Origin of the sequence: Micromonospora sp. NPDC049107 (assembly GCF_040648595.1) — a bacterium.
GTDB lineage: Bacteria > Actinomycetota > Actinomycetes > Mycobacteriales > Micromonosporaceae > Micromonospora.
The window spans coordinates 1-115,343 of record NZ_JBEZEC010000010.1; the positions used below are offsets into that span (position 1 = coordinate 1).

Below are 115,343 nucleotides of genomic sequence, written 5' to 3' on the forward strand. Positions count from 1 at the left end.
CTATGGTGGGATCTACCTCTCGCGCACCGGGCGTGGCCCGGGCGGGGGGGGGGGGGGCGGGGGGGGCTGGTCCAGCCCACGCGGCCACTGCTGCCGATGTCACGAGACCTCGTCAGGCGGTCGTCCGGGCCGCCTCCAGAATGACCCTGGTGACCTGGTCCGGGTGCGAGATCAGGCCCAGGTGACCGGCGTCGATCCGGGTGATGTCGGCCCCCGCCCGCTTCATCATCTCCTCCTGGCGGGCCGGCGGAATGACCAGGTCCTCGGTGCCGACCACCGCCCACGCGGGGATCGTCTTCCACGCCGGCTCCGTGGCCGGCTCGCCCAGCGCGTTGGTGGCCAGGGCGGTCTGGGTCACGGCGAGCACCTCCGCCTGCCGCCGGGGCAGACCGTTGGCGAAGCCGGGGATGAACACCTTCGGCAGGACGTACGCGTCGGCCGCGCCCTCCGGGGCACCGGGGAACGGCACGAGCCGGAAGACGCTCGTGGGGTCGGTCAGGGCCGGCTCGAGGATCGAGCCGGAGCCCGCGGTGAGCTCCTCCACGGTCTCCCCCTTGTCCGGCGCGAAGGCGTCCACGAACACGAGCGCCTTGACGTTCTTGTTGCCGGTGGCGGCGTCGCTGATCACGAAGCCACCGTACGAGTGGCCGGCGAGCACGATGGGACCTTCGATGGTGGACAGGAAGTCCTTCAGGTAGCCGCTGTCGATCGACGGCCCTCGGCCGGGTTGCGGCGCGACCTGGACGTCGAAACCGCGCGCCTGGAGTCTGCGGATCTCCCCATTCCAGCTTGAGCCGTCGGCCCAGGCGCCGTGCACGAGGACGATCGTCGGTCTGCTGCGGTGCCCCTCGTCGGGGGTTGGTCGCACACCGCCGTCCGCGAACACGCTTGGGGTGCTTGAGCCGAGCACCGTCACCAGAGTTGCGGCGGCGAGCGCTGCGGCGATCACCTTCGGCCGACGTAGCGAGATTCTGAGCATGTCTGTTCCCCCTCGTTGGTCAGTGGATGCCGAACGCGGGCAGATGCGGGTGGCCGCCAACGCTGCCCGGTCGGAGCCGCGACCGGTCGGGTCCACCGCCGAGCGGTGCGTCGACCGGTGACGGGCCGGCCTCCGACGCCTCGGTGACTGCACGATCGCCCGACTTCACGGTACTCACAATGAGTCGGAATAATGGACGAAACAGGAGAAGTGCTCAGATTTGCTATCTTCCGAGGAAACCCGCCAAACGGGTTGCTTCCCCAGTCGCCGCGTGTGCTCGGAGCCGACCGCCCCCACCGGCCCGGCGCCGGGAAACGCCCTCCACGGAGGTGCGAGACGTCCCTTAGGTTTCGGCAATGCAGATCATCGAAGGGGCGGGCCGGTGGACCACACCCGGCGGAGCCGTCAACGACTGGATCGAACACCTGAGGGTTCCGGACCTGTCGGTGGGAACGTACTGCATCCCGGCGGGAGGTCTCGACGATCAGAGCCCGCACACCGAGGATGAGATCTACGTGGTCACCGCCGGCCGGGCCCGGATCGTGACCCCGGACGGCACGGCCGAGGTGGCCCCAGGTTCGGTGATCTTCGTGCCGGCCGGCGAGGAGCACCATTTCGACGAGGTGACCGAGGACCTGACGCTGCTGGTGGTGTTCGGTCCGGCGTACGGCTCGCGCGCTCCAGATCGGCGAGCCGACCAGTTCGGCCGGGGTACGGCAGCAGAGCCGCACCCCGGCAGGAACGTCGATCGCGACTGACATCACGACCACCGGCGTCGAACGCCCCCGCGCACCTGCGGGGGCGTCAGCTCAGCAGCCGAGCCGCTTGGTCGACAGGGCGATGTCGTCGATCCAGAGGTCGAACTCACCCGGCGTCGTGCCGCCCTGGTAGAGCTGCCAGCCGATCTTCACCGTGTCGACGCTCGGCAGGACGAAGGGAACGTCATTACCGCCGTGGTCGTTCGTGGAGGCGGTCAGCTCCGGGTTCGCCACGCCGTCGATCCACACGGCGACGCTGTTGTCCGCCCCGTCGATCTTCCACTCGAAACACTGCCAGGTGTCCTCGACGACCGGGGCGGACTCCCGCCAGTTGGTCCAGTCGCCGGTGGGACCGCCGTCGGCCCCGATGCCCCAGAACGTGCCGGGCACGGTGGGGGCGTACTGGCCACCGATCGGACGCACGACCTCCGCGCTACCGCTACCGGTCGCCTCGACCAGCGTGAAGTGCGCCCAGTCCGGGGCGGTGGGGAAGGCGTCGACGCGCAGGCGCATCCGGCCGTAGAAGCGGTTGCCCGGCGCGGCGAAGTCGTCGACGCGCAGGAAGGCACGTCCGTTGTCGACCGTGTGGACGTGCAGCACCTGGTTGCCCCGGCGAGCACGTTCGACGGTGAGCGTGCCGTGGCGGGTGTCGACGCCCCAGTTCACCGTGCTGGCCCCGCCGGCGGGCAGTCGCTCGAAGTCCTCACAGAAGAGCAGGCCACGGGGGCACGAGGGCCGGGACGCGCCCGACGCCCCGGCCGGAGCGCTGCCGACCGTGGTGCCGAGGATCAGGGCGGCGCTGAACACCGCGAGAAGTCTGCGCATGGTCGTTCTCCCTATCGACGAGGTGCGGTACGCGAGGACGGTTACTTCGGTCGCGTACCGGTCCGACCACGACGGCGCCCGGGCCCGGAGCGGGTGGCTCCGGGCCCGGTCAGCGTCCCGACGCGGAGGGACCGGTACGCGTCGTCGCGCGTCAACTGGTGCAGGAGAGACCGCTCGGTGCGGTAGTACTGCTGCCGTTGACCAGGAAACCGAAGGTGGTCGAGGCGTTCGCGCCGAGAGACCCGTTGTAGTCGGCGTTACGGACGCTGACCGTTCCGCTGGTGCCGGTGTTGATGCCATTCCAGACATTGGCGATGCTCTGCCCGCTGGCCAGCGTCAGCCGTACGGTCCAGCCGCTGAGGGTGGCGGAGCCGTTGTTGGCCACCGTGACCTCGCCCTGGTAGCCACCGTTCCAGCTGTTGACCATCCGGTACGTCGCGCTACAGGCACCCGGCGGCGGCGTGGTCGGCGGAGGAGTGGTCGGCGGAGGAGTGGTCGGCGGAGGGGTCGTCGGCGGAGGAGTGGTCGGCGGAGGGGTCGTCGGCGGAGGGGTCGTCGGCGGCGTTCCCGGCACGGTGGTGGAGGCGGCGTTGAGCGCGTTGAGGACGGCGGTGTACGCCGCCTTCGGGTTGCTGTTGCGGTCGAAGAGCAGCGGGTTCTCGCTGCCGCGCCACGAGTCGCTGTCCCGAATGCCCCACGTCGTGATGCCAACGCAGCGGGGGACGTTCATGCAGGCCTGGGTGAGGCCCTGGTACTGGCTGGTCGAGGCGTTGGTGACGTCGGCCTCGGTCAACGCCACGTCGACCCCGAGGGCGGCGAAGCTGGACAGGGTCTGCTGGAAGTTGCCGGGCAGCGAACTGCCGCCGGTGAAGTGGGTCTGCAGGCCCACGCAGTCGACCGGCACGCCCCGGGACTTGAAGTCCCTGATCATGTTGTAGACGCCCTGCGTCTTGGCGTACGTCCAGTTCTCGATGTTGTAGTCGTTGTAGCACAGCTTCACGCTCGGGTCGGCGGCGCGCGCGGTCCGGAACGCGACCTCGATCCAGTCGTTGCCGGTGGACTGCAGGTTCGACGACCGCCGACTGCCGTTCTCGGCGAAGGCCTCGTTAACCACGTCCCAGTACGCGAACTTGCCCTTGTAGTGGGCCATGACCCCGTTGATGTGGCTGATCATCGCGTTCCGCAGGGCGGTGCCGCTCAGGCTCCCCCAGAACCTCGGCTGCTGGGCGTGCCACGCCAGGGTGTGACCACGGAACCGCATGCCGCGCTGGGTGGCCCAGTTGTAGATCGCGTCACCGCGATCAAAGTTGAACTGGCCGGGGTTGGGCTCGGTCGCGTCGGGCTTCATCTCGTTGACGGCCGTCATCATGTCGAACTCACGGCTCGCGATGGTCAGGAAGCCCGAGTCGTTGAGGCGGTCCGCCCCCATGGCGGCGCCGAAGTACCGGCCGCTGCGCTCGGCGGCGGCCTTCAGGGTGGTCCCGGGCGATCCGGGGAGGTCGGCGCGGGCGAAGGTCGCCACGGCCATCGAGGACACGGTGATCGCCAGGGCGCAGGCCCCACCCAGGAGCAGCCTGGCGGCCCCCCTGGTTCGGCGCTTCGGTCGAGCGGGTACGTCGTTCATCTGTGCACTTCTCCTCGGTGTTTCGTCTGGTCCGTTGCCGACTCGAGGCACGGAACCGAGGAGCACCGCACGGCCGACGACCGGAGCACCGCGCTCGCCACTGGACCAGCACGCCGCAGGTGACGCCGAGCCGGCGTCAACCCCGCCGCGCCCGAAATCGGTGGCCACCGCCGGCTGCCCGGCCCGCCCGGTGGATGGCGAACACTCCGCGCCGCACGCCCCTGCGGAGTAACACTGCCCTGCCGCGATGCTATATCGAATCAGCTCGATCTGGACAGCCGGCGACCGAGAACGGTGGCGCGCACGGCGGAGGACCAGCCGGTTTGGCATCGACTTAGATCGATGTAGTGTGGAAACGCTCCCACACCACCACCACCCACCTGATCGAGGAGCCGAACATGCAGCGACGGCGACAACGTCCGGCCACCATGCTGGCCGGCCTGCTCATCCTGACCCTGTCCGTGCTTCTGTCACCACCCGCGTCGGTGGCCAGCACCGCGGCGACCGGCACATCCCACGCCCGCGCGACGCCACTCACCGAGCTGACCGTGGTGTCCGAGCGGGTGGCGTTCGGACTGCAGCGCCCGATCGCGATCACCGGCCTGCCGGACGGTCGAATGTTGATCGCGGAGAAGAACGGCACCGTCCGCGCGTACCACCCCGCCACCGGCCTGGCGGCCGATCCGGTGCTCGACCTGACCGCCCGGATCGACACGTCCGACAACGAGCGCGGCCTTCTCGGCATCACGCCCGCACCGAACTTCGCGCGCACCGGGATCCTCTACGTGGCCTACACGAGCCTGCCGGCCGGAGCGCTGACCCTGGCGCGGGTGCCGCTCGGCGCTCCCGACCGGCTACAGGTGCTGCTCACCCAGGAGCACGCCGAGTTCGGCAACCACAACGGCGGACAGGTGGCCTTCGGCCGCGACGGCTACCTCTACTGGTCCACCGGCGACGGCGGAAACGCGAACGACCCGTTCAAGAGCGGCCAGAACCTCGGCACCCTGCTCGGCAAGATCGTACGGATCGACGTCAACCGCAGCTGCGGGGGCAAGCCCTACTGCGTACCCCTGGACAACCCCTTCGTCCGCACGGCGGGCGCGCGGCCGGAGATCTGGGTCTACGGGCTGCGCAACCCGTGGAAGTTCTCCATCGACCCGGTCGACAACTCGCTCTGGATCGGCGACGTCGGCCAGGGCCTGATCGAGGAGATCAACCACATCCGCCCGTCGCAGCGTGGCGCGAACCTCGGCTGGTCCTGCAAGGAGGGCACGCCGGTCTTCGACCAGACGCAGTGCCGGCCGGGCGTACGGCTCACCGACCCGGTCGCCGAGTACGAGCACTACCTGACGGACAACTGCTCCATCATCGGCGGCCTGGTGTACCGGGGGTCCGTCACCCCGGAGGCGCGGGGGACCTACATCGCGAGCGACTACTGCTCGACCCGCGCGTTCGCCGTGCGTCCCACGTCCACGGGTGGCTACGAGTCCGCCGAGATCGGCACCTTCCCCACCCAGCCGACGGCGTTCGGCGCCGACGTGAACGGCGAGCTGTACGTGCTCAGCGACCTCCCGGGCTGGCTGAGCAAGGTCCGGTTCGAGCGGGTCCAGCCCACCCCGACCGCCGGGGTGGCCAACCGCTGAGCCTCGGCGGAAACCGGCACCGGTGACACCGCGGTGGACTGCCACGCACCCGTGGCGGTCCACCGCGGCACGGGGCCAACCACGTCGTCGGTCCTGGTTGGCCGCCGCCGGCTCACGGGCCGGGGAGGACGACGCGTACCTGGCCGGGGAGCTGATCCGGCGCGTAGTTGCCGTAGGTCTCGGCCACACGCCTCGACAGGAACGCCTGCCGGGCCGCCAGCCGCTCCGGGACGCTACCCAACCACAGACCCGCACGCGCCACCGTTTCCCGGCGGGCCGGGCCGACGGTCGTTCCCGACCAGTGGTACGTCATCGCCAGCAGCGGCCGAACGAGCGCGACCCGGCAGGCCCACGATGTCATCCAGTTCACCGACCACATCGCCCGGAGGCGGTCACCCAACGCGAATATAGTCCACACTCTGGGCGACGGCTATGGTTGGGGCATGCACGACAGACGCGGCCCCCGGCGCGTCGGCGAGCGGACGCCGCAGCCGACATTGCTGCTGCTCGCCGTGCTCCTGCTGGTGCTCTCGGCCACCCGCTCGATCGGGTTGTGCATCGTGTTCCGTTCCGCACGGCGGGCGACCCCCGGTTGCGTGCCCGCCTGGTCAGCGGATCGCGCTCCCCCGCGCCACGCGCTGCACCTCGCCTGATCCACCCGCCCCGGCTCGCGCCGACCCATGGTGTGTCCAGTTCGCCGCCATGACCGGCCGTGCCACCACCACGCCCACCGCACTTCGCCCGGCCACGCTCGCCGGCCTGCGCGTCGCCGAGCCGCTACGCGGATGCGCCGCCCTGCCCGCTGGAGTCCCCATGATTGTCGAACTGACCCCGCTGCCCGGTATCGGGGTACGCCGCATGTTCACCACCGCTGACGGTCGTCGAGTGGGCGTGGTCACGCACCACCCGGGCGGGCGACGAGATCTCGTCTACGAGTCCCCCGACGACCCCGACGCCACCTGCTCGCTCACCCTGACGCGCTCCGAGGCCGTGACGCTTGCCGGACTTCTGGGCATCCTCGACATCGTCACCGTGACGGAGCCATCTCCCGCGTGACGGCCGGTGTGGCTGCCGTACCGCTGCGGCACGGCAGCCACACCGCCGGTCAGCCGTTCTGCTTCGCCTGGCAGGACACGCAGAACTGCGCATGCGGAAGGATTTCGAGCCGCTCGGCCGGGATGTTCTGGCGGCACTTCGCGCAGGTCCCGTAGGTGCCGGCGCTGATGCGGCTCAGCGCACCGGTGATCTGCTCGATGTTGCGCCGGGTGGCCACCAGCAGCGCGGCCCGGTTGTGGGCCTCGCTCGGGTCGCCGGTGTCCGCGTTGAGCTCGGTCAGTTCCCGCAGCCGAGCCGTCTGCGTGGCGAAGTCTTCCGCCAGCGAGGCTCGCAGATCAGCCAGCCAACGCTGGTCGACAGCTCGTTGATCGACGCTCATGGTCCTACCTCTGCTTCCGAAGGGTAAAAAGAAAAGGGCCGAAGCTGGATAGCTTCGCCCTGGCGGTCGTTCCGAGATGCAACGGTTCCGCTGGGGGCCCTCGGCCGGTTCGCGCCGGGCTCGTCAACCACGAGATGGGCGCGATGCGCGGCACGCGGACAACCGGTACCCGCATATCGACCGTCCGGCACGCCGCCATCGCCACATGGGCAGCCCCGACCGCCGCCACGCCGGTGACGGCAGGAGAGCGGAACGTAACCGAGGACATGTCTCCACCATAGGCGGCGACCACGGCGATGCCAACGCCGGAGGAACGGCCGGCCTCACGCGCGGTGTGGGTGACGGGTCACTCCTCCGGCGCGATCAGCCGGTCGTCCGTGACGTCCCGGACGATTATCGCCTCCACCGGGCACGAGTTGGCGGCGTCGAGGACGACCTCGGCCGGGGAGACAACGCCGGCCAACGGCGCGGACACACCGTCGACCAGGCGAAAATGCTCGGGCGCGGTGCCGGCGCAGATGCTCGTGCCGATGCAACGAGCCGGGTCCACCCCGACCCGCCAGGCGGTGCTCACCACGCCACCGGCATGCTGAGCAGGCCCCGTACCAACATGCCGCGCTTCCACTTCAGCTCGGCCTCCGGTACGGCGAGCCGCAGGCCGGGCAGACGGGTGACGAAGGTGCTGACGGCTACCTGCAACTCCATGCGGGCCAACTGCGCGCCGACGCAGTGGTGTACGCCGTGCCCGAAGCCCAGGTGCGGTTTCTGCTCGCGATCGAAGTCCAGCCGGTCCGGGTCGGCGAAGACCGTGCCGTCCCGATTCGCCGACGACAGTGAGCCGAGAACCGGTTCACCGGCCCGGACCAGCACCCCGCCGACCTCGACGTCCTCCTTGGCGTACCGGGCGAAGGAGGAACCGACGCCGAGCGGCACGTACCGCAGAAGTTCCTCGACCGCGGCCGGCACCAGCGACGGATCGGACCGCAGCCGCGCGAGCTGGTCCGGATTGTGCAGCAGGACGTAGACGAAGTTGGGGATCTGGGTCACCGTCGTCTCGTGACCAGCGGCGAGGAGCCCCGCGGCCAGCTCCACCAGTTCGGTCTCGCTGAGCCGATCCTGGTTCTCGTCGCGGGCCCGCACCAGCGCGCCGAGCAGGTCGTCGATCCCCGGGTCGCGGCGACGCTCGGCGACCAGGCCACCGATGTAGCCCCAGAGATTGTTCAGGTACTCCTGGATCGTCTCCAGCGGCAGTGAGGTGGTCGAGACGATCGCCTCGGACCAGACGTGGAAACGGTCGCGGTCGGCGTACGGGACGCCGAGCAGCTCACAGATCACCTGGATCGGCAGTGGCGTGGCGACGTGCTCCACCAGGTCGGCCGGGGGACCGAGCCGGAGCATGTCGTCGACCAGCGTGTCGGCGATCTCCTGGGTGCGAGGTCGCAGCGCCTCCACTCGACGTGCCGTGAACGCCTTGGCCACCAGCCGGCGCAGCCGGGTGTGATCGGGCGGATCCATGGTCAGCATGCCGCTGTACTGCTGGCGCGGGGTGAGCCGGGGCTCGTCACGGTCGACGGCTGGCGCGCGGCCGAACCGCACGTCACCGAGGACCGTACGGACGTCCTCGTACCGGGTGGCGAGCCACGCCTCCTCCCCGTAGGGGAGCTGCACCCGGGTCATCGGCTCGTGCTCGCGCAGCTCGCCGTAGGTCGGATCGACGACGAGGCGGTCGGGCACACTGAACGGGTACGACCGCACGGGCGGAACGGTTCGGCTCTCGGTGCTCTGCGCGCTCTCGGTCATCCGGCTTCCCTTCGTCGAGACGGCGTGATCCGCAGGCCGGCGCCACCTTCACAGCGGCTTCAGATCGCCTACGCCCAGGGCGTGGATCAGCACACCCCTACGCATCGTGACGTTTCAATGTCGGATCGTAGCGAGGGACGTCGATGATCGCCATGGAGACCGATCCGCGCCCCGTACGGGACAGCCGTGCTCCCAGCGGATCGCTCGCGGCAGGATTGAGCTTCTCGCACGGACTGCGGACCGTAGCGGCGACCGGCGCGTGGTTCAGTGACCTCGGTCCTGGCCGAGGAAGCACGACAGCAGTTGCCGGAACTCGCGCGGGTGTTCGACCGCCGGCACGTGCCCGCATCGACCGAACACGTGCAGACGCACGTCGGCCAGGTGTTCGAGCAGGGGTCGGGTGGCTGCCTCGATCGGGGTGACACGGTCCTGGGCGCCGTGCACGAGCAGCACGGGCGCGTGGATCGCTGCCAGCCGCTGCGCGGTGAGGGTGAGGTCGTCGACCCATCGTGCCCTCGGTGCGGGGAACAACGACGCGTACGCGGACGCCCCATCCCGCATCGCCGCCGCACGGGCCTCAACGGCCGCGTCGGTGACGAGAGCCTGGTCGAGGAGGAGGCGGCTCAGCATGTCCCGCGCCCCGAGCGGGCCGGCGGGGGCGGCCCAGACCGCGTCGAGATCGGCGGACAGCGGCGCCCCCGGAGCGCCCATCGTGGAGACCGCCACGACACGGGTCACCCGCTCAGGGCGGGCCGCCGCCAGTGCCAGCGCCACGGCGCCGCCCATGGAGTGACCCACCACGGCGTAGGACTCGATACCGAGAGCATCCATCAGGCCCGCCGCCTGCTCCGTCCACAGCCGGAGTCCGCTCGGGGAGCCGGCCGGCACGGGCGTACGGCCGAACCCCGCCTGGTCAGGAGCCACCACGTGCCAGGACGTGCCCAGCGCCTGCGCCGTCGATGCCCAGGCGCCGGACCCGGTCGTGCCGGGTCCGGAGCCGTGCAGCATCAACACCGCGGGCCCGGCGCCGCTCTCCAGAACGTGGACGGGTGAACCGTCGACCGCGACGGTCCGAAGTGCTGTCACCGGGGCAGGCCGGGCGTGCTCACGCCGAGGCGGAGCTGACGGACTTCGAGAAGACCTCCATCATCGCCCTGCCGAACTGCGGCATGTCGGGCCATCCCCGGCAGGAGACGAGGTTGCCGTCCACGACGTCGGGTGCGTCGATGACCGTCGCGCCCGCATTCTCCATGTCCCCCGTGATGGGCGGGAAGCACGCCGTCTTCCGACCCTTCAGGAGCCCGTACACCGCTGGCACCTGCGCGCCGTGGCACACCAGAGCGATGGGGAGGTTGCGCGCGAAGAAGTGCTCGGTGATGCGCCTGACGTCGGCGTCCACCCGGATCCACTCGGGGGCACGTCCGCCGGGGATGATGAGGGCGTCGTAGCGCTCGACGTCGACCTCGGCCCAGGGCACGTCGACCGGCAGCTTGCGCCCGTTCTTCTCCACGTAGGCGTCGGAGTTGGGGTCGAACTCGTGGATGACCAACTGCACGTCACGCAGCGTCCGTGACGAGACGTCGACGTCCCAGCCGCCCTCCTGCACGCGGTAGTAGGGATACATGGTGTCGAGTTCCTCGGCGGCGTCGCCGGTCAGGAGCAGCGCTCTGGGCACCTGCTTCTCCTCGCGTCTGGTGGCGGGTGGTGGAGATCCAATCCGATCCGATCCGGTGGCGATAGCATTCCTCGACCCAGCCCACCCGTCAAGCCTCTACCGCCATCGATTCCGCGTCTGTGACCTCGTCGAACAATCGCCGGAACCGGTCGCCGGAGCGCAGGATGTGCCGACGCATCGCGTAGGCGGCGGCGTCGGGGTCACGCGCGGCGATCGCGGCCACCACGTCCTCGTGCTCGGCCATGGCCAGGTGGGTGACCTGGGCGTCGTGGTGCAGCCGGAAGAGGTGCACGTGGCTGTGCAGGCGGGCGAGCGCCTCCCGGATCACCTGGTTCTCCGCGCTGCGGGCGACCAGGTCGTGAAACGCGGCGTCGCGGAGCCCGAAGGCGCCGTACGCCGCGGGCCCCTTGCCCCCCTCCAGCTCGGCCATCTCCTCCAGCATCCGTCGCAGGCCGGTCACCTGTTCCACCGAGGCGCGTTCGGCGGACCGGCGCGCCGCCGCGGGCTCGAGCAGCAGGCGGACCTCGAGCATGTCCTCGAATCGGTGGCGGGTGATCTGGGGAGGGATGCGGTAGCCGGCGTGGGGCACCCGCACGACCAGCCCCTCGGCCTCCATGCGGTTCAGGGCGTCCCGGATCGGCGTCTGGGAGACTCCCAGCTCTCGCGCCAGGACGTCGATCGTGACGCGGGAGCCGGGCTCGATCCGTAGCGACATCAGCTGCCCGAGCAGCGTGTCGTACACCTCGTCGGCGAGCCGGCCGCCCGATCTTCCCACCGACATTCCTCCCGTCACGGCCTTGCGGCCCCGCGCGATCATCGCTCCGTCGTCCATCGTGACGTGAGGTCCCTTCTTGCGCCGTTGCGGCCTGTTGACATCAGTCACAGCGCTGCGGCATGCTGACGCCCCCACCAGATCGTATAGGAAAAGTGGCGGATGATCTTCATTCTCTACCTCGCGGCGCAGTCCTGACGCCGGCCCTCACGACGGCCCGGCGCCACGCCCAGAAAACCCAGCAACCGCTCGGCGAAGCACATAGCGAGGCCTAGAAGTCCCCATCCAGAAAGCAGGCATAACATGCGCGCTCAGAAGCGAATAGGACGAATGCCCGTTCCCGGTCGCAAGGCACGGCTGGCGACGGCGGCCATGCTGCTGGTGGCCACGACCCTGGCGGCGTGCGGCGGCGACAAGGACGACGACGCGAAGGCGAGCGCCCCCAAGGCGCCGGCGGCCGTCCCGGAGCTCAGCAAGGACCCGCTGACCCTCAGCTTCATCTGGTTCGACTGGCCGCCCGCCCAAGCGCTGGAAGCCTTCGCCAACGCGGAGTACAAGAAAGAGCGGCCGAACGCGACCATCAAGGTCAACACTGTGCCGAACGCGAACTGGCACGACGCGATGTTCACCCAGTTCGCCGCGCGCAAGACCGACTTCGACATCGCGATCCTGGACTCGCAGCACATCGGCGAGGCCGTGACGAACGGCAACATCCTCGACCTCACGGACTTCGTCAAGAACAACATCGAGGTGCAGGCCTACGACCCGTACCTCCTGGCGGCCTACGGTCAGTTCCCCCAGGCGGAGACCGGCAAACGCGACGAGAACGCCAGCCTGTACGGGCTGCCGCTGCTCGGCGACACCTGGACGATGATCTACCGCAAGGACCTGATCGGCGACAAGCCGCCGCAGACCTGGGACGAGATGATCTCGGTCGCCGGGAAGTGCCAGGCGGAGCACCCCGGCGTGAGCGGACTGGCCTTCCACCAGGCCAACGGATCCGACGCCGCGGCCGTCACCTACAACACCGTGAACGGCGTCTACGGCGGCAACCTCTGGGACCCGAAGGCACGCAAGATCCAGGGCGTCCTCAACGACGCGGCCGGCCAGGAGGCGATGGACGTCCTGGTCAACAAGATGAAGCCGCTGACCGCCAAGGGCTCCGGCAACTGGTTCATCGACGAGACGAACGCGGCCGTCGCCCAGGGCAAGGCGTGCATCGCGTTCAACTGGATCGCGGCGAGCGGCGGCCTGCTCGACCCGAAGCAGTCGACGCTCGGCACCACGCGCGAGCAGATCCTCGACAAGTTGGGCTTCGCCACCCTGCCGACCCAGAAGACCAACCTCGTCCCGCTCGGCGGCATGGGCATGCACATCTCGGCCTACTCCGGCGCGGCGAACCAGGCGGAAGCCCTGAACTTCATGAAGTGGTTCGAGCGGGCTGACGTCCAGAAGAAGTGGGCCGCCGCCGGTGGCGTGCCATCACGTACCGACGCGATCCAGTCACCCGAGTTCCTCAACGCCGGGCCGTTCAACAAGGTGTACGCCGACTCGGTCCCGCGCATGCGGGACATGTGGAACGTGCCCGAGTACGCGCGCCTCGTCGACATCGAGAACACCAACGTGAACGCGGCCCTCAACGGCGCGAAGAGCCCGAAGGACGCGCTCGACGACATCGCCAAGGAGCAGCAGAGCGTGCTCGACTCGAGCAACCGCAAGGGCGGCGGCGGGCTGTGAGCGACGCCCCTCTGACGACCGAACACCCCGGGCAGGTGGCGTCCGCGACGCCACCTGCGCCGGGTCGGTCCCGCCGGTTGAGCGACCGTGGGCTCGCCGTGGCCTTCATCTCCCCCTCGCTCCTGCTGTTGCTCGCCATGTCGGTCTTCCCGTTGCTGTGGTCGTTGTACCTGTCCTTCACCGACTACTCGGCCACGCGCGGGGGTCCCGCCGAGTTCGTCGGTTTCGGGAACTACACCGCCATCCTGACGTCGGCCCAGGTCCACACGAGGGCCCTGACGACTCTGGTCTATGTGATCGGCGCGGTCTCCCTGCAGACCGTGCTCGGGTTCGGCATCGCCTACCTGATCTCCCGGCGCACGCGCGGGCGCGGAGCGCTGACCACCCTGTTCCTGGTCCCGATGATGCTGTCGCCGGTCGTGGTCGGGTTGTTCTGGCGCTTCATGCTCGACGCGCAGTTCGGCGTGGTCAACAGCATGCTCGGCTCGGTCGGCCTCGGGCAGGTGGAGTGGCTCACCCGGCAGCGGACGGCGCTGATCTCGCTGATCGTGGTCGACACCTGGCAGTGGACGCCGTTCATCATGCTCATCGCGCTCGCGGGCCTCAGCGCGGTGCCCAAGTACCTCTACGAGGCCGCCTCGATCGACCGCGCGTCCGAGTGGTTCAAGTTCCGCACCATCACCCTGCCGCTGGTGTGGCCGCTGTTGCTCATCGCCGTGATGTTCCGGGCCATCGAGGCGTTCCGGCTGTTCGACCTCGTCTACATCCTCACCAACGGAGGCCCGGGGGTCTCCACCGAGACGTTGTCGTTCCACATCTACAAGGTCGCGTTCCTGGGCTTCAACACCGGAACCGCGTCAGCGTACGGAATCCTCATGGTCCTCGTCGTCATCGTCCTCACGCAGCTCTACCTGCGTTATCTGAACAAGCTCAAGGAGGACTGATGGCCGTCTCCGTCGACGAGGCCGTGTCCACCGGTCCGGCCGGGGACCACACACCTCCCGTGCGCCGCCCCGGCGGCCGGGGCCGCTCCGCGGTGGAGGTCGTGCTGCTGACCGTGCTGGCCGCCGTGATGCTCTTTCCGGTGCTGTGGATGATCGAGACGTCGATCAAGGAGAACCGGGACGTCTACGCCATCCCGGCCAAGTTCTTCGACTTCGCCGTCACGTTGCAGCACTACAAGGACGTGTTCGTCGCCCAGGGCGACGGCCGTACGCCCGTGTCCGTCAGCTTCCTCAACTCCTTCTTGGTCGCCGGCGCCTCCACGGTGCTGGCCACCGTGCTGGGAGTCCCGGCGGCCTGGGCCTACTCACGATTCGCCGTGAAGGCCAAGAAGGACCAACTGTTCTTCATCCTGTCCACCCGCTTCATGCCGCCCGTGGTGGTGGTGATCCCGATCTTCCTCATGTACCGCCAGGTCGGACTCATCGACAACAAGATCGGCCTGATCCTCATCTACGCCGCGTTCAACGTGCCGTTCACGATCTGGATGATGAAGGGGTTCGTCGACGAGGTGCCCGCGGAGTACGAGGACGCCGCCATGCTCGACGGCTACACCCGGCTACAGGCGTTCTGGCGATACACACTTCCCCAGCTCTTACCCGGCATCGCCGCGACGGCGGTCTTCGCGCTCATCTTCTCGTGGAACGAGTTCGTGTTCGCCATCTTCCTCACGTCCAGCGACAGCGTCCGGACGGCCCCACCCGCCATCGCCGGCCTGATCGGCGGCACCACCACCGACTGGGGTCTCGTGGCAGCCGCCTCCGTGGTGTTCGCCCTACCGGTGCTCATCTTCGCCTACCTGGTGCGCAGGCACCTCATCGCCGGTGTGACGCTCGGGGCGGTGCGACGCTGATGGCGGGTATCGAGGTAACCGCGCTGCACAAGCGCTACCCGGACGGCACGGTCGCGGTCGAACAGGTGGACCTGTCCATCGGCCACGGCGAGCTGTTCGTGATGCTCGGCCCGTCGGGCTGCGGCAAGACGACCACGCTGCGGGCCATCGCCGGCCTGGAGAGGCAGACGTCCGGCGACATCCGCATCGGTGACACGCTGGTCAATGATCTGCCGCCCGCCGAGCGCGACATCGCCATGGTGTTCCAGTTCTACGCCCTCTACCCGCATCTGCGAACCCGCGACAACCTGGCGTTCCCCCTGCGGGCCGAGGGACTGCCCAAGCAGGAGGTGCACGCGCGGGTCGAGGAGGCCGCCCGGCTGATGCGGCTCGGTGCCCTTCTGGACCGGCGACCGCGCCAACTGTCCGGCGGGGAGCAGCAGCGCGTCGCGCTCGCGCGCGCCCTGGTGCGACGACCGCGCGCGTTCCTCATGGACGAACCTCTCACCAATCTGGACGCCGAGTTGAGGGCGGACATGCGCACGGAGATCAAGCACCTGCAGGGGGAGCTGGGGGCGACGATGGTCTACGTCACCCACGACCAGGTCGAGGCGATGTCGCTCGGTCACCGGATCGCCATCCTCAACAAGGGCCGCGTGGAGCAGATCGGCACGCCGCTGGAGGTCTACGACCGCCCGGCGAGTCTCTTCTGCGCCGCGTTCATCGGCTCCCCGCCGATGAACCTGGTCGACGTGGAGGTGGTCGACGGCATGCTGCACAGTCAGGGCGGACTGGTCCTCACACCACCGTCAGGCCTGCCGCGCGATCGTCGCCTGGTGGCCGGCGTCCGGCCGGAGGCGCTGGAAGTCACCGCGCCAGGGACGGAAGGCACGATCCCGGCCCGAGTGGTCTCGGCGGAGTGGTTGGGCGACGAAATCATCTACGTGGTCGACCACGGCGGCGAGCGCGACGTACGGGTTCGGATGCCACCGACCATTCGTTTCGCCCCCGACGCGAAGGTCGGGCTGCGGCACACCGGCGGAACCCCGGCGGTCTACGACGTGCGCACGGAAGAGCTGGTGGCCTGATGGGAACCGTGGCAGCGCACGGGCTGCGCAAGTCCTTCGGCAAGGTCCAGGCCCTGGACGGGGTGACGCTCGACGTGCCGGACGGCTCGTTCTTCGTCGTGCTCGGGCCCTCCGGGGCGGGTAAGACGACGACCCTGCGGGCGATCGCCGGCCTGGAGAAGCTCGACGCGGGTTCGGTGCACCTGGACGGGAGAGACGCGACCGCTGACGCGCCGGCCGAGCGGGACCTGGCCATGGTCTTCCAGAACTACGCCCTCTACCCGCGACACACGGCGTACGAGAACATCGCCTCACCGCTGCGGGCACGCCGCCGTTCGGCGAGCGAGATCGCGGCCGCCGTCGAGCAGATGTCGAAGCTGCTGCACATCGAACGTCTGCTGAAGCGTCGTCCCGCCCAGTTGTCCGGCGGTGAGATGCAGCGGGTCGCGCTGGCTCGGGCGCTGGTCCGCAGCCCCCGGGCTTTCCTCATGGACGAGCCGCTGACGAACCTCGACCTCAAGCTCCGCGTCGAGATGCGCACCGAGCTCACCCGTATCCACCGGAGCCTCGGCGCGACCTTCGTCTACGTGACCAACGACCAGGTCGAGGCCCTGTCCATGGCCGATGCGGTCGCGGTCCTCAAGGAGGGGAAGGTGCAGCAGGTCGGGACACCGACCGAGGTGTACGAGCGTCCCGCCAACCAGTGGGTGGCGGGGTTCGTCGGGAGCCCGCCGATCAGCCTGCTCGCCTGCCGCGCCGAGGGGGATCGTCTGGTCGGTGCGGACGGCTGGACGTTGCCTCGGCCCCACTGGACCACTGCCGAGGAAGGTCGTGCGCTGCTGCTGGGCGTACGCGCGGAGGACCTGTCCGTCGAGCAGCGCGGGGACGCGTCGTTGTCGGGAGAGCTCTACGGGCTCGAGCCGCTCGGCGACCGCACGGTGGTCGACGTCCGGGTGGGAACCGAGATCCTCAAGGTCAAGGCACGACCCACCATCACCGGTACGCCGGGCGAACGGCTGTCGGTCACGGTCGACCTGGACCGTGCGCACCTGTTCGACGCGGACACCGGGCTGTCGCTGTCCGAGGCGGGGCGGTAACCGCGCCGGACAGACCGAGACACCTCCGCCCCCGCCCCGACGAGGGCGGGTGACCCGTCCGTCCACCCGCACGGCGCGATCGCTGGGGCACTCCGCACAGCACCACGAAGATCACAGGAGGCGACGCAATGAGTGACCCGATGACCGTCCTGGCCCCCGAGCACCGGCGGCTCCGCATCGGCGACGCCTGGCGCGACGCCACGAACGGGGCCACCTTCGCCGTCGAGGACCCGGCCACCGGCACGACCATCGCCGAGGTGGCGGACGCCGACGTCGTCGACGGGCTCGCCGCCCTGGAGGCGGCGAGCACGGCGATGCCGGGGTGGGCGGCGACCCCACCACGGAAACGGTCGGAGTTGTTGACCGCGACGTACCGGGCACTGGTCGAGCGGTCCGAGGAGGTCGCCCGGCTGATCACGCTCGAGATGGGCAAGCCACTCGCCGAGGCTCGGGCGGAGGTGTCCTACGGCGCGGAGTTCTTCCGGTGGTTCGCCGAGGAGGCGGTCCGCGTCGAGGGTCGCTACAGCGCCGCCCCCGCCGGCGGATACCGCATCCTCACCGTGCCGAAGCCGGTCGGACCGTGTGTCTTCGTGACGCCCTGGAACTTCCCGTTGGCCATGGGCGCCCGCAAGATCGCTCCTGCGCTGGCCGCCGGCTGTACGACGATCACCAAGCCCGCGGGCCAGACGCCGCTCACCATGCTGTTCCTGGCCCGCCTCATGGAAGAGGTGGGCGTACCGCCGGGCGTCGTCAACGTGGTGACCACCAAGCGTTCCGGCGCGGTGGTCTCGGCGCTGCTGGCCGACAACCGGACCCGCAAGCTGTCGTTCACCGGGTCGACCGAGGTCGGACGCGTGCTGCTCCGGCAGGCTGCGGACAACGTGCTGCGTACCTCGATGGAACTTGGCGGCAACGCGGCCCTGATCGTGTGTGCGGACGCCGACCTGGACGTCGCCGTCGACGGCGCCATGGTGGCCAAGATGCGCAACATCGGGGAGTCCTGCATCGCGGCCAACCGGATCTACGTCGAGGAGCCGGTGCGCGAGGAGTTCACGGCGCGCTTCGTCGAGCGGATGGGCGCGCTGTCGGTGGGTCATGGTCTGGACGACGGCGTGGACGTCGGGGCGTTGATCGACGAGGCCTCGGTCACCGCGATCGACGAGCTCGTCGGCGACGCGGTGGATCGGGGCGCCCGGGTGCTGGTGGGCGGCAAGCGTCCGGATGGGCCGGGCCACTTCTACCCGCCCACCGTGGTCGTCGACGTGCCCGACGACGCGCGGATGCTGCAGGCGGAGATCTTCGGTCCGGTTGCGCCGATCATCTCGTTCACGTCCGACGACGAGGTGCTGGCGAAGGCCAACGACACCGAGCACGGCCTGGTCGGGTACGTCTTCACCCGTGACCTGCGGCGGGCGCTGAGGTTCACCGAGGGGCTGGAGACGGGGATGGTCGGCATCAACCGTGGTCTGATCTCGGACCCGTCAGCTCCGTTCGGGGGCGTGAAGCAGTCCGGCATCGGCAAGGAGGGGTCGCACGAGGGCATCCTCGAGTACCTCGACCTCACCTACGCGGCGATCGACCTGCCGTGACCGGCCCGCCGCCCCGAGCTTGCGCCCGCACATCGCCGCCGACGTTCCGAAAGAGGCACCGACATGCTTGAGACCGTCCGCGGACCGCGCCAGCTCATCGTGGGCGAAGGGGTCGCGCAGAACATCCCCCGGGTGGTGGCCGAGAGTGGATCGCGGGTCCTCGTGGTGACCGACCAGGTTCTCCTGGGCCAACCGGGCGTCGCCGAGATCGTGGCCGCCGTGCGGGAGCGGGTCGACGTCGTCGAGGTGTTCTCGGACGCGACGTCGGACGTGCCACTCTCCGACGTCGCCGTGGCCGTCGCGGTCGCCAACGAGATGGAGGCCGACGTGATCCTCGCCATCGGGGGTGGCACGGTGATCGACCTCGCCAAGATCGTCGGCGTCATCCGACGCCACGGGGGGACGCCGCGCGACTTCTACGGCGAGTCGAGGGTGCCGGGGCCGACCCTCCCCCTCGTCGCGGTCCCGACCACGTCCGGGACCGGTTCCGAACTCACCCCCGTCTCGGTGTTGACCGACCCGGACCGCGAGCTGAAGGTGGGGGTCTCCAGCGTCCACATCGTGCCCGACTTCGCCATCGTGGACCCCGAACTCACCTATTCCTGCCCGGCGACCGTCACCGCCCACTCCGGCATCGACGCGTTCTGCCACGCCGTGGAGAGCTACACCGCGCGACCCCGTGCCCACGGACCACGCGACCCGGTGGAGCAGGTGTTCCTCGGCCGTAACCCGATCACCGACCACTACGCGCTCCTGGCCGCGGAGCGGATCGCCCGGAGCCTGCGTCGTGCGGTCCGCAACGGCGGCGACCGGGACGCGCGCGCGGACATGTCGTACGGGTCGATGCTCGCCGGGCTCGCCTTCTCCCACGCGGGCAACGCGGCCCCGCACGCCCTCCAGTACCCCATCGGCGCGGCCACGCACACCCCGCACGGCCTGGGCGTCGGACTGCTCCTGCCGTACGCGTTGGACGCGGCCCGGGATGCCATCGAAGACCGGTTGGCGATCCTCGCCGGGGTGTGCGGGCTGGACGTGGCCGACGCCTCCGATGCCGAGGCCGCGGACGCGTTCCTCACCTGGCTCGACGGTCTCCTCGCCGACATCGGCATCCCCCGCACCCTGGCGGACATCGGCGTGGCCCGCGCCGACCTGCCACGTTTCGCGGAGATGGCCACCGGCGTCACCCGCCTCATCCAGAACCACCCGGGCCCGACCGACACCGCCAGCCTGACCGCGATCCTCGAAGCGGCCTGGACCGGGGACCGGACCCGACACGTCCTGACTCCGAGCGGAGATGGTGCCGGCAACGGGTAGCCCGACGACGCTCGCCGCCGGCTTCCGCGCGTCGAGGACGATGGCCGGTGCGACCACTACCATGCGAGCGTGGCTCACGTTGCCCAGCCTCGCAGGCCGTACCCGCTGCTCGTCGCCGTGGCGATCGTGGTGGCGCTCGGCGCGGCCACGGCCTGGGCGGTCGGCGACACGCTGGGGCTGAGCCACTCCCCCGCCGCCGTGCCGGGCGAGGAGGCGGTCGCGGCGCCGGCGCGGACGCCCGCGCCGGTCCCGCCGTTGACGTCCCTCGTCGTACCCGACAATCCCCGGCTCACCAAGGCCGCGACCGCCGTCGCCGACGCGGTCGTCTTCCGCGGCCGGCCCCGGCCGGTGCTCGCCCCGGCCGGGTCCGCGACCACCGCGCCGGGCACCGGTACGGCGGGCGGCGGGCCCCCCGACCTGTCCGCGGTACGCACGCTGCGGGCGGGCGTGCTGGCCGCGCTCGGTGGGACGCCCGAGTCGTACCGGCTCGACGTGCGTGGCACCGAGTTGGCCGTCCAGGGCGGTGATGTCGCGGGCGTGGCAGCCGGGATGTACCAGCTGGCCGACCGGATCCGCTCCGGAGTGGAGGCGCTCCCCCCGGCGGACACCGGCCGGGTGGTCACCCCCCGGCTCGGCCTGCGGCTGACCGACGCCGGTTCGGTGGGCCGCGAGCCCGACCCGGCCGCCTTCGCGGCCGGCGACGACTACGGCCTGAACACCGACGTGGTCGCGTCGGCGGTGCTGCCCCGAGCGCCGTGGGTGGACGCCGCCGCGGTGGCCCGCATCGACGCGCAGTTCCGCCAGCTCGTCGACCACTCGGTGGCGCAGGGCTACAACGGGATCGTCGTGCCCGGCTTCCTGGAGTACGTCACGTTCGCCACGGTCGGCGACGGACGCGCGGTCTATCCGCCCGGCGACCCGCACGTCGACCGGGCGCGGGCGATGGTCACGGCGTTCGGGCCCGTCTTCCGGTACGCCGAGGACATGGGGATGAAGGTCTTCCTGCTGACCGACATGCTCGCGGTGTCGCCCCCGGTGGAGGCGTACCTGACGCGGACCGTCGGCGGCCTCGACGTGGCCGACCCACGGCTGTGGGCGGTCTACCAGGCCGGCCTGGCCGAACTGTTCGAGAGCATGCCGTTCGTCGACGGCCTCATGGTCCGCATCGGCGAGGGCGGCGAGGTGTACGCCGGAACCGGCTGGGACTTCTCGTCCCGGCTCGCGGTCACCACGGAAGCGTCCGTACGCGCGATGCTGCGGGCGCTGCTGGACACGGCGGGCCCGGCCGGAAAGGAGATCATCTTCCGGACCTGGACGGTGGGCGTCGGCGCGGTCGGCGACCTGCACCCCAACCCGGAGTCGTACGCGCAGGTCCTCGGCGGGCTCGACGACCCGCACCTGATCGTCTCCACCAAGTACACCCTCGGCGACTTCTACAGCCACCTGCCGCTGAACACCACGCTGCTGGGCGGCCCACACCGCCGCATCGTGGAGTTCCAGGCCCGGCGCGAGTTCGAGGGGTTCGGCTCGCTGCCCAACGACCTCGGCCCGCTGCACCGCCAGGCGCTGCGCGCGTTCCTCGCCGCCAACGCAAACGTCGAGGGCGTCTGGAACTGGACCCAGGACGGCGGACCGCTGCGCGCCGGGCCCATGTCGCTGTACCTGCGCGCCGGGTTCTGGCAGCTCTACGACCTCAACACGTACGCCGTCGGCCGCCTTGCCTGGGATCCGCAGGCCGACCCGGCGCAGGTGACGGCGGACTGGGCGTACCGCACGTTCTCCGCCGACCCGGGCACCGTCGCCGCGATCGGGCAGGCCATGGCGCTGTCCCGCCCGGCGGTCACCAGGGGCCTCTACATCGGTCCGTACGCCGACCGCTCGGTACGGGCGCTCGGGCTGGAACCGCCGCCGATGATGTGGATCTTCGAGTGGGACATCCCGACCGGCGACTCCGCGTCGCTGGACAGCATCTACGCGGTGACCGGCGGCCGCGTCGACGAGGCGATCCAGGAGGGTACGCAGGCCGTCGCGCTGGCCCGGCGCATGCGCGACCTGGTGGCCGCGACCGACCCGGCGACCTGGCGGGACGCCGAACTGCGCGGACGCTTCACCGCGACGCTCGACTACCAGGTCGACCTGTTCGAGACGCTGAGCGCGTACCGGACCATGGTGCTGCGGCACGCGCAGTGGCTGGACACGGGCGCACCGGCCGCCCGTCACGACTGGCGGCGGGCAGCGGCCGCGTACCAGGATGCGCGCGACGCGCACCGGCAGCGCTACGACGCCGACCTGGACCTGCCGGCGTACAACTTCACCGCCGCCGACCTCGGGGCGCGGCGTGCCGACCGGGACCCGGCGATGGCCTGGGCGGCCCGGGCGCTGCTCGCGTCGATCCTGCTGGTGCTGCTGCTCGGCCTGCGCGGTCGCGGGTTCGGCGCGGCCGCCGCGCGCGGACTGCTGCTCGGCGCGCTCCGGCCGTGGCAGGTCGCCGCGCTGCCGACACCCCGCACCCGGGCGGACCGGCTGATGGTCTGGCTGGTCCCGGCCGTGGTCCTGGTGGCGAGCCGGCTCGTGTCGACCTGGTTCGCCGCGCCGGCACACCTGCTGGTCACCCTCGGTGGATGGGCGCTGTTCGCCCTCGTCGTACGCCTCGTCGTCGGCCGCCGGGATCCGTTCCACCTGTGGGCGGCGCTCGGCGGCGTCGCGCTGCTGCGCAGCGTACTTCTCCTGGCAGCGCTCGCCCTGCGCGGACCCGGCGGCTACTGGTTCGCCTTCTGGACCGCGCCGGGCCTGCGCGCGGCGTACGTCACCGTCGCGTTCGCGGCGTTCTGCTGGCTGTTCGTGGTCACGGCGGTGGTCCTGCGGGACCGCTACGGCCTGCGTCGCGCGAGCGCGGTCGGGCTGACCCTGACCGCCGTGGGCGTGCCGCTGGGCGCACTGTCCGCCCTGGTCTCGGCAGTGGGCCTGGAACGCGCGCTGACGGTGTGGAACGACCAACTCGCGCTGCTGCCCTGGGGCCTGTCCCGCATCCTCGGCATCACCGTCTACCTCGGCATCCCGGCCCAGCTTCCGGCATACACCGCCACCGCCGGGATCGCCCTGGTCGCCGCCGGCCTGCTCCTGTCCCTCGGCCGCGAGTGACCTCGGATGAGCCTGGTGTCGGCGTTCGTACCGATCTGGATCCTCACCGCGGTCGGCTACGGGGCCTGTCGCCGGGGCCTGCTGGGCGAGGCGGCGGCGACGGTGCTCGGCCGGTTCGTGTTCCACCTCGCGATGCCGTCCGCCCTGTTCCTGGCCCTGTCCCGAATGCCACTCTCCGGGTTCGCCGGCCGCTCGCTGCTCGCCTTCGGGATGAGCACTGCCGCGGTCGTCGGGTTCGGCTGGGTCGGCGCGAGTCGGCTGTTCGGTCGCACGCCCGGCGAACGGCCGATCTGGGGCATGGCCGCCGGTTACGTGAACTCGGCGAACCTCGGCATTCCGATCGCGACACAGGTGCTCGGCAACGTGTCGTTCCTGGCGGAGGTGGTACTGCTACAGGTGCTGGTGGTGACGCCCGTGGTCCTGATCGCCCTGGACCGGCACAGCGACCCGGCCGGGCGGGTACGGGTCCGCCGTATCGCCTCCCTACCGGTCCGCAACCCGGTGATCCTGGCATCGCTGCTCGGCGTGGCGTGCTCGGCTGCCGACCTGCGCCTGCCGTCGACAGCCGACGCGTCGCTCACCCTGCTGGCGGGCGCCGCGGTTCCGGCCGCCCTGGTCGCGCTCGGCGCGTCGCTGCACCGCCCGGCGGGGGCGCGGGCAGAGCCGGCCGACCTGGCCGAGCTGGCCGTGCTCGCCACGCTGAAGCTCGTCGCGCAGCCGGTGATCGCGTACGTGGCCGGGCTGGCCCTGCACCTGTCCGCGCCGCAGTTGCTCGCCGTGGTGGTGTGCGCGGGCCTGCCGACAGCGCAGAACACGTTCATCTTCGGCCAGGAGTACGGCGTCGGCGAGACCATCGCCAACCGGGCGGTGGTCGTGACCACGACGCTGTCGCTGGGCACCCTGGCCGCGACGGCGGCGCTGCTCGGATAGGCCGGGGGGTACGTGTACCCAGGAGGGGCTGAGTATGCGTGCCGATCCATCGCTCGCCGACGATGCGCAGGATGGTTCGCATGCGAAGGACACTGATGGTGATGACGGCCATGATCCTAGGGCTGGTCTCGGTGAGCGGGCCGGCGGCGGCGCAGCAGCGGCCACGGGGAATCCCTGACCGGGTCATGTTGCAACCGGACGATCTCGGCGGAGCCGTGCCGGGGCCGGTGGAGGACGGGCTGGTGTGGTCGCTGCTACCGCAGCCGTGCGCGGACACGCCCGTGCCCGGGCCCGTCGTGAGCCGCACCCAGGCGGCCGATCTGGGTACCCGCTTCCGGATCTACGAGAACGTCGCCCGGTACCGCGGCGATGGGGCACACGCGTACCTCACCGAACTGAAGGCGCAGCTCGCCCGGTGCGGGGTGGGTGGCGACGAGGAGGGCTTCGACCCGGTCGCCGAGGACCACCTCGGGCCGGACTCGGTGCTGTTCCTCGGCACCTACGACGAAGGCGACCGCTACGTCGGCTATGTCGCCGCCGCGGTCGGCCACTACGTGGTGGTGGTCATGATGTCGGACTCGTACCTGGGTGCGGCTGACCTGACCACGTTGAACGGCCTGGCGCACGCCGCGCGGAACCGGGTGGCCGCGGCTTGACGCGATCGGAGGCCGGCCCTCTTGGGAAGGGTCGGCCTCCGGTCGGTACACAGGTCGCGGCGGCGACCATGTCAGCAGTCGGTCCAGCGCGCCGGGAGCAGTCGGGTGCCGCCGTTGACGTACCCGACGACGAGGCCGTCGTCGGCGATTCCCCCGCTGATGACGATTTGGACGTCCGGGATGGCGCCGGGCAGGGAGACGAGCCGGTCGCCGTGGTCGACAACTCGGGTGCCGAGCACTACGCCCTGACTGTTGACGGCCTGCGGAAACCCCAGCGCCGGGTGCAGGGCGGTGGCCACGCCGGTGCGCAGATCCCAGCGCACCGGGGTGCTGTCCTCGTCCTCGCTGCCGATGCCGAAGCGGCCGACCGCCCAGTTCCCCCGGGCACCGTAGACGTACACCCACCGGGCACCGGGGACGGTGAACCGGTCGGTCGTCCCGTCGGGATGGCGTACCCAGCCGGATACGCCGGTGCCGCCGACGATGGTGCCGTCGTCGAAGATCTCCACCGCGCCATAGTGGGGCGGGCTGTCGATCACCTCGACGGTGCCCGGCCGGTCGGCGGGCCAGAGCAGCGGCAGAGCCGTCTCGGTCTCCTCGACGGCGCCGCTGCCGACGATGTCACCGCGCGCGTTGATGCTGTGCACCGAGACGTTGGCGACCACCGGCGGGACGGGCAGCCACTCCAGCCGCCCCTGCGTGTAGCGCCAGGGACGGTGGACGTCACCGACATAGGCAGTGCCGATGGCGACGCCATACCTGTTGATGCTGTCGACCTGCGGCTCCGTTTGAAATTCGACGACGGTGAGGCGGGGTTGGTTCCACACCCCGGGCCGGGTGGCCCAGAGCAGCAGCAGCGGCTGCCGATCCTCGCCATCGACCCGGTAGCCGGGACCAGCGATGAACCGACCGGTCGGGTCGACCGCCCGAGCTTGACCATTGAGGTCCGCGGGCAGAGGCAGTGGTCGTAGTGTGCAGGCCGAGCCGGTTCGCGCCTGCGGCACAGCCGTGGCGACTCCGGGCAGGCCCAGCGTCACGACGAGGACGCCGGCGGTCAGACCGGCCAGGAAAGTGTTCCGAGAGATCCGGGTCATCTCTGCCTCCAGTGACGCGCCGTGGTGATGTGCTCACCCAAGCATGTCGGCCCCGCCACCGGAAGTGCTCTGCGGTCGTTCGTTGAGGTTGCTGTGCCGCTGACGTCCACGGTGGAACGCCGCGCGGGCCAGGTCGCGGCCCGGTCCGGATCGACCGGGCCGCGATCCTGATCCCGGCTGGTTGCGCCAGTCCCGCGGTCAGGGCAGCGCCTCGAGGAACGGGCCGTGGTTCAGCCGGAATTCCCAGGAGTAGTAGCGGTCCCAGTTGATCGACCAGGTCATGAGCCCTCGGAAGTTGGGATTGGTTCCGCTGCGCGGGGTGTACGCGCCGCAGTTCTGGCCTCGGACCAGGCAGGTCACCGCCTGCTGCACGCCCGCCGGGGCGAGGTAGCCGTTGCCGGCGCTGGTAGAGGAGGGCGCGCCGAACGCGACCTGGTCCTCGCGCAGTGCGGGGAAGACCGCGTTGGCGTTGCCGGCCACGGGGAAGCCGGCCAGCAGCATGTCGGTCATCGCGATGTGGAAGTCGGCGCTGCCCATGGTGTGGTACTGACCATCGAGCCCGACGATGGGACCGGAGTTGTAGTCCTGGACGTGCAGGACGGTGAGGATGTCCCGCAGCGCGTAGATCACCGGCAGGTACGACCCGGCCCTGGGATCCTGGCCACCCCAGGGGCCGGAGCCGTAGAACTGGTAGCCGAGCTGCACGAAGAACGTCTCCGGGGCCATCGTGAGCACGAAGCCGCTTCCGTAGCGCTGTTTGAGCTCGCGGATCGCCGAGATCAGGTTCACCACGACCGGGGTGGTCGGGTTGCGGAAGTCGGTGTCGCCGGTGTTGAGGTAGAGGGAGTGGCCCTCGAAGTCGATGTCCAGGCCGTTGAGGCCGTACCGGTCGATGATCGCCGACACCGAGCGGACGAACGTGTCACGGGCGGCGGTCGTGGTGAGCTGCACCTGCCCGTTCTGACCGCCGATGGACAGCAGCACCTTCTTGCCCTGCTGCTGCTTGGCGCGGATCGCCGCCGTGAACTGGGCCTCGGTCTCCACACTGGGGCACTCGGCAACCGGGCAGAGTTGGAAGCGGATGTCGCCGGAGGTGACGGAGGTGGGTTCGCCGAAGGCGAGGTTGACGATGTCCCAGTCGTCGGGCACGTCGGCCATCCGCAGGTATCCGGCGCCGTTGGCGAAGCTGGCGTGCAGGTAGCCGATCAGCGCGTGCTTCGGCAACCCCGTGTTCGGCGGCGGGCTCGTGGGCGGTGTGGTGGTCGGCGGCGGTGTCGTGGGTGGCGCGGTGGTCGGCGGTGTCGTGGTCGGGGGTGCGGTGGTCGGCGGTGTCGTGGTGGGGGGTGCGCCACCACCGCACGCGGCACCGTTGAGTGTGCAGTCGACGGGCGAGCCGGAGCCGGTGGCCAGGAAGCCGAACGACGCCGACGCGCCGGGGGCCAGGGCGCCGTTCCACGAGCGGTTGGTGAAGGTGTGCCGCTGCCCGATGCTGCTGACGGTGGCGTCCCAGTACGAGCCGAGGGTGGTGCCGGTCGGCAGGGTGAAGGCCACCTGCCAGCCGGTCATCGTGCTCGACCCGCCGTTGGTGATGGTGTAGCGACCCTCCCAGCCGGTACCCCAGTCGGACGTCTTGCTGAAGACCGCCGTCGGGCCGGCGGCCAGGGCCGGGTAAGCGAAGGTCAGGGTCGCCGCGGCGGCGGAGACCAGGGCTGCCAGGGCAGCCAGCAACGGTGTACGTAATCTGCGCGCCATCCGGTCCTCCCGAGGGGTGCCCGGCCGAGGGATATCGACGGGAGGCTAATTATTAGGTTTGTTAACTGAAGATGTCCAGGGGTGGCCGGACTACACCGCGCGGTGACCGGCGGATCGGCCGAGCCCGGTGTCGCGCTCAGTGTCCGAAGCCGACGCGCGGCAGAGTGGACGCCTTCCACCAAATCGGCCGCACCCTTGGAAACGGTCTTCTAGGCTGCGTGGACGGGCCGCGCCGTTCGACGTAGGCGTCGCGATGGCGCGCTACGGACCGGTTGGGCCGCTCCCCTCGGCGGCCGGTCTCCACCACCCCCGTCAATCGGCAGGAGAGCTGCCGCGACGGCCCGTGACGCGCCCAGTTTCGCCGTCGGCGTCAGAGCCCGGCTACCGGCGAGGAGTAGCGGTGACCCAGAGCGAACGAGATGGCCCGGAGATCGTCGTGGGACTGGTGGCAACCCCACCGGACCACCCGGCCCGGGTGACTGCGAGGCTCACCGCCGAGCTGGCCAGCGGGCTCACCGAGCGGGTGAGCCCGGACGTACGGTGGACCGTCCGGGAGGGCTGGGGGGAGGTGGTGCCGCGCCGCGACGGCGGCGCGGAGGCGCTACTGGACGATCTTGCCAGGCGGCGCGCCGACGACCAGTGGGACGTCGCCATCTGCCTGACCGACCTGCCACTGCACGCCGAGCGGGTGCCTCTGGTCGCGCAGACCTCCGGCCAACGTCACATCGGGATCATCTCCCTGCCCGCGCTGGGACTGCGCCAGATGCACTCGGTCCGCGCCGCCGTTCCGGATCTGGTGGGTCGGCTACTGAGCGACGCCTCCGACCACCGGGTGCCGCCGGCCGAGCGGGCAGCAGCCGAGATGACACGGCGGATTCCCGCCGTCCATCGAGTCAGCGGCGGAGACGACGGCGGTGAGCGGCGTTACCTCGCCTCGGGACTGATCGGCCGGGTGCGCCTGTTGACCGGCATGGTCCGAGCCAACCGCCCCGGACGCGCCCTGCTGGGCCTGTCGAAGCTGCTGGTCGGCGCGTTCGGCACGGCCGCGTTCGCCCTCACCACGGACACCATCTGGCAGATGGGCGACGCCCTCGGCGGACTCCGGCTCACGGTGATCATGGTGCTTGGGCTGAGCGCGTTGGTGGCCTGGTTGATCGTTGCGCACGACCTCTGGGAGAAACCGAGCCGCGAGACGCCCGGTGAGCTGGCACGACTCTTCAACCTGGGTACGATCCTCACTCTCACCCTGGCCACGACGGTGTCCTACGTGGTGCTGTTCGCGGGAACCGTGCTCGTCGGGGCGCTGCTGATCGACACATCCGTGCTGGAACAGGTTCTGCAGAGGCCGGTGAATGCCGGTGATTATCTGGCGCTCGCCTGGATCACCAGCTCACTGGCCACCGTCGGCGGCGCGATCGGCTCGGGGCTGGAGAACGAGCAGACGGTACGGGCCGCCGCCTACGGCTACCACCCTCGACCCGGCGGCTGGCGGGACGAGAAAGGCGGGGGGCAGTCCCGCGCCGGACGTTAGGGCCGGCGGAATCAGCCGGTGGGCCCTACAACATCTCCAGTGGTTGCGGGCCAGCAGGCGGCGGGAACGCCGTGTCGAGTGCCTCGATGTCGTCCTCGGTCAGGTGCAGGTCGCGCGCTTGCGCGTTCTCCCGGGTGTGTTCCGAGTTTGACGATCGGGGAATGGCCGCGACCATCTCCTGCCTCAGCACCCAGGCCAGCGCGACCTGGGCGGGCGTCGCCCCGTGCCGGGCAGCGACCTCCGCGACCTGGTCGTGGCCGAGCAGTCTGCCCTGCTCGATCGGGGAGTACGCCATCACCGGGATCCGGTGTTGACGTAGCCACGGAAGCAGGTCGTACTCGGGCCCGCGCCGGGTGAGGTTGTAGAGGATCTGGTTTGTCGCGCAGTCGTTCCCGCCCGCGTCGAGTAGGTCGGTCATGTCGGAGAGGTCGAAGTTGCTCACGCCCCACTGCCCGATGTCGCCGGCGTCGACGAGTTCGGCGAACGCCTCGATCGTCTCCGTGAGTGGATGGGTGCCGCGCCAGTGCAGCAGATAGAGGTCGATGTGGTCGACGCCGAGTCGTTGCAGGCTGCGGCGGCAGGCCTGCACGGTTCCCTGCCGGCTGGCGTTTGACGGCAGCACCTTGTCGACCAGGAACACGTCATCGCGTCGTCCGACAACGGCCTCGCCGACAAGCTCCTCGGCAGCGCCGTCGCCGTACATCTCCGCAGTGTCGATCAAGGTCATGCCCAGGTCCAGGCCAGCGCGCAGGGCGGATATCTCCGCCCCGCGTCGCTCGGGGCGCTCACCCAGGTACCACGTGCCCTGACCGAGCACGGGCATGCTCTGGCCGGAGGGCAGTTCGATGGATGCGGTAGGGAGGGTCATCTCGGCCTTTCCGGGGCCTCGGCGCCAGTGGTTGTGTGCGTTACCCGCTTCGACGGGAAGCAGTCTCGTAGGCGACCTTCGTCCGCGCTCTGCCTGATCGCGGGCGGGTCGGCCCGTCCGCCCTCAATCGGCGATCGGCGCTGCTCCCGGTGCCAACGCCGGGCGCTGCCCATCCGACCTGCGGTCAGGGCTGATACTGACCGCGGGTGCGGGGAAGCCACTGCGGGTGATGGTCGCGCAGGTAGCAGAGCAGTCCCTCGCGCAGGTCGCACCGCAGGTCCCAGGCGCTGGCGCCGTCGGCGGCCGAGGCCTGCACCTGGACGACCACCGTCTGCGGCGTGGAGTCGACCATCTGGAGCACCCACTGGTCGCGATCCCACAGCGGGGAGGTCTCGACCAGCCGGCGCGTTTCCCGTCGCAGGTCGTCCAGGTCGGTGGTGTGGTCGACGTGAATCTGGATCTTGCCGATCACCCGGGACTCGTTGCGCGTCCAGTTCTGAAACGGCCGCTCGGTGAAGTACGTCGTCGGCAGGATGAGCATCCGCTCGTCCCAGAGCCGGATCACCACATTGGTCAGCTTCACCTCCTCGACCCGGCCCCACTCACCGTCCACGACCAGCACGTCGCCGACGTGCAACCCGTCGGCGAAAGCGACCTGGACACCGGCGAACGCGTTACCCAGGGCGGTACGGGCGGACAGACCGATCAACGCCCCGACCACCCCCGCCGACGTCAACACCGAGACACCGAAGAGGCGTACCGGCCGGAAGGTGATCAGGATCAGGCCGATCGCGAAGATCGTGACCACGGCGACGGTGAGCCGCCGTACGGGGCGAATCTGCGTTCGAGCCCGCCGGACCCGCCGGCTGGCGACCGGGTCACCCGGCAGCCGACTGAACGCGACCGCCTCGGCGACGTGCAACGCCCTGATCACCAACCAGGCCCCGGACAGAACCAGGGTCACCAGCACGGCGTGTCGCAGGTGACGCTGCCACCCGACCGGATCCAACGGCAGCGCGTAGTACAGCACCGCCACCAGCAGCACCGCTGCCGCCGGGCGCCGGCAGGATCGCCGCAAGGGCTCCAGCAACCACCGGTAACGGCCGCGGGCCACCTGGCGAACCAGCACGCCGGAGATCAGGTCCACGACCACCGCCGCCGCCAGCGCGGCTACTACGATCAACGCGGTACGCATCAGAGGCCGTTCACCGTGATCCCGATGCCACCCTCCCCCGACTCGCTGCCCGGTCCACGTGCCAGCGTCGCACCCTGGGCAGTGCCGGGCAGCCAACATCGGCGAACAACCACACCTATGTCAGCCTGTCCGACGGCCACTTTCCGGTAGCCGTGACGGCGCTCGGCCCCGTCACCCACTCCCCCCACTGGCGGCCGCCATCATGATCAGGGTGCGCCTCCGCCGTCGACTCATCAGTGCGAAGCAGGCGGTGAGCACCACCAGCTCCACCTCGGCCCACTCGCCAGTGACGTCGACGCGGATCGGCCCGCCCAGTGGGCCGGGGAGGCGCACGACGATGCGGTTCCCGTCGCGGACCAGCTCACCTCCGCCATGACCGGCCTTCCAGCGGGTCACCCCGCCGGGCCCTGGCACGTGCGACCGGTCCGGGTCGAGCCGCACCGGCACGCCGTGCTGACCCTGGGCGGTGAAACCGGTGCGTCGGCGGCCGGTCGGTTCGACCGTCCAGCGGCCGGTGCCGGTGCGGATCTCGCCGCACCGCCAGGTCCAGCCGGTACGCAGCGAGGCACGCGGCCCGGTCGCACCGGAGTCGAGGACGAAGGCCCCGTCCTGTTTGCGTACGGTCAACGCGGTCATCGCTTCGCTCCTTCCGGACGCGGCCGGGGCAGGCCGAGGAGGAGGATGAGGCCGACGCTCAGGTGCAGCAGCGCGAGGGTCGCCTTCGCTCCCCCGCCGACACCACTGGGTGGGCCGGCCACGAGCGAGAGCAGCAGGACCACGACCGCGACCGAGGTCCACCAGACGTGGGCGCGATTGGTGAAGCGGTGCAGCGCCGCGAGCAGCGCCCAGCCCGCCAGTGCCGCGACCGTGGTCGCCCCGATGACCGCGCCCATCGTGACCTGCCGGGTCGAGCCTCCGGAGCGGACCGCCAGGTCGACGCCGGCCACCGAGCGCAGGAGCGCGAACTCGGCCACCGCCACTACGACCGCACCGGCCGCCACCGCGGCTTGTCGAAGGAGAGGGTTGTTCGTCATGGCCTGAGTCTGCGGACCGGTCCGGGCCGGACACGTCGGTCCAGACGCCACGACGGGTACGTCCTCCGGTGACCCGGCGTACTACCAAAGGAGGTGGTCCGGCGCGTGGCGAGCCCAGTAGCCTGCGCGATGTGGATGCCGCGGCGTGCGAGGTCAGGCGGCCGAGGACGTGGCGTTCCGTCCCGGCGGGCGTGACGACCCTGGCGGTCGGCGTCCTCGTCGCGACCATGCTCTGGTCCGCCACCCGATCCGGCCCGGCCGGTCTGGCCGCCCTCGACGTCGCGCTGGCGGTGACCGCCCTGGTCCTCGTACCGGTGGTCCTGCGCCACCCGCGGGTCGGTGGCGTGCTGGCCGGTCTGCTCGTCGCGCTGTCTGCGGTGGCCACGCCGGTGGCCAGCTTCGCGGTGCTCTTCACCGCCCGCAACCGGCCGTTTCGGCAGGCCGCGGTGGTGGCGGCGGTCGGCGTGGCGGGCGAGGCGGTGCAGGCGCTCTGGCGGCCGGTGCCCAGCCTGCCGTTCGGCTGGCGGCTGGTGCTGATGTCGGTCGCCTACGCGGCCCTGCTCGGCTGGGGCACCTGGGCACAGGCCCGGCACGCGTTGCTGGCAGCGCTACGGGAGCGGGCCCGGCGGGCCGAGCAGGAGCAGGAACGGCGGGTTGGCGAGGCACGCGCGGCGGAGCGCAGCCGGATCGCGCGGGAGATGCACGATGTGCTGGCCCACCGGTTGTCCCTGCTGGCGGCGGCCGCCGGCGCGATGGAGTACCGGCCGGACGCGCCGCCCGAGCGGCTCAGCGCCGCCGCGGGGGTGATCCGGGCGAGCGCGCACCACGCCCTCGATGAGCTACGCGAGGTCATCACCCTGCTGCGCAACGACGACACCGAGGCGGCGACCGACGCGCCGCCCGGACAGACCCTCGCCGACCTGCCCCGCCTGCTCGACGAGGCGCGGGCCGCCGGGCAACAGATCGAGGTCCACGACCCGCTCGGCCAACCGGTCGAGATTCCGCCGCTGGTGGGCCGCACCGCCTACCGCATCGCGCAGGAGGCCCTGACGAACGCCCGCAAGCACGCCGCCGGGCAGCCGGTCCGGCTGGTGCTCGGTGGCGCGCCCGGCTCCGGGCTGAGCATCGCCGTGAGCAACCCGACCACCCCGGACAGCGGTGCCACCGACAGCGCCGGCACCGGCCTGATCGGCCTCGCCGAACGGGCCGCGCTCACCGGCGGTCGCGTCGCCCACCACGTCGACGCCGCAGGCCGGTTCCACCTCACCGCGTGGCTGCCATGGCCGACGTGACCCCGCCGATCCGGGTCGTCATCGTCGACGATGACCCTCTCGTACGGGGAATGCTCACGCTGATGCTCGACGGCGCCGACGGGATCGCCGTCGTGGGCGAGGCCGCCGACGGCGCCACGGCGATCACCGCGGTGGACCGGCACCTGCCCGACGTGGTGCTGATGGACATCAGGATGCCCGGCGTCAACGGCATCACCGCCACCGAGCGCCTGCGCCGCCGCCACCGACCACCCGAGATCATCGTGCTCACCACCTTCGACACCGACGAACACGTGCTACGAGCCCTGCGCGCCGGCGCGAGCGGCTTCCTCCTCAAGGACACCCCGCCCGAGCAGATCAGCCAAGCGGTACGCGCGGTGGCCGCCGGCAACCCGATGCTGTCTCCGGGCGTGACCCGCCGCCTCATGCAGCGGGTCGCCTCCGGCGCCGAGTCCTACGAGCGGGCGAACGACCAACTGGCCCTGCTCACACCCCGGGAACGCGACGTCGTGCTGGCCATCGCGCGGGGCCGCTCCAACGCCGAGATCGCCACCGAGCTGCTGATGAGCGTGACGACGGTGAAGGCCCACGTCTCGCACATCCTGACCAAGCTGGATCTTGACAACCGTACCCAGATCGCCCTGCTCGCCCACGACGGCCGGCTGCTCTGACGCGGCTGGACGGAACCCGGGCCCAGAGCGCACAGGTCGATGCAGGTCTGCGCGAGCCGAACGAAGAATTCCGGCGACTGCGCGATCAGCGAGGTCGGAAACCCGACCGCCGGGCCTTCGTAGCCCCACCTGAGGCCCTCCGCCTGATCGATGAGCACCTCCACCGTTCCGCTGAGCGCCTGGTAGAGCGCGGCGGCCCAGCGGGGGCCGACGTCCCAGAACCCACAGGGGCAAGGGTCGTCCTCCTCGTCCGGGCTCTCCGTCACACACCGACACGATCCGCCGGGACCGCACTGGTTGCTGCCGGCGTCATCGTTTCGGCGTTCGGCGTGCGCCGGACAGCCGTCGCAGTAGTCGCACCCGTCGGTGGGGCACCGCGCAACGGGAAACAGTCGCGCCCAATCGATCCGGCCACCGTCCACCGGAAGATCGGGGACGTCGAGTTCGGTGACGAACCAGGTGGCGAGGAAATTCCGTTCGTCGGTGTCGTCGACACGCTGCCGGGCCGCCTGCTCGAGCCCGGCCCGAACGCTTGCGGGCAGGCTGAGCCAGAGGCCGGAAAGAGCTTCCTGTCCCCGCTGGGGGGAATTCAACAGGTTGCAGATGGCGACGGCGTGGTGCGGCCAGTCGACGGTCGCGATGGCATCAAGTTCGTTGCCGTTGCCTTTGTCCACAATCGACATTACACGCGACTTGGTGGTGGTGTGTCGGGGCACGAAGGCGATCACTTTTCTGGGCATGACAACTCCTCCCGAACGCGCATGAGGGCGCGCGGGGTCGATGAAGAAGATTTCGGGGCCGCGCTGGTTGTCTCGGTGCTTCCGTAGACTCCGCTTCGCGCGAAGGTGGAAGTAGCATGCCCGCGGCAAGCGCAGGAGCCCTCGCCGACGGGATCACCTACTCGTCAGGCCGCCCCACGGAGGCGACGTGTTCATCGACCAGGAACAGTTCTCCTTCTTGGAGGATCTACGCCGCAACTGGCGCGACATCCGCGGCGAGTGCCTCGCCCTGGCCGAGGACTCCTTCGAGCCGTGGGTGCAGCGTCACATGTACGGCGAAGGCTGGAGCGTGTATGGCCTGGTCGCGTTCGGCACTCGCATCAAAGCCGCCTTGTCCGCCTGCCCACGCACCGCCGACGCGCTGCGACAGATACCCGGCCTGACCACCGCCGGGTTCTCCCGCATGACCCCGGGCACCAGGATCAAGCCCCACGAAGGCTGGGTGACCACCGTCTACCGCGCCCACCTCGGCCTGGTCGTACCCGACGGTGACTGCGCGCTGAGGGTGGGCAACCGGACCCGGCACTGGCGCGAGGGCAGCATCTTCGTGTTCGACGACACGGTCGAGCACGAAGCATGGAACCGCACCGGCGCTCCCCGCACCGTGCTGCTGTTCGATTTTCTGCGTCCGGGCCAGTCCATGGATCAGCTCGACGAACTCCCGCCCGAGGTCGCGGCGCACCTACGGGGCCGGAGCTGACTTTCCGTACCCAGTGGGTTGACGCAGGTCCGCGAGCCGACACTTGTGAGCACACACCATCGTCGATACATAATGGGTTGTGCACTGAGCGCCGCTTCAGCGACCAATGTGATCCGCCGACCCGATGGAGGCCCGTCCATGGCGTTGACCCCGGCGGCTGGGGGCGGTTGCGGCGAGTCGACGCCACGTTCGCCGATTCAGTCGCCGAGGCCGGTCAATTCCGACGTCGAGTGGGACAGCTTCGACCCGCAGGCGTATGTCCGGCACAACTACGCGGATCTGCGGCCTGACGATCGGGAGATCCTCTGCCGCATCCGAGACTTCTTCGGCGAGGCGAAGCTCTCCGACGCGCGGTGCGTCGACGTGGGGTCGGGGGCGAACCTGTACCCGGCGCTGTCGCTCCTCCCGTTCGCGAAGGCCGTCGACCTGTGTGAATGGTCGACGGCGAACGTGAACTGGCTGCGTACGCAGGTCGACAGCTACGACGAGCTCTGGGACCCGTACTGGCAGGTGTGCACGGAGCACCCGGCGTACGCGGCCCTGACGGATCCGCGTCGACGACTGGCACAGGTGGGCCGGGTGGTGCGGGCCAGCGTCTTCACCCTGCCGAGGCACGCCTGGAGCGCCGGGACGATGTTCTTCGTGGCCTGCTCCATCTCGGCGGACCAGGCCGAGGCCGAGCACGCGATCGGTCGGTTTCTGGACGCGCTGCGACCCAGGTCGCCCTTCGCCGTGACGGTCATGCTCGGATCGGTCGGATACGACGTCGGTCGGCGGAGGTTCCCGGCCGTGGCCCTGCAGCGCGCCGACGTGGTTGCCACCATCGCGGCGGGCGCGGACGACCTGGACGTCCACGAGGTACGGCCCAAGCCGCCGCTGCGGGACGGATACGTGGGCATGCTGCTGGCCACCGGCCGGACCCGCGGATAGCGCCCATGCGTACCGGCGGAATGCGCCGACCTCGTGCTGTCGGCGCAGCGGGGCGGCGGGGCATTCCCCCCGCGTCCGATTGGCCGGATTGCCGACACGCGGCCATCGAAGCCTTTCAAGTGCCACTCGACTGGCCCGCTACCATGACGTTGTACGGCACCGTGGATCATCGTGGGCACGGCTATAGCAGCGGTTTCAAGTCGACGACTACAACAGACGGCGGTGGATCATGCGGATGCAGCCTCGCCAGGAGATCCTCGACATCTGGCGGGCCACGGTTCGCAGTTGCTGGGCGAACGGTGAATGGCACTGGGGCGGCCGAAGTGGTACCAACTCGATCAGCGACGCGGAGCAACTACTGACCCTGTTGCTCCCCGCGGCCAAGGTCCCCGTGCTGTCACTTGACGACCCGGACCGCGCCGACGAAGAGGTGATCGAGGCGCTCAGCCCGCTCGGCGGCGCGATCGAGATTCCCCGCCGGCTGGTCAGCGTGATGATCGACTATTTCCGGCGGTACACCGACGACGCCGGCACTCCGATCTTCGGCGGCGGCAGTTACCTCACCCCGCTGGAGGGTGGTCCGGAGCTCACCGAGGAGCAGCGTTCCCAGGACATCGTCGACTCGTTCGCGGTGTCGGTCACCCTCACGTTGGCAACGATCGGTTTCGTCAAGGTCTACCGGGGGTCCACCCAGCGGCGTGACCTGTTGGCGCAACTGGACGAACTGGAGGCCATGGCGAGCGCGCGCCTCACGGCGGCGATGGTCGGCCTGCTCCGCAGCTTCAGCACCTTCGTCTTCACCTCCACCGACGAGTACGGCATCCGCCTGTGCGACATGGTCAATCAGGACGAGCTACCTCGCCGCGAGCTGGTGGCCGCGCTGCGCGAGCAGTTGCGGGACACCATGGCGAGCCTGCGTAGCGTGGTCATCGGTTCGGGTCGGGTGACGGAGGACCTGGACAACAGCGAGATGCTGTTCGAGTGCGGCTGGTCGTGGGGGCTCATCTCCGGGACCGAGGAGGTCCCGACCACCGAGCCGATCGGCCGACAGCGTGCGGGCTCCGCGGAGAACGCCCCCTACCTCTACTTCACCGTGATCGCGATGGACGCCATCGAGGACCTGAACTCCGAACGCACCCGGCTGCTCGGATTGCTCAACGAGGAGCAGCAGCGGCTGTCCCGGGCGCTGCAACTTCGCTGGGAGCTCACCCGGACGTACTGGGCGACGGTGGCGACCTTCGGCAACCGACGACGGTGGCCCATCGAGGACATTCCCTGGCGGACGACCGATGGTGACCGGACCGACTACTACACGCTCCAGACGACGTCGCTCGCCGTGAAGGGTCTGCTCGCCGTCGGGCGCGGCGGTGACGAGGAGCTCGGGCGGATCGCCTCGGTACTGGTGGAGCTGGCGCAGCGCGCGCGGATCACCCGGCGGGCGTCACCCGGCGAGCCGGCGCTGTTCGTGCACGCGCCCGGCAAGCAGGTGACCCTGAACGACGACACGTCGAAGCCGATCATGACGTGGAACGTCAACGAGTTCTCCGTGGTGCTGCTACAGCGGGCAGCCGCCGTCGCCGGTCTGCTGAGCAACGCCCGTCAGCGCAGTGAACTACTCGAGCTGGCCGACGAGGTGTGGGATCACCTGCTGCTGCGGCGCATCCCGGACGGCCGGCACCAGGGGCTGTGGGACCACGCCAGTGGCGCCTTCCCCGGCCTGGCGCCGAAGCCGGAGGCACCCTCCTGGTATCTGACCGTGCGGGTGGCGCAGGCGCTGGTCACCTCCGGTCAGCTGCTGTGGGAGCGACCGTTCCCACGAGCCGGCCGGCTGGCCGACTACGCACAGGATCTCATCGACGAGGCCGAATACCTGTTCGACCGGGAGTTGATGCGCGGCACCTTCGACGGTGAGGCGATGCAGCGCAGCATGCGCAGCATCCGAGCCAGCCTCGGCCGGGCACAGTTGCTGGTCGACGAGCGGCCCGGCACGGCGGCGGCGCTGGTGAACACGCTTCTGCTGCTACTCAACGACGTCGCCACCGGGCAGCAGAAGGCCAGCGAGGGGATCTGAATGCTGGTCTTCGTCACGTCGCACAAGGGCGGCACCGGCCGGTCGGTGACCGCGGCGAACATCGCCTATCGCAGCGCGTTGTCCGGTCACCCCACCTGCTACCTGGATTACGACTTCGGCTCGCCGACCGCCGGCATCACGTTCCAGATACCCCAGGCCGTCAACGGTGTTGAGGGCGCCGGGCCCAACGGTGGCGGCCTGCACCGATATCTGCGCGGGGAGATCCCGTCTCCGGAGCAGTTGGACGTGTGGGGCACCTCCGAACGTGCCAGCCTGCGTCAGCGGCCCATCGGGTCCGGTCCGCTGGTGCTCCTGCCGGGGCAACGCAACGGAAGCGAGTTCGGTTTCACCAACGACATCGCCAAGCGCTGCGCCGAGCTCTTCCTCCGACTGGAGGAGGAGTTCGACCTGACCCTGGTGGACCTCAGCGCCGGCCGGTCGTACGCCAGTCAGATCGCGCTGGCCGCGACCGCGACCTCGACCCTGCGCAAGGTCGCCGTACGCTGGCTGGTCTTCCACCGGTGGACTCCCCAGCACGTCACCGCGGCGGCGGACCTGGCCTTCGAGGCGGGTGGGATCGTGGCCATGGGCAAGGAGTACGGCCACGAGCCGGAGAGGCTACGGGAGTCGCTGCGCTTCATCCGGACGGCGGTGATCGACTCACGTGGCCCCGAGGTCGGCCATCTCGGCCTCGCCCAGCAGGCCTTCCTGCGCAAGTGCGACGCGGAGCTGTCGGAGCTGGCCCGACGACGGGGTGTCGGACGTACGACACTTCTCGGCGTGGTGCCGCTGGATCCTCTGCTGCAGTGGCGGGAGCAGCTGATCTCCGACCACGACGTGCAATCCAAAATTGCCAACGTCAAGACGGTGGACGCCTTCGTTGACCTGACTGAGAAGCTTTTCGACGAGACGGCATGGGACACCGCGTGATCGGCATGGATGTCAGGTTCCAGGAGGCAGCTGCGGTGCGTCGTACAGAGAGCGTGGCGTACTCGCATCTGTCCGTGGAGCTGGGGCATTTCTACGCGGAGGACTTCGGCGACGGGTGTGAGGAGCTGAGGCGCAAGTTCGAGCGGATCGCGGACTGGTCGGCCGCGATCCCGGCGCTGGCCCGACGGGGGCTGCCCGCGTCCCGGGAGCCGCGGATCAGCACCTGCTTCATGTTGGACGACTACTTCCACCGCTTCGGCACCCCCCGCGAGGTGGTCCCGCAGGTGCAGAGCGCCGCGGCGGAGCATGGCCTGACCTTGGACTACGTGGCCCGGGAGTCCAGTTTCGCCCGGCACGACGGCGCCGAGCTGGCCCGGTTGGTGGTCGACACACTGGTGGTGGAACCCCCTCGGGGCACCACCGGGAGTCGCCCCCCGTTGAGCGAGTCGGGCTGGCTGTCCAACGGTAAGCGGTCCCCCGGGCACGTCGACGCGCCGGCGATGACCCTGCCGCGTCCGTGGTCTCCGCCGTTGCAGTCCGGCGATCCCCGGCACTCCATTTTCGTCGACATCGAACTCTGGTCCGACGAGCCGGACGCCCGGGTGTGGGCCTGCGCCCTGCTCGCCTCGGTCTGGCAGATGACCCGGCTCGGTGTGCTACGGCATCGAGGCGAGACGATGACCCAGCCGCGCCAGCTCGTCGGCGAGCTACCGACGGACTGGGACCAGCTGCCGGCGATCGTCCAGCTCAACCCGGCGGCCGCGCCGTTCTGCGCGTATCGCACGCTGACCCTCATGGGCACCGAGTACCTGCCGGTGGAGCTGGCCGTACGGACCATCCTCGGCCAGGTGGCGGTGCCGCCGACGGTCGCGCAGCAGGTCGCCAAACGGGCCGGCGGCGAGGGCCTGCAGCTACCCAGTGAGCTGGTCGACCGGCTGAGCTACGTGTTCATCAGCGACTGAGTGTGCTCAGCGCCCGCACGGCTCGTCGACGGCCATCCGGCCGGCCAGGTCGCGAAGCAGAGCCATGTTGCTCACGCTGATCTGGTCCCGGATCCAGTTGACCGACGAGTTCCACTGACGGCTGAAGCCGGGTACCTGCTCCAACTGGTCCCAGATCGGCCGCAGTCGCGGGTGCACCCGCGCGCCCGGCAGCCACAGGTGCAGCAGGTGCTCCAGCACCGGACGCAGCCGCTCGACGTGCTCCTGCCCGGAGGCCGATCGGGTGACCGCGGACTCCACCAGCGAGGACAGGATGGTCAGCAGCCAGTCGTGCAACGCGAGGTCTTCGCAGAGCCCCGCCACGGCCGCCGGCACGTCCTGCGGGGCGAGCACGAGTTCGACCGTACGCAGGGTGGGTGAGTCCACGGTGACCACCGCCGAGACGTCCCGGTTGGGACGCTCGTCGGTCTGCGCGGTCCAGCGCAGCCGTGTGCGGGCGGTGCGCAGGGGCGGGCGCCGGTCCAGCAGGTCGGACATCTGCACACCGTCGAGCACCCTGCCGGTGATCGCCTCCAGGTTCAGCACGTCGGCGTTGTTGCCGTGCAGGAAGCCCGCGCTCAGGTCGGCGACGTCCAGCTTGCCGACCGTCTCGAGGACGCCGGGGTTGGCCAGGTAGTGCGACCACGGCCGACGGCGTTGCCCGGCGACGACGTGGATGACCGAGGAGGCCTGCACGATCCGGCCGCCGGTGATGATGGCCCGGGTGAGAACCGCGCCCACCCCACGTAACTGGCGCTTTCTGGCGCTCGGGAGCCAGCAGTCGACACCGGTGCGAACATCGGGTGACACCGCGTACAGCGATGGACGCCGGGAGGTCAGCACGGCCTCGCCCTCGATCAGGCTGAGCACGTCGGCGCTCTGCTCCTGGGCCAACGCCGTACTGTGCTGCAGAAGACTGGTGTGCACCTCACCGACCGTGAGCATGGCTTCCTCCGCGACGCTGCCACCGACCCGCGTTCGTCCCGCGTACGCGGCTCATGCTGATTGACGTACACCCCTCGCGACCGGCACTGACCCGGATCCGCATCGGACAACCGCAACTCCACGAGTACGCGATTCGACCGCCGGATTCGTTTCCGTTGGTGGCCATCATAGGCCCGGGGTCGGCGGGAATCCCATGCACGGCGGGCGTTCGGAGTGTTCGCGGGTCGGACGGACGTGACAACGACTGATATTTTCGATGATGCGGTCGCCAGCCACCCCCTGGAGTTTGCCGTTCATGAAGGTCTACATTTCGGCCACCCAAAAGGACTTGCTGGAATACCGCGCTGCCGTGCACGCCGTGGCTCGCCGTCTGGAGATCGACGACGTGGCCATGGAGGCGTACGGCGCCGACATCCGGCCGCCGCTGGAACGCTGCCTCGCCGACGTGCGCCGGTGCGACCTCTACGTGGGGCTGTTCGCCTGGCGGTACGGGTTCCGACCGCCGGGCCAGGAGTCCTCCATCACCGAGTTGGAGTACCGGGAGGCGCTCGCGGCGGGAAAGCCGTGCCTGGTCTTCCTGCTCGCGGAGGACACACCCTGGCCGGTCGACATGATCGACCGCGATGCCGACTGGCAGCAGATCGTCGCGTTGCGCCGTGAGCTCAAGGAGCGCCACCTCTGCGCCTTCTTCTCCGGCGTGGACGACCTCACCGCCAAGGTGACCGCCGCACTGGCCGACGTACGCAGCGGCAGATCCCCGGCGCGCGAGCCGGCCGACCCGGACACTCATCTGCCGACGGTGGTGCGCAACCAGTACTACAAGCAGTTGTCGCTGCGATACCACGCCGTCTCGGTGGACGCGGTCTCACCGCGCCCCACCATCGGCTACCTCACCGTCGGGCTACCCAACGTGTTCGTGGAGCCCCGCGTTCACGAGGACGCGCGACCCGAGATGCCGCTGGCGTGGTGGCGTTGGGCCGGGTCCACGCCGGGCGGCGACGTCGGCGGGCTGCCCGGGGTGGTGAACCCGGAGGAGGTGGAGCGGCTCTGGGAGGAGTACGCGGCGAAGGACGAGCTGTCGCTGTTCGACGTGGTGTCCGACCCGGGGCGACGCACGATCGTGCTGCTGGGCGACCCCGGTTCCGGCAAGTCCGCGGCCGCGCGGTACCTGGCGCTGACGCTGGCCGGGGTCTGCGTCGAGCCTCGACTGAGTGCGCTGGACCGGTACCTACCCGTCCTGGTCGAGCTGCGCTCCTACGCCACCCATCACGGGGACGGCCGGTGCGACGGTTTGCTCGACTACGTCGGCCACCGCCACCAGCAGGGGCTGGCCGGTATCGACCAGGACGTGCTGGAGGCGTACCTGCGCCAGGGCGGCCAGGCGCTGTTCCTCTTCGACGGCCTGGACGAGGTGTTCGACCCGGCGCAGCGGGAAGAGGTGGCTGCGCAGATCGCCACGTTCGCCAACGAATACCCGGGGGTGCTGACCGTGGTCACGTCGCGGGCCGCCGGCTACCAGCGGCACACGTTCGCCAACGCGGGCTTCGACCACTTCACGCTGGAGGATCTCGACGACGAGCAGATCGCGAGGTTTCTCGACAACTGGTACCGCTACGTGGTGCCCACCTCGGCCGCGGAGGCGGAGCGGCAGCGGCGGCAGATCCTCGACGTGGTGGGCAGTTCCCGAGCGATGCGCGAGATCGCCGGTAACCCCCTGCTGCTGATGCTCATGGCGATCGTCGGGCGGGGTCACCCGCTGCCCCGCAACCGACGCCGGCTCTACGCGCACGTGACCGACGTACTGATCTCCGAGTGGGATGTGACAAAGCAGCTGCGCGAGAGCCACGGCGACGTGCCGTCGCTCGACCTACAGGCGAAGCGTCGGCTGCTGCGTCACCTCGCCTACTGGATGCAGTTCCGCGAGTCCGGCCCCGCCGGCAACTACATCGAGTCCGACGAATTGGCGTGCATCTTCCGGGACAACCTCGTCGAGTTCTACGGTTTCGAGAATGAGCGGGCCCTCGCCATGGCCCACTCGATGATCGACAAATTGCGGCAGCGAAGCTTCATCCTGGAGCGTTACGGCCTACGACTGTTCGGGTTCGTGCACCGCGCGTTCCTGGAGTTCTTCTGTGCCGAAGAGATCGTGGACAGATACGAGCGCGATCCGTCCGCCTCGGGCCTCGATCATCTGCGTTCGTTGTTTCGCGAGCGTTGGGCCGACCCGTCGTGGCGGGAGGTGCTTCGACTGGTCGCCGGCGCCCTGCCCGCCCGGGTCGCCAACGAGCTGGTCACCCTGCTCGCCACCGAGGCCACCCAACTGTGGCCGCCGCTGAACCTGACCGGGCCGCCGTGGAACCTGGTACTGGCGGCGCAGTGCGTGGCCGAGGCGCCGCAGCCCGCCGAACTGGCCGGTGCGGGCGACGCCCTGCTGCGCCAGGTCGTGCGTCTCATCGAGCATGGCATCTCCGCCGACGACCCGAACCTGGTGGATCTCACCGAGCAGGAACTGCTGTCCTCCATCCGGACTCTCGGCCCGGGTTGGCCCGGCCGGGAGGTCTTCCTGCACTGGTACCGCCGCCGTGGGGTCCGGACCAGTTGGCGATCCGGCTCTCCCTTCGCCACCAGAATCGCGGCGGTGCTGTCCACCGCCGACGAGCAGATGGAGGACCTGCTCGTCCGGGAGCTGGGGCAGGGCCGCGAGCGGCAGGCCCGCCTCACCCTGGTCGCCGGGCTGGCCGAGGCCGCCGGCCGCATCGAGGCCACCGGCGGCAACAGTGGCCGATGCCGGGACATCCTGCTCGCCCAGGCGCAGGCCGAGGTCTCCACCGCGGTACGGCAGGCCGCCGTACGCGCACTGGTCGCCCACCTCGGCGCCGGCCCCGATTTCGTGGAGGTGCTGTGCGACCTCGCCAACTCTCCCGATCTCGCGGTGCGGGCGCTGGCCGTGCAGTCCCTCGGCACCCGGTCCGAACTCTCCGACGACGTGCGTCAGGTGTTGGCCAGGGCCACCGGGGACACCGCCGTCGCGGTGCGGCGAGCCGCCGCGGGAGTGCTCAGCACGCGCTACGCCGACCTGCCGGACGCACCCGAGACGATGCAGCGCCTGCTGGCCACCGACACCGATCCCGGCGTGGTGCAGTGCGTGCTGAAGCGTCTGCTGGCTCTGCCGGAGTACGCCGAGACCGCACGAACCACGGCGTTGCGGCGGATCACCGGCGACGCCCCGGACGAGGTCCGCCGCTGCCTGCTGACCGGGCTGCTGCCGGAGCGACCCGGTCCGGAGGACACCGAGCTGTTGCTCAAGCTGGCCTGCTCGGACACGTCCGCCCGGGTGCGCGCGGTCGCCGTACAGCGGTTGGCGCTCGTACCCGACCTCGAGGGGCGCTGCAGGGCCCGGCTGATCGACCAGATCGAGCAGGACGAGGATTCCTCCGTACGAGCCGCCGCGGTCACCGCCCTGATCGACCGGGACCGCGCCGACGACACCGGGTGGACCGTGGTGGCCCGCTCGGCTCACGTCGACGAGGACGCGACGGTACGCCTCGCCGCGGTGCGCGCGCTGGCCGAGGCCTACCCCGACCACCGCACCGGGGAACTGCTGCTGGAGAGCGCCCGACGCGATCCGACCGCGAGCGTCCGGCTCGCCGCGGTCGAACTGCTCACCGGGCGACCGCTGTTCGGCCACGCGACCCGGGATCTGCTCATCAGCCGCGCCTCCCAGGAGCGGGACCCGATCGTCCGGCTCCGGGTCACCCGTAGCCTGGCCCGCCTCGCCGACCCGCCGGACCTTGAGGTGCGGGAGTGCCTTGCCGAGCAGGTCAGTCGGGACCCCGACCCGAACGTGCTGTGCGCCGCCGCCCAGGCGCTCGCCCGCCACGGCAACGCCCCGGGCCTCATCGAGACACTGTGCCGGCGGGCCCGCCGAGACAGCTACGTCGGCATCCGGTTGGCCGCCGTACAAACCCTCTGTGCGTACGGAAGCCCGGAACTGGTGACCGACGTGCTGCTGGAATGCGTCGAGTCCGACACCGACCCGACCGTGTTCGACGCGGCCGTACGCTGTCTGACCCAGCAGGGTTCGGCATCCATGGCGGTGACGCTGCGGCTCATGCGCCGCCTGTCGGACCAGGACCCGGCGATCCGCGCCCGCATCGCCGCCGCCCTCGGCGAGCACTTCGGCACCGACCCGGAGGTGCAGGTGCTGCTGGTCGGGCTGGTCCGCGACGATCCGGCGCTGGAGGTTCGCCGCCGGGCCGTGGAGCAGCTGGGTGCCAGTCTCGCCGGTCGCACGGGGGTACGGGACCTGTTGCTGCGGCTGGCCGACGACGATGACTGGGAGATCCGCCGGACCGCGCTGCTCGCGTTGACCCGGCACTACGACGGGGACACCCGGACCCGGGAGGTGCTCGTACGGCTCGCGCATCAGGAGGACGACGGCGCGGTGCGGCGGCTGGCCGGGCAGCTGCTGGCCACGCTGCCCGACACCCGACCCGACGACTTTCCGTAACCGCTCCGGAGCCATCGGCGCACACCCGCGTGCGCGTCGAGCGACAGCCCGATCGACCTCGTCAAATACCATGACCTCATGACGGATCCGGTCGCCGGCTCGTCCCGCCCGACCGGCTGGAGTCTGCGAGTCCTCTTCGGCCTGATCGGGCTGGCTGCCCTCGTCCTCGGCTATGTCGGCTTCGAGCGCCTGCTCCAGGCCCGCCCGGACGTCGCCCACGATCCGTACGACGTGCTCTACTACGACCTGCAACTCTTCGTCTTCGGCGCCGAACCCTTCCAGAACGCCGGCCCCTACCCGTGGCAGCTGCAGGTCGCCCGGTTCGCCGCCCCGCTGTTCACGCTCCTCGCCGTGGCCGAGGCCAGCCGGCTGCTGTTGGCCGCCGAGAGTCGCCGCCTGCGCGCCCGGCGGGCACGTGGTCACGTCCTGGTCTGCGGCGACTCCCAGTTCGCCCACATGCTCGCCGACCGGCTCTTCGCCGACGGTGAACGTGTGGTGGTGGTGCGCTCCGAGCCGTTCGGGCCGCTGGAGTACCGGCGGCGCCGGTACCTCGGCGTGGTCGGCGACCCGACCAGCCCCGAGGTGCTGCGCGGCGCCGGACTACCCCGAGCCCACACCATCTACGCCTGCAGCGAGGACGACGACCGCAACCACGCGATCGCCAACACCGCCAACCGGCTCATCCAGGAACGACGACAACCACCGCGGGTCTACATTCTGGTTCACGACGCGGAGATGTGTCTGTCCCTGCAGGCCCGACGGCTCGGCGCCGCCGGTTCCAGCCGGCTGCGGCTGGACTACTTCCACGTCGACGACGTCGCCGCACGCGCGCTGCACCGGCACCACCCGCTGCCCGGCGCGGGAGTCCGACCAACGAGGATCCTGATCGCGGGCACCGGCACCTTCCGCCGGGCGCTCCTGGTGGAGACCGCCCGGCACTGGCGTGCGTTCCGCGCCGACACCCCCGGGGGCCACGCCGCGCCACCCCTGCGGGTGGACGTCGTGGCACCGGATGCCGGTTCCGAGATCGCGCTGGCGTCCTCGCGTTACCCGTTCCTGGCCACCGTCTGCCAGATGACCGCGTACGACCTGGATCTCGACGGCGTCGTCGGTCTCGGCCGCGACCGCTACGACCGCATCTACGTGTGCGCGCCGGACGAGATCAACGGCCTGCGGTTCGTGCTGGACACGCCGGCCCTGTGGCAGGGCGCCGAGAGTGCCGTGTTCGTGCCCGTCTACCGGCAGGCGGCGCTCGCCGCGGCTTTTCACGGCGACTCCCGGCACGACCTGCTCGACGAGGTGCACGGCAAGCTCCGCCTCTATCCGGTGCTCGCCCACGCCTGCGACGCCCGGCTGATCGCCGAAGATCTCACCGAGCGGTTGGCCCGGCTGATCCACGAACGGTACGTCCAGGCCCAGCAGCGCGCCGGGGTACGACTCGGCGACGCCTCGGCGATGGTGGACTGGTCACGACTACCCGAGTCGTTGCGGCGGGCCAACCGGGCCTACGTCCAGGACATCGCCGCCAAGCTGTTGGATCTCGGTTGCGTCGTGGCGCCCCGGCACGGCGGCACCGTTGACGCCTCGGCCGCCGGGCAGGCCATCGACGACGGGATCGAGGAACTCGCCCGCCTGGAGCACGAGCGGTGGTGCCGGGAACGGCGCGGGGACGGTTGGACGTACGGCGACCCGCGCGACGACGCCCAGCGACGGCACCCCGCCCTGCGGCCGTGGGACGAGCTGCCGTCCCACGTACGGGAGCAGAATCGCGAGGGGGTCCGGGCACTGCCTGACGTGCTGTCCGACAGCGGGTTCGAGCTGATCCGGTTGGCACCCCCGGTGCCCACTCAGCGGACAGGCCCGACGGATGCCGCCTGACCTCGACCCGGTCCGCGTCGGCGTGACCGGGCACATCAACCTGACCCGCGACACCGAACTGCTCGTCGCCGCCGCGCTCCGCGTCGAGCTGGGCCGGATCAGCGACCGGCCGGTACACGGCGTGACCTGCTTGGCGGCCGGCGCGGACCAGGTCTTCGCGCGCACGATCCTCGACCTGGGCGGCACCTACGAGGTGATCCTTCCGGCCCTCGACTACCGGCTCGCGGTCATCAGGCCGGAGAATCGGCTGGTCTTCGACGAGCTGCTCGACCGGGCGGTCGCGGTCGTCCACACCGGACACGACCGCTCGGACACCGCAGCGTACGTGGTCGCCAACCGGGAACTGGTCCGACGGGTGCAGCGACTCGTGGCGGTGTGGGACGGCAGACCTGGCCTGCACCCCGCGTCGACGGACCGGACCATCGAGTGGGCGCGGCGCCACGGCGTCCCGACCACGGTTCTCTGGCCCGTCGGCGCCCGTCGAACGCCCATCGAGGGTTGACGAGCCGGTCCTGCTGTCGATCGACGACGCACCGGCTAGAGCCGCCGTTGGCCCGATAACTGGTCCCACCCGATCGACTGCGGCTGGTAGCGTGCGCCGATCATGAAGATCACGGGGGAAACATCGATGAACCGAACTCGACTCGTCCTGACTGGCCTGGCCGTCGGGGCGGCGTTCGCGATGTCCGGCTGCGATCCGCAGCCCGAATCCGAGAGCACCGCGACCGCGCCGTCTCCGGCGGCCTCGAGCGCCGCCCCGACCACCACCGCAGCCAGCAGTGCGGCCAACGACGCGGCCACGGTGCAGGCCTGCGCCGACATCAACAAGGACATCAAGGACAACGCCACCAAGATCGCCAAGGCCGAGAAGATCGGCCCGCCGGCCGGGCACTTCGCGGTCAGCGCCCAGTGGGTCGCCGGTTCGGTCGCGATCCTGGCGCACACGATAGGCGCCAACGACGTGGTCACCACCGCCTCCGAGAAGATCCAGAACGAGATGATGGCCCTGAGCGACGCGTACAACAAGTCCGCCGACGCCAAGCCCAGCAAGAAGGCTCTGGAAGCAGCCCTCAAGGAGTTGGACTCCGCCTGCTCCGCCGCCTGACCGGTTCGACTACCGATCGGCGGTGACCCCCACTCGGACGGTCACCGCCGATTCGCATGTGATGCGACCTCCGGCACCCGCATCAGCGGCCGCTGAACAACCCACGGAGGCCCGCGCGACGAACGGCGGGCCTAACCAACTGCCGGCGCAGTGCTATGGCCTGTTTCCGAAGGGCGTTCGAGATGCCCCTCAACGGTGCGGTGGGACCGTGGGTCGGAACGGCGGCTGGGGGGTAAGTCCCAGCAGATGGCGTAGCGGGAGGAGCAGCGACGGTGGCCCGAGAGGGGATGACGCTCACCGATGCCGGCGCGGACCAGCGCGATACCGGCGGCGAGCGGAGCAATCTGGTCCGATATTCGCTGCTCGCCTCACTCGCCCGGCTGGCCGACGAGGGTGCCCGCGTGGGGCTCGTCCTGCTCGCCGTCGAGACCACGCGGAGCGCCGGGTTCGGCGGCCTGCTGGTCGCTGCGCTCATGGTCCCGCACGTGGTCGCGGCGCCGCTGGTCGGCGCGGTGGCCGACGCCACCTCCCGGCGCAAGGTGTTCTACAGCGGTGCGCTTCTGGTGTACGCCACAGCGCTCGCACTGACCGCGGTGGCCACCGGCTCGTCTCCCCGATGGGTGGCCGTCGCCGCCGCACTGGCTGCCGGTTGCGTCGGCCCGTGTCTCAGCGGCGGGCTCACCAGCCTGCTCAACGAGCTCGTCCCCGGGCGCCTGCGCAGCGCGTACGGCATCGATTCGACCCTGTACGGCCTGGCGGGCATCGTCGGACCGTCGGCGGCGGCGGTGTTGGCCGGCGCGTTCGGCGGCCGGATCGCGGTATTCTGCCTCGCCGGCTCGGCCGCCGCCGCCTCGTTGCTGCTGTGGTCGCTGCCGTTGGCGCGACGCGAGCGCTCGGAGAGGTATCACCTGCGCGGGGCCGACTTCCTCGCCGCCGCCAAGGTCATCATCAGGCGGCCGGCCCTCGGCTCGGTCACGCTGGGCAGCTGCCTCGGGCAGCTGGGCGCCGGCGCGCTACCGGTGACCGCCGCGCTGATGGCGCAGCGCGTCCACAGCACCTCGCTGACCGGTGTCATCCTGTCCCTCATCGCGCTGGGCGCGCTGGCCGGATCACTGCTGTATGTGTACTTCCCACTGCGCTCGTGGCTGCCCGAGAACGTCATCCTCGTCTGTCTCCTCGCGACTGCCGTCCCGTTCGCCGCAGCCGCCGCGTTCCACACCACCCCTGCCGTCTACCTGCCTGCCTTCGCGATCAGCGGCCTGATCAACGGCCTGATGTTCTGTTCCCTGCTGGTGGTGCGTGGCCGGGAGGCGCCACCCGAGCTGCACACCCAGGTGTTCACCGTCGGCGCTGGCCTGAAGAGCGCGTCCGGCGCCATCGGATCCGCGTTGGCCGGCGGGGCGGCCGGTGCCGGCGTGGCTGTCCTGCTGGGCGGGGTGAGCCTTTGCCACGCGCTCGGCGGGCTCCTGGGCGCCGCGGTACTCCGCGCGCCGCGTCGACGCCCGACGGACCCGGAGAACCAGTGACGGAACGCCGGCATCGGTGGGAGCAGCCGGTGGTCGCCCACTGGTCTTTCGAGGCGCTCGTCAACGACGGTGCTGGACGAGCCCGACCGACGCATCCGCGACGTCGCCTGCTCGACATGGACGCGGCGCATCTGGCGAAGGAGTGATCACATCAGTCAACCGACGACCGAGGCCGACCCCTCGACAGACCGGCGGACGGCGGTGGCGGCACTCGTTGCGCTCGCCGTGGGGGCGTTCTGCTACGTCGCGATGGAGACGATGCCCGTCGGCCTCCTCCCCTTGATCTCGGAGGAGTTCGGGGTGTCGCTCGCCGACGCCGGGATGCTGGTGACCGGCTACGGGTTGACCGTCGCGATCGTCTCCGTGCCGCTGGCGTACGTCACTCGCCGCGTACCGCGACGGCTGCTGATATCCGTGCTACTGGGTGTCTTCGTGGTGGCGACCCTGCTGTCGGCGGTGGCGGTGGACTATGTGATGTTGCTGGCGGCGCGGGTCGTCGTGGCGCTCAGTCAATCGGTGTTCTGGGCGGTGGTCGGGCCGGCGGCGGCCAGCCTCTTTCCGCAGCGGGTACGTGGCCGGGCCATGTCGACGGTCTTCGGCGGCTCGGCTCTCGCACCGATGCTCGGCGTGCCGGCAGGGACCTGGCTGGGCCAGCAGGCGGGCTGGCGCTGGACCTTCGTGGCACTGGCCGGCTTCGGCCTGCTCGCGCTCGGGCTGGTCGCCGTCCTGATGCCAACGACACCGGTCGGAGCCGCACACGCCGCGACCGGCACCGCGCCGAGCGTCCCGCGCTACTGGATCCTGGTCGCGACCACCGCCCTGTCCATCACCGGACTGTTCACCGCGTTCACCTACACCGCCCCGTTCCTCACCGAAGTGAGTGGCTTTCCCGCAGCGGCGATCGGCCCCCTGCTGCTGCTGCGCGGCCTGGTCAACTTTGGTGGCATCGCGGTCGCCGGTGCCGTGGTCGACCGCAGTGAACGGGGGACCATGGTGGGCTCGCTCCTCGTTCTCGTGGTCTCGCTGGTCGGCCTGTACCTGTTCTCCGGCTGGCAACCGGCTGTAGCCGTGATGCTCGCCCTGTCCGGCTTCGCGCTCGGCGCGCTGACCCCGGCCCTACAGAACCGGGTGCTGGAGGTGGCTCCCGGCAGTTCAGACCTGGCGTCGGCCGGGAACTCCGCTGCCTTCAACGTCGGTATCGCCGGCGGGGCGCTCCTCGGCGGAGCCCTGCTGTCCGGACCCGGCATCGCCGACACCGCACTGGTGGGTGGGCTGGTCGCCGCCGCTGCTCTGCTGCTCGCACTGGTCGAGCCGCTGATCGCCCGCGACGTTCATCGGCAGCAGGCCACCGAGGGGCCGCGTCGGTACGCCACCAGCCCGCACGCACCGCGGTGAGGAGGAAGCCGGCCAGGCTATCCGGACCCGGCGGAGGCAACCACGTCCTGGCCGTGGGGAGATGGACGGTACGGGTGGAGCGCGGCGACCCGTCGGGCTTCATCAGTCGCCGTGCGGGTCGCCCTGAGCCGGGCGATGCTCCTGCGGACACGGGCGGCCGTGATTAACCTCGCAGCATTTGCCTCTAACGTCAACGTGAGGTTCTAGCGTGTTGGTATGGAAATCAACGGCTCAACAGCTCTCGTGACCGGCGCCAACCGCGGCCTCGGCAAGGCGTTCGCCGAGGCACTCCTCGCCCGCGGCGCCACCGTCTATGCGACCGCCCGGCGTGTGGAAAGCATCGACATTCCCGGTGCCATCGCCCTCCAGATGGACATCACGGATCCGGCGTCCATCGAGGCCGCGGCGGCCCAGGTGGGCGACCTCGACATCCTCATCAACAACGCCGGCACCTCCACGGACGCCCCGCTGCTCGGGCCCTCGACGGAGAACATCCGCAAAGACTTCGACACCAACTTCTGGGGAACCCTCAACGTCACCCGCGCGTTCGCGCCGAGGCTGGCCGGTGGCGCCATTCTCAACGTCATCTCCGCGTTGAGCTGGTACACCTTCTCCCCCGGCAGCAACGGCTACGCCGCCTCGAAGGCCGCGGAGTGGTCCCTGACGAACGGCATCCGACTCGAGTTGGCCGACCAGAAGACTCTGGTCACCGCCCTGGCGCTGGCGATCGCCGACACGGACATGATGGCCGGCATCGACATCCCCAAGCTCGCGCCCCACGAGGTGGTCACCCAGGCCCTCGACGGGCTGGAGGCGGGCAAGATCGAAGTCATCGCCGACAAGCCCACCGCCAACGTCAAGGCCTCGCTCTCCCGCGACCCCGCCCTCTTCTACGCCGACCTCGCCGGCAACCTCTTTGCGTGACTATCGCAGCGTCACGCAGGCCGGAGTAGACGACCTGGTCAGGGGCGTACGCCCGATACGGGGGCCGGCCTCCGGTGGAGCCGGCCCCCGTATCCGTGACGCCGCAACGGCCCACATCTTCGGCCGGATCGCCCCGCACGTGCCGTAAGCGATCGGTAATCCGGCCCCGCCTGGTCACGATGAGGTCCGGCGGCTTGACTTGAACCGTGACTCGCCGTCTTCTCCGCGCTCCTGTCGCCTGGATCGTCGTTGCCGTGCTCGGCATCGGTGCCGCAGGAGCGCTCTACTGGTTCCAACCGTGGCGGTTGTTCACCGACACGGTCGTGGCGGAGCCCCTCTCCACCGTCCCGCAGCCGTCTCAGTCCGCGCAGCCGTCTCGGTCCTCATCCGACGCCGCGGACGTCCCGGCCGCACCGATCGTTCTCGCAGAGGGAACCTTCATCACCCACGAGCACGACACCAGCGGCACGGTCCGGATGGTCCGCAACCCGGACGGCAGTCACCAGCTGGAGATCGACGGGCTGGACACCAGCGACGGCCCTGACCTACGGGTGTGGTTGTCCGATCAGCGGGTTCGCGCAGGCACCGCCGGCTGGCGGGTGTTCGACGACGGTCGGTACGCGGAACTGGGCAAACTCAAGGGCAACCAGGGCGATCAGGTGTACCGGCTGGCCGCCGGAGTCGACCCGGCGGAGTTCCGCAGCGTCAGCATCTGGTGCAAGCGCTTCGCCGTCTCGTTCGGCGCCGCGGAACTTGCCGCCGTCCCGTCATAGCTGGACGCGTCTGCGTCCTGAGCCCGGAACGATGCCCCCGCTCCGCGATCGACATCCGCGTCGAGATCGGTCGGGCCGTACGGGAGGCGTTATACGGCGACGTCGACGCGGCCACCGCCGATTCCGCCATCGACCTGCTCGCCCCGGCCGCGCCGGTCGGCATCGCGGCCGATGCCCCGGTCGTGACCCGCGAGCGCTACGGCTCGGTACCCAAGACGTACGTGGTCTGCACCAAGGAGAACGCCGTTCCGCCGGCGCCGCAACGACGGCTGATCGCCGAGATCGACGCCGTCTCGACGTCCCCGACCCAGGTGATCGAGCTGGACTCCGCACACTCGCCGATGCTCTCGCACCCGGACGACCTCCCCGCCGCCATCGGATCGGCCGGGCTCGGCTGATCACGGCCCACCCATTGCCCGCTCAGGCCGCGGTGAGCTTCCGGATCGACGGCGAAGCGCCGCGGCCTGAGGTGGGAAGCGCAATCAGGACCGACCGCCGCCCGGCCATACGTCGTAATTGACGGTGGTCCAGGAGATCCCCGGACCGAGGCGGGAACGGCTCGGTGCGCAGAGGCCCGCCCCGCAGGGCTCGGAGAACACCGTACGGATGGCCCAGATCGGTCCGGACGGTCCCATCGGCGGATTCTTCGCCGCTCGGGAAGTCCCCTGGTGACCCGTGCCGGCCCCGAACTGCTCGGCGCGAGCGCCCCGACCGTGAATGGATCACGGACGAACTCCGAGAGGAATGGCGCCGTCAGCGCCCCGGGCGCAGTTGCCAGGAGTTGTGCGAAGTGGACAGGAATCTCCGCACCGCCCAGAAGTGGAACGCCAGCCCGATGCTCCAGGCGACGATCGACCAGACCGGCCAGAAGAATTGGTCCGGGGTGACGAACCACCAGACCACGATTTGGGCGAGGTTGGCGACCACGTACCAGACGAAGTGGATCACCAAGGCCCATTTGGCAGCGGTTTCGCTCTTCGAGAATGTCATGGCCGCAGACTAGGCCGAACGACTTGACGAACACGGAAATCGCCCGGCAGTCGAGCTGCATTCCCGTTCAGTGTCCGTCAAGCAACGCCTTTTAGGTTCAACCGGAATCTCTTCCGGAAACGACTACTGAAAGGCTCATATCAATGACGACAACCCGCCGAACACTGCTGGCCGGTGCCGCCGCGGCCGCCGCCGGGGCTGCGCTCGGGGCACCCGCCGCACAGGCCCACCCGCGACCCGCCAATCAGCCGAAGCCCACGGTGGTACTCGTGCACGGCGCCTTTGCCGATGCCTCCGGCTGGAACGACGTCGCCACTCGCCTCATCCGCGACGGATACCCGGTCATCGCTCCGGCGAACCCGCTGCGCAGCGTGGCCTCCGACTCCGCGTACCTGGCGAGCGTCCTCGCCACTCTGAGCGGCCCGATCGTGCTCGCCGCCCACTCGTACGGGGGGATCGTCGCCACGAACGCGGCGACCGGCAACCCGAATGTGAAGGCGTTGGCCTACGTGGCCGCGTTCGCGCCCGATCAGGGCGAGACGCTGCTGGGTCTACAGACGAAGTACCCGGGAAGCAAGCTCAATGAGGCGGCGCTGGACTTTCGGCCCTACGAGGCCGGCCTCGTCGACGGGTACATCAAACGGCAGTTCTTCCGGGAGGTGTTCGCCGCTGACGTGCCGAAGGCGACCGCCGAGCTGATGTGGACCGGGCAGCGGCCTGCCGACGCGCGCACTCTCGGGGAGCCGTCGGGCGTACCGGCCTGGAAGAACATTCCTTCCTGGTACCTCGTTGCCCGCAACGACCAGGTGCTGCCTGCCGAGGCGCAGCGGTTCATGGCAGAGCGGGCCGGCGCGCAGGTCCGGGAGGTCAACGCGTCGCACGTCGCCATGATCTCGCAGCCCTTCGCCGCGGCCGAACTCATCAAGCGCGCCGCGCGCTGACGAGGCGCAAGAGAGGGCTGGAGGCCGGCCCTCGACCGGCCAGGGCCGGGCTGGGGGTAGTCCACCAGCTCGGGGCCCTGGTCAGGCGCGACGGGAAGGTCACCTCGGTATTTCCCCGGATCTGCGTCGACCACCGGCCTACGGGCGTGCCCGAACCCCGCTCACACGAGTGAATCTGCGGAGGAACGCGATGCACCAGCAGGCATTTGAGGGTCAGTGTGCCGCCGCGGAGAACCGGCGCGCCTCGACCACACCACCCGTGAGACATCCGAAGCTGACGTTGCTGGCGCTGGCGCTGGGCACCTTCGCGATCGGTACCGGCGAGTTCGGTAGCAACGGCATCATCCAGCTCTTCGCGTCCGACCTGGACGTGTCTATTCCGGTGGCGACGTATGCGATCACCGCGTACGCCCTCGGAGTGGTGATCGGTTCTCCGACGATCATCCTGCTCGCCGCACGAACGAACAGGCGCCGACTACTGATCGGCCTGATCGGACTGTTCCTGGTCGGCAACGGGCTCTCCGCGCTGGCTCCTGACATCACGTCACTCGTCATCTTCCGATTCATCGCCGGGAGCGTGCAGGGTGCGTTCTTCGGCGCGGGAGCTGTGGTCGCCGCCTACGTCTACGGACCGGGAAGGGGCGGCAGGGCATTCGCCACCGTGATGGGCGGCCTGACCATCGCCACCATCGCCGGGTCCCCCCTGGGCACTCTCATTGGTCAGAACGCGGGCTGGCGTGTCATGTACTGGACCGTTGTCGCCGTGGGTCTGCTCGCTGGCGCCGCCCTCGTTGCCTGGCTGCCGCGCACCGACGAACTGCGCGGCAGTTCGGTCGCCAGCGAGTTGCGGGCGTTGCGTCGACCGAACGTATGGCTGATGGTCGTCGTCGCGGCGCTCGGCATCTCCAGCATCTTTGCCGTTTACACGTTCATCGGCCCATTCGTCACCGACGCCGTAGGGCGGGACGCCTCAGTCATTCCGCTCGCACTGGCCGTCTTCGGCCTCGGCATGGCGGTCGGCAACCATCTCGGCGGCCGCGTCGCCGACCGCTCGGCAGATCGCGGTCTGACCTGGGGCTACGGCGGCGCTCTGGCACTCCTCGTGCTGATCGGCGTCGCCGGCAGCAGCCTCGAGGTTCTGCTGCCGTGCCTGTTCGGCGTCGGCGCGACCATGATGTACGCGATCCCCAGCATCCAAGTACGGCTGACCAGCTTCGGCCCCGACGCCCCGACGCTGATGGGTGCCCTCAACCTGGCCGCTCTCAACCTGGCCAACTCTCTCGGCGCGATCGGCGGCGCGATCACCCTTGACGCCGGTTGGGGCACCCTGTCCACCGTCTGGGCCGGCTTCGTCCTCACCACCACCGGCCTGGTCCTGTACGTCACGACCGTCGCCCGACGCAGGCCAGCTCCATGGATGACGGCGCGCTTCATCGCGGGCTGATCGTCAACGACGAACAGCCCTCGCCCCCGCCCACTAGAACTCAGAACGAGGAGATTCACGATGAACACGAGTGTGAATCGGCAAACTGTCGACCTGTCGCCCTACCCGGACCTGGTGGTCGTCTATCTGGGCATGCGCGTCAACCGGCTCTTTGGCCTGCGGACGCTGATGGGTTACGGCCCGCAGATCGGCCGATCCGCCAGCGACAACCCCGAGGGTCTCCTTCGGCATGAGCCCCTGCTGTGGTCGCTGTTCCCGATGCACGTCGGCATTCGGCAATACTGGCGGGACCTGCCCTCCCTGTTGTCCTGGGCCCGTTCGGAACCACACCGGATCTGGTGGCGCAACTTCCTGCGCGACAGCGGCGGTACGGGCTTCTGGCACGAGACCTACCTACTCCGTGGCGGGATGGAGGCGGTCTACGACGACATCCCGAAGGAGCAGGGCTTTGCCGCCTTCGCTCCCGTACACCCCGCACGCGGTCCCCTCTTCAGTTCGGCCGCACGCGTCGGACGCCCCGAGGACAACGCCGCACCGGTCATCAGCGAAGACGAGCTCTACACAGCGGGATCCGGTCAGTAGGCAACACCGTTCCGCAATCGATCGTCACCTCGGCGATCGACCCGTCGCGGTGAGCCGTTCGCCAGGTGGCTGCGGCTCACCGCGGCCGGCGGGCGGTAGGCGTCGGAGCGCGCTTCTCCGCTGCTCGGATCGCTACCCGCTCAGCCTCGCTCGGGCGTCCTCGGCGTCGGGGTGGTCGAGCGCCTCGAGGATGGCCAGCGCCTCCTGCCACGCGAGTCGCGCCTCGGTCTCCCGCCCGCCGACCTCGTGACAGTCGCCGATGTGCAGGAGGATCGTCGCCTCCGGGTACCGATGGCCGAGTTCACGCAGCATGTCCAATGAGCGTTGGTGGCAGTAGCTGGCCTCGTCCTCGTGGCCGAGCTTGTGGTGGGCCTGACCCAGACTGTCCCAGGTGTACGCCTGACCGGAGCGGTTATCGACCGCCTCGAACAGCGCCAGTGCCTCAGTGCAGCTGGCCAGCGCCTGTTCGTAGTCGTCGGCGAGGTAGTGGATCCAGCCGATGTCGTTGCGCGCCGCCGCCTCACGGTCGCGGTCGTTCCCAGCCTGGAACAGCGTCAACGCGCGGTCGGCCTCGGTCATCGCCTCGGGATAGCGGCCAAGCTGGACGAGCACCTCCGAGAGACTGAGGTGGATCCCGCCCTGACGGACGGGGTCGGCATCCGGGCCCAAGTCGATGGCCCGCAGGTAGAGCCGGATGCCGCGGCGACGACCGCCGCGCCTTCTCGGCGGCGGCGGCGAGGGTCGCCGTACCTGGTGGTGATACTGGTGACGGGCAACAATGAGCCGATCGGTTCAGGCGCGGCGGACAGGAGCAACCGATGGAGCAGTTCGCGGTCGTGGTCGGCGCCGGCTCGTTCAGATCGGATGACGGTGGTGCGATCGGGTTCCCTCATCGCTGGACACCCGAGGGCGTCACCGTCGAGGCGGACTTCACCGGGGCGCACCTGTTGCACCTCGCTGCGGCCGGCTGCGTTCTGAACGACGTGTATCGGGAGGCAAACGTACTCGGCATCCGGATCGACGGGGTACGTGTATCGGCGGAGGGAGGCTTCGACACGCAGACGTGGATATCGAGCGGCATCACCTACCAGGTCGAGGTGAACTCACCCGCGTCCGGCGACGAACTTGCCACGCTGTTGGATCGTGTCGACGACGTCGCCGAGATACCGCGGGCGATTCGCGCCGGGGCCACGGTACGAAGAGGCTGACTCACCCGCCGGCCGAACGAGCAGGTACAGCGGGCGTGGCGGCGACTCATGCCGACGCAAGCAGGACCTCGATCATTGTCTGCGGTTCGATGATGTCTGGCCGGTCGTTGACCTGACATGCATCCGATTGCGTTGCGACCGCGTCGTGTCCGTGTGTTGCAGCCCGAGCCCGGGGCCCCGTCGCGCCGGGTCGGCCAGGTAGTCGTCACCGATCTGCCGGTATCCCAGCAGCGCCTGCCAGAACGGCAGCACGTCCGAGCTCACCGCGGCGTCGAGGGTGATGTTGAGGAGCTGCACTGCGGCGGGGTCGGCGGGGATGCCCAGCGCACGGGCAGCGGCCGATATCCGTCGCGCCAGTGAGACGTCCCGCCGGGACAGCGACACGGTGACGCCCAGGTGGGGCAGGTCCACGTTGGATTGCTCCTGCTCGTCGGGGCCCGCGAGCCGACCGATCTCATCGACGAACGCGATCCCCGCAGACAGCGAGCCGGTCCGGAAGTGGGCCGAGACCAGGTGGTAGAGACAACGCCAGTCTTCGACACCGTCAGCCGCGTGGAAATGCCCAGCGGTGATCCGCACCGTCGTGTCCGCGAACCTAACATCGACGGCGGCCTGGTCGCCCACCGCGGCTTGGCCACCTCCAGGGACGCTCCGTCGTCGGTGCGGAGCGCGCGCCCGTACCGGCGTTGCGGGGCATGCGCAGAGCCGGGAGCCCGAGCAGCCGACGGCCGCCCGGGCTCCGGACCGTGCGGCGTTCGTCAGGGATACATCTGCGCGACCGTAAAGTTCATCGATTGCGCGAAAAGGCTGACACCGGTCGGGCTGTTGGGGTGGAAGGACTGCGTCGATGTCGGGCCGTCCGGGGTGTCACCCGGCGACTTGTCCGTCACGACCCCGTGGATGCCGGCCGGCGAGCCGCAGACCGCCTTGCCCGCGAACTCGTCGATCGGGTCGGAGTAGTACGCGATCGTCGCGCCGTGCGCGGTGTTGAAGTCGTGGACGACGTCCAACTGCTCGTCACGCAGCAGCACGCTCATCTCGGTGAGCCACACCCGCTCCTCGTCGCTGAGGACGAGCTTGAGGGCGCAGAGCGGGTCGCCGCCGATCTCGACGAGCTTCGGGTACCCCATCAGCATGATCTTGGCGTTCGGCGCCTTCCGGTGAATCTCTTCCAGCACCTTCGTGTTCGACCGCGGAACCGCGTCGGCGATGCGGCGCCGGGTCGACACGTCCACGGTGTCCGTCTCGCCCGACAGTTTCGCCTTGAAGCAGTCCAGTGGGCCGGCCATGACGAGGCACTCCTTGACCACCGGGCCGAACCTCGCGTCGTTGCCGCCGATCGAGATCGTGACCAGGGTGGTGTTCTCGTCCAGGTAGCCCTTGTCGAGCTGGGACGCCTCCAGGTACTGGCCCATGCCCCGTTGACCGTCGGCGTTGCGGGGCTCGTTGCTGACGGTACGCAGGGGCAGGATGTTCTCCGTCTCCGCGCCCGAGCAGGCGATCAGGTGATAGTCCATGTTGACGTCGTGCTGTTGGCTCGTGATGTCCGCCCGCAGTCCGATCGGCGTGGACGAACCGGGTAGCACCGCCTTGCGCGACCACGCGTTCTTCGAGCGGTGGCAGCCGTTGCGGTAGGCGTTGTTGCTGTTGTTGTCCGACTCGCGGTAGTAGTCCGATCCGTTCACCGGCGAGGCGCCCTCGCCCGACGAGAACGAGTCGCCGAGCGCCACCACCTGGTGCTGCGGCTTGCCCGGCAGCGGGATGAACGCCGCCGCGTCGAAGGCCACGTTCTCCTGCGGCCGGCCCAGCGCCAGGTCGCCCTGCCCGCTGGCCGGCACATCGTCACGCAGCTGCGCCAGCTCCTCGGGGGTCAGGTCCGACACCGTGTTGGTCAGCTCCACCGTCGGGACGTTGTTGAACTCGAACACGCCGAGCGCCACCCACCGGTTCGCGTACCCGCGCTGCTGGACCATGCGGGTCTTGACCACGCCGTTCTTTGTCGTGATCTTGTACGCCGCCTGCTGCGTGGTACCGAGGTGATCGGGAATGTGGACCATGACCCGCATCCAGCCGTTCACCGTCCGGTCCAGCGTCCATGTTCCGCTGACGTAGAGGTTGCTGCCCGGCTCGCGGGTGTGTGTGAACCAGTAGTGCGCGCCGTACCCCCCGCCGACCTGGTGCAGGTCGATCTTGCCCGGGTACTGGAGCGTGCCGTTCTGTGTCTCGCCGGCGAACCCGTGCGTGAACGTGCCGCTGTTCGTCCGTCTGGTGCAGAGCCAACCGGCCTCGTCACGGCGTGGGCTGACGACTTCGTTGATCACATCGTCGACCACGAGCGCGTTCGCCGGGAGTTCGGTGCCGCACTTCGGTAGGTAGCTCACCCCGGCGGCCGGATACTCCCAGCCGGGGTCGTACCTGATGGCGGCGTTCCCACAGTCCAGACAGCCCGGTTTCCAGTCCGCCGATCGGTTGTACCAGCACTTGAGGTCCCGTTCGCCGATGACGTTCACGTGGTGGCACGGGCCGGCCGGCTCGTCGATCACGTCCGGCGCCGTCGGCGGGAGGTTGTTGCCGTAGTAGCAGTCGTTGGACTGGTCGCAGAACGTCTGAAGGTGCGGCTTCACCCGCGCCCGCCCGTCGTTCGTGCTCCACCACGCGTACCGGTAGCCGTCGGTGTAGGTGTCCGGCTTCTCGATCGCGTTGAGCGGGTGTCCGGCCCAACCCATGATCTTTTCCGGGTACGGCCATTGGCTCGGGTGCCGCGCGTCGTCGTAGGCCTCCTCCAGGAACGCCTTGCGGTTCGCCGGGTACCGCGGGTTGGCCGGGTTGTTCGCCCAGCCGACGCCCCACGGCTCGTCCGTGCTGCCCTGCGGCGCGTAGAACCCGGTGTTGTAGGCCCACACCGCGAAGAACCAGTTCTCGATGTACTGCGGGTCGCCGCCGTTGACCTTCATGTTGTACGCGTGGACCTGGTTCCACTTGTCCTGCAGGATTCGCAACGACTGGGAGATGTTCGCGGCGAAGTCCACGGCGATGGCCAGCTGCTGGTTGTACGGCAGCGGGACCTCGTTCGGCTTCTGGAAGCCGGGCTTGCGCATACCGTCGGTGACCTGCCCGACGCCGTAGCCGCAGTCGGACTTGTCCCAGCGGATCGCCCAGTCGTCGCTCGTGTCGGCGTCGTAGATGTCGAGCCCGTAGTAGTTGCCGACGAGCGGGTTACCGAACTCGCCAGGCAGGACGTGCGGCGAGGCCTGCCACAGGTTCGACTCCTGCGCGAGAATGCCGAGCATGATCTGAGCGGGCACGTGGCCGCCGCCGTCGAGGGGCCGCATCGGGAACCATTGAGCGACGTTGTAACCCGGCAGACCGGACTGGTTGAAGTTGTTGCCCCGGTTGAGGATCAGCGAGTCCTGCACCGCCATGTCAACAACCCATTCGATCTCCCGGGCGCGCGGCTGGTACACCTGTACCCGCACGTCGTTGCGGGGGATCGCGCACCAGGCGGCCGTGTCCACCGGGTCGTGCAGCGGTGTCGCCAGCGTCGTGGCACCCGGTGTCGACGGGGCCCGCCCCGGCGTCCTCGGGTTCGCCCGAGCGCCAGCGTCGCCCGACGTCGGCGTGGTTGGCGCGACCGCGAAGTTCACGCTGCGACCGGTCGCCGGCACCTTGGCCTTCATGACGAGCGACCGTCCGCGGCGGTCGTCCGTGGCCTGCGCCGCCCGCGGGTCGGTCGTCCACTTGATGTCGTCCAGCAGCAGGTCACCCTGGCTGGACATCTCCGCCTGTACGGTCGCGTCGAGCTTCGCGACACCCGTGGGCAGTTTGTGCGTCCTGCCGGGGGTACCGGTGATGCCGACCCGACCGCCCGCGCCCTTGACGACGTTCATGTCGGTCGTGCCGCCCTCGGCCAGCGTGGCCGTCGCGCCGGACCGCACAACGGTCCGCTTCACCCGGCCGGCCTTGCTGTCGGCATCCATGTACACGACGCCGTCGCCGTTGGCCGCCAGCCGGAACGGTACGCCGGTGGTCCTCGCGACGGCCGACCGGCGGCCCTTGCCGTCGACCTTGACCAGCGCGCCGTTATCGGCGGCGATGATCCTGCCCGCGACCGGTAGCGCCGAGGTGAGCTGGCCCGCCACCTGGATCGGCGGTGCCACGGAGCCGGTCGCGGCGTCGAGCTGCGTCAGCCGGGTCTTGCCCGAGCCGGTGTCGCCGCCGGTGAACGTGCTCAGCACGACGTTCTCACCGGTACCGCAGCCGGGGCTGAAGTACGCGAGAGACGCGTGCGCGGCCACCTTCCGGACGGACTGGTTCTTGAGGTCCACGACCGCCACGAAGGCGCCGCGGTCGAACAGGTCGGGCTTGTTGGTGTAGGCGCGCGGCGCGTACGTGACGACCAGCCGCCGGCCCGACTCGGTGAGGCAGCCGTTGCCGATCCACTGGTCGGTCTCCAGCCCCGGCTCGCTCAGCGTCGCCGCGGTCGTCCAGCTGTAACCGGAGGCCGCCGACGCCACGAGCACGTGCAGACCGGTCATGTCGCCGGAGAGGGTCCAGGCCCGATCCTGCGACGTCCGCCAGCCCTGCTTGAGGGTCGAGTCCCGCTGGCCGGGCGGTACCGCGGTGACCGCCACATCCTTCGGGGGCGGGTCCGGCGCCGCGGCAGCCGGCGCGGGAAGCGCCACGAGACCGCTGGCGACGAGCGCGGCGGCGGCGAGCGCGGCGGTGACGGCGCGACGGGCGGCGCCGGGGCTGAGCCCGCGCGGCAGCGCGGGGCGGGGCGGTGATGTTGACACTGCGGATCCTCCAGGATGCTCGGGATCGATGCAGTGTCGGAACCGCGCACACCGTCGGCGCATCACGAGGTCATCGTGGGCGTACCGCTCCGGCGTCACGGCGCGGCGTACCCCCTGCTGTACCGCGAGTCCCCTCGTTCCTCTCCGGAGGCTCCGCGGTGCCCGCCGCAGACGGCGATGGCGGCGCGACGCGGCGCGGATGGCCTGACGATGCGGCCGCGATGCGGCGACGCCGAAGGATCACCTCCACGACATGCAGCACGATTGAGGAGAACAGCATGAAGGTAGCGAAGGTCCGGACGCATCGCCTGGCGCGGACGCTGATCGCCCTGGTGGCGTTCATGGGATTCGGCATGGTCGCCGCGGCGGTACCGGTGTCGCCGGCGCTGGCCGCGTGTTCGGGCACCGGCTGTCACAACGTCGATCCCAACGGTCAATGCAGCGGCACCCGGTACGGCTGGACCGGCGGCGGCTACGACAGCGGGCTCGGCATCGTCGTGGTGAAGTCGCCCGGCTGCAGAGCGGCCTGGGCACGCCTGCAGAACGACCAGTACGTCCGCTACGCGGGTGCCACGTTCACCGTACGCATCGAGCGCCGGGTGTGGTCGTCCTACGGCTACTGGTACACGGGCAGCCTCAGCAAGCAGTTCCTCTCCACCAACGGCGGGGTGTGGACCAACATGCTCGAGGATCTCGACTCCTCCGACGAGCACCAGGCCTGCTTCAGCCTCAACGGCGGCGCCTGGACGTGCACCCCCTGGATCAGCTGAACGGCAGGCGGACGTCAGGGTCCCCCGGCGGCGCGGGGGCCCTGAGATCCGTCATCCGCGTCGGCTTGCGCCACCTGGGGAAGCTGGCCGCCGGGGGCATCCCAGATAGACATATGGCCCTGCGTCGACGTCGGTGTGCCTTGTTAGCCTGCGGCTGTGGAGCTGCGACTGCTTGGCCCCGTCGAGGCTGTCATCGGCGGACGGGTCGTGCCCGTCCGACGTCGTCAGGAGCGACGGCTGCTCGCCATCCTCGCGATACGACCGGGCCAGTTCCATTCCGCGGAGCGACTCATCGACCTGCTCTGGGAAGATCGGCCTCCGGCCCAGGCACGAGCGGGCCTGCAGGCCATGATCTCGCACCTGCGGTCCACGCTGGAGCTGGGCCGGTCGACGGAGCCCGCGTTGCTCGCCCGACCCAACAGCTACGCACTGGAAATCCCGGCAGAGCGGGTCGACGTGCACCGGTTCACCGCCCTGGTGACGCAAAGCAGGGGCGTCACCGATGCCGATCAGCGCATCGCGATGCTCAGTAGCGCGCTCGGTCTGTGGCGGGGCGCCGCCCTGGCCGACGTCTTCGACGACGCCCAGCGGGGCCGGCTCTTCCCGGATCTCGACGAGGCACGACTGACCGCGCAGGAAGAGCTGCTCGGCGCCCGCCTCGACGCCGGCCAGCACCGGGAGATACTGGCGCCGCTGCACGAGCTGATCAGCGAGGCGCCGACCCGCGAGCGCCCGGTCGAGCTGCTGATGCTGGCCCTGAGCGGGATCGGTCGTCGCGGCGAGGCCATCGCGGCCTACGACACTCTCACAGATCGGCTCGCCACCGACCTCGGTGTCGCGCCCGGAGAGCAGATCCAGGCGACGTACCGGAAGCTGTCCCGCGCCACCGCGGCCTCGGACGCCACGCCCACGTCCTCCACCGGGCCGGCGCAGCTACCGCTGCCGCCGGGACACTTCGTCGGCCGCGACGCCGAATCGCGTCAGCTCGACCGCCTGCTCGCCGACGCGGCAGCGCCGCAGGTCCTGATCCTCTGCGCGGTCGTCGGCACGGCGGGTGTCGGAAAGACGGCGACCGCCATCCGGTGGGCGCACAGCGTCCGTGACCGCTTCCCGGACGGGCAGCTCTTCCTCAACCTGCGGGGTTACTCCGCCGGCCGGCCGATGCGCTCGGCGGAGGCGCTCGGCGCGCTGCTGCGGGGTCTGGGGGTGCCGGCGGGACGCATCCCGGCCGACCCCGAGGAGGCGTCGGCGCTCTACCGCACCGTCGTCGCCGATCGCCGGCTGCTGATCGTTCTGGACAATGCCCTCGACGCCGAGCAGGTGCGGCCGTTGCTGCCCGGGTCTGCGGAGAGCCTGGTGGTGGTCACCAGCCGGGACCGCCTGACCGGGCTCGTGGCCCAGCAGGACGCCCGCCGCCTGACCATCGGACTGCTCCCGGAACCGGACGCGATCGAGCTGCTCACCGTCCTGCTCGGCGCCGACCCGCGAGCCGCCGATCGTGACGCGATCCGGGACCTCGCCCAGGTCTGCGGTCGGCTCCCACTGGCCCTGCGGATCGCGGCGGCACTGCTGCACGACGAGCCGGACCTCGCGGTGTCGGCGTACGTGGGGCAGTTACGGCAGCGCAGCGTCGCCGCCCTGGCGATCGACGACGACCCGAGTGTCGCCGTGCAGACGGCGTTCGACCTCTCCTACACCCGGCTCCCCGGCGAGGCCCAGCGGATGTTCCGCCTCCTCGGCACCGTTCCAGGGCTCAGTCTGTCGGTCGACGCGGTCGCACACCTGGCGCAGACATCGGTGGACGCGGCCCGCCGGACGCTGGCCCGACTCTTCTCGGCACACCTGGTGGACTTCGACGACGATCGCGTCACGCTGCACGACCTGCTGGGTCGCTACGCGGGCCAACACAGTGCGCGGCAGGCCGGCCGGCCCGAGGCGCCTGCCGTCCTCGCGCGCCTGTTCGCGTGGTACCTGGTCCGCGCCCAGGCTGCCGGCGACCTGTTGGCGCCGGGGCGGGTCCGCCTGGAGCTGCCGACGGGCCTAGCGGCGGGTGACGCCGGCATCGGTGACCGTGCCACGGCACTGGCCTGGCTCGAGGCCGAGGAGTCAAACATGGTGGCGCTGATCAGGGCCGCCGCCGACAGCACGTCGAGGGCCGCTGCCGCCCTGCTCGCCGACCAGCTACGAACATACTTCTGGGTCACCCGCAACTCACTGAACTGGCTGCTCGTGGCGCAGGCGGCGCTGCACGCGTCAAACGGGGACGCGCACCCGTCTCTGCGGGCGTCGGCACACATGAGTCTGGGCAACGTGTACCACCTCACGGGCAACCAACTGGTCGCAATCGCGCACCTACGACGGGCGGGTCACCTGTTCCGCAGCGCCCGGCACGCGCAGGGTCAGGCCGCCGCAGCCGGCTCGCTCGGCGCGGTCTTCGGTGATCTCGGGCAACTGGCGACGGCGGCGGCCTGCTTCGAGCACGCGTTGCGGCTCAACGAGCGGATCCGCCACCGTTACGGCATCGCGGTGATGGCGAGCAACCTCGGGACGATCTACGCCATGGCCGGTCGACTGCGGCTGGCGGTCGAGCGACTCACCGCCGCCATCGTCATCCACCGGGAGGACGGCGGACGACCCAACGAGGCGGTCATCCTCACCAACCTCGGCCTGGTGCGCACCGTCCGGGGTGAGTACCCGGCCGCCCTGGGCGATCTCCACGCGGCGGTGCGGACGGCCCACGAGGTCGACATGGCCTCGATCGAGGCGAACGCACTGGCCGGGATCGGCCAGATCCACACACTACGCGGCGACGTGCCGGAGGCGAGGTCGGCGCTCGCAGCCGCGCAGCGTCTCGCCGACCGTACCGACGACTGGCACTGCAAGGCGTCGATCGACATCGCCGAGGGGGGCCTGCTCCGGCTGACCGGCAACCTCACCGGCGCGGCAGCCCGATATACCCGGGCCGCCGAGTGGGCCAGGTCGGCGCGCACGTTGGCGACGGAGGCCGAGGCCCTGGTCGGCCTCGCGACGTCCGTCGCCGAGCGGACGCCGCTGTTGGCCAGCTCCTCGTTGGAGCGGGCGGTCACGCTGGCCCGACAGTCCGGCGCCGCGGTGATCGAGATCGACGCGCTGGCTGCCTTGGGCGAGGTCGCCCGGCAGAACGGCGACGCCGTGCAGGCGGCCCGCCTCGCCGGCGAGGCGGCACATCGCGCGGAGGCGATCGGGGCACCCCTGGTACGCGCCCGCGCGCTGATCACCCTGGGTCACCTGGAGGACTCCTCGCGGGCCTGGCCGGAGGCGCTGGGCATCCTGGAAGCGCTCGGCAGTTCCGAGGCGGACGTCGTCCGGGCCCTACTGGAGCGGCACGACGGCCGCCCGGTCGGCGTCCCGGCCGGATAGCCGACGTTGCTCCGGGGCGGGAGCGGCGTCCGGGCGATGCGACGGTGATGGCGGGCTGACGTCGGGGGTGCTCCGGTTGGTCGGCAGCGCCGTACGACGCTGCCAAGGAAACGCCAACCCGTGCTGGGCAACCTGGTGACCAGGCCGTGCGAGGGGTGCGGTCGGCATGGAGGTCATTGCATGGATTTCCGGATCCTCGGTCCGCTGGAAGCGTCCGTCGAAGGAACGCCCCTGCCGCTCGGCGGCCGCCGGCAGCAGCGGATCCTGGCCGTGCTGCTGCTGCGGGTCGGCCGGGTGGTCCCGGCCGACAGGCTGGTCGACTGCCTGTGGCCGCTGCGGCCGCCGGCCACCGCGGCCAGTCAGATCCGCAACTGCGCCGCGGCCCTGCGCCGCCTGCTCATCGCCGGCGGCCTGCCCGAGCGCTCGCTCGTCCGGCGGCCGGGCGGTTACCTGCTGGATGTGGAGCCCGGCGAGCTGGACCGGACACGGTTCGACGACGAGGCCCACCGGGCTCGGCGGTCGCTGGCTGCGGGTCGCGCGGCGGAGGCCGTCGGGTATTTCCTGCGGGCGGAGAACCTGTGGCGCGGGCCGGCCATCGCCGGTCTCGCAGATGGCGTGCTGGAGCCCGAGGCCATGAGCCTGGAGGAGTCGCGGCTGCAGGTGATCGAGGATCGGCTGGAGGTCGAGCTGAGTCTGGGCCGGCACGCGCGAGCCGTACCGGAACTCACCGCGCTGGCCCGAACTCATCCCGGGCGTGACCGCCTGCAGGCGGCCTTCATGGTCGCGCTGTACGGCAGCGGGCGGGGTGCCGACGCGCTGGCCTCCTTCGACCGGCTGCGCTCGTCGCTGCGCCGTGAGCTCGGCCTGGAGCCGAGCCGGCGGCTGCGGGACCTGCGCCAGGCCATCCTCACCGAGGACGATGCCCGGCTGCCGCCGACGGGCGGGTGGGGGCCGGCGCGTGACGGCGAGCCGTACCGGCAGGCAGCTCTGCTTCGGCCGTGAGGGAGGTGACGCAATCGCGTCCACGCTGCCTTGTCAAGAAACCGTCAAGGTTTGTGCAACGCCGGGCGTGCAATCTCTGTATGGCAGGCATCGGTCACGAGAGGACGCAGCCGGTGCGACTGTCTGTTGTGGATGGTGCTAGCTTGATCGATCGTGTCCATCTGTCCCGCCACCGCCGTCGTCGTATGACAGTCGATGTGCAGTACACGACTCAAGAGGAACGATGACATCAGTACTCATCGTTGAACCGGTATCTTCCGGCAACGAACTCGTCGTCCGAGCCGCAGCCATGGGTTGGCACACCGTGGTTGCCAGCTTCGATGCCGACGACCGAACTCTGACGGCGGCGACCAAGGATCTGGCATCCGCCGTCGTGCGGGTAGATACGAATGACGCACACGCCATCGTTGAAGCGGTGAGTCGCTCGCCAGTGGGGGCGGGGCTCGATGGTGTCGTTGCCGGTTCGGAGTTTCACGTCGAGATCGCGGCCCTGGTTGCGGAGAAACTCGGCCTGCCGGGCCTGAACACCACCGATGTCGCGCTCGTTCGGAACAAGGCCGAGATGCGTGAGGCGCTGCAACGCGCAGGCGTCCCGTCGCCCCGGCATCGGAAGGTGGCCTCCCGCGCCGAGGCGGAGCTCGCGTGCGCGGCGCTGACGTTCCCGGTGGTGGTCAAACCGGTGGAGTCGTCAAGCAGCATCCACGTCTTGAAGGCGAGCGACACGGCCGAGGCGGTACGGGCGTACGCCGCCATCGAAGCCGATGGCATGATCGACCTCGGCAGGCCGCTCGGTGACGAGGTCGTCATCGAGGAGTACGTCTCCGGCGACGAATACAGCGCCGACGGATATGTTTGGCGCGGCGCCGTGCACATCGCCGCAGTGACCAGGAAGCTCCTCGGCCCCGAGCCGACCTTTGTCGAGTTCGGTCACATCACGCCCGCCCCGCTGGGACCGACCGATCTGGGTGCGATCGAGCGGTACGTCGGCCAGGTGGTCCGGGCGGTCGGGCTGGACAACAGCGTCTTCCATTGCGAGGTACGCCTGTCCACGAACGGACCGGTACTCATGGAGATCGCCGCACGGCTGCCGGGAGACCAGATCGTGCACCTGGTAGCCGACGTCACAGGTGTGTCGATGGCGGACGCCGCCTTGTTGATGGCGGTCGGCGCGAACCCGGAGACCTGCCTCGACGAACACGCGGCATCCGGGAGGGCTGCGGGCATTCGCTTTGTGGACCCCGGCGGCATCACCGCCTACACGCGTATCGAGGGATGGGACGACGTGCCGCGCTACGCCGATGTCGTGGAGCGAAAGGTGCTGGTCCCCGCCGGCGAGCAGATTCCCTCGACCTATGAGGCCCTTCGGCGTGTGGCCTATATCCGCTATCGCGCTTCCGATCCAGACACCGCTTTGACGATCAACGAGCGACTGGGTCGGGAACTGCGACCAGTCGCAGCGTATTTGTCGTGAGTATCGCGCGATATTATGCGATGCGGTTTGCCAGCTGGCTGTGCGACTACCTGGTCCTGTTCGCCGTACCGGTGCTCGCCTACAGCTTGACCGCCGATGTGCGCTGGTCGGGCGCAGCGGTCTTCTTCCAATGGGGACCGAGACTCCTGGGACTGTCGGCAGCGATCCTGCGGCTCGACAATATACGGCAGCGGACCCTGATGGTCGTGGCGGATCTGACCAGGACCGCGACGGCGCTCGCGGCTGGGCTGATAATGGCGGTGTATCCCGGTGCGGTGCTGCCGGTGCTGATGATATTCGCGATGGTCGTGGGCCTCTGCTTCGAATTGACTTTCGTCGGTGGCGAGAAGGTCGGACTGTCCTTGGTCCGCCCCGAGGGGCAGGAGCGATTCCAATCGCAGCTGACCGCCTTTGAGCAGGCGGCGATAGTCCTGGGGCCGGCGGCGGCGGGCGTGGTGCTGTCGTTCCCACCGCCGGTGCTGATGTTCGTGGCGGCGGGTTTGTTCGGAGTCTCGCTGCGGATGTCGATATCGGTCCCCTCGGACGGTACGGCGCACATCTCGACAGCGAAGCGGACCCTGCGCGCGACCGTACGCGGTGCGCTCGAGGACCCCGTCCTGCGCCGGATCGTCCTGGTCACCATGGGCCTGAATTACGTGCTCGCGCTGATCAACGGGGCTGCGCCCCAGATCGCGTTCGGAACGTTCGGGACAAGCAGCAGTGAGCTGGGCCTGATGTACGCGGCGAGCAGCGTGCCGGCCATCGTCGGTCTGTTGACCTTCCACCGGCTGACCTCGCGTGTGCCGCTGTCGACGATCGGGATCGCGGTCGCGGTGGGGATGTGCCTGGCCGCGTTGGGCGTAGCGCTGGGGGCCCGGCTCTGGGTTTTCGCTGGATGCCTCGGTGCGTTCCTGTTGCTCGACGCGTTCTTCAGCGTGTACATCCGGGTCGTTAGAGCGCGTCGGGTGCCACTGGAGAACTACGCGGCGACCGTGGGGCTCTTTGGCATGCTGCTGATTGTGCCGATGCCGCTCGCCGGGCTCACACTAGCCGCTGTCGGAAATTTCGTTGCCCCAGCGGTGCTCATCTCGGCGTCCGCTGCGGCCGTGCTTATCGCCGCCGTCACCGCATTACCGAGAGGGCGAGCCCTCCTGGTTGCCCCCGTCGCCCTCCCGGTAGGGACGGCCCACACCAGTCACGATTCCTGAGCCAACGACTCTGCCCCCGTTGGGCTGCCGCGAGCTCGGCCGGCCGGCCCGTGCCCGGCCGGCCGGGCGATCAGCGCCCCCAGCCGATCCCGGATTGCGCCTGCTCGAGACCGGTCAGCCTATCCCGCACCGTCTCGGCGTCGGGGTGATTCAACTCGTCGAGGATGACCACGGCCTGCTGCCAGCATCCCTTGGCACCCGCGAAGTCGCCCAGTGTCATCAGAGTGTTGCCGAGGTGGTGCTGGCTGTCAGCCTCGGCGTAACGGTTCCCGGCCTCCCGGTTCAACCTGATCGCCTCGCGGTAGCACTCGATCGCCTCGGCCGAATAGTGCAGCTGGTGGTTGATGTAGCCCAGGCTATCCCAGGTCGCCGCCTGCCCAGACGGATCGCCGACCTCCCGCAGCACCATCAGAGCCCGGCCGCAGTGGTCCTTGGCGGCCTCGTACTGCTCCAACATGGCCAGCGACCAGCCGACATTGTTGAGCGAGACCGCGTGCGCCAGCCGGTCATTCGCGATCTCGGCCAGCATGAGGGCGGCCTGATCGTGGTCGAGCGCCTCGCGGTGGCGGCCCTGCCGCTCGAAGACGCGCGCCAGGGCCAGATGCGCCTGCGCCTGATCACTCGTCGAACCGACCTCGCAGGCGAGGTCGAGCGCACTCCGGCTGTGTGTGTAAGCGTCGTCGTACTGGCCCAGCCAGGCATGGGCCACCCCGATGCCGCGGTGCGCCTGACCCATGGCGCGCCGGTCGCCGAGCCGCCGGGCCGCGTCCAGGGCGAGCCGCTGCGTGTTGATCTGATCCCGCCAATGGCCCTGGCGGTTGAAGTACTCCATCAGCGATCGAGCGAGGCTGCACAGGCTCGCGTCATGACCCTCGTCCGCGGCCCGGCGAACGATGTCGAGCAGCATCGCGTGCTCGGCGGTAAACCACTCCACCGCCTCCCGGGCCGTCGTGAGACGGGAAGATCCGGCGTCCGGGCCCTCCACCGCATCCTGGGACAGATGCCGCTCGAGCAGTACGGCGGCGCGGCGCGACGAGGTCACGTAGTGGGTGAGCAGCCGGCGAACAGCGGCCGACCGCTCCTCCGCGGTCTCCACCGCGCGGACCAGGTCCATCGCATAGCCCCGGAGCAACTCGTGCAAGGACAGCCGGGCCGGCTTGTGCTCGCTGACCATCTGGGCGTCCTGCAGCTCATTGAGCAACATCCTCGCCGTGGGCAGGTCCAGCGCCGCGAGGTGGGCCACGGCCAGTTCGTCGATGTCCGGACCGGGCGAGAGTCCCAGCAGGCGGAACAGTCTCGCCGCGGCCGGGCTCAGCGTCCGGTAGGTCCACACGAACACGACGTGGACGCCCCTCCCGGCCTCAGCCGGCGTTTCGGTCGATCCAACAGCCACGTCGAGCTCGTCGGCGAGCGTACGAAGATCCAGGTCAGGGTGGGTCGCGACGCGTGCGGCGACGAGGGCCAGGGCGAGCGGCAACCCGGCACAGCGGGCGATGAGCCGGTCGACGGCGGCACTGTCCGCCGCGACCCGCGCGGCGCCCAGCCGGTTGGAGAGCACCCGCCTGGCCTCGTCGTACGGCAACGGGCCCACGGCGATCGGATGAGCGCCCTCGCTCGCCACGAGGCTGGGCAGCGCACGACGACTGGTGACCAGGACCAGACAGTCGGCGGTGCCGGGCAACAGGGGCCGGACCTGGTCGACGTCACGCGCATTGTCCAGAACCACGAGCATTCGGCGACCAGCGACGTAGCTGCGGTACAACGCCGCCTGTGCCTCCAGGCTGACCGGGATGCTCTGCGGCGGCACCTGGAACGTGTCCAGGAACATGCGAATGACCTCTTCCGGCCGCACCACCACGCCGCTCGGCTCGAAGCCTCGCAGGTTGGCGTAGAGCTGCCCCTCCGGGAACTGCTGCGCCACCCGGTGTGCCCAGTGCACCGCCAGTGAGGTCTTGCCTGACCCAGCGGCACTCCAGAGGACGCACAGCGCGGGCTGCTTCTCCGCCTGGGAGCTTTCGAGAATGTCCGTCAACTGGGCCATCTCCGATTCGCGGCCGGCGAACCCCCGGACGTCGATCGGCAGCTGCGCTGGAACGACCAGGTGCCGACGCGGTGCGGGCCCAGCGACGGCATGGGTCGGGCGCTGCGGCGGGATCCGGACCTGCGGTGCGAGAACGGCGTCACGGCTGATCGCCGGGCCGGTAGGTCCGATCCGGTCGCCCTGCAGGATCGCCTGCTGCACCTGCTGCAGCTCGGGACCCGGCTCGATGCCGAGCGCATCGACCATCTGCCGGCGCACCGTCGCGTAGCGGTCGAGGGCCTCGCTCGTGCGTCCAGCAGCGTACTGGGCCTGAATCAGCGTCGCCGCCAGGCTTTCCACCAGCGGAAAGTCGTAGGCCAGCGCGTTCAGCTCCGCGATGACCGCCTGTGGGTCCCCGATCGCCAGCTCCGTCCGGGCCCAGGCGACCACGGCGTCCAGCCGCTCCAGCGTCCACGCGTTCCGAGTGCGTTCCGCCCAGGCGCTGGTCAGGCCGGCAAGTGGCTCGCCGCGCCACAGGGCGACGGCTTGCCGGAGCAGTACCCGCGCGTCGGCCTCGGAGCACAGCCGCCTGTCGGCCCGCTTCACCAACCTGCGGAAACGGTGTAGGTCGATGTCGTCGGGCTCCATGTCGAGGCGGTAGCCCCCGGAGCCCAGCAGCAGCCGGGCCGGATCCCCGGATCCCGTGTCGATTGTCTCCAGCGATCGCCGGATGCGGGTGATGTGACTGTGCAAGGTGCGCCGCGCCCGCTCGGGTGGCTCCTGGCCCCACACCCGCTCGACGAGCACATCGGCCGGCACCGTCCGTCCGACCTCCACGGCCAGCGCGGCCAGGACCGTGCACTGCTGCGGTCTTCCCATCGACGACGATCGACCCTGCGATCGACCCTCCACCGGCCCGAGAATGATCAAGCCCACAATGCCCCCGTAGATCACCTAAGCCCGAAATACCCTGCGGCCCAGGTAGCACCTCATCGTGTCGACGTCGCTGTCAACTCGCCGTCAAGAAATCAGCCTACATCACTGACCATGCTTGACCAAGACAGATGACCGGGGGGTCATGTTCGTGCCTATATCACGGTGGTGCAATCAAGTTACGGGGAATTTCAATGGCTCGACAGGATGAGTTTGCCCAGAAATCTAGGCCTCTGACATCAGCATTCGAGGATTGGATTGATGGTACCGCTTTCTCCTGCCTCGGAGCACGCGCGTCGTTGCGTCAGAAGCAATTGTATTGCGTCGAACTGAAGTCGATGCTCGACGTCGACAGCACTCGGGAACTGCACCGGGAGATTGTCGGCTTCGTCGACCGGACCCGGCTGCACGAAACCAGGTTCAGCTCCTTCGCAGCGATCTTCGAGAATCCGCGGCGGCTGAGCGAGGCGGAGTTCGAGCAAACCCTCTGGACGCAGCTCGCCATGCTTCGCCAAGTGGATCGGGAGAAATACGCGTGGGCGCCGGGTGTCTCCAGTGACCCCCACGCCCTGGACTTCGCCTACAGCGTCGCCGGACATCCGTTCTTCGTGGTGGGTCTGCACTCCCAGGCGTCGAGGATCTCCCGTCGGTTCACGCACCCGGTACTCGTCTTCAACTCCCACAAGCAGTTCGACCAGTTGAAGCAGGATGGGCTCTACGCCTCGCTGCAGGACAAGATCCGGGCCCGCGAGCTGCGGCTTCAGGGGTCCATCAACCCGAACCTCGCGGACTTCGGGGAGCAGCCGGAGGCCCTCCAGTACTCAGGACAACCGCAGCCGGCGGAGTGGCGGTGCCCGATCTCGAGCGCCTCGGCGACGTTCGACGGGATGGCTCGGTGAAGACCGCCGTCAGTAAGGCTCGCCTCCTGTCGCTGCGACGAGCCCGCTGGGCGGACGCGGAGGCCCTGCACGACCTGTCCGCTCCGTTCGTCGCGCTCGGTCGGCTGCGCCATCGCGACGTCGGTGAGTTCGCCCGGCGGCACGCCGACTTCCTGGTCGTCGAGGACGACAGCCGGATTGTGGCCTGCGTCGGCGTCCAGCGTTTCGGGAGCGACTGGGTCCTGGACAACCTGTGCGTCCAGAGCAGCTTCCAGGGCCGCCGGACCGGGAGCCTCCTGCTCGACAGGATCCTCCAGGAGGCGGCCCGGTCATCGGCACGTGCACTGTACGCGGCGTCCAGCCCGGCCAACGCGTGGTTCCTCGGACACGGGTTCATTGAGGTCGGGCCCTCTGCCGGGCCTCGGCGCTGGGTGAGCCAACTGGATCCCACGCGCAATTCCGTCGTCTACCGCCGCCAGATCTGACGGTCGTCGACCTACGGGAAAGGGTACAGAACAGTGACAAACCTGCCTTCTGCGATAGTGACCGGCGCCTCGTCGGGATTCGGCCGGGCCACCGTCGAGCGACTGGTGAAGACCGGGCGGCCGGTCGTGGCGCTGGCCCGTCGCACCGAACGACTCACCGAGCTCGCCGACCGCCTCGGCCACGACCTGGTGCATCCGCTGACCGTCGACGTACGGGACGGAGACGCCGTCGCCCAGGCTCTCGGCGACCTACCCGCACCGTTCTCCGATGTGGGCATCCTCGTCAACAACGCCGGTCTCTCGAAGGGCTTCGGCCCGATCCAGGACGCCGATCTGCGCCACTGGCGCGAGATGGTCGACACGAATGTGCTGGGACTCCTGCACTGCGTCCGCGCGGCCCTGCCCCTCATGCTGGCCGCCGGCCGCGGCCACGTGGTGAACATCGGCTCCATCGCCGCGGTGTACCCCTACCTCGGCGGGAACGTCTACGGCGGCACCAAGGCATTCGTCCACCAGCTCAGTCTCAACATGCGAACCGACCTGGAGGGTCGCGGCATCCGCGTCAGCTGCATCGCCCCCGGCATGGCCCGTACGGAGTTCGCGGTGACCCGGTTCGACGGGGATCAGGAGCGAGCAGACGCCCTGTACGACGGCACCGACCCGCTCACCCCGCAGGACATCGCCGAGGCGGTGGAGTGGTGCATCTCCCAGCCTCAGCGAGTCAACGTGAGCCTCATCGAGCTCATGCCCACGGACCAGCCATTCGGCCTCAGTTTCCGCCCGAGCCGAACCAAGGAGCAGTGATGACGCAACCCGTCTGGAGTGTCAACGACTGGGATCCGCTGGAGGAGGTCATTCTCGGCTCCGCGGCCGGCCTCACCCCGCCTCCGGTGGACGTTTCGCTGAAGCACTTCTTCGAGCCCCCGGCGGACGCCGGGGACGAGCGGATCGACGCCAGCACGCTGCAACGCGTGGTGGACGAGACCGAGGAGGACTTCGCCCAGCTCACCGAGACGCTGACGAGTGCCGGCGTACGGGTGCGCCGTCCGGACGCGAGCACCGTGGGCCGGAGCTACGCCACTCCGGAGTGGGATTCCGTCGCCATGCACGCGCTGATGCCGCGGGACTGCCTGCTGGTGATCGGCGACCGCATCATCGAGGCGCCGATGCCGATGCGTGCCCGCTACTTCGAGACCGCCCCGTTCCGGGGCCTGCTCCGGGAGTACTCCGATGCGGGCGCCTCCTGGTTCTCGGCACCGAAGCCCCTGCTGCCCGACGAGACCTACGTGTACGAACCTGGTGCCTCGGTCGTGGCGGAGCACGAGCCGTTGTTCGACGCCGCCAACATGCTCCGGTGCGGGACCGACATCTTCTTCAACGTGAGCAACACCGGCAACCGGCGGGGTGCGGCCTGGCTACGTCGGCAGCTGGGCTCGGACTTCCGGGTGCACGAGATCTCCATCTGCAGTGATCACGTCGGAACGACGTTGCACATCCTGCGGCCGGGGCTGCTGCTGGCCAACTCGGAACGCCTCACCGCGGATCGGATTCCCGCCCCCCTGCAGTCCTGGAAGACCATCTGGGTGGACACACCAGAGGACGACGGCTATGCCTTCGACTGGCCGCGCGCCTCAGTCTGGGTCGGCATGAACATTCTGGCCCTCGGCCCCGACACGGTCGTGGTGCCGGCCAACCAGACCCGGGTGATCAAGCAGCTGGAGAACGCCGGGATCACCGCGGTCCCCACCAGCTTCCGGCACGGTCGCACCTTCGGCGGCGGACTGCACTGCTGTTCGCTGGACGTACGCCGGCGCGGCGGACTCGAGACGTACCTGTGACTCCGTCGCGTTGGCGACGCTTTTCCTGAGCTCAGCAGAAAGGGCCAGCCGGTTGACGCTCACCATCCTTGCCTCGTTCGCTCTCAGTGCGTTCCTGCTGAACCTGAGCCCCGGGCCGTCGATCCTCTACGTGATGTCGCGCAGCGTCGTCAACGGACGGATCGCCGGAGTGTTCGCGGCCTTCGGGCTGGCTAGCGGGAGTGCGATGTGGGCGCTCCTGACGGCGATCGGCGCCTCCGCCCTGATCGCCTCGTCCGAGCTGGCCTTCACGATGCTGCGGATCGCCGGTGCGGCGTACCTGCTCTATCTGGGCATCTCGGGGCTCCGTGACCAGCCGTTCACGGTAAGAACCGAGAGACCGGCCAGGGTGTCCGGCTTGCGCAGCTACCTGCAGGGGTTCCTGGTGGAGGGCACGAATCCGAAGACGGTCACCTTCTTTCTCGCCCTGGTCCCGCAAATCATCGTCAGTCTCGACGATCCGGGCCTGCTGGTCCTGATCGGGTTCTGCTTGATCGTTCCGCTGACCGCCCTGCCCATCGATGTCACCGTCGGGGTCACCGGAGGCACCCTGGCCTCCAAGATCGCCAGACGTCCCCGGGTCGGGCGTGCGCTCAACTACCTGTCGAGCGCCGTCCTCATCGCTCTGGCCAGCCTGGTGCTGTTCGACCGATGACCGGCCCAGCCAACCGTCCGGGCCTCGCGCGAAGGAGTCTCTCGTGTCCGCTGTCGAGGCGACAGTCGAAGCACTCTACCGATATCCGTTCAAGTCCATGCAGGGCGAGACGGTCGATGACGTACGGCTGGACAGCCGCGGAGTTTCCGGCGACCGCGAGTGGGCCGCCACCTTCCCGGACGGGCGGGTGGGCAGCTGCAAGACCTGGAAGCACGTCCGTCGCCTCGACGGCCTGCTCGCCTACGCGGCGCGCACACGCCACGGTCGCGTCGAGGTTCACACGCCGAACGGCGCCGTGCTGGCTGCCGGCGACCCCGACCTCGACGCGGCGCTCACGGCGTTGGCCGGTGAGCCGGTGCGGGCCGCTCGGGAATCGGGCACACCTCACTTCGACATCGGCGCGGTCCACCTGATCTCACGCTCCTCCCTCACCGCGCTGGCGGCCGAGGTGCCGGAAGGAACCGTGGTCCCGGTGGCCCGTTTCCGGCCCAATATCGTCATCGACGGGGAGTGGGGGCCAAGATTCGAGGACGACTGGATCGGCCGCGAGGTGTCCATCGGGGAGACCACGAGACTCGAGATCACCGAGCAGACCGAGCGGTGCGTGACGGTCACGCTGCCGCAGCCGGGCGTGCCCCGCGACAAGGACGTCCTGCGGGTGCTGGCCGAACAGAGACAGACAAACTTCGGGGTGTACGCGAGGGTCATCTGTGCGGGCCCGGTCCGGTTCGGCGACCGTGTCCGCGTGAGTTGAAGCGGTCTTCGCCCAAGACGCGGGCCTCCCGAACTGACACGGCCACCGGGATTCTGACGCCGGTGACAGCCGACGGACGCCGCGTCTGGCCCGCCGTCTCGTCGCGATCCACAGCGACGGGCACGGCACGCCATCGACGTCGACGCTCACATCAGTCTGCCGTGCGCCGCGAGAGAACCGGACGTGCCTACTCGACGATCACCGACGTCAGACGGACAAGGCCGGTAACGCACCTGCGCGGCCCGGCAGCTTTGATCGTGCTGCGCGCGACCCCAGCGGCGTGGATGTGCCCGGCTACCTGCCACCTGATCGAGGGGATTGCCGATGACCGTTAACGCCGTGTGGAGCAGTAACGACTGGGACCCGCTGGAGGAGGTCGTGCTGGGCACCGCCGTCGGCTTCACTCCCCCGCCCGTGGACCCCTCCCTGCGCCACTTCTTCGAACAACCGGTCGAGGCGGAACGCGAGAAGATCCCCAGCGCGTTGCTGGATCGAGTCATCGACGAAGCGGAGGAGGACTTTCACGATCTCACCGCGGTACTCGAGTCGCACGGTGTCGCCGTTCGACGCCCCGAACCCCTGGTGCCGGGACAGCATTATGCGTCGCCGGACTGGGCGTCCGTCGCGATGCATGCGCTCATGCCGCGAGACTGCCTGTCGGTCATCGGTGACATGCTGATCGAGGTCCCGATGCCGATGAGGTCCCGGTACTTTGAGGTCTTCCCGTACCGCGACCTGCTGCGCGGGTATTTCGATTCCGGAGCCCGATGGCTGTCGGCGCCCAAGCCGAGGCTGCCGGACTCCACGTACATCTACGAGTCGAATGCTTCGGTAGTTGCCGACGAGGAACCCTTGTTCGATGCCGCAAACCTCCTGAGATGCGGGTACGATATTTTCTTCAACGTCAGCAGCACCGGTAACCGGCGAGGTGCGAGTTGGCTTCAGCGAATCCTGGGGCCGGATTTCACGATCCACGAGATGTCCATCTGCGCTGATCACGTCGACACGACACTGCACATACTTCGGCCGGGCCTACTGTTGGCCAATGCAGTTAAAATGACGCCCGAAATGATTCCGAGCCCGCTGCGGAGCTGGAAGACGCTGTGGGTCACCGATATCGAGGATGACGGTTTCGCCTTCGACTGGCCACGAGCTTCTCGCTGGGTCGGGATGAACCTCCTCGCGCTGGGCCCGGATCGCGTGCTTGTCCCGTCCAACCAGGTCTCTCTCATGCTTCAGCTGGAGCAGGCAGGCGTGGAGCCGGTGCCCGTGCGGTTCCGGCACGGCCGTTCCCTCGGGGGCGGACTGCATTGCTGCTCTCTCGACATCCGACGCCGGGGAGAGTTGACCAGGTACTTCTGATCGAGTCGGTGGCGGTCCTCGATGCTGGCGGCATCGAGGGTTTCGGGGTGCCCATTTTCCGTTGCAATTTTCGGTGAGCAAAGTCTTGCACGGACGGGCTTGACGCTCAGGAGAACCACTGGATAGTATTCACACCGATCAATATAAATACCCAGGCCACAGAGAAATAGCTCGGCGACGGCTCGGCCACGACTGCCCAACAGAACGGAAGACTCGAATGTCAAGACTCATCGACGGGTATGCCATCATCGATCTGCCTCCGGTCTCGCAGGAGGTGTTGAACAGCTACGACAATGTCCCGCTCGACGTCTACATGGGAAACAAGACGCGCTACAAGCGCTTCTCGCAGTACAAGATTGACTACATCTCCGACGCCTGGTCGTTCGAGCTGCTTCCGCACCGCCCCTACGGCCAGTCCCGCGAATACAACACGGTCGCGGGCGGCATCATGCGCGAGTACGAGCCATTGCAGGCCGACTTCCTCCCCTACCTGCACGCGGTCGCCGCCAACCTGCCACTGGACCGCTCCGAGAGCTGGCAGGTGAACGTTCACCAGAACCGCAGCCGCGCCACGGAAGCGAAACCAGGGCTGGTCACCCCGGAGGGCGTCCATAAGGACGGGCATGAGTACGTCGCGATTCTGGTCTTCAACAGGCACAACGTGACCGGGGGTGAGATGCGGCTGTGGAAGGGCCTCGACTCCTCCGAGCCGTTCTGGCGTGGCACCGTCCAGCCTGGTCATGCTGCGCTGCTCGATGACCGCGCCGTCGCACACGACGTCACAGACTTGCACCCTGATGCCTCCGGCGAGGAGGGGCACCGCGACATCGTCATCGCCGCGTTCTCGCGCTGGTCGGAGCGTTGGTACGGCGAGGAGCACGACCAGGCGGTGCTCAACAGCAAACCCTCGGCGCAATGAAGGCATCGGGTAGACGTGTCACTGTGGTCGACCGTGAGGTCGCGGGCGGATGCCCGTTGGACTGCCCGGATGCCTGCAGCTGGATAGTGGGCGTCCGCGACGGTGCGGCCGTCACGTTGCGCGGTCGCCCCGAGCACCCCTTCACCCACGGCACTCTCTGCGTGAAGGTCAACCAGTACCTCGACCACGCGGCGTCGCCCGACCGCCTCCGTCATGCGCTGCGTCGCACCGGCCCGAAGGGCACCGGCAGGTTCACGAGGATCAGCCTCGACGCGGCGTTCGACGAGATCGCCGAACAGTTCGACCGGGTTCGTCGCCAGTACGGCGGCGAGTCGATCTGGCCGTATCAGGGAACGGGCAACCTGGGGTTCCTCCAGGGGCTCCAGGGCCAGGCCGGCGCACGGCTGTGGAACGTGCTCGGCGCCTCCGAGCACGACATGACGATCTGCTCGGTGGCGGGGCTGGTCGGCGCGGACCTTGCCACCGGGACCCACCGGGGCATCGATCCGGAGTCGCTGGCCCACTCGCGGTTGATCTTGCTGTGGGGCGTCAACACTCTCACCACAAGCCATCACCAGTGGCGGTTCATCAACAAGGCACGCGAGCAGGGCGCGCACGTCGTCGCGATCGACCCAGTGGCCACAAGGACCGCTCAGCAGGCCGACGAGCACCTGGCGCCGCGGCCCGGTACCGACGCAGCCCTCGCGCTGGGCTTGCTCAACGTGGTGGTCGCCGCCGGCGGGGCGGACCATGCCTACCTGGCCGACCACACAGTGGGGTGGCCCGAGTTCCGCGCCCGCATCGAGCAGTTCCCTCCGGAACGGGTCGCGGAGTTGACCGGCGTCTCCCGCGCGCAGATCGAGCATCTGGGGGAACGGATCGCCGCCACGAGGCCCACCGGCATCCGCGCCGGCAGCGGGATGCAGCGCCACGCGGGCGGCGGCGCGGCCGTTCGCCTGCTCGCCTGCCTGCCGGGCGTCACCGGTGACTGGGGCAGGCTGGGCGGTGGCCTCACCTACTCGACCGACGGGTACTTCGGCGGCAACCGGCAGGCACTCCTGTGCAGCGACCTGCGTGCGGCGCCGGTGCGACGGCTCTCCATGACCCGCCTCGGCCAGAACCTCCTCGACCTGACCCCGCCGGTCAAGGCGCTGTTCGTGTACGGGGCCAACCCGGTGGTCAGCAACCCGGATCAGCAACGCGTTCGCCAGGCGCTCGCCCGCGAAGACCTGTTCACGGTCGTCGTCGACCACTTCCAGACCGACACCGCCGACTACGCCGACATCGTGCTGCCCGCGACCATGCAGACCGAGCACCTCGATGTTCTCGACGGCTACGGCCACATGTACATCGCGTGGAACGAGCCGGCGACGGCCCCTCCGGGTGATTGCCTCTCCACCACGGAGATCTTCCGCCGAATCGCCCGGCACATGGGGTTGTCCGAGCCGAGACTCTACGATTCGGACGAAGAGATGGCGGCTCAGTTGCTGGCCACGGACCATCCATCGCTGGCCGGTATCGATGTTGAGTCCCTGCGCCGAGACGGGTGGGCGAGACTGAGTTATCCGGCCGAATTCGTGCCGTTCGCCGACGGCTTCCCGACACCGTCCGGCAAGCTGGAATTCCGGTCCGAGCGAGCCCTGGAAGCCGGGTTCGAGGCAGTGGCGGGATACACCCCGCCACGCGAGTCGACCGACCCGGAACTGGCCGCGCGGTACCCGCTCTCGCTGATCGCCGGCGCCTCGCACTTCTTCCTCAACTCGGTCTTCGCCAACAAGCCGGAACTACGGCGCCGGGCTGGTCCGCCCCGGGTCGAGCTGCACCCGGACGACATGGCCGCCCGTGGGCTCCACGACGGCACACCGGTCGCCGTCTTCAACGACCGCGGTTCATTCGTCTCCACCGCGTACGCCTCCGAGCACGTCCGCAGCGGAGTCGTCGGGACCACGAAGGGCCATTGGATGAAGCTCACCGGCGGCCCGACCGTCAACGCGACGGTGAACGAGCGGGACGCCGACATGGGCGGCGGTGCAGTGTTCCACGACAACCGCGTCGAGGTCGAAAAATGGCAACCCTCCGCGGCGCGGGACTGACATCAGATGACACATCATTTCCATGGGGGTACAACCGTGCAACAAACAGCTTCCGTTCAAGGTGCAGCGTCTGTCGTCGACGACATCTCCAATTGGCTGTCTATATCGGCGGATCAACTTGACCGCGCGGTGCACGGTGCGCTGCGAGAACAGGTTCTCGATCGGGTGAGAGAGCTGAACGACCGCGCTACCGCAGGTGACCCGGACGCATTTCTGCAGCAGCAACAGATCCTCGCCCGAATCTACGATCTCGGGTTGCGGATCGCTCCGGGTAGACCGAGCGCCGAGGGATCGGTCGTGATTCACGAGATCGCCCGCCTGGTGGAGTCCGCCACCGGCGCGGCGGAGGACGCCCGCATCCAAGCCGGCCTACTGGACGGCATGCCGAGCGAACCGGCCGCCTACGTCTCCTGGTTGAAGGCGCTGGCCAAGCAGCACCGGGTGTACAAGCATCCCTACTACACCGATTTCATCAGCAACCACGCAGACTCCGAGGACCTGCGTCTGTACATGATCCAGGAGTCGGTCATCGACGCGAGGTTCGACGACCTGCTCGCCCTCATGCAGGTCGGTACCGACGGTCCCGCCAAAATGGAGATCGCGGCGAACTACTGGGACGAGATGGGCAACGGCCGGCCGGAGGAGGTGCACACCACGCTCTTTCGAAGGATCTTCGAGGTCTTCGACGTGCGGGAGGATGAGGTCGCCGACCGGCTCACGGGCACGGCGCTGCTGTCCGGGAACCTCGCAGTGATGTTGTCGCGCTATCGGTACCGGTACGCCGAGGCGGTCGGCTACCTCGGGATGACCGAGTGGCTGGTGCCGGACCGGTTCGTGTGCGTCGTGCGCGCATGGGAGCGGCTGGGGCTGCCAGAGGTCGGGATCACCTACCACAGACTGCACATCACGGTCGACTCCCAGCACGCAGCCGGGTGGTTCCATAACGTGGTGAAGCCGGCGGCGACCTCCGAGGCTATGCGCATTGGCATCGCCCGCGGGACACTGTGGCGACTCAACTCGTCCGCGCGCTACCTTGACGAGCGGCTCGCCGAGACCGCCCCGCGGTGGGCTGACGGCAGCCGCAGGTGACCTCGCCCCGAGGGGCCGGCCTTCCGCGCTTCGCGAAATACCAAGCGTTGGGCAACGACTACCTGGTCGTGGATCCGGAGGACGGGCTGCCCGCCGCACCGGCGACGGCGGTCGCGATGTGCGACCGGCACTTCGGGGTCGGCGCGGACGGAATTGTCTTCCGGGGACCGCCCGCGGGCGCGGGCCAGCCCATGCCGGTCCGGTTGTTCAACCCGGACGGGAGCCCGTGCGAGCGGAGCGCGAACGGGTTGCGCATTCTCGCCCTGCACCTGTCCCGAGACGGCGGCGCGGAGTTCGTGCTGGACACGGGGTTCGGCCACACCAGCGTCCGGGTACTGGACCGGCTCGCGGGGCTGGTGTCGATCGACCTGGGTCGTCCGGACTTCGACGCGGACATCGTCGGCCTGGTCGGGGGTTCCGGCCCGGTCGTCGACCACCCGCTGCCCGTGGCGGGGCGGACCCTTCGGGTGACCTGCGTCCACAACGGAAACCCGCACGCGGTCGTCGTCCTGCCGGCAGCCGATGAGACGGCCGCGCGGGAGCTGGGGCCGCTGATCGGCCGGCACTCTGCGTTCCGCACCCGGGTCAATGTGGAGTTCGCGGTGGTGCGCGATCGGCGGTCGCTGGAGGTCGTGGTGTGGGAACGCGGTGCCGGGCCGGTGCTCGCGTCCGGGAGCGGGGCCTGCGCCGCGGCAACTGCGGTGCGGCGTCTCGGTCTGGTGGGCGACGAGGTCGACGTCCGGATGCGCGGTGGTGCCGTGACCGTGTCCGTCGACGCCGGCGGCGCGGTCCGACTGACCGGACCGGTCGAGGAGGTCGCCACCGGGCGGGTCTCCGCCGGCCTCGCCACTCGAGCGGGTCGACCGACCCGGCCGGCCCCGACCTCAAGCTTCTCCTGACGGAGGAGGAGCTGCGGCGGCGTGGCGGGCGCGCAGAAGGCACCGATCGGATGTGCCCGACAGGAGGCGAAAGAGGTGCCGCAGGACCCAGGACGCACTGGAACGGCCCACCAAATGCACATCTTTCACCCCGATAACTATGGAGGACCAGCTTGATGAACAACGCTGTCCACACACAGCCCCGCGACACCTTCACCGTGGTGACCAAGAACGGCGTCGCGCAGGTTACGTTCGAGGGCTCGCATCACTCGAACGCGATGAGCAACGGCCGGATGCGCGCACTCACCGGGATCCTCCGCGAGGTCGAGGCCGACGACGCGGTGGCCGCCGTGGTGCTGCACGGCGGCGAGGGCAATTCCTTCGCCGTGGGCGGCGATTTTCACGAGGTCAGCCACTTCTCGGGCGGTGACGAGGTGGACGAGTGGATCGACAACATCACCGAGCTGTACGTCGCCAGCCTCGAAGTCACCAAACCCACCGTGGCTGCCGTCGAGGGTTACGCCATCGGGATCGGCCTGCAACTCCTGCTCACCTGTGACTACCGCGTCGGTGCGGAATCGTCGATCCTGCGGATGCCCGAGTTCAAGGTGGGTATCGCATGCAATTTCGGCGCGTTCATGCTGGAACGCTCGGCCGGGCGTTCGGTGATGCAGCACATGCTCCTGTCGTGTGACGAATGGTCCGCCGAGTCCTCCCTGCGGGACGGCCTACTGCACGAAGCGGTGCCCGCAGCGGACGTGCTGCCGACCGCGCTGGCCCGCGCGGCGGCTTTCGCCGACTACAACCCGGCGGCCGTGCGCAACACGAAGCCGCAGATGAACCACGACTACATCCAAGGCTTGCACGTCCTGCGGGACAACGCGAAGAGATCACACCGGGCAGGATTCGCCTCGGGGCGGCCGCAGCGGGAGATGCGCCGGATCGTGGGCCAGGCATGAGCGGCGGTTGGGTGGTCGTCGCCAACCGGCGCCTGACCGGACTTGAGCCGATGGGCGCGTGCGTCGAGGTCGGTGATCTGTTCGTCTACCACCGTGGCCTCGTGGCAGGGCTGCCCACGACCGCGCCGTTCGATGTCGACGTCCGTACGCTGACGGCGACGCCCGCGCTCGGGGAGCTGCCCACGCAACCGGCGCAGCGCACCGTGCTGCAGGTGGGCGAGGACGCCGTGACCGCGTTCACCTCGGTGTTCAACGAGGACGCCATCTACGTCGCCGAGGACCCCGCGACCGATGGCTTCGCCTTCTTCACCGACCTGCTGCTCGCCGCGGCTATTCTGCCCGCGTGGGGCCTCGCCGCCCGGGTGCGCTCGGGTCCGGTGAGCACCGATGCGGAAGCCACGCTCGTCGACGGGATACGACGGTTGGACCACTCGGTCCGGCAACGCCGCGCCCGGACCGCTTCGGGCTGGCTGACCAGCACCGCCCCGCCGGCCGAGGACTTCCTCGAGCAGTTCCGCAGGCCGTTTCGGGACGATCCGCTGGCTGCCGGGCAGGCGCAACTGGCCGAGCTGGATGCGGTGATCGCCGGCATCGCCGCCGTCCGCCCCGAGGCCACGTACGCGTCACTGCTCTCCGGCGGGATCGACTCGGGCACCGTGACCTACCTGGCCGCGGCGCGGAACCTCGACGTGCGGCCGTACAGTGTCGGAACGCCCTGGGGAGACGAGTTTTCCGACGCCGCGGAGCTGTGCGAGGTCGCTGGCCTCAAGTTGCATTCGCTGCTGCTCGACGAGGACAGCATCATCCGTGCCGTCCCCGCCGCCGTCCGCTGGCTCGGCGTGACCACGCCGGAGGTGGTCGAGGTCGCGCTCACGGCCACGGCGTTCTACCAGTCCGGCGTGGTCGAACCGGGTCGCGTGCTGCTCACCGGGTACGGCAGCGACCTCATCAATGCCGGGCTCTTCACCCCGTTCGAGCACCCGGACGAGCTGATCGACCAGGGCATCGCGGCGGTCGCGCGCACCCGCACCAGCGGTGAGCTGGCCAACCGGATGGCGCTGGCGTACGGCGTCGAGACGTTCCACCCGTTCTGGACACTCCCGGTGATGCGCACCGCGCTGGAGACCACGCCCGCGTGCAAGGTCCACGACGGCCGGGAGAAGTTCCATCTGCGGACCGCGATGGCCGCCCATGTCACCCCCGCTATCGCGTGGCGCCGCAAGATCGCCGTACACCACGGCGGGAACCTGCAGGAGGGGGTGCGGCGGCGGCTCGCTGCGGACTCCGGGCAGAGCGACCCTTCCCGCGTCTACCAAGCATGCTTCGCCGACCTCCTGGCACTGGCCGGTCAAGGACACCTCGACGACTGGAACGCCGACGAGGTCTACGCAGGCGCGCTCGCCACAATCCGATGAACGAGGAGATGACGATGACCGAGAACACACTGACCGAATCAGGTTTCGGCACGGTGTTGACGTCGCCGCCCGGGGAGACCGTCGAGGAGATGGCCCGGCGGTCCCGGGAGGCGGCGCTGACCAGCGGGGTCGCGCTGACGCGCGGCCTGGACTTCACCGAGGATGCCTTCCAGCGGCTCGTCCACCACCTCGGCCAAACTGTGGATCACAAGTTCGGCGAGGGCCAGGCCGATCTGTTGATGCTCAACGCCTCACGGGACGCAGGGAAGGTGGTCACCGGCCGCGGCCCCCTCCCGCTGCACACCGACGGACTGTTGGTCGGCGAACAGGTCGACCTGATCGTCCTGTACGCCAAGGACTTCGCCGACGAGCCCGGTTCCGGTGAGACCACGGTGTGCGATCAGCTCACCGCGTGGCGTGAGATCCCGCCGCACCTCGGCAAGGTTCTTGCCGACGGCCGGCTCGAATACCTCGTCGAGGAACGCGGCTACTTCCCGCAGGTACCCGCCGACTGGTACGAGATCCCGACCACCCGCGACTACGGCCGCGTGCGCTCGCTGAACCTGGCACTCGGATTCCCGCCGGATGTGCCGCAGGGTTGGCAGGTGCGCGTCGCCGACGTGAGTGCCGACGACTCTGCCGCATTCTTCGCGGAGCTGTCGGCGCACCTGCATTCGCCGCGCTACCTCTATCAGCATCGTTGGCAGACCGGTGACCTGCTGGTGATCGACAACCAGCGGACGCTGCACGGCCGCACCGCGATCGGGTCCGACGGGGTGCGTCTGCTCTATCGCGGCCAGGTCACCCTGCCGACGGCCGCGTGAGGAGAGACGATGCTACTGACCGAGTTCCGTTCCGTGGTGGCCCGCAGAGCCGACGCCCTCGCGGTGGTGGTGCCCGACGGCGAGCGCCTGACCTACGGCGAGCTGTCGCTGCGGGTCGACCGTGCCCTCGGCTGGCTGCGGGCCCGGGGCATCGGCGAGGGCCAGGTGGTGGCGACCTGGCTGGACAACGGAACTGATTACGTGGCACTGGTGCTCGCCCTGGCGGGCAGCGGTGCTATCCACGTGCCGATCAGCAGGTCGGCGGCGCCGGAGCACATCGCCTGGCTGGTCGAGCAGACGAAGCCGGCACTCGTCGTCGGCGCGGAGCCGCTGCCGGACGTCGTCGTCGAGCAGGTGACGACCGCAGAGCTGGCGACCGGCTCCGAGCTGGTCGGCGCGCGGCCGTTCAAGGCGTACGAGGGCGCGTTCCGGCTGCTGGAGACGTCCGGCTCCACGGGGAAGCCCCGGCTCGTGACCTGGCGTCAGGATGACCTGCTCCACGACCGGCGACAGTGGATCGCCTACACCGCGACGACCGCCGCGGACGTGCTGTTCAACCGCCACACCCTGGACGTCGCACACGGCTGCGACGTTCATCTGTTCCCGGCGCTGCTCTCGGGGGCCCTCCTGGTGCTGGCCGATCCGTCTGCCGCGCCCGACCACTTGCTGCGGTGGCTGGAGGAGACCGGCGCCACCGTGTGCAGCGCGCTGCCGAGGCACTACGAGTTGCTGACGCAGGCCGCACGCGGCCGGTCCGTCGACCTTTCCGCGTTGCGGATGCCGCTCTGCGGCGGTGCGTACCTGAGCGGCCAGGTCGTCGCCGACGCGGCCGCGGTGCTCGGTATTCACATTCGACGCATCTACGGCTCGACCGAGTTCGGCATCATGCTGGGGAACATGGACGATGTCGTGCAGGACACCCGCGGCATGACCCCGGTCACCGGTGTGGAGATCAGGCTCGCTCCCCTCGACGAGGCTTGGCCTTCGATCGGTGAGGTGCTGGCCCGCTCGACGTACACGAGCGTCGGTTACTTCGTTGACCCGGGGGCGACCTCCGCCACGTTCCGTGACGGCTGGTACCACACGGGGGATGTCGCCGAGTTCGACGGCGAGTACCGAATCCTCGGCCGTGTCGCCGACCTGCTCGGCGGCTCGGCCGGTCCGGTGTTCAGCCCGGGCGTCGAGGCCGCGCTGACGGCCGCGTGCCCGATCACCGAGGCGGCCGTACTGGCACCGCTGCCCGGGGAGACCGAGCGTGGGGCGCTCGTGGTGGCGACCCCCGTGGCCGGGGTCGAGGACGAGCGCGTACGCGCAGCGATCCGTGCCGTGCTCGAGGACCTGGGTGTGCGTGCGGAAATCGTGCTCGCCGCCACCATCCCCCATACCGCCGTCGGAAAGGTGGACAAGCCCGCCCTGCGCAAGGGGCGGACGTCGACCGTGCGCCACCGCTGACCGATGCGTTCCGGCAGCTGTGGGCTCGCGAACTCACTGCTCGCCCGGCAGGGCGGGGACGTCGCCGAGACGTTGGCGGCCAGGAGCCGCGGCCCTGATCAGGTCGTGTAGTCGGCGTTGATGCGGATGTAGCCGTCGGTGAGATCGCAGCCGTAGACGGTGAACGAGCCGGCGGCGATCCCGAGGTCGATGTCAATCACGACTTCCTTGCCGCGCATGTACTCCGCGGCCCGGTCCAACAGGTCGTCGGCGGAGCTTTCGGGGAACATCAGCAGATCGCCGAAACGGATCGCCACCCGGTCGGGGTCGATGTCAGTCTCGTCCTCCAGCTTGCCGATCGCCATAGCGACCCGGCCCCAGTTCGGATCGGCGCCGTGCACGGCGGTCTTGACCAGCGGCGAGTTCACGACGCTCTTGCCGACCAGCTTCGCCTGCGCGTCGTCGCGGGCACCACTCACCCGGACCTCGATGAGCTTGCTCGCGCCCTCGCCGTCGGAGGCAATGTCTCTGACCAGGTGCAGGGCCGCCCGGTGCAGCGTCTGCTCGAACTCTCCGAGGTCGGTCGGGCCGGCAACCCCGTTCGCGAAGACTGCGGCGGTGTCACTGGTCGAGGTGTCGGTGTCGATGCTGAGCGCATTGAATGTGCGGTCGACCACCCGGCGGAAGATCGCGTCGAGGTCCTCCCTGCCGACCTGCGCATCGGTGAAGAAGAACGTCAGCAGCGTCGCCATGTTCGGCTCGATCATGCCGACGCCTTTGGCGATGCCGACGATCACGGCGTCACCACAGCGCAGCCGGACCACCTTGTGGCGCGTGTCCGTCGTCATGATCGCGCGCGCGCTGGCGTCGAAGTCGGCGGCGGGGAGCGGCCACGACAACTCGTCGAGCCCTCGCCGGATCTGCGTCATCGGATAGGGCCGCCCGATCACTCCGGTCGAGCCGATCAAGAGCTCGCCGGCGGGGATCCCGGCGGCCTCGGCGACCCTGAGCTGAATCTCGGCGGCGTTCTCGGCGCCGACCTTCCCGGTCGCGACGTTGGCATTGCGGGAGAGCACCACCATGCCCCGGAAGCTCCCGGCCGCCGCGGACTGCCGACTGAGCTCGACGCTGGGCCCGGCGAACCGCGAGCGCGTGAACACCGCCGCCGATGTCGCGGGGACCTCGGACACGATGACCGTAAAATCGTCACCGACGTCTTTGAGGCCCAGGTTCCTCGTGACGCCACGGAAACCCTTTGGCACAAGAGGAGCCTGTGGCCCGAGAAAATCTTGCGATTCAGCTGTCGACGACATCCGCTCACCAGTCTCATCCGTTGCCGGCATTGTCCCACAGTCGCGTCCGGCCGCCCATCGCGGCGAACCTCGCCGGTACGCCGCCGTCGCCCTGGCCAACGCTCACCGCTACGACAGCACGGCCACCCTCGCCCGGCAGAGCTCCCCGGTCTCGACCAGCCGAGCAGCCGACCACGCATATCGAGCGGCATCACCTACCGGGTCGAGTTGAACTCACCCGTGTGGGCGACGAATTTAGCATGCTGGTGGGTCGTGTCGACGATGTCGCCGAGATGCCGCGGGCGATTCGAGCCGGCGCCACGGTACGAAGAAGCTGACTCGCCTTTTCCCCACGTCGCGCTCGGGCGACGTGGGGAAGGGCCGGATCACCCAGGTGGGATCAGGTGGTGGGCCGGCACAGCGAGTTCTGGTTGGCACTACAGTCGGTCAGCTGCAGTGTGTCCACGTGCATGGTCAGGGTCGACGGTTGCGAACCACCGGCCGGTGCCACCACGGAGATCTGCACGCTGGCCGCGTTCGCCGGCGCGACCGCCTCGTGGGACCACTCCCACCAGTTCGACGTCAGGCCGAACGAGTTGCCGGGCGACGTGGACAGTAGCGTGCCCGCCGAGTTGTACCACCGCATCCGCAGCGCGGCCGTCCCGGAGTCGGCGCGTAGCCGGACGAAGAACTTGTAGTTGTGCCCGGCTGTCACCGACGGCCTACGGCTCACGATGACCGACTTCTCGGCTGACTGCGGCGAGCTGACGAACTGCAACGAGCGACGGTTGTCGAAGTAGCGGGCGGAGATGCCGGCATACGAGCCCTGCGGTGTCACCGAGATGGCTGCCCCCGATCCGGAGGTGGTGAACCCGGTGGGGTTCGAGGTGCCCGGCGCCTGCGCCTCGATGGTCCGTTCCTGCGCGGTCAGCAGGTCATTGTTGGCACCGACGTCGCAGCACACCGGCGAGGTGAGCAGCGGGTGAACCGCTGCGTTGTTCGTCGTCGTCGACGGATAGTTGTCCACATAGAACCGCGCGCTGGTCTCGCTCGGGTCGTAGTTCTGGCGGTAGCCCAGGTCGAAGGCCCACCAGTCGCCAGCGCACATCATGATGTCGGGGCAGTACTGCTCGGCCTGCCAGTTTCCGTTGGAGTCCTGCCACACGTGCTCGCTCATGTAGGCGTGACCGGCACCGAGCAGGTGCGCCATCTCGTGCCCGACGACCCCACTGTCCCATGCCTCAACGATGGAGACGCAGCCGCTACCGCCACTGCTCGGACACCAGTGCGCCGACGCGGACGGCGCGGGGAACTCCGTCAGGACCACATACCAGCGGTTGCTGTCGTCGTACCCCTTGGCCGAAAGCTCGTTCGCGATCGACCAGAAGTCGGTGTTCGTGGTGTCGATCTTCACCGGCGTCACCAGCGCCTGCGCGTACTGGTTGTACGTGCTGGTGGTGGTCGACCGGCAGCTCACCTTCACGTGCTGGTCGTAGTTGCTGGCCTGGTCGAGCAGCCAGTCAACGCGATCCACGACGCGGGCGGCATGCTCGACGTTCGTCGCGTACTGGTTCCCGGTGGAGTTGTTCCACGCATAGATCACCTGCACCGCCGCCGGGCTGCTGGCCGGCGGATTCGTCGGGTCGGTGGCGGTCGTGTCGCATCCCGCTCTGGGCAGGCTGGCGTTGTTCGGCTGCGCGTAGGGCAGGGTCGGCTCGCTGCCGAGGTTGGCGGCATAGACCGGTTGCCCGGACGACACCATCACCAACACCGTCACGAGCAGGGAGGCCAACCCCAGACGGTGACCGCGGCCAGACCAGCGTCCTTTGCCGAGCATGTAAATCCTCCCTTGCCTAGGTCTTTGTCATGGCGTGTCGTCGGGCATCGGCCTGCCAGTCGCAGCAGACCGATCGGCCATATTGGTCGCCAGGTTTTGCATCGACACACTTCGTCGTGACCAAAAGCGGCACCCGGTGGCGCGAAATGTCATTTCGCGTCCCACACCACGCATCGATAAAGGCTGAAGCTAGCCCTCTTTCGATATCGACCTCAAGGCGACGAGGCCGGGGTTTCCGTTCCGAACAGTCCCGAACATGTCTCGGAGATCCGGCAGATCGCCTATTGCGGGTGGCCCCTTGCGCATCGAGGCCGGCATGTTCGAGTTCCACTGGGAGGACCAGCGGACACCACACGGCGTTGCTGAGGCGTACCCGTGGGGTCAGATCAGGCCATGGTGCAGCGCCGTGGTGACGGCGGCCGTGCGGTCGGCGACGTCCAGCTTGCCGAAGACGCGTAGTAGGTAGGTCTTCACGGTGGCCTCGCTGAGGTAGAGCTCCCGCCCGATGTCGGCGTTCGTGAGCCCTCGCGCGACCAGGCGCAGAACCTCGGCCTCGCGGGCCGAGAGGGCCGGCGGCGCGGGGTGCCGCACCTGTCGCACGAGCGTGGCGGCGACGCTCGGCGCGAGCACCGTCTCGCCCCGGGCCGCGGCCCGGACCGCCTCCGCCAGCTCCGCCGGTGTGGCGTCCTTGAGGAGATAACCGCTGGCGCCGGCCTCGATCGCCCGCAGGATGTCCCGATCCGCTTCGTACGTCGTGAGCACCACCACGCGGACGCCCGGAACGCGGGTGCGGATGCGCCCGGTCGCCTCGACTCCGTCCCCGCCCGGCATGCGCAGGTCCATGAGCACGATGTCCGGGTGCTGCTCAGCGGTGAGCCGCACGCCCTCCGGCCCCGACGACGCCTCGCCGACCACCGTCAGGTCCTCCTCGGCGTCGAGCATGCCGCGCAAGCCCATCCGTACGACCGGGTGATCGTCGACGAGCACGATGCGGATCACGCGGGCACCTCCAGCTCGACGATCGTGCCGCCCGCCGGTCCGCCGTGGACGGTGAGAATGCCGTGCACCTGCTCGGCGCGCGAGCGCATGCCGGCGAGCCCGAACCCATCGAGGCCGTCGGACGCTAACCCGCGTCCGTCATCCCGCACGACCAGGCGTACGCCCCGGTCGTCGTACGCCAGCACCACCTGCACCTCGGTGGCGTGCGCGTGCCGGCGTACGTTGGTCAGCGCCTCCTGAGCGGCCCGCAGCAGGACCACCTCGACCGGTGTGGGCAGCTCCCGGGGCGCCCCGATCACCCGGACGGTGGCGGTCACGCCGGTTTCCTGGCTGAAGTAGGCGGCTCGACGGCGTACGGCGTCGGGCAGCGACCCCGACGCGAGCGCGGCGGGCGAGAGCGCCGCCACCAGGGCCCTCGCCTCGGCCAGGTTCTCCTTCGCGGTACGGACCGCCAACGCCAGACGCGCGTCGCGCAGCTCCGGGTCGTAGGCCTGCAGCAGCGTGACGATGCTCGTGAAGCCCTGCGCGAGCGTGTCGTGGATCTCGCTGGCGAGGCGGGCCCGTTCGGCGGAGATCCCCGCGTCGTGCGAGAGGCGGGCCACTTCGGCACGGCTCGCCTCGAGCTCGTCGATGAGGGTGCCGCGCTCCACGTTCTGCCGGATCACGCGCATGATCCAGAAGCTGACCCAGATGCTCGCCGTCCCCGTGATGACCGCGATCAGCAGATCGGTGGGCACCGCGTGCGGCTCCTCGACGAGGTTGACCGCCGGGGTGACCAGGTTCGCGAGGATCGCCAGCACGATCCCCGCGCGCACGTCCGTGAGCTGGAAGATGAGCGGGATGACCGCGAACAACAGCCAGGTCGCGAAGGGTGCGGCCGCCACCGCGACGACGTAGAACGTGAGGTACGTCAGCAGGACTGCCAGGGCCGCGCCGTCATCCGCGTTGCGCCGGATCTGCCGCCGACCGACCGTCACGTGCAGCATCGCCATGGCGGCGATGGCGCCCACTGCCAGCCAGCGGCGCCACAGCAGGTGACCGTCGATCACCACGGTCGCGGCGGCCACCGCCGCCGCGACCAGTCCGAAGTAGGCGTCCCACCAGAACAGGTAACCGGCGTGCGCCTCACCCTGCCTCAGCGATCTTTCTGGTTCCACCGGAAGGTCACCAGGCATAGCACCAATCCGATCACAGTCCAGGCGCCGAGCACCAACGCCGTGCGGCCGAGCTCCCACCGGCCGTTGGCCTCCAGTGCCCTCATGCTGTCGGGCAGAAAGACGTAGCGGAAGCCTTGACTCATCCATTTCACGGGAAAGAACGAGGCCACCACGATCAGCCAGTGCGGCAACTGCGTGATGGGGTGGATGAAGACGCCGGAGATGAATTGCAGCGCGACCACCGGCACGTTGAGGATCGTCCCCGCCGTGCGCGCGTGCGTGACCATCGCGCTGACCGCCACGCCGAGCAGCCCGCACGACGCGGTCGACAGCAGGAAGAGCCAGCCGAACGTGAGCCAGTGCGACGTGTCGGGCAGCGGTATGCCGAAGACGAGCGCACCTACGCCGACCAACACGACCACCTCGGCGATGCTGAGCACGAGCACCAGCACCAGCTTGCCGATCAGATACGCGGCCGCCGGAAGCGGCGTGCCGCGCAGGCGCTTGAGCGTGCCGTCCTCGCGGTCCATCGCCAGCCCCGAGCCCATCGTCACGAACGCGGTCGACAACGCGCCGTACGCGATCATGCTGGCGGAATAGACCTGACTCGCGCTGACGCCGCTCCGGTCGTCGCCGCCGTCGAAGATGGTCCCGAACAGCAACAGAATCATGGCCGGAAACCCGAAGGTGAACACCACGGCGGTGCGGTCACGCAGAAACATGAGCAGCTCGACGCGCCCTCGGTTCAGGCCGCTTGCCAGGGTGGATGGAAGGGCGGCCGACAGCAGGACGGCGGTCATTCCCCCGCTCCGATCAGGGTCAGGTAGACGTCTTCGAGGGTCGGACGGGTGACCGTGAGGCTGCGCAGGTCAGCGTCCCCGGCGACCAGCCGGCGGACCAGATCGGTCGGATCGGTCACCTTCTCCACGCGTCGCCCGTCGTTCTCCCGCCAGCTCACCGTGGCGGTGCCGACCGTGCCGCGACCGCCGAGCGTGGCGGGAGTGCCCTCGGCGACGATGCGACCGCCCGCGAGCACTGCGAGCCGGTCGGCCAGGGCCTCGGCCTCCTCAAGATTGTGGGTGGTGAGCAGGATCGTGGTGCCCTCTGTGACGAGCGAGCGCATCAACTCCCAGACCTGCCGGCGCGCCTGCGGGTCGAAGCCGGTCGTCGGCTCGTCGAGGAAGAGCAGATCCGGGCGTCCCACGATGCCGAGCGCCACATCGACGCGGCGACGCTGCCCGCCGGAGAGCGTACGGATCCTGCTGTCGCGCTTCTGGGTCAGACCGACCAGCTCGATCACCTCGTCGGCCGGCCGCGGGTCGGAATACAGCCCGGCGATGTGCCGTACCAGTTCGCGGACGGTGAGGTCGGCCGCGTCGTCGGCGTTCTGCAGGACGATCCCGATCCCCGCCCGCCACGCCCGTCCTGCGGTGCCCGGGTCCTCGCCGAGAACACGGACATCGCCGGCGTCGCGGCGGCGGTGTCCCTCAAGTATCTCGACGGTGGTGGTCTTGCCCGCTCCGTTGGGGCCGAGCAGCGCGAAGGCCTCGCCCCGGGCGACCGTGAGATCGATGCCGCACACCACCTCGTGTCCCTGATAGGCCTTGCGGAGGCCGATGACCTCAATGGCTGTCATACCGTCGACAGTGCCGGTCACGGCCCTTCCCGCGGAACGACCGCTCGACCGTCAGCGACTGTCCATCGAACGGTGGACCTCATCGAGCTGGGCGAGCAACTCGGCTTCGACAGCACCTGACGGGGGACGACCAGCCGGCGTCGAGCTGCTAATTCACCCGGACAGTTTGCGCGTCACTCCCTGGAACCCGCGGCGCGGACCGGTGGGGTCCGCAGCAACCGCCGAACCGGCAGGATCGTGGTTACCAGGGCCAGCGCGGTCGCGCCGCCCAGCACCGCGGCCCAGCCCAGCGGTGGGACGTACGGGATCAGCGTGCCGGTGAGCGCGTGGACGACCGCGATCAGCGTCATCCCGGCGATCGCCACACCGAGCGTCAGCGCCGTCGCGAGCAGGCCCACCTGTTCGGCTTCGACCATCCGCCGGACCTGCCGCCGGGTCACCCCGGCCAGGCGGAGCACCGCGAGTTCCCGGCTGCGGGCCAGCGCGGCCATGACCATGGTGTTGCCGGCGGCCAGGGCCGAATAGCCGATCAGCACGGTGATGAGCAGCTTGTTGAGCCAGGCTGAGATGGCCAGGTCGCGGTTCAACCGCCCGGTCACGGTGCCGGCGTCGGTCACCGTACCGAAGGCGGCCAGCCGTTGGTCGACGTCGCCGGTGGTACGCACGAGCATCTCGTCGTAGACACCGCGTTCCTGTGGCAGCAGCACGTCGCCGAAGCCGAGCCCACGGTCGTAGGTCGCCACCAGGCGCGGATGGACCGGTGTGCCGTCCGCCAGCCAGATCTCGGCCGTCTGGCCGACCTTCCAGCCCGAGGACGAGGCCTGCAGGGCCGAGGCGGCGATGGTTCCGTCGGTCAGCTCGGCCAGGCTGCCCTCCCGCACCTTCACGTCGATCGTCGACGTAAGCCCGCTCGGGTCGACCGCCCGGGCGACGACCGGCTCAGCACCGTCGAGGACCCGGACCACCACCGACGTGTTCCGGACGCCGGTCGCCGCCTCGACCCCGGGGATCTGGCGTACGTTCGCCACCTCCGTCGACGAGATGCCGTGCGGCGCGGTCAGCACCCGGTCGGCCAGCATGCCGTCGCGGCTCTGCGTGACGGTCTGCCGCTGGAGATTGTCCTGAAGGAACCAGACCGAACCGCCGAAGCCGATCGCCAGCACGAGCGCGCTCAGCACGACCGACATTCCGCGCGCGTTGACCCGCAGGTTGGCCGCCGCCAGTTCCCCCGGCGCGCGCCACACCGTCCGCAACACCGGCGACATCAGCCGGGCGGCCAATCCGTTGATCCAGGGCGCGAGCAGCGCGACGGCGATCACGAGCAGGTAGAGCATGCCGACCGCGGTGGCCAGCGCGGCCGTGCCGGACAGCCCGGCGGCGAAGAACAGCGAGACCACGCCGCCGCCCAACGTGACCAGGCCGGAGACGAGCCGGATCCGGCCGCCGCGAGTTGGTTCGATCGCGGCCTCACCGAGCGCCTCGGCCGGGCGGATGCGGGCGATGCGCCGCGCCGCGATCCACGCCCCGGAGGCTGCCACCAGGACGGTCACCGCGACGGCGGCCGCAGCGGCGACCCCGGCGTTGACGATCGGAAAGTCAGCGGGCAGGAAGCCCCGGGTGACCAGCTGGTGGTGCACCCAGTGGGTGGACCAGAGACCGGCGGGCACACCGAGCACGGCGGACGCCAGAGCCACGAGGACCCCCTCGGCCACGACCAGCAGGCGCGCCTGGCGCGGGGTGGCGGCTACTGCCCGCAGCAGTGCCAGGTCGCGGCGACGATGCCGGACCGACAGGCCGATCGTGCCCGCCGCCACCCCGACGATCAGCAGGACCACGTAGCCGCCGAACGCCGAGCCGGCCGTGAGCAGGAACGAGCGGGCCGCGATCGAGTCGGACTGCTCGGCCCAGCCGCGGTCCATCCCGGTGTACGACTCGACACCGGCCTGCCGGGCGAGCCGGTCGATCGCCCCGTACGCGTCCGCGCGGGCCTGAACTTCGACAGCCGACGCGACGCCACCCTCGGCCCCCACCAACCGGACGTCGGTGACGCCGGGGACCGCGCGGATCTCATCGGCCAGCCCGACCCGGACGGTGCCCTCGGGCAGCGGCACCCGGGTGGTGGTCGTGTCGCCGAACTCCCTGGTGGTCACGGTCAGCTCCCGATGGGCGACCACCACGTCGGCCGCCGCGAACTGCTCCGGTGGGGGCCGGAACAGCAGCGCGGACTGCACGAAGACCGCCAGGGTCATCAGGATCATCACCCCACCGGCCAGGGCCACCAGGGTGGCGATGGCGGAAGCGGGGCGCTGCCGGAGCAGACGCAACGCGAGACCGGTCATCGGATGGCTCCCGTCATGCGCGTCGTGGCCAGCACCTCGGCGATCTTCTCAGCGCCCAGGGGCGGCAGGTCGCGGACGATGCGACCGTCGGCCAGCACGAGCACGCGGTCGGCGTAGGCGGCGGCGACCGGGTCGTGGGTCACCATCACCACGGTCTGGTGGAAGTCGTCGACCGCCGAGCGCAGCAGGGCCAGAACGTCGGCGGCCGACTCGGTGTCGAGGGCCCCGGTCGGCTCGTCGGCGAAGATCACGTCGGGCCGGACCGACAGTGCCCGGGCGATCGCGACCCGCTGCTGCTGGCCACCGGAGAGCTGGGACGGCCGACGCGACCGACGATCCGCCAGCCCGACGCGTTCGATGACCTCCGCCAACCATCGCGGATCGGGCCGCCTGCCCGAGAGCTTCGAGGGCAACTCGATGTTCTCGTCGACGGTGAGCGCGCCGACCAGGTTGAAGGCCTGGAAGACGAAGCCGATGCGATCCCGCCGCAGTTCGGTCAGCTTGGTCTCGGAGAGCGTGGACAGCTCGGTGTCGCCGATCCAGACGTGGCCCGACGTCGGTCGGTCGAGGCCGGCGGCGGTCTGCAGCAGCGTGCTCTTGCCGGAGCCGGACGGACCCATGACCGCCGTGAACGTACCGCGGGCGAAGCTCGCCTCAACACCGGCGAGCGCAACGACCGGCTCCCCGTCGGTGGCGTAGGTCCGGCTGACTCCTTCGACCCGGACCGCGACCATGTCGATCATCACTAGGCCTCTCGGTGTGCGCTTTTCGCTGACACCCGAACGCTAGGTCGCCCGGCGGCCGAGATCGCTGAAGCCAGCGGGCGTCTTCCGGTACAGCAGGCTGTACCTCCAGTGGCGTCCGGCCCGAGCGGTCCAGCCACCAGGGGCAGGGCGACGGCCGAGAGGTCCCGGACTGGGCCTGAGCAGCCTTACCGCCCAGCTCTGCGTGCCGATCCGGCTCAGCGGCGGGGCACCCGATCGTCACCGGGTCGCCGACCCCCCGGCCGGCATGCGACGCTCAAGCTCCGCAACCAACGGGCCACGCCGGGGGGCCGCCGGACACTACCGCCACACAATCCCCGGCATGACAGCACTGCACCCCCAACCCACACCCCTTGTGCCCGGAGGAACGCAGATCATGGACCACGCATCCCCGCTCATCCAGGAGCGGAGTGCCCCGCCGGCCACGCTGGTAATCTTCGGTGCCTCCGGTGACCTGACCCGGCGCAAGCTGCTGCCCGCGGTAGAGAGCCTGGCCCGGCACGAGCGGCTCCCGGACCAGTTCGCGCTCGTCGGTGTCGCGCGCACGTCGATGACCGACGAGCAGTTCGCCGAGAGCGCACTCGGCGAACACGCCGTCGCCAGCAAACGCCAACTCCAGGGCGGCGTGCGGTACGTGGCCGGCGGCTACGACGACCCGGAAACTTACAAGCGACTCGTGGAGACCCTCGACGAACTCGACGCACAGCGGGGCACGTCCGGCAACCGGCTCTTCTACCTGTCCACCCCGGCCGGGGCCTTCGAGCCGGTGATCAACGGACTGGCCCGAGTCGGGCTGAACCAGCCACGCGAAGGCTCATTCTCCCGCCTGGTCATCGAGAAGCCGTACGGGCGGGACCTGGTCACGGCACGCGAACTCGATGGCGTCGTGCACAGCGCATTCGACGAGCACCAGGTCTTTCGTATCGATCACTACCTGGGCAAGGACACCGTTCAGAACGTCCTGGCGCTGCGCTTCGCGAACTCGATCTTCCAGCCCATCTGGGATCGCTCCTGGGTCGACCACGTGCAGATCACCGTCGCCGAGACCCTCGGCGTCGGCAGCCGCGGCGGCTTCTACGAGGACGCCGGCGCGATGCGGGACATCGTGCAGAACCACGTGCTCCAGGTCCTCGCGCTGGCACTGATGGAGCCGCCGGCCTCATTCGAGGCTGAGGGCCTGCGCAACGAGAAGGTGAAGCTGCTGCAGGCGATCCGCCTCCCCACCGACCGGGACATCGCCGACGCCGCGGTCCGGGGTCAGTACACCCGGGGCGGCACCCGCGAGGAGCTGATGGCCGGCTACCGCGAGGAGGCCGGCGTCGATCCCCTGTCGCGGACCGAGACCTACGCCGCCATGCGGCTCAACGTGGACAACTGGCGCTGGGCCGGGGTGCCGTTCTACGTACGCACCGGCAAGCGCCTGCCGGCCCGGCTCACCGAGGTGGCACTGCAGTTCCAACGGCCGCCGCACCTGCCGATCCCGACCGATCAGCTCACCGGCCTCGACGCTGACGCGCTGATCCTGCGGATCCAGCCGAACGAGGGCATCTCGTTGCGCTTCGGCGCCAAAGTGCCGGGCCACTCCTTCCGGGTCCGCACCGCCACCATGGAGTTCTCGTACGACCAGACGTTCGTCGAGGAGTCTCCGGAGGCGTACGAGCGGCTACTCCTGGACGCGCTGATCGGTGACGCGTCGCTCTTCATCCGCAGCGACGAGGTGCAGCAGTGCTGGAGGATCGTCGACCCGATCATCGACAACTGGGCAAAGGACGAGTCGCCGATACCCACCTACGAGGCCGCCTCCTGGGGCCCGACCGACGCCGACCGGCTCATCGGCCGAAATGGCCGCAAGTGGCGCAACTCCGCGTGACCCTGCCACGAGACGATGGACGGGTCCGTCGGTCGCGGCGCACTCGGCCACCTGCGGTCGGCCGAGGGCGAGCGGCAGCGGCGTGGCCAGCCCACGGGGTGGTCGGGACGGGTGGGCCGACTGCCTCCGGGTGGTCGGCCCGCCGGCCGGGCGGCCGTAACGTCACCCCGTACTCGGTCGGAGACCCGTTCGTCCTCGGCACGACGCGAAGCGCCGGTCGCGCCCGCAGGGCGACGACCGCCGCCGTCGATCAGGGGTGGCGGGCTCCTCAGGGGACGAGTACGACCTTGCCGAGCTGCGTACGGGCCTCCATCAGCTCGTGCGCCTTGACCGCCTCGTCGAGGGGCAACCGCCTGTGCACGATCGGACGGACCCGGCCGGACGAGCACTGACCCCGTCCAGCGCCGGGACACCCAGCACAAATATCCGCCTGGCGATTCAGCTCCAGGCGTGATCGAGGGCCAGCGCCAGCCGCCTGGTCCACTGATCGGCGGTGCCCGTGATACCGGGACACTCGTCGGTGAAGTTGATCCAGTCGACCTGCCAGGACAAGGCGGTTTCGGCAGTGAAGTCGTCCGCTTCGGCGCCGAGTTCGGGTCGCATGAGCTGGCGGACGAGGGCTCGGTCGACGGTGGCGTGTTCGGCGAGTAGGACCGCGTCGTAGAGGTCCTTGCCTTGCGGGTACCTGTCGGTGGCCAGCCACAGCAGCTTCCACGCCAGCGCCAGCGAGGCGGGCGCGGCCAGTACCGGCTGATCGATGTCAGGCAGTGTCAGCACCTCTGGTGGGAGGGGAAGCTCTTCACCGAAGACGACGTCGACCTGTACGTGGCCGTCCGGCGCCCCCGGGGTGCTGAACGGGATCACGAGGCGGCGTCCGTCAGCTCGTTCGTACGTCCAGATGGCGGCCTCGGTTATCCGGTCTGGTTGCAGGCCGGCGCCGGGCACGGTTCGCACGGCGGTCTTGATGTCATCGAGCAGCGCGCGAGCGTCGGTGCTGTCGCTGGCGATGGTGTGCGGAGTGACGACGAAGTCGAGGTCGCCCGGCTCGCGGGCGGCGTCGCCGACCCAGGTCGCCATGGTGACGCTGCCACGCAGGACCAGGTGCCGAACCCAGGTTGTTGTGGCGATAGCCGCCAGGACGTGATTCATGGCGGCACGCCGGGCGATGGTCCACAGCTGGCCGGTGGCCTCCACGACGAAGTCTGGCTCTCCGGCGTGGTAGGCGTTCGGGTACTGCCGGAGAGCGGGGTCGAACGCCGCCTTCTGACGCACGGCCGGGCTGACGGGTAGCGGCCGGTAGGTCGGCGGGTAGTCCGGCGAGCCAGCCGGCGCCGACCTCATCCGGATCTCACGCTCCCGCGCCCAACCGCTCGCCCTCGGCGTGGCCGACTCCAGCCAACCGTGGTCGTGGTGCAGGTCGCTGTCGGAGACGACGTACTCCTGCTCCACGGCCCTAGGCTCGTGGCCGGCGGCCCGGAGGGTCGCGACAAGCTCGTCCAGCCGCCGCCCGGCCGTGGCGAGCCCGACACCGTGACATCGCTGGTTGACGAACCGTTCCTGCGCGCCGTCCACCAGCTCCCGGCGAGCGTTACGTGACAACCGTGCCCCGTGCGGAGCGACCAGGTCAGTGAGAGCCATCAGATCCGCCACCGTCGTACTGGGGAGCAGCAGTTTGACGTGGTGCTCGAAGTACCGGTCAGCGGGTTCGACTGCCGCCTGCTCATCCGACTGCGGTACGCCGACGCACCACGGCGCCGCCTCGATCTTCGAACGGCACGGGTGGATCCCTGCCTCGCGCAGTTCGCGTCGCCAGTGCCGCACCGCGGCAACCTGATCGGTCAGGGCGCCTCGGCCGGTCAGGGTGAGCATCGGTTGAGAGACGTTGGCGCCACGATCGAGCACGATATGGACGAACTTCAGGCCGCGTTTGGCGGCGAACGCCGACAGCTTCTCGGCGTGATGAGCGAACGCCGTGATGTGGATCTCGAAGTCCCCCGACACCGCAAGCACCGGCGGAGTCTATGGCACGGCCAGCAGGCCGGGAAACGCGATTCCCGCACGGCATGGACGGGGCACCGAGGATTTCTCGCATCCCCTACCGTCCATACCCATGACCCACCCGTACCAGATGCCCCAACCGCCGAAGCGGCGGACGTTGCGAACCGTGTTGATCGTCGTTGGCGTGCTCGTCGTGCTGTGCTGCGGTGGCGCCGGCATCGGCGGCTTCTTCCTGTACAAGGGAGTCAAGGGGGCAACGGATCCGGCGCGGCAGGCCGCCGAGTCGTTCGTCAGCGACCTGGAGGCGGAGGATGCGGACGCGGCGTACGGACTGTTGTGCGGCGACACGCGCGTCAGGTACACGAGAGAGGCCTTCGTCCAGGGCGTCGCCAAGCAGCCGAAAATCCGCGGCCATAAGGTCACCGGCGTCAATGTGTCGAGCGTCAACGGCCGCACGTCCGCGACGGTGAACATGGCCCTGACCCTGGACAGCGGCTTCACCGACCGGCACCTGTTCGCGTTGGTGAAGGAGGACGACGCCTGGAAGGTGTGCGGCCAGCCGTACTGAGCCCGCGCGGGCGTAGGTTCCGCGGCGAAAACCCGTTGTCGCACACCGTGGGGTCGCCGAGCATGGGCGATGTGAGCCGAAGCCTGCGTACAGATCCCCGGGCGCGTCAGGCGCTCCGTCGCGCTCCCGGGTTGGACCGGATCCGGATCCACGTACACGCAGCGCGACCGGGATTCGCGCATCCGGCCAGCGGATGTGACGTTCGTGAGGTGCTGGAGGTCGTCGGGCCCGCCGCCTGGTACGGACTACGCGTCATCGAGTTGCGGCAGACCGAGGACTTCGACCGCCGATCAGTCCTCTACGGCAAGACCAGAGCACCGGGCGAGATCCTTCTCTACGAACAACCGGCACGCGAAGCGGTTCGGCTGCGGGACTTCATGCGATTTGACGTACTGCTGCACGAGCTTGGCCATCATCTGCTTCAACACCGTGTGCGAAAGGTGGGCAACGTCCAGCGACGGTCGGACCACGAGCGATTCGCGGACACCTTCGCTGCCCAGTGCAAGCCCACTGTCCAGGCTGCACTGAACGCCTCACGAGAGCGACTCTACCCGCCCGGCTCCACCACCACAATCACCGCGGCCCCACACCGCTACCGCCGGCAAACCCGCCCATCACCAGGTTGACCAACCTCCCTGGACAGCACACCTAGCCGGTGGTCGCCTCGCGCTGGATCTGGTCGAATTCGGCGCCCATCGCGGCGGCCAAGGCCTGCACGGCGGACAGCGGACGAACCATGACCGTAAACTGGTCGACCAGGCCGCTCTCATCCAGATGCAGGAAGTCACAGCCTTCTACGGCGACATCACCCATCCGCGCCTCGAACACCAGCGCGTGATCCCGACCGCCCTCGCCGCTCAACTCCCGGACGTACCGGAAGTCCTCGAACACCCGCAACACACCCCGCAGAATCGCGGCAGTGATCGGCTTGCCCTGGTAGGGCTTGAACGCGACCGGGCTGCGGAACACCACGTTGTCGGCCAGCGACGCCTCAATGGCGTCGAGATCGCCCGCTTCGACCGCCGCACGAAAGTCGATCACCGTCCCAGCGTACGGGCTCGCCGTTTATCTTGGGTCGGCCGATCCGCTGGTGGATTGTGCGGTGATGTTGCGTCATAGACATGTCCATGACGTTGCTTGCCACCATGCTCAACCAGGTGCGGCCGGCGGTCTCCGTTCCCCCGTAAGCGCGTTCAGCCGAGCGAACGCAGACGCGCCAGCAGCATCGGCGGTCAGACCCTGTGTTGCGGCATCAAGGGGCGGCTGGCGGCGGGTGGGGCAGCGGGTGGGCACCTTCCGGACGTAGGCCGTCGAAGATGATGGCAAGGTATCGCTGCCACAGGTCGGGCGGGGCGTCCGGCACGTAGCTGGTGACGTAGTTGGGTGCGCACATCAGCAGGATGACGTCGGCGCCGGTGACGTCGGCCCGCACGGCGCCGTGTTCACGAGCCCGATCGACAAGCTCGTGCACTGTGCGGAACATCTGCTCGCGGGCCCTGGTGACGTCCGTGTTCAGTTCGCCGGCTTCCTGCAGGAACGACAGGTCGCGCTGCCGTTGTTGGTCTGCGGCGACGGTGAGGAACTCCAGCAGCGCGGCACCCGGGTCCGCTGCGTCGAGCAACTGTTCGCCGACGGCGTTGAGCGCGTCGATCCGGTCGAGGACGATCGCGGCGAGCAGGTCATCCTTCGTGGCGAAGTGACGGAACAGGGTGCCCTTGCCGAGGCCGGCCCGGCGGGCGATGTCGGCGACCGAGACGTCCAGGCCACGCTCCGCGAACTCATCGGCGGCGGCTGCCAGTAGCAGCCGCCGGTTTCGGGCGGCGTCGGCACGCAACGGGCGGGTCGAGGTCACGCTGCCACCCTAGCAAGTTGACCGCGCGGTCCGTTTATTGCTAGCTTGGCGACCGATAACATGACCGCCCGGTCCGTTTATGGAGGAAGCGCATGAAGGCAGTTGTCGTGACCGGCTACGGGCCGCCCGAGCAATACACCGTGGGGGACGTGCCGGTGCCCCAGCCTGGGCCGGGGCAGATCCAGGTCCGGATCGCCGCCGCCTCGATCAACCCGGCCGATGTCCGGCTGCCCAGCGGCGATTTCCGTGACGTCGTGCCACTGGAGTTCCCACACGTGCCGGGCAACGACTTCGCCGGCACGGTCAGCGAGGTCGGCGTGGGCGTGATGGCCTACCAGGTCGGCGACGAGGTCTTCGGTCAGGCTGTGCCGCGGGCGCTGCGGGCGATGGCCGGTACGACCCGGCCGTCGCTGAGCACCGGCTCACTGGCCGAGTATGCGGTCTTCGAGGCCGACACCCCGTTCCTGGCGCACCGCCCGGCCGGCCTCGACATCGAACAGGCGGCCGCCCTGCCCATCGTCGGCCTGACCGCACGGGCGCTGATGGCAACCGCCAAGGTGCGGCCAGGAGAAACCGTCCTGGTCGTCGGCGCGACCGGCGGCGTCGGAACCGCGGTGGTCCCGCTGCTCGCCGCCGCGAAGGCTCGGGTGATCGCCACAGCGACCGCCGCTGACGCCGGTATCCTCCGCGCTCTCGGCGCCGACCAAACCATCGGGTACGCGGAATCCGAATACCCCTCCGACGTCGACGTCGCGATCAACCTGACCCTGCCGAGTGACGACCTTGCCGGAGTCGCAGGCGTCATCCGCCCGGGTGGACGCCTTCTCACGATCACTTACCCAGTACCGCAGCAGGACTGGATTGGCCGTGACGACGTCGGTCTGCATTTCGTGCTGGACATGGACGGCGCCTTCGGCGGGATGCGGGAAGTCGGTGAACTTGCGGTCCGTGGAGAACTACCGGCCACAATCGGCCGCCGCTACACCCTCGACCAGGGCGCTCAAGCATGCGTCGACTTCGTCCGCCGGCACACGACCGGCAAGCTCGTCGTCACGATGTGAAACACACTGCCATCAGCGCTTCTCGACAAAGACTTTTTACCACCCCACGCGCGCGCGACAGGACCCTCACGTGACAGCTGACATCCGCGAACTCCAGCAAGCATTCGACCACGCCGAACTGCACGCCGACACCGACCGCTTGAACGCCCTGCTGGCGGATGACTTCATGTCCATCGGCGACCCAGCCTGAACGCCTCATCAGCGCCCACTGGGCATCGGGCAGATCGGAGGGGTAGCCAAGACGCGCAGCCGCCGCGCCACCTGCCGGCCCGGATCGCCGTTGTTATGCGGCTACGCGGCCCACAAGGACCCTTCCCAACCACGCTCTCATGGGATCTCACCAGTTACGTGCCCGGAACCTACCTGGTCGCGGTAGCTTGACCTCAGGCGCGCAAGGACTGGTCGATCATGGCCGATATGGCGGTTCGTGGCGGCGACAGCTCTACGCCGTCTGGAAACAACTCGGAGAGGAGCTATTGAAAAGTGGCTCACAACAGGCTGCTTGAGCGGCTTCGTCCGGCGGCCCGCGCTCGCTGAGGCACAGCGCGATCGGTCCATCGCGCCGGCCCGCGAGGTGAAGACGGTCGAGGAAAAGGCCGCGGTTCTCGGTGGCCGCACGATCACCTTGCCGCTGGACGTGACCGATGCGGCGGCAGCCAAGGCAGCGGACGCAACGGCGGTCGAGACCTTCGGCGGGGTTGACGAGGCGGTCGACGACGACGACGCCCGGCTTCGTTCGGCCCGATCGCACACTCGATCGCTGAGCGAAGGCCGACTGCCGTCCGCTGCGATATCGACGCCTGGCGGAACACACGCCCGCCATCGAATTCGACCAGCCCTGAGCGCTGGCCGCGAACCCTGTCTGAACGTCAACCTCTGACTGGAGGGCGGCCATGATCGCAACCTTGAAGGGGTTCAGCCAGCAACTGGTGCCGGCGAATGGCATCAAGGTCAACGCCGTCACCGGAGGCTCAGGCCCGCCGATCCTTCTGCTTCACGGATGGCCGGAGACCTGGTGGGGATGGCACCGTGCGATGCCGCTGCTGGCCGAGCATTTCAGCGTGGTGGCCATCGATCTGCGCGGCGCGGGTTTTTCCGACTGCCCGCTCGACGGCTACGACAAGGCGACGATGGCACGCGACGCGCACGAAGTCATGGTTGCCCTTGGGCATAAGCGCTATGCCGTGTGCGGACATGACATCGGCGGGATGGTCGCCCTGCCGCAGGCCACCACCTATCGGGAGGCTGTCAGCCACCTGGCCGTCCTGGACGTTCCGCTTCCCGGCTGGACCGAGTGGGAGGCGTCGACCGCGAAGCTCTGGCACTTCAGCTTCCACATGAACCGGGATCTGCCCGAGCGCCTGATCCACGGCCGTGAGTATGAGTATATTTCGACCTTCATGGCTGAGCGGTTCTACGATCACAGCACCTTCAATCCGGCGGACATCGAAATCTACGCGAAGGCGATGGCGCTTCCTGGTCGCACCCGCGGCGGCATGGAGTGGTATCGGACCCTCGCCGCCGACCATGCGGCCGCGCTCGACTACAAGAAGCAACCGCTCGATATTCCGGTGCTGGGTCTCGGCGGGGACCAGCGCTTCGGCGCACAGATGGTGCCGATGCTCAAGGAGTTCGCCAGCAATGTGACGGGCGGCCCGATCGCGCGGTCCAGCCACTATCTCGCGGAGGAACGGCCGGATGAGGTCGCGGCCGCCCTGATCGAGTTCCTCACGGCCAAGTGAAGCTCTGCGACTGCGCCATCGCGGGCCGGGCGGATCGCGACACTACGGGCGAACTGCGTTCACACCCCGTGCCGGTCGATCGGTTGAACAAGAAAGGAATACGGTCATGACCCCACCTGTCATTCGCGGCGTCAATCATATCGGCATCACGGTGCCCGACATCGAAGCCGCGAAAACGTTCTTCGTGGAAGCGTTCGGCGCCCAGGTGATCTACCAGTCCTTCGGACCGGAGGATCCGCCCCGACAGGGACCCGAATTCGAGCGGGCCGTTGGCGCTCACCCCGGAACGGCCGTGCGCGCGCAGGCGATGGTCAAGATCGGAACCGGACCGGATTTCGAACTCTTCGAAATGCACGGCCCCGAACAAGCCCAGCCGGTCCGACCGAGTGACTTCGGCATCACGCACTTCGGCCTCTACACCGACGACATCGACGCCTCGGTCGAGCGCCTCAGAAGAGCCGGAGGCACTCCCCTCACGGAGCCTCGCGCTATTCCCTATACCACCGAACAAGGTCCCGGAAACAAGGTCTGCTACTGCCGCACGCCCTGGGGCACGACGATGGAATTTATCACCACTCCGGACCGCATGCCCTATCACGACCAGACGGATCTGCGCAGGTGGCAGGACGAAGACTGAGCAATGTCTCGTAACCCGGTGACGGCCCGCGGTTCGGGCCCCTCATCAGGATCGACGCAAAGGTGCCGCCCGTCGGTACCAGCATCACCCAGAGGAACCGGCATGCCCGACTCCGCGCACACCCAACGGCACCCGGAGCGGTCCGTTCGCCGCCACCTCATGCGGTGGCGGACGGGCGTTCGCTGACCCTCTCGGCGATCGCCCGGCCCAGCTCCGCCGTCGTGCCGGTGCCGTGCAGGTCGGGGGTCAGTGGTGCCTGTCCGGGCCCGTACGCCAGGACGTCCTCGACCGCGCCGAGCAGGTGGGCGGCGGCCTCGGGGTGGCCGAGGTGCTCCAGCATCATCGAGCTGCACCAGATCTGGCCGATCGGGTTGGCGATGCCTTTGCCGGCGATGTCGGGTGCGGAGCCGTGCACGGGCTCGAACAGGCTCGGGTGCTCACGCTCAGGGTTGATGTTGGCGCTCGGGGCGATGCCGAGGGTGCCGGTACAGGCCGGGCCGAGGTCGGAGAGGATGTCGCCGAACAGGTTGCTGGCCACGACCACGTCGAACCACTCCGGGTGGAGCACGAACTGCGCCACGAGCGCGTCGATGTGGAACTTGTCGAGGCGAACGTCGGGGAACCGCTCGCCCATCGCGGCCACCCGCTCGTCCCAGTACGGCATGGAGATGGAGATGCCGTTGCTCTTGGTGGCGGACGTCAGGTGCCGTTTCGGGCGACGGTTGGCCTGCTCGAAGGCGAAGCGCAGGACACGGTCGACGCCGACGCGCGTCATGATCGTCTCCTGTAGGACGGTTTCCCGGTCGGTGCCCTCGAAGATCCGTCCGCCCACGCTGGAGTACTCGCCCTCGGTGTTCTCCCGGACGACGACGAAGTCGATGTCGCCCGGGTGCCGGCCGGCCAGGGGGCTGCGGACGCCGGGCATGAGCCGGCAGGGGCGCAGGTTCACGTACTGGTCGAAGACCCGCCGGAACTGCAGGAGGCTGCCCCAGAGCGAGACATGGTCGGGCACGACCTCCGGCCAGCCCACCGCGCCGAAGAAGATGGCGTCGTAGCCCCGCAGCGTCTGTTCCCAGTCGGGCGGCAGCATCGCGCCGTGCCGCTGCCAGTAGTCGGCGCTGGCGAAATCGAAGCTGTCGAAGGTGAGCGTCAGGCCGAAACGACGTGCGGTGGCGTGCAGCGCGTCGAGGCCGGCCGGGACGACCTCCTTGCCGATGCCGTCACCGGGAATGACGGCGATCCGGTGGGTGGTCACGGCGCCTCCCGAAGCGCCGCGAGGCCGCCCTGCGAGTCCTCGAGCGCGATGCGTTCCGCGGCGGCGGAGTCGCCCGCACGCAGCGCCCGGACCAGGGCCCGGTGGCTGCTGTATCGCTCCAGGCCGAACGTGTCGTCCTCCGCCACCCGTTGCAGAAGCAGCTCCCGACGCTGCGGGCGGGAGAACACGCGGCTCTGCTCGAGCATCCGGACCAGCACCGGGTTGTGCGCGCAGGCGCTGACCGTGTCGTTGAACTGCTGCATGGTGTCGAACAGCTCGGCGAGGTGCCGCTCGACCGGCCCGCCCTGGGCGGACCGCTCCTTGAGAAGGATCAGCAGGTCGTCAGCACGGTCGAGAATGCCGTCCAGCGCGTCGAGCTGCTCGGCGGTGGCGTGTCGGGCGGCGAAGCGGGCGACGAGGCCACGCAGGCCGACCTCCACCTCCGCGAGGTCGTCGATGGCGGCGTCGCGGATGGCGGCGACCAGCACGGTACGCGGCCCGATCCGCTCGATCAGCCCGTCGAGCTCCAGCCGGCGCAGGGCCTCACGCACCGGTGTCGGGCTGACCGCGAGCCGCTCGGCCATGCCGCGTTCGGTGACCTTCTCCCCCGGCGCGAGTTCGCCGGTGGCGATCGCGGTGCGAACTTGTCGGTACGCCTGGTCGGCGAGCGTGCCGGCTGTCGTCATGACCGCACTCTAGCGCATGACATAGCAAGTTCGTTTGCAACTGTTGACGAGTTTGCTACAGCAATTTAACGTGACCTGGGACACAAGGAGGTGGACGTGTGTCCAACCGGCGGATCACGTTCTTCATAGCCCTCGCACTCTTCGCTCAGGAATCAACCTGGAACTTCTATGACAATCAGGTGCCCGTGCTGCTGCGCGAGCACGTGACGAGCGCGGCGCTCGTGGGCGCGCTGATGGGGATGGACAACCTGCTGGGAATCTTCATCCAGCCCTGGATCGGCAACCGGTCCGACAACACCCGGACCCGGTGGGGACGGCGGATCCCGTACCTCGCGGTGGGCATGCCCCTGGCCGCGCTGGTCTTCGTCCTGCTGCCGTGGACCACGTCGCTGGCAACCCTGGTCGTGGTGATGTTCTGCTACGCGCTGATCGCCAACACCACACGACCGCTGGCGGAGTCGTTGGTGCCGGACTTCCTGCCCCCACAACGGCGAAGCCGGGCGAACGCCGTCGTGAAGATCGCGACCGCGCTGACCATCATCGTCGCGTCGCTGATCAGCCTGCTCGTGGTGGACGAGCATCCAAGGGCAGCCTTCGTCATCCCGTCGGTGATCATGCTGGCCGCCACGTTCGTGCTGCTGGCCAAGGTGCGCGACAGCCAGTCGGCGGCCTACCAGGCCGCGGTGGCCGAGGAGGCCTCCGCCGGCCCCGCCGCGGTCAGCCAACCGCTGCGGCAGATCGTCTCCGGCCTGTTCACCGACCAGGATCGCCGCCGGCTCCTGCTGCTGCTGACCGTCCTGCTCTTCGGCGGGGCATGGTTCGCCTCCCGGTCGCTGATCACGCCGTACGGCATGGAGGCGCTGGGTCTGAGCCGCGGCGACGCGGGCGGGCTCACCCTGCCCAGCGGCATCGTCTACGTGGCTGCCGCCTATCCGGCCGCACTGCTGGCCGAACGCTTCGGACGGCTGCGGATCATCGCCGTGGGCATCACCGTCTTCGCCGTCGCGCTGGCGGCGGGCGCCATCGTGCAGACCGCCACCGGTACGGTCGTCGCGTTCTGCGTGGCCTCGGCCGGCGCCGCCGCCTTCACCATCAACGCGGCGGTGGCGCTGTGGAACCTGGCGCCGTCCAGCCGGGTGTTCGGCGCCTACACCGGCCTGTACGCGGTCACCTGGTACCTGGGCGGCTTCGGCGGCCCCGCCCTGATCGGCGGCGTGATCGACCTGGTCGGCTGGGACGGGATGCTGCTCTACATCGCGGTGCTCGCCCTACTCGCCATGCTCGTCGTCGTACGTCTCGAACGCCTGCAGCGTGTGCACCCGGCCAACCGGGCCGGCACCCTCACGGGAAGCGAATGATGTCGACCATCCTCATCACCACTGACTACCTCGCCCCCGGTGACGAAGTGGACACCTACCTGACCGGGCTCGGCTTCACGACCCGGCACGACCCCATGCGGGGACCACGCCGGCCGGAGCAGCTGATCGCGGCCCTGGCCGGCGTCGAGGGGGCGCTGATCGCCAACGAGCCGATGACCGCGGAGGTGCTGCGCCAGGCATCGGACCTGCGCGCCGTCGTGCGTACCGGAGTCGGGTACGACTCCGTCGACGTGGCCGCCGCCGGCCGGCTCGGGATCAGCGTGAGCAATCTGCCCGGGATCAACGCCAACGCGGTGGCCGAGTACACCCTGGGGTTGCTGCTCGCCCAGGCCCGGTGCCTGGTGCCGATGGCCGCGGGGGTGGCCGCCGGCGGCTGGCCCCGCGCCGACGGCCACGAGCTGCGCGGCAAGACGCTCGGCCTGATCGGGCGGGGCGCGGTGGCCCAGCGGGTGGCGCCGCTGGCCGCCGTCTTCGGCATGACAGTGCTGTGCACCGGCAGCCTTCCCGCGCCGGTCACCCGGGTCACGCTCAACGAGTTGCTGCGCGCCGCCGACTTCGTGTCGGTCCACACCGCACTGACCCCGCTCACGCGCCACCTCATCGACAGCGCGGCGTTGGCCCGGATGAAGCCGGGCGCGCACCTGATCAACACCGCCCGCGGGCCACTCGTCGACGAGGCCGCCCTGGTCGAGGCGGTCCGGTCCGGCCGGCTGGCGGGCGCAGCCCTCGACGTGGTGGACGTGGAGCCGCTGCCCGCCGACAGCATCCTGCGCGGCGTGGCCGGCATCACTGTCTTCTCGCATATGGCCGGGCAGACTGCCGAGGCCCGGCTGGCCGCGGGGATGGAGGGTGCCAAGGAACTCGTCGCCGCCCTCGACGGCCGGCCGGCCCACTCGCTCACCGAACCGAAGGAGCCGGCATGACCACCACAACAGCGGACGCGGACGTGATGGTGATCGGCGCGGGCCTCGCCGGACTGGTGGCCACCGCCGAACTCGTCGCCGCTGGCCGATCCGTCCTGCTGCTGGACCAGGAGCCCGAGCAGAGCCTCGGCGGCCAGGCGTTCTGGTCGTTCGGCGGGCTGTTCCTGGTCGATTCGCCCGAGCAGCGCCGGATGGGCATCCGCGACTCGACCGAACTCGCCTGGCAGGACTGGCAGGGCAGCGCCGGTTTCGACCGCCCCGAGGACGCCTGGCCACGGCGCTGGGCCGAGGCGTACGTCGACTTCGCCGCCGGCGAGAAACGCGCGTGGCTGCGGAGCCTCGGCGTCAAGATGTTCCCCATCGTCGGCTGGGCCGAACGCGGGGGCTACGACGCCACCGGACACGGCAACTCGGTGCCCCGCTTCCACGTCACCTGGGGTACCGGACCGGGCCTGCTCGAACCCTTCATCGCGATCGTGCGGGAGGCGGCCGGCCGCGGCCTCGTCCGGTTCGCCTTCCGGCACCGGGTCGACGCGCTGACCGTCAGCGACGGCGCGGTGGTCGGTGCCACGGGCCGGGTCCTGGAGCCCAGCGAGGCCGTCCGCGGCAGCGCCAGCTCGCGGGAGGAGATCGGCGACTTCGCCTACACCGCGCAGGCCGTCATCGTCACCTCCGGTGGTATCGGCGGCAACCACGACCTGGTCCGCCGCAACTGGCCGGCACGGCTCGGTACGCCGCCCACCCACCTGATCAGCGGCGTGCCCGCCCACGTGGACGGCCGCATGCTGACCATCACGCAGGACGCTGGCGGCGCCGTGATCAACCCGGATCGGATGTGGCACTACGTCGAGGGCATCCAGAACTGGAACCCGATCTGGGACAAGCACGGCATCCGGATCCTGCCCGGGCCGTCCTCTGTCTGGCTCGATGCGCGCGGACGACGGCTGCCGGTGCCGCTCTACCCCGGATTCGACACCCTCGGCACGCTCGCCCACCTGCGCACCACCGGCCACGACCACAGCTGGTTCATTCTCACCCAGAAGATCATCGAGAAGGAGTTCGCGCTCTCCGGCTCCGAGCAGAACCCGGACCTGACCGGTCGCAGCGTCAAACAGGTACTCGGCCGCCTCCGTGCCGGCGCGCCGGCGCCGGTGGAGGCATTCAAGCAGCGGGGCGCCGACTTCGTCGTGGCCAACCGGCTGGACGAGCTGGTGAAGGGCATGAACGCGCTCACCGACGAGCCACTGCTGG

101 protein-coding genes and 1 pseudogene (1 of these 102 running past the window's edge) are annotated in these 115,343 nt (G+C 69.5%); 66 read left to right on the top strand and 36 right to left on the bottom strand.

Going from position 1 to position 115,343, the window contains the following annotated elements; genetic code table 11:
- Positions 1-112: 112 nt before the first annotated feature.
- Entirely contained in the window at positions 113-979 is an 867-nt protein-coding gene (locus AB0B55_RS23805) for an alpha/beta hydrolase (protein WP_357173888.1), read from the bottom strand.
- Positions 980-1,335: 356 nt separating this feature from the next.
- On the opposite strand from AB0B55_RS23805, the gene AB0B55_RS23810 reads away from it, so the two are divergent.
- Positions 1,336-1,737: a cupin domain-containing protein gene (locus AB0B55_RS23810; protein WP_357173891.1), complete on the top strand. Its 402-nt coding sequence runs from the start codon at positions 1,336-1,338 to the stop codon at positions 1,735-1,737.
- A 51-nt stretch (positions 1,738-1,788) separates the two neighbouring features.
- Here AB0B55_RS23810 and AB0B55_RS23815 read toward each other — a convergent pair whose 3' ends face one another.
- The gene (locus AB0B55_RS23815) at positions 1,789-2,562 is read right to left on the bottom strand and encodes a hypothetical protein (RefSeq protein WP_357173894.1); all 774 of its coding nucleotides are present in this window, start codon (positions 2,560-2,562) and stop codon (positions 1,789-1,791) included.
- A 151-nt stretch (positions 2,563-2,713) separates the two neighbouring features.
- Positions 2,714-4,186 (bottom strand): endo-1,4-beta-xylanase, encoded by a 1,473-nt coding sequence (locus tag AB0B55_RS23820; protein ID WP_357173897.1) that lies wholly within the window; start codon positions 4,184-4,186, stop codon positions 2,714-2,716.
- 398 nt (positions 4,187-4,584) lie between these two features.
- On the opposite strand from AB0B55_RS23820, the gene AB0B55_RS23825 reads away from it, so the two are divergent.
- Entirely contained in the window at positions 4,585-5,829 is a 1,245-nt protein-coding gene (locus AB0B55_RS23825; protein WP_357173900.1) for a PQQ-dependent sugar dehydrogenase, read from the top strand.
- A 148-nt stretch (positions 5,830-5,977) separates the two neighbouring features.
- Here the strand turns inward: AB0B55_RS23825 and AB0B55_RS23830 are convergent.
- Positions 5,978-6,055 (bottom strand): annotated as a pseudogene (locus AB0B55_RS23830) (nucleotidyltransferase); the annotation flags it as partial.
- Between the two features lie 217 nt (positions 6,056-6,272).
- Between AB0B55_RS23830 and AB0B55_RS23835 the strand changes: the two are divergent.
- Together AB0B55_RS23835 and AB0B55_RS23840 are read left to right on the top strand one after the other, a co-directional pair.
- The gene (locus tag AB0B55_RS23835; RefSeq protein WP_357173903.1) at positions 6,273-6,482 is read left to right on the top strand and encodes a hypothetical protein; all 210 of its coding nucleotides are present in this window, start codon (positions 6,273-6,275) and stop codon (positions 6,480-6,482) included.
- A gap of 49 nt (positions 6,483-6,531) precedes the next feature.
- On the top strand, positions 6,532-6,885 hold the full coding sequence (locus AB0B55_RS23840; RefSeq protein ID WP_357173906.1) for a hypothetical protein: 354 nt from the start codon (positions 6,532-6,534) through the stop codon (positions 6,883-6,885).
- A 49-nt stretch (positions 6,886-6,934) separates the two neighbouring features.
- On the opposite strand, the gene AB0B55_RS23845 is transcribed toward AB0B55_RS23840, so the two are convergent.
- The 6 genes from AB0B55_RS23845 to AB0B55_RS23870 all read right to left on the bottom strand — a co-directional run bounded on the left by AB0B55_RS23845 (position 6,935) and on the right by AB0B55_RS23870 (position 11,520).
- Entirely contained in the window at positions 6,935-7,264 is a 330-nt protein-coding gene (locus tag AB0B55_RS23845; protein ID WP_355047864.1) for a TraR/DksA C4-type zinc finger protein, read from the bottom strand.
- Between the two features lie 346 nt (positions 7,265-7,610).
- Positions 7,611-7,838 (bottom strand): ferredoxin, encoded by a 228-nt coding sequence (locus AB0B55_RS23850; RefSeq protein WP_357125017.1) that lies wholly within the window; start codon positions 7,836-7,838, stop codon positions 7,611-7,613.
- Positions 7,835-9,064, bottom strand: a complete 1,230-nt coding sequence (locus tag AB0B55_RS23855) for a cytochrome P450 (RefSeq protein ID WP_357125014.1) — start codon at positions 9,062-9,064, stop codon at positions 7,835-7,837. Before AB0B55_RS23855 ends, AB0B55_RS23850 begins: the two co-directional genes overlap by 4 nt.
- Before the next feature lie 264 nt (positions 9,065-9,328).
- Positions 9,329-10,150 carry an alpha/beta hydrolase gene (locus AB0B55_RS23860; protein ID WP_357125011.1) on the bottom strand — a complete coding sequence of 274 codons (822 nt, stop codon included), beginning with the start codon at positions 10,148-10,150 and terminating at the stop codon, positions 9,329-9,331.
- 19 nt (positions 10,151-10,169) lie between these two features.
- Complete coding sequence (locus AB0B55_RS23865) at positions 10,170-10,739, bottom strand: DJ-1/PfpI family protein (RefSeq protein ID WP_355047859.1); 570 nt, start codon at positions 10,737-10,739, stop codon at positions 10,170-10,172.
- A gap of 88 nt (positions 10,740-10,827) precedes the next feature.
- The gene (locus tag AB0B55_RS23870; RefSeq protein ID WP_357174254.1) at positions 10,828-11,520 is read right to left on the bottom strand and encodes a GntR family transcriptional regulator; all 693 of its coding nucleotides are present in this window, start codon (positions 11,518-11,520) and stop codon (positions 10,828-10,830) included.
- A gap of 321 nt (positions 11,521-11,841) precedes the next feature.
- On the opposite strand from AB0B55_RS23870, the gene AB0B55_RS23875 reads away from it, so the two are divergent.
- The 10 genes from AB0B55_RS23875 (at position 11,842) to AB0B55_RS23920 (ending at position 24,876) form a co-directional block, all read left to right on the top strand.
- Entirely contained in the window at positions 11,842-13,248 is a 1,407-nt protein-coding gene (locus AB0B55_RS23875) for an extracellular solute-binding protein (RefSeq protein ID WP_357173909.1), read from the top strand.
- The gene (locus AB0B55_RS23880) at positions 13,245-14,192 is read left to right on the top strand and encodes a sugar ABC transporter permease (protein WP_357125004.1); all 948 of its coding nucleotides are present in this window, start codon (positions 13,245-13,247) and stop codon (positions 14,190-14,192) included. Before AB0B55_RS23875 ends, AB0B55_RS23880 begins: the two co-directional genes overlap by 4 nt.
- Positions 14,192-15,103, top strand: coding sequence for a carbohydrate ABC transporter permease (locus AB0B55_RS23885; protein WP_357173911.1), 912 nt, complete (start codon positions 14,192-14,194; stop codon positions 15,101-15,103). The genes AB0B55_RS23880 and AB0B55_RS23885 overlap by 1 nt, the downstream gene beginning before the upstream one ends.
- On the top strand, positions 15,103-16,170 hold the full coding sequence (locus AB0B55_RS23890) for an ABC transporter ATP-binding protein (RefSeq protein ID WP_357124998.1): 1,068 nt from the start codon (positions 15,103-15,105) through the stop codon (positions 16,168-16,170). The genes AB0B55_RS23885 and AB0B55_RS23890 overlap by 1 nt, the downstream gene beginning before the upstream one ends.
- On the top strand, positions 16,170-17,246 hold the full coding sequence (locus tag AB0B55_RS23895) for an ABC transporter ATP-binding protein (protein WP_357124995.1): 1,077 nt from the start codon (positions 16,170-16,172) through the stop codon (positions 17,244-17,246). Before AB0B55_RS23890 ends, AB0B55_RS23895 begins: the two co-directional genes overlap by 1 nt.
- A 128-nt stretch (positions 17,247-17,374) precedes the next feature.
- Positions 17,375-18,835: an NAD-dependent succinate-semialdehyde dehydrogenase gene (locus AB0B55_RS23900; RefSeq protein ID WP_357124992.1), complete on the top strand. Its 1,461-nt coding sequence runs from the start codon at positions 17,375-17,377 to the stop codon at positions 18,833-18,835.
- 63 nt (positions 18,836-18,898) lie between these two features.
- Entirely contained in the window at positions 18,899-20,149 is a 1,251-nt protein-coding gene (locus AB0B55_RS23905) for an iron-containing alcohol dehydrogenase (protein ID WP_357124989.1), read from the top strand.
- 69 nt (positions 20,150-20,218) lie between these two features.
- Positions 20,219-23,290 carry a hypothetical protein gene (locus AB0B55_RS23910; protein ID WP_357173914.1) on the top strand — a complete coding sequence of 1,024 codons (3,072 nt, stop codon included), beginning with the start codon at positions 20,219-20,221 and terminating at the stop codon, positions 23,288-23,290.
- Between the two features lie 6 nt (positions 23,291-23,296).
- A complete protein-coding gene (locus tag AB0B55_RS23915; RefSeq protein WP_357173917.1) occupies positions 23,297-24,220 on the top strand; it encodes an AEC family transporter in 924 nt (307 codons plus the stop codon).
- Between the two features lie 80 nt (positions 24,221-24,300).
- The gene (locus AB0B55_RS23920; RefSeq protein WP_357173919.1) at positions 24,301-24,876 is read left to right on the top strand and encodes a hypothetical protein; all 576 of its coding nucleotides are present in this window, start codon (positions 24,301-24,303) and stop codon (positions 24,874-24,876) included.
- Positions 24,877-24,947: 71 nt separating this feature from the next.
- On the opposite strand, the gene AB0B55_RS23925 is transcribed toward AB0B55_RS23920, so the two are convergent.
- Both AB0B55_RS23925 and AB0B55_RS23930 read right to left on the bottom strand, forming a co-directional pair.
- Complete coding sequence (locus AB0B55_RS23925) at positions 24,948-25,970, bottom strand: hypothetical protein (protein WP_357173922.1); 1,023 nt, start codon at positions 25,968-25,970, stop codon at positions 24,948-24,950.
- 198 nt (positions 25,971-26,168) lie between these two features.
- Complete coding sequence (locus tag AB0B55_RS23930; RefSeq protein WP_357173925.1) at positions 26,169-27,722, bottom strand: cellulose binding domain-containing protein; 1,554 nt, start codon at positions 27,720-27,722, stop codon at positions 26,169-26,171.
- Between the two features lie 400 nt (positions 27,723-28,122).
- On the opposite strand from AB0B55_RS23930, the gene AB0B55_RS23935 reads away from it, so the two are divergent.
- On the top strand, positions 28,123-29,253 hold the full coding sequence (locus tag AB0B55_RS23935) for a hypothetical protein (RefSeq protein ID WP_357173928.1): 1,131 nt from the start codon (positions 28,123-28,125) through the stop codon (positions 29,251-29,253).
- Positions 29,254-29,278: 25 nt separating this feature from the next.
- Here AB0B55_RS23935 and AB0B55_RS23940 read toward each other — a convergent pair whose 3' ends face one another.
- The 4 genes from AB0B55_RS23940 to AB0B55_RS23955 all read right to left on the bottom strand — a co-directional run bounded on the left by AB0B55_RS23940 (position 29,279) and on the right by AB0B55_RS23955 (position 32,350).
- The gene (locus AB0B55_RS23940; protein WP_357173931.1) at positions 29,279-30,121 is read right to left on the bottom strand and encodes an aldo/keto reductase; all 843 of its coding nucleotides are present in this window, start codon (positions 30,119-30,121) and stop codon (positions 29,279-29,281) included.
- Positions 30,122-30,305: 184 nt separating this feature from the next.
- Positions 30,306-31,316, bottom strand: coding sequence for a mechanosensitive ion channel domain-containing protein (locus AB0B55_RS23945; RefSeq protein WP_357173934.1), 1,011 nt, complete (start codon positions 31,314-31,316; stop codon positions 30,306-30,308).
- A 171-nt stretch (positions 31,317-31,487) separates the two neighbouring features.
- Entirely contained in the window at positions 31,488-31,952 is a 465-nt protein-coding gene (locus tag AB0B55_RS23950; RefSeq protein WP_357124971.1) for a hypothetical protein, read from the bottom strand.
- A complete protein-coding gene (locus tag AB0B55_RS23955) occupies positions 31,949-32,350 on the bottom strand; it encodes a DUF6069 family protein (RefSeq protein WP_357173936.1) in 402 nt (133 codons plus the stop codon). Before AB0B55_RS23955 ends, AB0B55_RS23950 begins: the two co-directional genes overlap by 4 nt.
- Positions 32,351-32,541: 191 nt before the next feature.
- Between AB0B55_RS23955 and AB0B55_RS23960 the strand changes: the two genes are divergently transcribed.
- The 8 genes from AB0B55_RS23960 (at position 32,542) to AB0B55_RS23995 (ending at position 40,664) form a co-directional block, all read left to right on the top strand.
- Positions 32,542-33,642: a histidine kinase gene (locus AB0B55_RS23960; RefSeq protein ID WP_357173940.1), complete on the top strand. Its 1,101-nt coding sequence runs from the start codon at positions 32,542-32,544 to the stop codon at positions 33,640-33,642.
- Positions 33,630-34,292 (top strand): response regulator transcription factor, encoded by a 663-nt coding sequence (locus AB0B55_RS23965; protein ID WP_357124962.1) that lies wholly within the window; start codon positions 33,630-33,632, stop codon positions 34,290-34,292. The genes AB0B55_RS23960 and AB0B55_RS23965 overlap by 13 nt, the downstream gene beginning before the upstream one ends.
- A gap of 329 nt (positions 34,293-34,621) precedes the next feature.
- Positions 34,622-35,119, top strand: coding sequence for a hypothetical protein (locus AB0B55_RS23970; protein WP_357124959.1), 498 nt, complete (start codon positions 34,622-34,624; stop codon positions 35,117-35,119).
- Positions 35,120-35,219: 100 nt separating this feature from the next.
- Positions 35,220-35,771, top strand: a complete 552-nt coding sequence (locus AB0B55_RS23975) for an aspartyl/asparaginyl beta-hydroxylase domain-containing protein (RefSeq protein WP_357124956.1) — start codon at positions 35,220-35,222, stop codon at positions 35,769-35,771.
- A gap of 138 nt (positions 35,772-35,909) precedes the next feature.
- Positions 35,910-36,701 carry an SCO2525 family SAM-dependent methyltransferase gene (locus tag AB0B55_RS23980; RefSeq protein ID WP_357124953.1) on the top strand — a complete coding sequence of 264 codons (792 nt, stop codon included), beginning with the start codon at positions 35,910-35,912 and terminating at the stop codon, positions 36,699-36,701.
- 235 nt (positions 36,702-36,936) lie between these two features.
- Entirely contained in the window at positions 36,937-38,772 is a 1,836-nt protein-coding gene (locus AB0B55_RS23985; protein WP_357124950.1) for an SCO2524 family protein, read from the top strand.
- A complete protein-coding gene (locus AB0B55_RS23990; RefSeq protein ID WP_355047832.1) occupies positions 38,773-39,702 on the top strand; it encodes an SCO2523 family variant P-loop protein in 930 nt (309 codons plus the stop codon).
- A gap of 5 nt (positions 39,703-39,707) precedes the next feature.
- Complete coding sequence (locus AB0B55_RS23995; RefSeq protein ID WP_357173943.1) at positions 39,708-40,664, top strand: SCO2522 family protein; 957 nt, start codon at positions 39,708-39,710, stop codon at positions 40,662-40,664.
- Positions 40,665-40,670: 6 nt separating this feature from the next.
- Here AB0B55_RS23995 and AB0B55_RS24000 read toward each other — a convergent pair whose 3' ends face one another.
- Complete coding sequence (locus AB0B55_RS24000; protein WP_355047830.1) at positions 40,671-41,627, bottom strand: SCO2521 family protein; 957 nt, start codon at positions 41,625-41,627, stop codon at positions 40,671-40,673.
- 295 nt (positions 41,628-41,922) lie between these two features.
- Between AB0B55_RS24000 and AB0B55_RS24005 the strand changes: the two genes are divergently transcribed.
- From AB0B55_RS24005 to AB0B55_RS24045, 9 genes are all read left to right on the top strand, one after another.
- Positions 41,923-46,137 (top strand): HEAT repeat domain-containing protein, encoded by a 4,215-nt coding sequence (locus AB0B55_RS24005; protein WP_357173946.1) that lies wholly within the window; start codon positions 41,923-41,925, stop codon positions 46,135-46,137.
- Between the two features lie 78 nt (positions 46,138-46,215).
- The gene (locus AB0B55_RS24010; protein WP_357124939.1) at positions 46,216-48,015 is read left to right on the top strand and encodes a RyR domain-containing protein; all 1,800 of its coding nucleotides are present in this window, start codon (positions 46,216-46,218) and stop codon (positions 48,013-48,015) included.
- Positions 48,005-48,517, top strand: coding sequence for a hypothetical protein (locus tag AB0B55_RS24015; protein ID WP_357124936.1), 513 nt, complete (start codon positions 48,005-48,007; stop codon positions 48,515-48,517). Before AB0B55_RS24010 ends, AB0B55_RS24015 begins: the two co-directional genes overlap by 11 nt.
- Before the next feature lie 126 nt (positions 48,518-48,643).
- Positions 48,644-49,120 carry a hypothetical protein gene (locus tag AB0B55_RS24020; RefSeq protein ID WP_357124933.1) on the top strand — a complete coding sequence of 159 codons (477 nt, stop codon included), beginning with the start codon at positions 48,644-48,646 and terminating at the stop codon, positions 49,118-49,120.
- A 272-nt stretch (positions 49,121-49,392) separates the two neighbouring features.
- Entirely contained in the window at positions 49,393-50,646 is a 1,254-nt protein-coding gene (locus tag AB0B55_RS24025) for an MFS transporter (protein WP_357124930.1), read from the top strand.
- A gap of 201 nt (positions 50,647-50,847) precedes the next feature.
- A complete protein-coding gene (locus tag AB0B55_RS24030; RefSeq protein WP_357124927.1) occupies positions 50,848-52,041 on the top strand; it encodes an MFS transporter in 1,194 nt (397 codons plus the stop codon).
- A 216-nt stretch (positions 52,042-52,257) separates the two neighbouring features.
- Positions 52,258-52,965, top strand: a complete 708-nt coding sequence (locus tag AB0B55_RS24035; protein WP_357124924.1) for an SDR family oxidoreductase — start codon at positions 52,258-52,260, stop codon at positions 52,963-52,965.
- Positions 52,966-53,171: 206 nt separating this feature from the next.
- On the top strand, positions 53,172-53,738 hold the full coding sequence (locus AB0B55_RS24040) for a DM13 domain-containing protein (protein ID WP_357124921.1): 567 nt from the start codon (positions 53,172-53,174) through the stop codon (positions 53,736-53,738).
- 182 nt (positions 53,739-53,920) lie between these two features.
- Positions 53,921-54,136: a hypothetical protein gene (locus AB0B55_RS24045; protein ID WP_357173949.1), complete on the top strand. Its 216-nt coding sequence runs from the start codon at positions 53,921-53,923 to the stop codon at positions 54,134-54,136.
- A 355-nt stretch (positions 54,137-54,491) separates the two neighbouring features.
- On the opposite strand, the gene AB0B55_RS24050 is transcribed toward AB0B55_RS24045, so the two are convergent.
- On the bottom strand, positions 54,492-54,728 hold the full coding sequence (locus AB0B55_RS24050; RefSeq protein ID WP_357124916.1) for a 2TM domain-containing protein: 237 nt from the start codon (positions 54,726-54,728) through the stop codon (positions 54,492-54,494).
- 143 nt (positions 54,729-54,871) lie between these two features.
- On the opposite strand from AB0B55_RS24050, the gene AB0B55_RS24055 reads away from it, so the two are divergent.
- From AB0B55_RS24055 to AB0B55_RS24065, 3 genes are all read left to right on the top strand, one after another.
- Positions 54,872-55,669, top strand: a complete 798-nt coding sequence (locus tag AB0B55_RS24055; RefSeq protein WP_357124913.1) for an alpha/beta hydrolase — start codon at positions 54,872-54,874, stop codon at positions 55,667-55,669.
- 259 nt (positions 55,670-55,928) lie between these two features.
- The gene (locus AB0B55_RS24060; protein ID WP_357124910.1) at positions 55,929-57,113 is read left to right on the top strand and encodes an MFS transporter; all 1,185 of its coding nucleotides are present in this window, start codon (positions 55,929-55,931) and stop codon (positions 57,111-57,113) included.
- A 60-nt stretch (positions 57,114-57,173) separates the two neighbouring features.
- Positions 57,174-57,695: a DUF4188 domain-containing protein gene (locus AB0B55_RS24065; RefSeq protein ID WP_357124906.1), complete on the top strand. Its 522-nt coding sequence runs from the start codon at positions 57,174-57,176 to the stop codon at positions 57,693-57,695.
- A gap of 132 nt (positions 57,696-57,827) precedes the next feature.
- On the opposite strand, the gene AB0B55_RS24070 is transcribed toward AB0B55_RS24065, so the two are convergent.
- A complete protein-coding gene (locus tag AB0B55_RS24070; RefSeq protein WP_357124903.1) occupies positions 57,828-58,364 on the bottom strand; it encodes a tetratricopeptide repeat protein in 537 nt (178 codons plus the stop codon).
- A 149-nt stretch (positions 58,365-58,513) separates the two neighbouring features.
- On the opposite strand from AB0B55_RS24070, the gene AB0B55_RS24075 reads away from it, so the two are divergent.
- A complete protein-coding gene (locus AB0B55_RS24075; protein WP_357124900.1) occupies positions 58,514-58,903 on the top strand; it encodes an OsmC family protein in 390 nt (129 codons plus the stop codon).
- Between the two features lie 72 nt (positions 58,904-58,975).
- Here AB0B55_RS24075 and AB0B55_RS24080 read toward each other — a convergent pair whose 3' ends face one another.
- Together AB0B55_RS24080 and AB0B55_RS24085 are read right to left on the bottom strand one after the other, a co-directional pair.
- Positions 58,976-59,527 carry a VOC family protein gene (locus AB0B55_RS24080; protein ID WP_357124896.1) on the bottom strand — a complete coding sequence of 184 codons (552 nt, stop codon included), beginning with the start codon at positions 59,525-59,527 and terminating at the stop codon, positions 58,976-58,978.
- A gap of 134 nt (positions 59,528-59,661) precedes the next feature.
- The gene (locus AB0B55_RS24085) at positions 59,662-63,696 is read right to left on the bottom strand and encodes a hypothetical protein (protein ID WP_357173951.1); all 4,035 of its coding nucleotides are present in this window, start codon (positions 63,694-63,696) and stop codon (positions 59,662-59,664) included.
- Positions 63,697-63,974: 278 nt separating this feature from the next.
- Between AB0B55_RS24085 and AB0B55_RS24090 the strand changes: the two genes are divergently transcribed.
- The 5 genes from AB0B55_RS24090 to AB0B55_RS24110 all read left to right on the top strand — a co-directional run bounded on the left by AB0B55_RS24090 (position 63,975) and on the right by AB0B55_RS24110 (position 71,546).
- Positions 63,975-64,466, top strand: coding sequence for a hypothetical protein (locus tag AB0B55_RS24090; RefSeq protein WP_355047809.1), 492 nt, complete (start codon positions 63,975-63,977; stop codon positions 64,464-64,466).
- Positions 64,467-64,622: 156 nt separating this feature from the next.
- Positions 64,623-67,865 carry a BTAD domain-containing putative transcriptional regulator gene (locus tag AB0B55_RS24095; protein WP_357124889.1) on the top strand — a complete coding sequence of 1,081 codons (3,243 nt, stop codon included), beginning with the start codon at positions 64,623-64,625 and terminating at the stop codon, positions 67,863-67,865.
- A 180-nt stretch (positions 67,866-68,045) separates the two neighbouring features.
- Positions 68,046-68,867 (top strand): AfsR/SARP family transcriptional regulator, encoded by an 822-nt coding sequence (locus AB0B55_RS24100; RefSeq protein WP_357124886.1) that lies wholly within the window; start codon positions 68,046-68,048, stop codon positions 68,865-68,867.
- 223 nt (positions 68,868-69,090) lie between these two features.
- Positions 69,091-70,338 carry an ATP-grasp domain-containing protein gene (locus AB0B55_RS24105; RefSeq protein WP_357124883.1) on the top strand — a complete coding sequence of 416 codons (1,248 nt, stop codon included), beginning with the start codon at positions 69,091-69,093 and terminating at the stop codon, positions 70,336-70,338.
- The gene (locus AB0B55_RS24110) at positions 70,335-71,546 is read left to right on the top strand and encodes a hypothetical protein (protein ID WP_357124880.1); all 1,212 of its coding nucleotides are present in this window, start codon (positions 70,335-70,337) and stop codon (positions 71,544-71,546) included. Before AB0B55_RS24105 ends, AB0B55_RS24110 begins: the two co-directional genes overlap by 4 nt.
- A 70-nt stretch (positions 71,547-71,616) precedes the next feature.
- Here AB0B55_RS24110 and AB0B55_RS24115 read toward each other — a convergent pair whose 3' ends face one another.
- The gene (locus AB0B55_RS24115; protein ID WP_357124877.1) at positions 71,617-74,520 is read right to left on the bottom strand and encodes a BTAD domain-containing putative transcriptional regulator; all 2,904 of its coding nucleotides are present in this window, start codon (positions 74,518-74,520) and stop codon (positions 71,617-71,619) included.
- Between the two features lie 173 nt (positions 74,521-74,693).
- Between AB0B55_RS24115 and gntA the strand changes: the two genes are divergently transcribed.
- The 15 genes from gntA to AB0B55_RS24190 all read left to right on the top strand — a co-directional run bounded on the left by gntA (position 74,694) and on the right by AB0B55_RS24190 (position 90,118).
- Positions 74,694-75,398 carry a guanitoxin biosynthesis heme-dependent pre-guanitoxin N-hydroxylase GntA gene (gntA, locus tag AB0B55_RS24120; RefSeq protein WP_357124873.1) on the top strand — a complete coding sequence of 235 codons (705 nt, stop codon included), beginning with the start codon at positions 74,694-74,696 and terminating at the stop codon, positions 75,396-75,398.
- Positions 75,395-75,862 carry a GNAT family N-acetyltransferase gene (locus tag AB0B55_RS24125; RefSeq protein WP_357124870.1) on the top strand — a complete coding sequence of 156 codons (468 nt, stop codon included), beginning with the start codon at positions 75,395-75,397 and terminating at the stop codon, positions 75,860-75,862. The genes gntA and AB0B55_RS24125 overlap by 4 nt, the downstream gene beginning before the upstream one ends.
- 57 nt (positions 75,863-75,919) lie before the next feature.
- Positions 75,920-76,666 (top strand): SDR family NAD(P)-dependent oxidoreductase, encoded by a 747-nt coding sequence (locus AB0B55_RS24130; protein WP_357124867.1) that lies wholly within the window; start codon positions 75,920-75,922, stop codon positions 76,664-76,666.
- Entirely contained in the window at positions 76,666-77,700 is a 1,035-nt protein-coding gene (locus tag AB0B55_RS24135; protein WP_357124864.1) for an amidinotransferase, read from the top strand. Before AB0B55_RS24130 ends, AB0B55_RS24135 begins: the two co-directional genes overlap by 1 nt.
- A 52-nt stretch (positions 77,701-77,752) precedes the next feature.
- Positions 77,753-78,373, top strand: a complete 621-nt coding sequence (locus tag AB0B55_RS24140; protein ID WP_357124861.1) for a LysE family translocator — start codon at positions 77,753-77,755, stop codon at positions 78,371-78,373.
- A gap of 43 nt (positions 78,374-78,416) precedes the next feature.
- On the top strand, positions 78,417-79,127 hold the full coding sequence (locus tag AB0B55_RS24145) for an MOSC domain-containing protein (RefSeq protein ID WP_357124858.1): 711 nt from the start codon (positions 78,417-78,419) through the stop codon (positions 79,125-79,127).
- A gap of 324 nt (positions 79,128-79,451) precedes the next feature.
- Positions 79,452-80,489, top strand: coding sequence for a hypothetical protein (locus AB0B55_RS24150; RefSeq protein WP_357124855.1), 1,038 nt, complete (start codon positions 79,452-79,454; stop codon positions 80,487-80,489).
- 217 nt (positions 80,490-80,706) lie between these two features.
- A complete protein-coding gene (locus tag AB0B55_RS24155) occupies positions 80,707-81,408 on the top strand; it encodes a 2OG-Fe dioxygenase family protein (protein WP_357124852.1) in 702 nt (233 codons plus the stop codon).
- The gene (locus AB0B55_RS24160; protein WP_357124849.1) at positions 81,405-83,501 is read left to right on the top strand and encodes a molybdopterin-dependent oxidoreductase; all 2,097 of its coding nucleotides are present in this window, start codon (positions 81,405-81,407) and stop codon (positions 83,499-83,501) included. Before AB0B55_RS24155 ends, AB0B55_RS24160 begins: the two co-directional genes overlap by 4 nt.
- A 36-nt stretch (positions 83,502-83,537) precedes the next feature.
- The gene (locus AB0B55_RS24165; RefSeq protein WP_357124844.1) at positions 83,538-84,590 is read left to right on the top strand and encodes an iron-containing redox enzyme family protein; all 1,053 of its coding nucleotides are present in this window, start codon (positions 83,538-83,540) and stop codon (positions 84,588-84,590) included.
- On the top strand, positions 84,587-85,489 hold the full coding sequence (dapF, locus tag AB0B55_RS24170; protein ID WP_357173954.1) for a diaminopimelate epimerase: 903 nt from the start codon (positions 84,587-84,589) through the stop codon (positions 85,487-85,489). The genes AB0B55_RS24165 and dapF overlap by 4 nt, the downstream gene beginning before the upstream one ends.
- 155 nt (positions 85,490-85,644) lie before the next feature.
- The gene (locus AB0B55_RS24175) at positions 85,645-86,427 is read left to right on the top strand and encodes an enoyl-CoA hydratase/isomerase family protein (RefSeq protein ID WP_357124838.1); all 783 of its coding nucleotides are present in this window, start codon (positions 85,645-85,647) and stop codon (positions 86,425-86,427) included.
- Positions 86,424-87,842, top strand: coding sequence for an asparagine synthase C-terminal domain-containing protein (locus tag AB0B55_RS24180; protein WP_357173957.1), 1,419 nt, complete (start codon positions 86,424-86,426; stop codon positions 87,840-87,842). The genes AB0B55_RS24175 and AB0B55_RS24180 overlap by 4 nt, the downstream gene beginning before the upstream one ends.
- A gap of 14 nt (positions 87,843-87,856) precedes the next feature.
- Positions 87,857-88,666 carry a TauD/TfdA family dioxygenase gene (locus AB0B55_RS24185; RefSeq protein ID WP_357124832.1) on the top strand — a complete coding sequence of 270 codons (810 nt, stop codon included), beginning with the start codon at positions 87,857-87,859 and terminating at the stop codon, positions 88,664-88,666.
- 9 nt (positions 88,667-88,675) lie between these two features.
- Positions 88,676-90,118 (top strand): class I adenylate-forming enzyme family protein, encoded by a 1,443-nt coding sequence (locus AB0B55_RS24190; protein WP_357173960.1) that lies wholly within the window; start codon positions 88,676-88,678, stop codon positions 90,116-90,118.
- A gap of 98 nt (positions 90,119-90,216) precedes the next feature.
- Here the strand turns inward: AB0B55_RS24190 and argJ are convergent, their stop codons facing one another.
- The 8 genes from argJ to AB0B55_RS24230 all read right to left on the bottom strand — a co-directional run bounded on the left by argJ (position 90,217) and on the right by AB0B55_RS24230 (position 100,091).
- On the bottom strand, positions 90,217-91,359 hold the full coding sequence (gene argJ, locus AB0B55_RS24195) for a bifunctional glutamate N-acetyltransferase/amino-acid acetyltransferase ArgJ (RefSeq protein WP_357124826.1): 1,143 nt from the start codon (positions 91,357-91,359) through the stop codon (positions 90,217-90,219).
- Positions 91,360-91,789: 430 nt separating this feature from the next.
- Entirely contained in the window at positions 91,790-93,181 is a 1,392-nt protein-coding gene (locus tag AB0B55_RS24200) for a hypothetical protein (protein WP_357124823.1), read from the bottom strand.
- Between the two features lie 426 nt (positions 93,182-93,607).
- Entirely contained in the window at positions 93,608-94,225 is a 618-nt protein-coding gene (locus AB0B55_RS24205) for a response regulator transcription factor (RefSeq protein ID WP_357124820.1), read from the bottom strand.
- Entirely contained in the window at positions 94,222-95,382 is a 1,161-nt protein-coding gene (locus AB0B55_RS24210; RefSeq protein WP_357173963.1) for a sensor histidine kinase, read from the bottom strand. Before AB0B55_RS24210 ends, AB0B55_RS24205 begins: the two co-directional genes overlap by 4 nt.
- On the bottom strand, positions 95,361-96,182 hold the full coding sequence (locus tag AB0B55_RS24215; RefSeq protein ID WP_357124811.1) for an ABC transporter permease: 822 nt from the start codon (positions 96,180-96,182) through the stop codon (positions 95,361-95,363). Before AB0B55_RS24215 ends, AB0B55_RS24210 begins: the two co-directional genes overlap by 22 nt.
- Complete coding sequence (locus tag AB0B55_RS24220; protein ID WP_357124808.1) at positions 96,179-97,018, bottom strand: ABC transporter ATP-binding protein; 840 nt, start codon at positions 97,016-97,018, stop codon at positions 96,179-96,181. Before AB0B55_RS24220 ends, AB0B55_RS24215 begins: the two co-directional genes overlap by 4 nt.
- Before the next feature lie 173 nt (positions 97,019-97,191).
- Entirely contained in the window at positions 97,192-99,357 is a 2,166-nt protein-coding gene (locus AB0B55_RS24225; RefSeq protein ID WP_357173967.1) for an FtsX-like permease family protein, read from the bottom strand.
- Complete coding sequence (locus AB0B55_RS24230) at positions 99,354-100,091, bottom strand: ABC transporter ATP-binding protein (RefSeq protein ID WP_357125693.1); 738 nt, start codon at positions 100,089-100,091, stop codon at positions 99,354-99,356. The genes AB0B55_RS24225 and AB0B55_RS24230 overlap by 4 nt, the downstream gene beginning before the upstream one ends.
- A gap of 406 nt (positions 100,092-100,497) precedes the next feature.
- Between AB0B55_RS24230 and zwf the strand changes: the two genes are divergently transcribed.
- Positions 100,498-101,991 carry a glucose-6-phosphate dehydrogenase gene (zwf, locus tag AB0B55_RS24235; protein WP_357124802.1) on the top strand — a complete coding sequence of 498 codons (1,494 nt, stop codon included), beginning with the start codon at positions 100,498-100,500 and terminating at the stop codon, positions 101,989-101,991.
- A 268-nt stretch (positions 101,992-102,259) separates the two neighbouring features.
- Here the strand turns inward: zwf and AB0B55_RS24240 are convergent, their stop codons facing one another.
- Both AB0B55_RS24240 and AB0B55_RS24245 read right to left on the bottom strand, forming a co-directional pair.
- Entirely contained in the window at positions 102,260-102,505 is a 246-nt protein-coding gene (locus tag AB0B55_RS24240; RefSeq protein WP_357173970.1) for a zinc-binding dehydrogenase, read from the bottom strand.
- Complete coding sequence (locus tag AB0B55_RS24245; protein WP_357173973.1) at positions 102,430-104,001, bottom strand: nucleotidyl transferase AbiEii/AbiGii toxin family protein; 1,572 nt, start codon at positions 103,999-104,001, stop codon at positions 102,430-102,432. The genes AB0B55_RS24240 and AB0B55_RS24245 overlap by 76 nt, the downstream gene beginning before the upstream one ends.
- A 100-nt stretch (positions 104,002-104,101) precedes the next feature.
- Between AB0B55_RS24245 and AB0B55_RS24250 the strand changes: the two genes are divergently transcribed.
- Both AB0B55_RS24250 and AB0B55_RS24255 read left to right on the top strand, forming a co-directional pair.
- Entirely contained in the window at positions 104,102-104,557 is a 456-nt protein-coding gene (locus AB0B55_RS24250) for a hypothetical protein (protein ID WP_357124792.1), read from the top strand.
- Between the two features lie 209 nt (positions 104,558-104,766).
- The gene (locus tag AB0B55_RS24255) at positions 104,767-105,183 is read left to right on the top strand and encodes a hypothetical protein (RefSeq protein WP_357173976.1); all 417 of its coding nucleotides are present in this window, start codon (positions 104,767-104,769) and stop codon (positions 105,181-105,183) included.
- 22 nt (positions 105,184-105,205) lie between these two features.
- Here the strand turns inward: AB0B55_RS24255 and AB0B55_RS24260 are convergent, their stop codons facing one another.
- Both AB0B55_RS24260 and AB0B55_RS24265 read right to left on the bottom strand, forming a co-directional pair.
- Positions 105,206-105,598 (bottom strand): nuclear transport factor 2 family protein, encoded by a 393-nt coding sequence (locus AB0B55_RS24260; RefSeq protein WP_357173979.1) that lies wholly within the window; start codon positions 105,596-105,598, stop codon positions 105,206-105,208.
- Positions 105,599-105,809: 211 nt separating this feature from the next.
- Positions 105,810-106,409: a helix-turn-helix domain-containing protein gene (locus AB0B55_RS24265; protein ID WP_357124786.1), complete on the bottom strand. Its 600-nt coding sequence runs from the start codon at positions 106,407-106,409 to the stop codon at positions 105,810-105,812.
- Between the two features lie 92 nt (positions 106,410-106,501).
- On the opposite strand from AB0B55_RS24265, the gene AB0B55_RS24270 reads away from it, so the two are divergent.
- The 4 genes from AB0B55_RS24270 (at position 106,502) to AB0B55_RS24285 (ending at position 109,849) form a co-directional block, all read left to right on the top strand.
- Positions 106,502-107,470, top strand: a complete 969-nt coding sequence (locus AB0B55_RS24270) for an NADP-dependent oxidoreductase (protein ID WP_357173982.1) — start codon at positions 106,502-106,504, stop codon at positions 107,468-107,470.
- A 502-nt stretch (positions 107,471-107,972) separates the two neighbouring features.
- Positions 107,973-108,350 carry a hypothetical protein gene (locus AB0B55_RS24275; RefSeq protein WP_357173985.1) on the top strand — a complete coding sequence of 126 codons (378 nt, stop codon included), beginning with the start codon at positions 107,973-107,975 and terminating at the stop codon, positions 108,348-108,350.
- A gap of 13 nt (positions 108,351-108,363) precedes the next feature.
- A complete protein-coding gene (locus AB0B55_RS24280; RefSeq protein ID WP_357124776.1) occupies positions 108,364-109,212 on the top strand; it encodes an alpha/beta hydrolase in 849 nt (282 codons plus the stop codon).
- A gap of 106 nt (positions 109,213-109,318) precedes the next feature.
- A complete protein-coding gene (locus AB0B55_RS24285) occupies positions 109,319-109,849 on the top strand; it encodes a VOC family protein (protein WP_355047774.1) in 531 nt (176 codons plus the stop codon).
- A 157-nt stretch (positions 109,850-110,006) separates the two neighbouring features.
- Here AB0B55_RS24285 and AB0B55_RS24290 read toward each other — a convergent pair whose 3' ends face one another.
- On the bottom strand, positions 110,007-111,104 hold the full coding sequence (locus AB0B55_RS24290; protein WP_357173988.1) for a tartrate dehydrogenase: 1,098 nt from the start codon (positions 111,102-111,104) through the stop codon (positions 110,007-110,009).
- Complete coding sequence (locus AB0B55_RS24295; protein ID WP_357124771.1) at positions 111,101-111,790, bottom strand: GntR family transcriptional regulator; 690 nt, start codon at positions 111,788-111,790, stop codon at positions 111,101-111,103. Before AB0B55_RS24295 ends, AB0B55_RS24290 begins: the two co-directional genes overlap by 4 nt.
- Before the next feature lie 98 nt (positions 111,791-111,888).
- On the opposite strand from AB0B55_RS24295, the gene AB0B55_RS24300 reads away from it, so the two are divergent.
- The 3 genes in view from AB0B55_RS24300 to AB0B55_RS24310 are tightly spaced (each overlapping or abutting the next) and all read left to right on the top strand, a layout consistent with a single transcriptional unit that may run on beyond the window.
- Positions 111,889-113,148, top strand: coding sequence for an MFS transporter (locus tag AB0B55_RS24300; protein WP_357173991.1), 1,260 nt, complete (start codon positions 111,889-111,891; stop codon positions 113,146-113,148).
- On the top strand, positions 113,148-114,092 hold the full coding sequence (locus AB0B55_RS24305) for an NAD(P)-dependent oxidoreductase (protein WP_357173994.1): 945 nt from the start codon (positions 113,148-113,150) through the stop codon (positions 114,090-114,092). The genes AB0B55_RS24300 and AB0B55_RS24305 overlap by 1 nt, the downstream gene beginning before the upstream one ends.
- A protein-coding gene (locus AB0B55_RS24310; RefSeq protein WP_357173997.1) for an FAD-binding dehydrogenase crosses the window boundary here: on the top strand, positions 114,089-115,343 show its 5' portion. It continues 410 nt past the right edge of the window; 1,255 of the gene's 1,665 nt are visible here — the first part of the coding sequence; the start codon lies at positions 114,089-114,091; the stop codon falls past the right edge of the window. The genes AB0B55_RS24305 and AB0B55_RS24310 overlap by 4 nt, the downstream gene beginning before the upstream one ends.

Bases quoted from the DNA above. Each gene is read 5' to 3' on its own strand.
- AB0B55_RS23805 (WP_357173888.1), bottom strand. From the start codon at position 979: ATGCTCAGAATCTCGCTACGTCGGCCGAAGGTGATCGCCGCAGCGCTC.
- AB0B55_RS23810 (WP_357173891.1), top strand. From the start codon at position 1,336: ATGCAGATCATCGAAGGGGCGGGCCGGTGGACCACACCCGGCGGAGCC.
- AB0B55_RS23815 (WP_357173894.1), bottom strand. From the start codon at position 2,562: ATGCGCAGACTTCTCGCGGTGTTCAGCGCCGCCCTGATCCTCGGCACC.
- AB0B55_RS23820 (WP_357173897.1), bottom strand. From the start codon at position 4,186: ATGAACGACGTACCCGCTCGACCGAAGCGCCGAACCAGGGGGGCCGCC.
- AB0B55_RS23825 (WP_357173900.1), top strand. From the start codon at position 4,585: ATGCAGCGACGGCGACAACGTCCGGCCACCATGCTGGCCGGCCTGCTC.
- AB0B55_RS23835 (WP_357173903.1), top strand. From the start codon at position 6,273: ATGCACGACAGACGCGGCCCCCGGCGCGTCGGCGAGCGGACGCCGCAG.
- AB0B55_RS23840 (WP_357173906.1), top strand. From the start codon at position 6,532: ATGACCGGCCGTGCCACCACCACGCCCACCGCACTTCGCCCGGCCACG.
- AB0B55_RS23845 (WP_355047864.1), bottom strand. From the start codon at position 7,264: ATGAGCGTCGATCAACGAGCTGTCGACCAGCGTTGGCTGGCTGATCTG.
- AB0B55_RS23855 (WP_357125014.1), bottom strand. From the start codon at position 9,064: ATGACCGAGAGCGCGCAGAGCACCGAGAGCCGAACCGTTCCGCCCGTG.
- AB0B55_RS23870 (WP_357174254.1), bottom strand. From the start codon at position 11,520: ATGTCGGTGGGAAGATCGGGCGGCCGGCTCGCCGACGAGGTGTACGAC.
- AB0B55_RS23875 (WP_357173909.1), top strand. From the start codon at position 11,842: ATGCCCGTTCCCGGTCGCAAGGCACGGCTGGCGACGGCGGCCATGCTG.
- AB0B55_RS23885 (WP_357173911.1), top strand. From the start codon at position 14,192: ATGGCCGTCTCCGTCGACGAGGCCGTGTCCACCGGTCCGGCCGGGGAC.
- AB0B55_RS23890 (WP_357124998.1), top strand. From the start codon at position 15,103: ATGGCGGGTATCGAGGTAACCGCGCTGCACAAGCGCTACCCGGACGGC.
- AB0B55_RS23895 (WP_357124995.1), top strand. From the start codon at position 16,170: ATGGGAACCGTGGCAGCGCACGGGCTGCGCAAGTCCTTCGGCAAGGTC.
- AB0B55_RS23900 (WP_357124992.1), top strand. From the start codon at position 17,375: ATGAGTGACCCGATGACCGTCCTGGCCCCCGAGCACCGGCGGCTCCGC.
- AB0B55_RS23905 (WP_357124989.1), top strand. From the start codon at position 18,899: ATGCTTGAGACCGTCCGCGGACCGCGCCAGCTCATCGTGGGCGAAGGG.
- AB0B55_RS23915 (WP_357173917.1), top strand. From the start codon at position 23,297: ATGAGCCTGGTGTCGGCGTTCGTACCGATCTGGATCCTCACCGCGGTC.
- AB0B55_RS23920 (WP_357173919.1), top strand. From the start codon at position 24,301: ATGCGAAGGACACTGATGGTGATGACGGCCATGATCCTAGGGCTGGTC.
- AB0B55_RS23925 (WP_357173922.1), bottom strand. From the start codon at position 25,970: ATGACCCGGATCTCTCGGAACACTTTCCTGGCCGGTCTGACCGCCGGC.
- AB0B55_RS23930 (WP_357173925.1), bottom strand. From the start codon at position 27,722: ATGGCGCGCAGATTACGTACACCGTTGCTGGCTGCCCTGGCAGCCCTG.
- AB0B55_RS23940 (WP_357173931.1), bottom strand. From the start codon at position 30,121: ATGACCCTCCCTACCGCATCCATCGAACTGCCCTCCGGCCAGAGCATG.
- AB0B55_RS23945 (WP_357173934.1), bottom strand. From the start codon at position 31,316: ATGCGTACCGCGTTGATCGTAGTAGCCGCGCTGGCGGCGGCGGTGGTC.
- AB0B55_RS23950 (WP_357124971.1), bottom strand. From the start codon at position 31,952: ATGACCGCGTTGACCGTACGCAAACAGGACGGGGCCTTCGTCCTCGAC.
- AB0B55_RS23955 (WP_357173936.1), bottom strand. From the start codon at position 32,350: ATGACGAACAACCCTCTCCTTCGACAAGCCGCGGTGGCGGCCGGTGCG.
- AB0B55_RS23965 (WP_357124962.1), top strand. From the start codon at position 33,630: ATGGCCGACGTGACCCCGCCGATCCGGGTCGTCATCGTCGACGATGAC.
- AB0B55_RS23980 (WP_357124953.1), top strand. From the start codon at position 35,910: ATGGCGTTGACCCCGGCGGCTGGGGGCGGTTGCGGCGAGTCGACGCCA.
- AB0B55_RS23985 (WP_357124950.1), top strand. From the start codon at position 36,937: ATGCAGCCTCGCCAGGAGATCCTCGACATCTGGCGGGCCACGGTTCGC.
- AB0B55_RS23990 (WP_355047832.1), top strand. From the start codon at position 38,773: ATGCTGGTCTTCGTCACGTCGCACAAGGGCGGCACCGGCCGGTCGGTG.
- AB0B55_RS23995 (WP_357173943.1), top strand. From the start codon at position 39,708: ATGGATGTCAGGTTCCAGGAGGCAGCTGCGGTGCGTCGTACAGAGAGC.
- AB0B55_RS24000 (WP_355047830.1), bottom strand. From the start codon at position 41,627: ATGCTCACGGTCGGTGAGGTGCACACCAGTCTTCTGCAGCACAGTACG.
- AB0B55_RS24005 (WP_357173946.1), top strand. From the start codon at position 41,923: ATGAAGGTCTACATTTCGGCCACCCAAAAGGACTTGCTGGAATACCGC.
- AB0B55_RS24010 (WP_357124939.1), top strand. From the start codon at position 46,216: ATGACGGATCCGGTCGCCGGCTCGTCCCGCCCGACCGGCTGGAGTCTG.
- AB0B55_RS24015 (WP_357124936.1), top strand. From the start codon at position 48,005: ATGCCGCCTGACCTCGACCCGGTCCGCGTCGGCGTGACCGGGCACATC.
- AB0B55_RS24020 (WP_357124933.1), top strand. From the start codon at position 48,644: ATGAACCGAACTCGACTCGTCCTGACTGGCCTGGCCGTCGGGGCGGCG.
- AB0B55_RS24035 (WP_357124924.1), top strand. From the start codon at position 52,258: ATGGAAATCAACGGCTCAACAGCTCTCGTGACCGGCGCCAACCGCGGC.
- AB0B55_RS24050 (WP_357124916.1), bottom strand. From the start codon at position 54,728: ATGACATTCTCGAAGAGCGAAACCGCTGCCAAATGGGCCTTGGTGATC.
- AB0B55_RS24055 (WP_357124913.1), top strand. From the start codon at position 54,872: ATGACGACAACCCGCCGAACACTGCTGGCCGGTGCCGCCGCGGCCGCC.
- AB0B55_RS24065 (WP_357124906.1), top strand. From the start codon at position 57,174: ATGAACACGAGTGTGAATCGGCAAACTGTCGACCTGTCGCCCTACCCG.
- AB0B55_RS24075 (WP_357124900.1), top strand. From the start codon at position 58,514: ATGGAGCAGTTCGCGGTCGTGGTCGGCGCCGGCTCGTTCAGATCGGAT.
- AB0B55_RS24090 (WP_355047809.1), top strand. From the start codon at position 63,975: ATGAAGGTAGCGAAGGTCCGGACGCATCGCCTGGCGCGGACGCTGATC.
- AB0B55_RS24100 (WP_357124886.1), top strand. From the start codon at position 68,046: ATGGATTTCCGGATCCTCGGTCCGCTGGAAGCGTCCGTCGAAGGAACG.
- AB0B55_RS24105 (WP_357124883.1), top strand. From the start codon at position 69,091: ATGACATCAGTACTCATCGTTGAACCGGTATCTTCCGGCAACGAACTC.
- gntA (WP_357124873.1), top strand. From the start codon at position 74,694: ATGGCTCGACAGGATGAGTTTGCCCAGAAATCTAGGCCTCTGACATCA.
- AB0B55_RS24135 (WP_357124864.1), top strand. From the start codon at position 76,666: ATGACGCAACCCGTCTGGAGTGTCAACGACTGGGATCCGCTGGAGGAG.
- AB0B55_RS24150 (WP_357124855.1), top strand. From the start codon at position 79,452: ATGACCGTTAACGCCGTGTGGAGCAGTAACGACTGGGACCCGCTGGAG.
- AB0B55_RS24155 (WP_357124852.1), top strand. From the start codon at position 80,707: ATGTCAAGACTCATCGACGGGTATGCCATCATCGATCTGCCTCCGGTC.
- AB0B55_RS24160 (WP_357124849.1), top strand. From the start codon at position 81,405: ATGAAGGCATCGGGTAGACGTGTCACTGTGGTCGACCGTGAGGTCGCG.
- AB0B55_RS24175 (WP_357124838.1), top strand. From the start codon at position 85,645: ATGAACAACGCTGTCCACACACAGCCCCGCGACACCTTCACCGTGGTG.
- AB0B55_RS24180 (WP_357173957.1), top strand. From the start codon at position 86,424: ATGAGCGGCGGTTGGGTGGTCGTCGCCAACCGGCGCCTGACCGGACTT.
- AB0B55_RS24185 (WP_357124832.1), top strand. From the start codon at position 87,857: ATGACCGAGAACACACTGACCGAATCAGGTTTCGGCACGGTGTTGACG.
- AB0B55_RS24190 (WP_357173960.1), top strand. From the start codon at position 88,676: ATGCTACTGACCGAGTTCCGTTCCGTGGTGGCCCGCAGAGCCGACGCC.
- AB0B55_RS24215 (WP_357124811.1), bottom strand. From the start codon at position 96,182: ATGACCGCCGTCCTGCTGTCGGCCGCCCTTCCATCCACCCTGGCAAGC.
- AB0B55_RS24220 (WP_357124808.1), bottom strand. From the start codon at position 97,018: ATGACAGCCATTGAGGTCATCGGCCTCCGCAAGGCCTATCAGGGACAC.
- AB0B55_RS24225 (WP_357173967.1), bottom strand. From the start codon at position 99,357: ATGACCGGTCTCGCGTTGCGTCTGCTCCGGCAGCGCCCCGCTTCCGCC.
- AB0B55_RS24230 (WP_357125693.1), bottom strand. From the start codon at position 100,091: ATGGTCGCGGTCCGGGTCGAAGGAGTCAGCCGGACCTACGCCACCGAC.
- zwf (WP_357124802.1), top strand. From the start codon at position 100,498: ATGGACCACGCATCCCCGCTCATCCAGGAGCGGAGTGCCCCGCCGGCC.
- AB0B55_RS24250 (WP_357124792.1), top strand. From the start codon at position 104,102: ATGACCCACCCGTACCAGATGCCCCAACCGCCGAAGCGGCGGACGTTG.
- AB0B55_RS24270 (WP_357173982.1), top strand. From the start codon at position 106,502: ATGAAGGCAGTTGTCGTGACCGGCTACGGGCCGCCCGAGCAATACACC.
- AB0B55_RS24280 (WP_357124776.1), top strand. From the start codon at position 108,364: ATGATCGCAACCTTGAAGGGGTTCAGCCAGCAACTGGTGCCGGCGAAT.
- AB0B55_RS24285 (WP_355047774.1), top strand. From the start codon at position 109,319: ATGACCCCACCTGTCATTCGCGGCGTCAATCATATCGGCATCACGGTG.
- AB0B55_RS24295 (WP_357124771.1), bottom strand. From the start codon at position 111,790: ATGACGACAGCCGGCACGCTCGCCGACCAGGCGTACCGACAAGTTCGC.
- AB0B55_RS24305 (WP_357173994.1), top strand. From the start codon at position 113,148: ATGTCGACCATCCTCATCACCACTGACTACCTCGCCCCCGGTGACGAA.